Source organism: Paraburkholderia sp. SIMBA_030 (genome assembly GCF_046535245.1).
Classification (GTDB): domain Bacteria; phylum Pseudomonadota; class Gammaproteobacteria; order Burkholderiales; family Burkholderiaceae; genus Paraburkholderia.
Genome location: NZ_JAWRXB010000012.1, coordinates 112662 through 228004 on the forward strand (window position 1 = coordinate 112662; position 115343 = coordinate 228004).

The 115343-nt window shown below is 62.8% G+C and carries 90 protein-coding genes, 1 pseudogene and 1 riboswitch (1 of these 92 only partly in view); of the genes and pseudogenes, 50 read left to right on the forward strand and 41 right to left on the reverse strand.

The annotated features are described in order from the left end of the window. Positions 1-348 precede the first annotated feature (348 nt). On the forward strand, positions 349-1239 hold the full coding sequence (locus SB772_RS21550) for a crotonase/enoyl-CoA hydratase family protein (protein WP_410835226.1): 891 nt from the start codon (positions 349-351) through the stop codon (positions 1237-1239). A gap of 223 nt (positions 1240-1462) precedes the next feature. On the opposite strand, the gene pdeR is transcribed toward SB772_RS21550, so the two are convergent. After that, on the reverse strand, positions 1463-3466 hold the full coding sequence (gene pdeR, locus SB772_RS21555) for a cyclic di-GMP phosphodiesterase (protein ID WP_410835227.1): 2004 nt from the start codon (positions 3464-3466) through the stop codon (positions 1463-1465). A gap of 298 nt (positions 3467-3764) precedes the next feature. Then, positions 3765-8402, reverse strand: a complete 4638-nt coding sequence (locus SB772_RS21560) for a DEAD/DEAH box helicase (protein WP_410835228.1) — start codon at positions 8400-8402, stop codon at positions 3765-3767. Positions 8403-8593: 191 nt separating this feature from the next. On the opposite strand from SB772_RS21560, the gene SB772_RS21565 reads away from it, so the two are divergent. Continuing rightward, complete coding sequence (locus SB772_RS21565; protein ID WP_410835229.1) at positions 8594-9649, forward strand: aldo/keto reductase; 1056 nt, start codon at positions 8594-8596, stop codon at positions 9647-9649. Between the two features lie 101 nt (positions 9650-9750). Here the strand turns inward: SB772_RS21565 and SB772_RS21570 are convergent, their stop codons facing one another. Further along, positions 9751-10074, reverse strand: coding sequence for a BON domain-containing protein (locus tag SB772_RS21570; protein WP_410835230.1), 324 nt, complete (start codon positions 10072-10074; stop codon positions 9751-9753). A 520-nt stretch (positions 10075-10594) separates the two neighbouring features. Between SB772_RS21570 and SB772_RS21575 the strand changes: the two genes are divergently transcribed. From SB772_RS21575 to SB772_RS21595, 5 genes are all read left to right on the forward strand, one after another. After that, positions 10595-12076 (forward strand): RNA polymerase factor sigma-54, encoded by a 1482-nt coding sequence (locus SB772_RS21575; protein WP_410835231.1) that lies wholly within the window; start codon positions 10595-10597, stop codon positions 12074-12076. A 125-nt stretch (positions 12077-12201) separates the two neighbouring features. Then, positions 12202-13395: a pyridoxal phosphate-dependent aminotransferase gene (locus tag SB772_RS21580; RefSeq protein WP_410835232.1), complete on the forward strand. Its 1194-nt coding sequence runs from the start codon at positions 12202-12204 to the stop codon at positions 13393-13395. 31 nt (positions 13396-13426) lie between these two features. Further along, complete coding sequence (locus SB772_RS21585; RefSeq protein ID WP_410835233.1) at positions 13427-15247, forward strand: S10 family peptidase; 1821 nt, start codon at positions 13427-13429, stop codon at positions 15245-15247. Positions 15248-15372: 125 nt separating this feature from the next. Next, entirely contained in the window at positions 15373-17091 is a 1719-nt protein-coding gene (locus tag SB772_RS21590; protein ID WP_410835234.1) for a VRR-NUC domain-containing protein, read from the forward strand. Then, positions 17088-19352, forward strand: a complete 2265-nt coding sequence (locus SB772_RS21595) for an ATP-dependent DNA helicase (RefSeq protein WP_410835235.1) — start codon at positions 17088-17090, stop codon at positions 19350-19352. The genes SB772_RS21590 and SB772_RS21595 overlap by 4 nt, the downstream gene beginning before the upstream one ends. A 145-nt stretch (positions 19353-19497) precedes the next feature. Here the strand turns inward: SB772_RS21595 and SB772_RS21600 are convergent, their stop codons facing one another. Together SB772_RS21600 and SB772_RS21605 are read right to left on the reverse strand one after the other, a co-directional pair. Continuing rightward, the gene (locus SB772_RS21600; protein ID WP_410835236.1) at positions 19498-22119 is read right to left on the reverse strand and encodes a mechanosensitive ion channel family protein; all 2622 of its coding nucleotides are present in this window, start codon (positions 22117-22119) and stop codon (positions 19498-19500) included. A 223-nt stretch (positions 22120-22342) separates the two neighbouring features. Continuing rightward, entirely contained in the window at positions 22343-23779 is a 1437-nt protein-coding gene (locus SB772_RS21605; protein WP_410835237.1) for a sigma 54-interacting transcriptional regulator, read from the reverse strand. 1293 nt (positions 23780-25072) lie between these two features. Here SB772_RS21605 and SB772_RS21610 point away from each other — a divergent pair. Then, on the forward strand, positions 25073-25360 hold the full coding sequence (locus tag SB772_RS21610; protein WP_410835238.1) for a hypothetical protein: 288 nt from the start codon (positions 25073-25075) through the stop codon (positions 25358-25360). Positions 25361-25437: 77 nt separating this feature from the next. Here SB772_RS21610 and SB772_RS21615 read toward each other — a convergent pair whose 3' ends face one another. Next, entirely contained in the window at positions 25438-25680 is a 243-nt protein-coding gene (locus SB772_RS21615) for a hypothetical protein (RefSeq protein WP_410835358.1), read from the reverse strand. Between SB772_RS21615 and SB772_RS21620 the strand changes: the two genes are divergently transcribed. Together SB772_RS21620 and SB772_RS21625 are read left to right on the forward strand one after the other, a co-directional pair. Then, positions 25634-26677, forward strand: a complete 1044-nt coding sequence (locus SB772_RS21620; RefSeq protein ID WP_410835239.1) for a bifunctional nicotinamide-nucleotide adenylyltransferase/Nudix hydroxylase — start codon at positions 25634-25636, stop codon at positions 26675-26677. The genes SB772_RS21615 and SB772_RS21620 overlap by 47 nt on opposite strands. Before the next feature lie 60 nt (positions 26678-26737). Further along, positions 26738-28180, forward strand: a complete 1443-nt coding sequence (locus SB772_RS21625) for a nicotinate phosphoribosyltransferase (RefSeq protein ID WP_410835240.1) — start codon at positions 26738-26740, stop codon at positions 28178-28180. Between the two features lie 25 nt (positions 28181-28205). On the opposite strand, the gene SB772_RS21630 is transcribed toward SB772_RS21625, so the two are convergent. Both SB772_RS21630 and SB772_RS21635 read right to left on the reverse strand, forming a co-directional pair. Next, the gene (locus SB772_RS21630) at positions 28206-30038 is read right to left on the reverse strand and encodes an ATP-binding cassette domain-containing protein (protein WP_410835241.1); all 1833 of its coding nucleotides are present in this window, start codon (positions 30036-30038) and stop codon (positions 28206-28208) included. A gap of 4 nt (positions 30039-30042) precedes the next feature. Continuing rightward, positions 30043-30918: an extracellular solute-binding protein gene (locus SB772_RS21635; protein WP_410835242.1), complete on the reverse strand. Its 876-nt coding sequence runs from the start codon at positions 30916-30918 to the stop codon at positions 30043-30045. Between the two features lie 150 nt (positions 30919-31068). Here SB772_RS21635 and SB772_RS21640 point away from each other — a divergent pair, with 150 nt between their 5' ends. Next, complete coding sequence (locus SB772_RS21640; RefSeq protein WP_410835243.1) at positions 31069-31947, forward strand: 2OG-Fe(II) oxygenase; 879 nt, start codon at positions 31069-31071, stop codon at positions 31945-31947. A gap of 7 nt (positions 31948-31954) precedes the next feature. Here SB772_RS21640 and SB772_RS21645 read toward each other — a convergent pair whose 3' ends face one another. Further along, positions 31955-33394 carry an MFS transporter gene (locus SB772_RS21645; protein WP_410835244.1) on the reverse strand — a complete coding sequence of 480 codons (1440 nt, stop codon included), beginning with the start codon at positions 33392-33394 and terminating at the stop codon, positions 31955-31957. Positions 33395-33707: 313 nt separating this feature from the next. After that, positions 33708-34592 carry an oxaloacetate decarboxylase gene (locus SB772_RS21650; RefSeq protein ID WP_410835245.1) on the reverse strand — a complete coding sequence of 295 codons (885 nt, stop codon included), beginning with the start codon at positions 34590-34592 and terminating at the stop codon, positions 33708-33710. A 159-nt stretch (positions 34593-34751) separates the two neighbouring features. Here SB772_RS21650 and prpR point away from each other — a divergent pair, with 159 nt between their 5' ends. The 4 genes from prpR (at position 34752) to SB772_RS21670 (ending at position 40718) form a co-directional block, all read left to right on the forward strand. Continuing rightward, complete coding sequence (gene prpR / locus SB772_RS21655; RefSeq protein ID WP_410835246.1) at positions 34752-36755, forward strand: propionate catabolism operon regulatory protein PrpR; 2004 nt, start codon at positions 34752-34754, stop codon at positions 36753-36755. Between the two features lie 137 nt (positions 36756-36892). Next, positions 36893-37456, forward strand: coding sequence for an alkyl hydroperoxide reductase subunit C (gene ahpC / locus SB772_RS21660; RefSeq protein ID WP_410835247.1), 564 nt, complete (start codon positions 36893-36895; stop codon positions 37454-37456). A gap of 153 nt (positions 37457-37609) precedes the next feature. Beyond that, positions 37610-39202, forward strand: a complete 1593-nt coding sequence (ahpF, locus tag SB772_RS21665; RefSeq protein WP_410835248.1) for an alkyl hydroperoxide reductase subunit F — start codon at positions 37610-37612, stop codon at positions 39200-39202. A 361-nt stretch (positions 39203-39563) separates the two neighbouring features. Continuing rightward, complete coding sequence (locus SB772_RS21670; protein ID WP_410835249.1) at positions 39564-40718, forward strand: alkane 1-monooxygenase; 1155 nt, start codon at positions 39564-39566, stop codon at positions 40716-40718. Positions 40719-41002: 284 nt separating this feature from the next. On the opposite strand, the gene SB772_RS21675 is transcribed toward SB772_RS21670, so the two are convergent. The 3 genes from SB772_RS21675 to SB772_RS21685 all read right to left on the reverse strand — a co-directional run bounded on the left by SB772_RS21675 (position 41003) and on the right by SB772_RS21685 (position 44184). Next, positions 41003-42622 carry a Fic family protein gene (locus SB772_RS21675; RefSeq protein WP_410835250.1) on the reverse strand — a complete coding sequence of 540 codons (1620 nt, stop codon included), beginning with the start codon at positions 42620-42622 and terminating at the stop codon, positions 41003-41005. 353 nt (positions 42623-42975) lie between these two features. Further along, complete coding sequence (locus tag SB772_RS21680) at positions 42976-43389, reverse strand: DoxX family protein (RefSeq protein WP_410835251.1); 414 nt, start codon at positions 43387-43389, stop codon at positions 42976-42978. Positions 43390-43458: 69 nt separating this feature from the next. After that, a complete protein-coding gene (locus SB772_RS21685; protein WP_410835252.1) occupies positions 43459-44184 on the reverse strand; it encodes a pirin family protein in 726 nt (241 codons plus the stop codon). A 131-nt stretch (positions 44185-44315) separates the two neighbouring features. Here SB772_RS21685 and SB772_RS21690 point away from each other — a divergent pair, with 131 nt between their 5' ends. Beyond that, a complete protein-coding gene (locus SB772_RS21690) occupies positions 44316-45206 on the forward strand; it encodes a LysR family transcriptional regulator (protein WP_410835253.1) in 891 nt (296 codons plus the stop codon). 147 nt (positions 45207-45353) lie between these two features. Here SB772_RS21690 and SB772_RS21695 read toward each other — a convergent pair whose 3' ends face one another. Continuing rightward, positions 45354-46370, reverse strand: a complete 1017-nt coding sequence (locus SB772_RS21695; protein WP_410835254.1) for a 1-aminocyclopropane-1-carboxylate deaminase — start codon at positions 46368-46370, stop codon at positions 45354-45356. A gap of 158 nt (positions 46371-46528) precedes the next feature. Between SB772_RS21695 and SB772_RS21700 the strand changes: the two genes are divergently transcribed. The 3 genes from SB772_RS21700 (at position 46529) to msrA (ending at position 48465) form a co-directional block, all read left to right on the forward strand. Then, entirely contained in the window at positions 46529-47038 is a 510-nt protein-coding gene (locus SB772_RS21700; protein ID WP_410835255.1) for an Lrp/AsnC family transcriptional regulator, read from the forward strand. A 135-nt stretch (positions 47039-47173) separates the two neighbouring features. Further along, positions 47174-47677, forward strand: coding sequence for a peptide-methionine (R)-S-oxide reductase MsrB (gene msrB, locus SB772_RS21705; RefSeq protein WP_410835256.1), 504 nt, complete (start codon positions 47174-47176; stop codon positions 47675-47677). Between the two features lie 44 nt (positions 47678-47721). Then, complete coding sequence (msrA, locus tag SB772_RS21710; protein ID WP_410835257.1) at positions 47722-48465, forward strand: peptide-methionine (S)-S-oxide reductase MsrA; 744 nt, start codon at positions 47722-47724, stop codon at positions 48463-48465. 104 nt (positions 48466-48569) lie between these two features. Here the strand turns inward: msrA and SB772_RS21715 are convergent, their stop codons facing one another. Then, on the reverse strand, positions 48570-49511 hold the full coding sequence (locus tag SB772_RS21715) for a LysR family transcriptional regulator (RefSeq protein ID WP_410835258.1): 942 nt from the start codon (positions 49509-49511) through the stop codon (positions 48570-48572). A 150-nt stretch (positions 49512-49661) separates the two neighbouring features. On the opposite strand from SB772_RS21715, the gene SB772_RS21720 reads away from it, so the two are divergent. The 3 genes from SB772_RS21720 to SB772_RS21730 are packed head-to-tail and all read left to right on the forward strand — an operon-like array spanning position 49662 to position 52712. Then, complete coding sequence (locus tag SB772_RS21720; RefSeq protein ID WP_410835259.1) at positions 49662-50861, forward strand: amino acid aminotransferase; 1200 nt, start codon at positions 49662-49664, stop codon at positions 50859-50861. Positions 50862-50921: 60 nt separating this feature from the next. Further along, entirely contained in the window at positions 50922-51713 is a 792-nt protein-coding gene (locus tag SB772_RS21725) for a class II aldolase/adducin family protein (RefSeq protein WP_410835260.1), read from the forward strand. A 15-nt stretch (positions 51714-51728) separates the two neighbouring features. Further along, entirely contained in the window at positions 51729-52712 is a 984-nt protein-coding gene (locus SB772_RS21730) for a 2-dehydropantoate 2-reductase (protein ID WP_410835261.1), read from the forward strand. A gap of 45 nt (positions 52713-52757) precedes the next feature. Here SB772_RS21730 and SB772_RS21735 read toward each other — a convergent pair whose 3' ends face one another. Both SB772_RS21735 and SB772_RS21740 read right to left on the reverse strand, forming a co-directional pair. Beyond that, on the reverse strand, positions 52758-54728 hold the full coding sequence (locus SB772_RS21735; RefSeq protein ID WP_410835262.1) for an AI-2E family transporter: 1971 nt from the start codon (positions 54726-54728) through the stop codon (positions 52758-52760). A gap of 124 nt (positions 54729-54852) precedes the next feature. Continuing rightward, the gene (locus SB772_RS21740) at positions 54853-56133 is read right to left on the reverse strand and encodes a DUF445 domain-containing protein (RefSeq protein WP_410835263.1); all 1281 of its coding nucleotides are present in this window, start codon (positions 56131-56133) and stop codon (positions 54853-54855) included. A 192-nt stretch (positions 56134-56325) separates the two neighbouring features. On the opposite strand from SB772_RS21740, the gene SB772_RS21745 reads away from it, so the two are divergent. Next, positions 56326-57468 (forward strand): metallophosphoesterase family protein, encoded by a 1143-nt coding sequence (locus SB772_RS21745; RefSeq protein WP_410835264.1) that lies wholly within the window; start codon positions 56326-56328, stop codon positions 57466-57468. Then, a complete protein-coding gene (locus tag SB772_RS21750; protein ID WP_410835265.1) occupies positions 57465-60089 on the forward strand; it encodes an AAA family ATPase in 2625 nt (874 codons plus the stop codon). The genes SB772_RS21745 and SB772_RS21750 overlap by 4 nt, the downstream gene beginning before the upstream one ends. A 334-nt stretch (positions 60090-60423) precedes the next feature. Here SB772_RS21750 and SB772_RS21755 read toward each other — a convergent pair whose 3' ends face one another. The 6 genes from SB772_RS21755 to cobG form a co-directional block, all read right to left on the reverse strand. Continuing rightward, on the reverse strand, positions 60424-61413 hold the full coding sequence (locus SB772_RS21755) for a tetratricopeptide repeat protein (RefSeq protein ID WP_410835266.1): 990 nt from the start codon (positions 61411-61413) through the stop codon (positions 60424-60426). 808 nt (positions 61414-62221) lie between these two features. Next, the gene (locus tag SB772_RS21760; RefSeq protein WP_410835267.1) at positions 62222-62695 is read right to left on the reverse strand and encodes a DUF3828 domain-containing protein; all 474 of its coding nucleotides are present in this window, start codon (positions 62693-62695) and stop codon (positions 62222-62224) included. 497 nt (positions 62696-63192) lie between these two features. Continuing rightward, on the reverse strand, positions 63193-64914 hold the full coding sequence (gene cobJ, locus SB772_RS21765) for a precorrin-3B C(17)-methyltransferase (protein WP_410835352.1): 1722 nt from the start codon (positions 64912-64914) through the stop codon (positions 63193-63195). Then, positions 64911-65642, reverse strand: a complete 732-nt coding sequence (locus SB772_RS21770; RefSeq protein WP_410835268.1) for a precorrin-2 C(20)-methyltransferase — start codon at positions 65640-65642, stop codon at positions 64911-64913. The genes cobJ and SB772_RS21770 overlap by 4 nt, the downstream gene beginning before the upstream one ends. Next, entirely contained in the window at positions 65643-66269 is a 627-nt protein-coding gene (locus SB772_RS21775) for a precorrin-8X methylmutase (protein WP_410835269.1), read from the reverse strand. Next, on the reverse strand, positions 66262-67773 hold the full coding sequence (cobG, locus tag SB772_RS21780) for a precorrin-3B synthase (protein WP_410835270.1): 1512 nt from the start codon (positions 67771-67773) through the stop codon (positions 66262-66264). Before cobG ends, SB772_RS21775 begins: the two co-directional genes overlap by 8 nt. A gap of 83 nt (positions 67774-67856) precedes the next feature. Beyond that, positions 67857-68036: riboswitch (cobalamin riboswitch) on the reverse strand. Between the two features lie 84 nt (positions 68037-68120). On the opposite strand from cobG, the gene cbiE reads away from it, so the two are divergent. The 6 genes from cbiE to SB772_RS21810 all read left to right on the forward strand — a co-directional run bounded on the left by cbiE (position 68121) and on the right by SB772_RS21810 (position 73535). Next, entirely contained in the window at positions 68121-69365 is a 1245-nt protein-coding gene (gene cbiE, locus SB772_RS21785; RefSeq protein ID WP_410835271.1) for a precorrin-6y C5,15-methyltransferase (decarboxylating) subunit CbiE, read from the forward strand. Next, on the forward strand, positions 69365-70453 hold the full coding sequence (locus SB772_RS21790) for a cobalt-precorrin-5B (C(1))-methyltransferase (protein ID WP_410835272.1): 1089 nt from the start codon (positions 69365-69367) through the stop codon (positions 70451-70453). The genes cbiE and SB772_RS21790 overlap by 1 nt, the downstream gene beginning before the upstream one ends. Beyond that, on the forward strand, positions 70450-71175 hold the full coding sequence (locus SB772_RS21795; RefSeq protein ID WP_410835273.1) for a cobalt-precorrin-6A reductase: 726 nt from the start codon (positions 70450-70452) through the stop codon (positions 71173-71175). The genes SB772_RS21790 and SB772_RS21795 overlap by 4 nt, the downstream gene beginning before the upstream one ends. A 46-nt stretch (positions 71176-71221) precedes the next feature. Continuing rightward, complete coding sequence (cobM, locus tag SB772_RS21800; RefSeq protein ID WP_410835274.1) at positions 71222-71947, forward strand: precorrin-4 C(11)-methyltransferase; 726 nt, start codon at positions 71222-71224, stop codon at positions 71945-71947. A 515-nt stretch (positions 71948-72462) separates the two neighbouring features. Then, positions 72463-72723: a DUF1488 domain-containing protein gene (locus SB772_RS21805; protein ID WP_410835275.1), complete on the forward strand. Its 261-nt coding sequence runs from the start codon at positions 72463-72465 to the stop codon at positions 72721-72723. Positions 72724-73067: 344 nt separating this feature from the next. Further along, on the forward strand, positions 73068-73535 hold the full coding sequence (locus SB772_RS21810) for a lipocalin-like domain-containing protein (RefSeq protein WP_410835276.1): 468 nt from the start codon (positions 73068-73070) through the stop codon (positions 73533-73535). A 69-nt stretch (positions 73536-73604) separates the two neighbouring features. Here SB772_RS21810 and SB772_RS21815 read toward each other — a convergent pair whose 3' ends face one another. The 3 genes from SB772_RS21815 to SB772_RS21825 all read right to left on the reverse strand — a co-directional run bounded on the left by SB772_RS21815 (position 73605) and on the right by SB772_RS21825 (position 78202). After that, entirely contained in the window at positions 73605-75251 is a 1647-nt protein-coding gene (locus SB772_RS21815; RefSeq protein WP_410835277.1) for an Nramp family divalent metal transporter, read from the reverse strand. A 110-nt stretch (positions 75252-75361) separates the two neighbouring features. Next, entirely contained in the window at positions 75362-75502 is a 141-nt protein-coding gene (locus tag SB772_RS21820; protein ID WP_410835278.1) for a hypothetical protein, read from the reverse strand. 801 nt (positions 75503-76303) lie between these two features. After that, entirely contained in the window at positions 76304-78202 is a 1899-nt protein-coding gene (locus tag SB772_RS21825; protein WP_410835279.1) for a potassium transporter Kup, read from the reverse strand. A gap of 549 nt (positions 78203-78751) precedes the next feature. Between SB772_RS21825 and SB772_RS21830 the strand changes: the two genes are divergently transcribed. The 3 genes from SB772_RS21830 to SB772_RS21840 all read left to right on the forward strand — a co-directional run bounded on the left by SB772_RS21830 (position 78752) and on the right by SB772_RS21840 (position 81678). Continuing rightward, positions 78752-79903, forward strand: coding sequence for a porin (locus SB772_RS21830; protein WP_410835280.1), 1152 nt, complete (start codon positions 78752-78754; stop codon positions 79901-79903). 195 nt (positions 79904-80098) lie between these two features. Beyond that, positions 80099-80407 carry a DUF4148 domain-containing protein gene (locus SB772_RS21835; RefSeq protein ID WP_410835281.1) on the forward strand — a complete coding sequence of 103 codons (309 nt, stop codon included), beginning with the start codon at positions 80099-80101 and terminating at the stop codon, positions 80405-80407. Positions 80408-80670: 263 nt separating this feature from the next. Then, on the forward strand, positions 80671-81678 hold the full coding sequence (locus SB772_RS21840; protein ID WP_410835282.1) for a helix-turn-helix domain-containing protein: 1008 nt from the start codon (positions 80671-80673) through the stop codon (positions 81676-81678). A gap of 132 nt (positions 81679-81810) precedes the next feature. Here SB772_RS21840 and SB772_RS21845 read toward each other — a convergent pair whose 3' ends face one another. The 5 genes from SB772_RS21845 to SB772_RS21865 form a co-directional block, all read right to left on the reverse strand. Continuing rightward, a complete protein-coding gene (locus SB772_RS21845; protein ID WP_410835283.1) occupies positions 81811-83169 on the reverse strand; it encodes an MFS transporter in 1359 nt (452 codons plus the stop codon). 64 nt (positions 83170-83233) lie between these two features. Then, a complete protein-coding gene (locus SB772_RS21850; protein ID WP_410835284.1) occupies positions 83234-84451 on the reverse strand; it encodes a porin in 1218 nt (405 codons plus the stop codon). 293 nt (positions 84452-84744) lie between these two features. Next, entirely contained in the window at positions 84745-84912 is a 168-nt protein-coding gene (locus tag SB772_RS21855) for a hypothetical protein (protein ID WP_410835285.1), read from the reverse strand. 18 nt (positions 84913-84930) lie between these two features. Further along, positions 84931-85680 carry a hypothetical protein gene (locus SB772_RS21860; protein ID WP_410835286.1) on the reverse strand — a complete coding sequence of 250 codons (750 nt, stop codon included), beginning with the start codon at positions 85678-85680 and terminating at the stop codon, positions 84931-84933. 39 nt (positions 85681-85719) lie between these two features. Then, positions 85720-85953, reverse strand: a complete 234-nt coding sequence (locus tag SB772_RS21865; protein ID WP_410835287.1) for a hypothetical protein — start codon at positions 85951-85953, stop codon at positions 85720-85722. A gap of 234 nt (positions 85954-86187) precedes the next feature. Between SB772_RS21865 and SB772_RS21870 the strand changes: the two genes are divergently transcribed. The 4 genes from SB772_RS21870 to SB772_RS21885 all read left to right on the forward strand — a co-directional run bounded on the left by SB772_RS21870 (position 86188) and on the right by SB772_RS21885 (position 89863). Then, positions 86188-87132 (forward strand): metallophosphoesterase family protein, encoded by a 945-nt coding sequence (locus SB772_RS21870; protein ID WP_410835288.1) that lies wholly within the window; start codon positions 86188-86190, stop codon positions 87130-87132. 34 nt (positions 87133-87166) lie between these two features. Further along, positions 87167-87520, forward strand: a complete 354-nt coding sequence (locus tag SB772_RS21875; RefSeq protein WP_410835289.1) for a cupredoxin domain-containing protein — start codon at positions 87167-87169, stop codon at positions 87518-87520. Positions 87521-88175: 655 nt separating this feature from the next. Next, positions 88176-88589, forward strand: a complete 414-nt coding sequence (locus tag SB772_RS21880) for a hypothetical protein (protein WP_410835290.1) — start codon at positions 88176-88178, stop codon at positions 88587-88589. A 128-nt stretch (positions 88590-88717) separates the two neighbouring features. Continuing rightward, positions 88718-89863: a diguanylate cyclase gene (locus SB772_RS21885; RefSeq protein ID WP_410835291.1), complete on the forward strand. Its 1146-nt coding sequence runs from the start codon at positions 88718-88720 to the stop codon at positions 89861-89863. An 84-nt stretch (positions 89864-89947) separates the two neighbouring features. On the opposite strand, the gene rimJ is transcribed toward SB772_RS21885, so the two are convergent. Both rimJ and SB772_RS21895 read right to left on the reverse strand, forming a co-directional pair. Continuing rightward, the gene (rimJ, locus tag SB772_RS21890; RefSeq protein WP_410835292.1) at positions 89948-90514 is read right to left on the reverse strand and encodes a ribosomal protein S5-alanine N-acetyltransferase; all 567 of its coding nucleotides are present in this window, start codon (positions 90512-90514) and stop codon (positions 89948-89950) included. 138 nt (positions 90515-90652) lie between these two features. Continuing rightward, positions 90653-91300 (reverse strand): glutathione S-transferase family protein, encoded by a 648-nt coding sequence (locus SB772_RS21895; RefSeq protein WP_410835293.1) that lies wholly within the window; start codon positions 91298-91300, stop codon positions 90653-90655. Positions 91301-91487: 187 nt separating this feature from the next. On the opposite strand from SB772_RS21895, the gene SB772_RS21900 reads away from it, so the two are divergent. Then, entirely contained in the window at positions 91488-92834 is a 1347-nt protein-coding gene (locus SB772_RS21900; protein ID WP_410835294.1) for an FAD-binding oxidoreductase, read from the forward strand. A 68-nt stretch (positions 92835-92902) separates the two neighbouring features. On the opposite strand, the gene SB772_RS21905 is transcribed toward SB772_RS21900, so the two are convergent. Together SB772_RS21905 and SB772_RS21910 are read right to left on the reverse strand one after the other, a co-directional pair. Beyond that, on the reverse strand, positions 92903-94375 hold the full coding sequence (locus SB772_RS21905; RefSeq protein ID WP_410835295.1) for a sodium:solute symporter family protein: 1473 nt from the start codon (positions 94373-94375) through the stop codon (positions 92903-92905). Further along, positions 94372-94587: a DUF3311 domain-containing protein gene (locus tag SB772_RS21910; protein WP_410835296.1), complete on the reverse strand. Its 216-nt coding sequence runs from the start codon at positions 94585-94587 to the stop codon at positions 94372-94374. The genes SB772_RS21905 and SB772_RS21910 overlap by 4 nt, the downstream gene beginning before the upstream one ends. A gap of 342 nt (positions 94588-94929) precedes the next feature. Here SB772_RS21910 and SB772_RS21915 point away from each other — a divergent pair, with 342 nt between their 5' ends. Further along, entirely contained in the window at positions 94930-95604 is a 675-nt protein-coding gene (locus tag SB772_RS21915) for a MarC family protein (RefSeq protein WP_410835297.1), read from the forward strand. Between the two features lie 66 nt (positions 95605-95670). After that, positions 95671-96504 (forward strand): class II glutamine amidotransferase, encoded by an 834-nt coding sequence (locus SB772_RS21920; protein WP_410835298.1) that lies wholly within the window; start codon positions 95671-95673, stop codon positions 96502-96504. A gap of 46 nt (positions 96505-96550) precedes the next feature. On the opposite strand, the gene SB772_RS21925 is transcribed toward SB772_RS21920, so the two are convergent. Together SB772_RS21925 and SB772_RS21930 are read right to left on the reverse strand one after the other, a co-directional pair. Continuing rightward, a complete protein-coding gene (locus SB772_RS21925) occupies positions 96551-98287 on the reverse strand; it encodes a cobaltochelatase CobT-related protein (RefSeq protein ID WP_410835299.1) in 1737 nt (578 codons plus the stop codon). A gap of 11 nt (positions 98288-98298) precedes the next feature. Next, entirely contained in the window at positions 98299-99522 is a 1224-nt protein-coding gene (locus tag SB772_RS21930; protein WP_410835300.1) for an AAA family ATPase, read from the reverse strand. Between the two features lie 193 nt (positions 99523-99715). Here SB772_RS21930 and SB772_RS21935 point away from each other — a divergent pair. The 4 genes and pseudogenes from SB772_RS21935 to SB772_RS21950 form a co-directional block, all read left to right on the forward strand. After that, positions 99716-100012 (forward strand): annotated as a pseudogene (locus SB772_RS21935) (porin); the annotation flags it as partial. 317 nt (positions 100013-100329) lie between these two features. Then, on the forward strand, positions 100330-102408 hold the full coding sequence (tkt, locus tag SB772_RS21940; RefSeq protein ID WP_410835301.1) for a transketolase: 2079 nt from the start codon (positions 100330-100332) through the stop codon (positions 102406-102408). Between the two features lie 357 nt (positions 102409-102765). Beyond that, on the forward strand, positions 102766-103227 hold the full coding sequence (locus SB772_RS21945; protein WP_410835302.1) for a response regulator: 462 nt from the start codon (positions 102766-102768) through the stop codon (positions 103225-103227). Positions 103228-103425: 198 nt separating this feature from the next. Then, complete coding sequence (locus tag SB772_RS21950; RefSeq protein WP_410835353.1) at positions 103426-105579, forward strand: ATP-binding protein; 2154 nt, start codon at positions 103426-103428, stop codon at positions 105577-105579. Between the two features lie 163 nt (positions 105580-105742). On the opposite strand, the gene SB772_RS21955 is transcribed toward SB772_RS21950, so the two are convergent. From SB772_RS21955 to SB772_RS21965, 3 genes are all read right to left on the reverse strand, one after another. After that, a complete protein-coding gene (locus SB772_RS21955) occupies positions 105743-106762 on the reverse strand; it encodes a class I fructose-bisphosphate aldolase (protein WP_410835303.1) in 1020 nt (339 codons plus the stop codon). Between the two features lie 110 nt (positions 106763-106872). Further along, entirely contained in the window at positions 106873-107292 is a 420-nt protein-coding gene (locus tag SB772_RS21960) for a secondary thiamine-phosphate synthase enzyme YjbQ (RefSeq protein WP_410835304.1), read from the reverse strand. 34 nt (positions 107293-107326) lie between these two features. Beyond that, on the reverse strand, positions 107327-107647 hold the full coding sequence (locus tag SB772_RS21965; protein ID WP_410835305.1) for a thioredoxin family protein: 321 nt from the start codon (positions 107645-107647) through the stop codon (positions 107327-107329). A gap of 211 nt (positions 107648-107858) precedes the next feature. Here SB772_RS21965 and SB772_RS21970 point away from each other — a divergent pair, with 211 nt between their 5' ends. The 3 genes from SB772_RS21970 (at position 107859) to SB772_RS21980 (ending at position 110544) form a co-directional block, all read left to right on the forward strand. Next, the gene (locus SB772_RS21970; protein WP_410835306.1) at positions 107859-108158 is read left to right on the forward strand and encodes a DUF2628 domain-containing protein; all 300 of its coding nucleotides are present in this window, start codon (positions 107859-107861) and stop codon (positions 108156-108158) included. 202 nt (positions 108159-108360) lie between these two features. Beyond that, entirely contained in the window at positions 108361-109683 is a 1323-nt protein-coding gene (locus tag SB772_RS21975) for a sugar efflux transporter (RefSeq protein ID WP_410835307.1), read from the forward strand. A gap of 156 nt (positions 109684-109839) precedes the next feature. Next, on the forward strand, positions 109840-110544 hold the full coding sequence (locus tag SB772_RS21980; RefSeq protein ID WP_410835308.1) for an HAD family hydrolase: 705 nt from the start codon (positions 109840-109842) through the stop codon (positions 110542-110544). 74 nt (positions 110545-110618) lie between these two features. On the opposite strand, the gene SB772_RS21985 is transcribed toward SB772_RS21980, so the two are convergent. Beyond that, entirely contained in the window at positions 110619-111155 is a 537-nt protein-coding gene (locus SB772_RS21985) for an ankyrin repeat domain-containing protein (RefSeq protein WP_410835309.1), read from the reverse strand. A gap of 228 nt (positions 111156-111383) precedes the next feature. On the opposite strand from SB772_RS21985, the gene SB772_RS21990 reads away from it, so the two are divergent. The 3 genes from SB772_RS21990 to SB772_RS22000 all read left to right on the forward strand — a co-directional run. Next, positions 111384-113777, forward strand: a complete 2394-nt coding sequence (locus tag SB772_RS21990) for a phosphoketolase (protein WP_410835310.1) — start codon at positions 111384-111386, stop codon at positions 113775-113777. A gap of 12 nt (positions 113778-113789) precedes the next feature. Continuing rightward, on the forward strand, positions 113790-114941 hold the full coding sequence (locus SB772_RS21995; RefSeq protein ID WP_410835311.1) for an acetate/propionate family kinase: 1152 nt from the start codon (positions 113790-113792) through the stop codon (positions 114939-114941). Positions 114942-115128: 187 nt separating this feature from the next. Continuing rightward, positions 115129-115343, forward strand: partial view of a LysE family translocator gene (locus SB772_RS22000; RefSeq protein WP_410835312.1) — the start only. It continues 418 nt past the right edge of the window; 215 of the gene's 633 nt are visible here — the first part of the coding sequence; the start codon lies at positions 115129-115131; the stop codon falls past the right edge of the window.

Below are 115343 nucleotides of genomic sequence, written 5' to 3' on the forward strand. Positions count from 1 at the left end.
CCAGCAATAGCAAACACAAATACCCGCAAGCTAAATTTTCGATTGCATTACCTAATCGAAAATTACTTCGTTTGCTTCGGCGTTCCGTCAAGAAATCCCCCACTTGCTCGCTCACTAATTACCCCCGGACCTGCTGGCTTCCTGCTGGCAATTTCGCCCATCTTCGGTGCGCAACCGTTTGCGCTCGCGTAGTGTTTTAAACCCGCAGTGCCCCCTCCCAGAGGCTTGCCCGGCGGGCCTTTGAACATGTTTTACATTCATCTGTTCGTTACCCCGCTCCCATCCGATTCTGGTCTGCTTTAGGCTCGCATTGCAATACCAATGTTTATCCTTAAAAGGACCGATCAAATGAATCTCCTCCATAACCACCACGCCTGCCGCCCATTCCTCGAAGCCGGCAATTTGTCGCAAGTCTCCGCTTACTACGAAGAAGGACGCAACGTCATGTGGATGATGTTGCGCGCGCAGCCGCGTCCCTGTTTTAACCTCGAACTGGTGCACGACATTCTGGGTCTCGCGCAGGCAGCGCGAGAGTCCGGCTTGCCGATCGACTTCTGGGTTACCGGTTCGTTGATTCCAGGCATGTTCAATGTGGGGGGCGACCTCGATTTCTTCGCCGACACGATTCGCTCGGGCAAGCGCCAGGAGCTGATGGCTTATGCGCGCGCCTGCGTCGATTGCGTGCATGCCGCGGCGCGCGGCTTCGATACGGGTGCGATTTCGATCGCAATGGTGGAGGGCACGGCACTTGGAGGAGGGTTCGAAGCCGCGCTGGCGCACCATTTCCTGCTCGCGCAAAACGACTCGCGCATGGGCTTCCCGGAGATCGCGTTCAATCTGTTCCCGGGCATGGGCGGCTATTCGCTGGTCGCGCGCAAAGCGGGCATGCGCCTCGCCGAAGAACTGATCGGCTTGGGCGAATCGCATACGGCCGAATGGTACTTCGGCAAGGGCCTCGTCGATCACCTGTTCGAGCCGGGCGAAGCCCATATGGCGACACGCACCTTCATCGACACGCTCAAGCCGAAGATGAACGGGATTCGCGCGATGCTGCGGGCGCGCCAACGCGTGCTGCAACTGTCCCGTGCCGAGCTGATGGAAATTACCGAAGACTGGGTGGATGCCGCCTTCACGATCGAGGAGAAGGACCTCGCTTTCATGGAGCGGCTCGTGATGCTGCAAAATCGCCGCAACGCCAACCTGCGCCAGACGGCGGCCGCCACGGCCAGCGTCGCCTGAATCGACCCTGGCCCCACGTCAATGCGCCGCGACGGGGACTTCCTTCGGGGCGTCCCCCAAGGGGACTTCCTTCGGGGCGCCCCCCACGGGACTTCCTGCGGGGCGCCCCCCACGGGACTTCCTGCGGGACGCCCCCCAAGGAGACTTCCTGCGGGGCGTCCCCCAAGGAGACTTCCTGCGGGGCGTCCCCCAAGGGGACTTCCTTCGGGGCGCGCGGAAAAGCTCAGGCAATCAGTCTGAGCTTCTGCCTATCCTGCAGCCAGCGTTCGAATTCCGCGGCCGGCATGGCCTGACCGTACAGGAAGCCTTGCACGTAGTCGACGCCCAGCCCCTTCATGAACATCTCTTCCGATTCGGTTTCGATGCCTTCGGCGACCACCTTGAAGTTCAGTTCCTGAGCGACCGCCACCATCGAGCGCACCAGCGCTTGCGCTTTGGTATCCGAGTTGATCGAGCGCACGAAGCTGCGATCGAGCTTGACGACGTCGAGCGGAATGCGGCCCAACTGCGACAGCGACGAATAACCAGTGCCGAAGTCGTCGAGGTGGACCTGTGCGCCGAGTTGGCGGAATTGCGTGATCAGATCGATCGCGGCCGCTTCGTCCTCGATCAGGCAACTTTCGGTGAGTTCGAGGTCGATCAGACACGGGTCGAGCCTGGCGCGTTGCAGCGCTTCGCTGAAATGCCGGACCACGGCGGTATCGACCAGTTGCCGCGCCGACACGTTGATCGCGACGCGCAGGTTGTAACCGTCCGCCTTCCATTTGGCGGCTTGCCTCGCCGCCGTTTCCATGACCCAGCGGCCGAGCACGCCGATCAGTCCGGATTCTTCCGCATAGCGGATGAACTCGTTCGGCATGATTTGCCCGCGTTCCGGCGAATTCCAGCGCACCAGCGCCTCGACGCCTTGCACGGCGCCGGTGGCGAGCACCAGCTTGGGCTGATAGTGCAGCGTCAGTTGACCCTCGTCGAGGCCGCGGCGCAAGTTGGTGTCGAGCCACATGTACTCGGCGACCTTGCGGTTCATTTCCGGCGAGAACACGCGGTAGGTGCGCTTGCCTTCGTCTTTGGCGACGTACATCGCCGTATCCGCCGAACGGATCACCGATTCGAGGTTGTCGCCGTGCTGCGGATAAAGTGCGATGCCAATCGAGCAGCCGGTGTAGACCTCGACCAGCCCGAGGCTGAACGGGGTGCGCAGACGTTCGAGAATGCGCTGCGCGGTGGCTTCGAGTTCGTGGGCGGTGCCTTTGGCGGCGAGCACGATGAATTCGTCGCCGCCCAGACGCGCGAGCGTGTCGTCTTCGTTCAGGCAGGTGCGGATGGCCGCCGACACGTCGCGGATCAGCCGGTCGCCGAATACGTGACCGTAGTGATCGTTGACCTTTTTGAAGTTGTCGAGATCGAGGAACAGCACGCCGACCGATTCGCCTTCGCCGGCTTCTTCGATGGCGGCGCGAATCCTGTCCTGGATCGCGTTGCGATTGGCGAGGCCGGTGAGCGAATCGGTATTCGCCAGTTCGGTGAGCCGTTCCTGCGCGCGCCGTTCTTCGGTGATGTCGGTGCCGGAGCAGATCAGGAATTGCTCTTCGACGCCGCTGCCGCTGTGCACGAACTTGTTGCGAAACAGGAACAGCCGTTCGCCTTGCAGGGTTTTGACGCGCCGCTCGACTTCGTATGACACGCCGCGATTGAAGAAGCCGGTGATGTTCTGGCTCGACGCGGCGCCTGCCTCGGTGGACATGAACAGCGCCCACACATTGCGGCCGATGATGTCTTCTTCTTTCACGCCGGTGAGTTCTTCGGCGAGGCGGTTGAAGCGCTGTATCCGGCCATGCCTGTCGACGATGACGACCACCGAGTTGACTTCCGAGACGACCTGTTCGGCGAACGACAGACCGTGGACCAGATCGCGGGCGACGGATTCCGTATCGTCGTAGGCCGAGGCGGTGCCGGCCCAGGCATTGCTGGAGAGTTTTTTGCCGACGAGGTGCAGACGCAGCGGTTCGCCGAACAGCCGGACGTCGAGGATGAGACTCGAGGTGACGCCGGTGAGGCAACGAATTTGGGAAGCCTGCTGGGGATTCAGCGGAATGGCGACATTGGCGGGCACGTCGCCGGTGACCGGAGTGAGTTCCAGCGCATTGCTGTCGTTCGACAAACGCCAGCATGGACTGCTCGTGCCGAACTGCGCATAAAGCACCTGGTCGTCTTGGTCGTTGTTCATGAGATCCCCGGCGGAGTGTGCCTGCGGGCCTACGGTGGTTGCGGGCTGACGGCCAAACAGTCTTCATCAGATGTAAGACTTGCCCCATTGTAGCGAAGCGGCTGGCGTTCGGGCTTATAAACATTAACGGTGTGGTAAGCCGCGGACTTTAATTTTTTGTCGCCGGTGCGGCTGGCGTGGTTCGGGCTCTGGTTTTTGCCGTCCCGGCGGGTTGGGCTGTTTGCCTGCCCGGCGCTTTTTAGCCGTGTGCCTGTGGCGTTGGCACATTCCCAATGCCCACGCAAAAGACAAAAAAACCTCAGAACCTCCGAGCCAACACCCTTCGAGCCAACTCGCGCTCGGAGGGCACCACCTCAATTGAAGGTTGAAACCAGAAAACTCCCGCGACGAGCGTCGCAACAACGAGCCCATCGCGATACAAAACCCGATTCCCCGCGACAGCGGGGACGCGGTCACCGACCAGCAACGTACCCACAAGGTTCAAAGGATCCGTCCCGGCGACACAAACAAAAGCACCATCGTTCGCATGTCGCCGAACTTCCCGCAATAAAGGAATCGCCTCCGGCAAAGCAAACTGCTCTCCGGCAAGGCCATTGACAAAGCGGCCACCACGCACGAGCCCGCGCGCTTCGAGCCGCTGAAACACCCGCAATAAATCCCGCCATGGCGGCAGCCACTCCGCCTCACGTTCGAGCAAACGCCAGAACACCACCCCGTAGCGCCGCAAGAAAGTCATCGCGACATGCTCGAGCACCTCCGGTGCAAACTGCTGCCGCCGGGCCGGCACATTCTCCGCCCCAGCGGCGGCAACAACAGCGCGACGGCTGACCAATGCCCAGCGCCCGGCGTCGTCCATCCCGCCGATCAGCGCGCTCGGCCTGCCGCGGCGGCTACCGGTAAACGCGCTACGTTTGGCGGCCGGCTTCAACAGCGCACGCAATCCGGCAAAACTATCGGAATTCACCAGGCCCGCGGCAACCAGCTCGCCCAGTGCGTTTTCCAGTTCCATACGCAGCACGTGCACATCGGTCAGCAATTCGTCGAAGAACATCGCGCCGTGTTGCAGCAGCGCGTCGTACACGGCCTGCGCACGGGCGGACAACTCCGGTTGTTTCGACTGATCGAGCAACGCGCTCCATACGCTCACCTGACGCCGCGGCAGCAGCACGATCGGCGTGCCGCGTACCGGCCCGCTGGCGCCGCGCGCGCGCTCGGTCAGACGCGTCCAGACAATCTTGCCGGCACGGCACAATTCGTCGAGCGAAGTATTCGAATACGCTTTCACGCGCGCCGGCAGAATGTCTTCTTCCCATGCGCCCGCAGCGGCCTGGAAACCTTCCAGCTGATCGAGCGCCGCCGCCAGCGCGTCGCGTCCTTCACGGCGCGTATCCGGCGTCAAATGCTGCCATTCGAACAGAAAACGCATGAAGTCATGCCGCTCCACTGGTTCGATCTCGCGCCGCAAACGCTTGACGGTGTAGCGGTGAATCCGCGCCAGCAAATGACGCTCGCACCATTCTTCTTCTGCCGTGCCCGGCGTGAAGCGGCCGCGCATCACGTAACCTTCGGCTTCGAGGCGTGTGAGCGTCTGTTCGATCGAAGCAGCGGGCCACGTCAATGCCTGCGCAATCGCGCGCACCGGCAGCGGGCCGAAGCCCGTCAGCCGCGCGCGCAGAACCTCGAGCAGCGCGTCGTCGGCGGTCCAGTCTTCCGTATAGCCTTTCGGTGCTTGCAGCGGAGGTTCGCACGGCGCGCCGGGGTAGAGCGCCTGCCAACAGGTCAGGCGTTCGGCGGGCAGCCACAGTGCGTCGGCGGCGGCGATCTGCATGCGCGTCGCGCGGCCGGATTCGGCGAGCGATGTCAGCCATGCTTGCCAGCCCTCGTTGTCGCGTGCTTCGGCGTCGGTGACGCATGCAAGGCCGGTCAGCGCTTCGTGCATCTCGTCGGCGTTGCGCGCCTGCGGCCAGGCTTCGTCACGCACGCTGTCGATGGCGTCCGCATCGAGCGCGCCGAGGTCGTCGACGCAAGACGGGTCGGTCCAGCGGCGGTTCAGCACGGCCTGAGTGCGGCGTTCTTCGATCGGCGCGTCGTCGAGATAGGCGTACGGTTTCGCATTGAGGATTTCGGCGGCGAGCGGCGACGGCGCCGGCAAATCGCGCGCAATCAGCCGCACCTCGCCCTGTTCGATAAGGCGCAGCAGTGCCAGCCAGCGCTCGCTGTCCATCGCGTCGTGCAGACAATCGTCGACGGTTTGGTCCACTAAAGGATGGCGCGGCAGTTCGCGCTCGCCGACGACGTTTTCCAGACACGCGGCCTGCTCGGGAAACACGCTCGCCAGCAAATCTTCGCTGCGCATGCGCTGCAATTGCGGCGCGGTCTTGCGTCCGCCGGTGTAACGCGGCAGCCCGAGCGCGACGGTCGCATTCCAGCGCCAGCGCACGCCGAACAGCGGCGCATCGAGCAGCGCCTGAATCAGCAGATGCTCGGCGCTGTTCGAATGCAGATAACGCCACACCTCATCGAGTACGAACGAATGGCTGCCGGTCAGCGACAGCACGATCGCGTCTTCGGTCGCGGCGGCTTGCAATTCGAAGTTGAAGGTGCGGCAAAAACGCTTGCGCAGCGCGAGGCCCCACGCGCGATTCACGCGGCTGCCGAACGGCGCATGGATCACCAGTTGCGTGCCGCCGGATTCGTCGAAGAAACGTTCCATCACCAGCGTGTTTTGCGTCGGCAGTACGCTCAATGCGGCGCGCGCCCGTGCGAGATAGTCGACGATCTGCCGCGCGGCGGCTTCGTCGAGACCGATCGTATCGACGAGCCAGTCGATCGCGCGTTCGAGGCGTGGCGTCATCGACTGAGTTTGAAGCGGCGGCGCTTCGGCGACAGCCAGTGCTGTCATGCCATGAGCGGCGCTTGAACTTCCCGCTGCGGATAACGCTGTCGTTGTGTGCGACCCCGCCGTCGCGGCGGAGGCTGCCCGTTTGGACTTGCGTCGTCGCGAAGGCGGCTCGCCGATCGAAACCACCGCATCAGCCTCCGGATCCTTGCCATCGAGCAAGCGGCCGATCTGCTCGCGCAAACGCGCGACGCCGAACGACAGTTCATCGCTGCGCCCAGGCGCTTCGCCGAGCCAGAACGGAATGTTCGGCGGCTGTCCCTGCGCGTCCTCGACCCGCACGCGGCCGCTCTCGATCCGCAGAATCCGGTACGACGCATTGCCGAGCTGGAACACGTCGCCGGCCAGGCTCTCGACCGCGAAATCCTCGTTGACGGTGCCGATGTTGACCGCCTGCGGCTCTAGCACCACGGCGTAGTCGGCATTCTCGGGAATCGTGCCGCCGGAGGTCACCGCGACCAGTTTGCCGCCGCGCCTGCCGCGCAGGGTGCCGCTCACCACGTCGCGATGGATATAAGCGCCGCGTGGACCGTTGCGGCTCGTATAGCCTTCGACGAGCATGCGCAGCACGGCGTCGTATTGCTCGCGTTCGAGCCCGGCGTACGGGGCCGCACGGCGCATCAGCTCGAACAACGCGTCCTCGTTCCATTCGGCGCTCGATACTTCGGCGACGATCTGTTGCGCCAGCACATCGAGCGGCGCGCGCGGAATCCGCAGGGCGTCGAGTTCGCCGCGTCGCACGCAATCGAGCAGCGCCGCGCATTCGATCAGATCGTCGCGCGAGGTCGGAAAGAGCCGGCCCTTCGGCATGCCGCCGACATGGTGGCCCGAGCGTCCGACGCGTTGCAGGAACGGCGCGATCGCGCGCGGCGAACCCATCTGGCAGACCAGATCGACGTCGCCGATATCGATGCCCAGTTCCAGCGAGGCGGTGGCGATCAGCACGCGCAGTTCGCCGCGCTTCAGGCGCTGCTCCGCATCGAAGCGATGCTCCTTGGCGAGACTGCCGTGATGCGCGGCGACCGCCTCCTTGCCGAGCCGCTCGGTCAGATGGCGTGCTGCGCGCTCGGCCATGCGGCGCGTGTTGACGAAAATCAGCGTGGTGCGGTGCAGAGCGATCAGTTCGGCGAGGCGGTCGTAGACGCGCTCCCACACTTCGTTGGGCATCACCGCTTCGAGCGGCACGGGCGGAATTTCCAGCGCGAGATCGCGCTCGCGGATATGGCCCACGTCGACGATCGCGCACGCCGCGGGAATCTCGCTATCGATGCTCGCGCCGCCCACCAGAAAGCGCGCCACCGCGCTAATCGGCTTTTGCGTCGCCGACAGGCCAATGCGTGGCAGGCGCCGCTGACATAGCGCGTCGAGCCGTTCGAGGCTGAGCGCCAGATGACTGCCGCGCTTGCTGCCGGCGAGCGCATGAATTTCATCGACGATCACCGTGCGCACGGTGCACAGCATGCGCCGGCCGGAATCCGAGCCGAGCAGCACGTAGAGCGATTCCGGCGTGGTCACGAGGATATGCGGCGCGCGCTTCTTCAACGCGTTGCGTTCCTGCTGCGTGGTGTCGCCGGTGCGCACTGCGGTGCGGATGTCGAGCGGCGGCAAGCCGCGCTGCGCGAGTTCTTCGGCGATACCTTGCAAAGGCATTTGCAGATTGAGGCGGATGTCGTTGGACAGCGCCTTCAGCGGCGAGACGTAGACCACCAGGGTTTCGTCGGGCAGCACGCCGCCGTTGGCGAGGCCCTTGTGCACGAGGTCGTCGAGCGCGGACAGGAAGGCGGTAAGGGTCTTGCCCGAACCGGTCGGCGCGGCGACCAGGGTGGAGCGGCCAAGGCGAATCTGCGGCCAGGCGGCGGCCTGGGCGTCGGTGGGAGCGGGAAAGGTCCTGAGGAACCAGCCGGCGACCGCCGGATGAAAACCGTCCAGCGCGCTAGCTGTGGACGAGCCTTCAGTTGCGCCTACGGGCGCACCGAAAGTCGGGGCGGAAGTCGAGGTCGGCGTCATGCTGGCGTAATTGGGGGCGCGGCGTGCCATATCCAAGGGCGGCGAGGGCCGACCCATTGCGAGATTCAGGAGCCAGTCTGGCAGGTTTTTGCGGGCTTTGCCGAGGGCGTCTCCGAATAATCGTGAGGAGCCTGAAGCATGAGTTCGCGTGGCGACTCGTGCGGAATTTCGCCAAACGCAGTACGCTCTACGGCTCCCCTGTCCACGATGGAGTTCAGGTAATGCGATACAACCAGTTAGGCCGCACCGGTGTGTTTGTTTCAGAACTATGTCTCGGCACCATGACCTTCGGCGGCGGCGAGGGCATCTGGAAGCAGATCGGCGATCTGCAACAGGCGGACGCGGAGCGGCTGGTCGGCCGCGCGCTCGACGCGGGCATCAATTTCATCGACACCGCCGACGTTTACGCGGAAGGCGTGTCCGAACAGATCACCGGCCAGGCGCTGAAAAACCTCAAGGTGCCGCGCGATAAAGTGGTGGTGGCTACCAAGGTGTTCGGCGCCACGGCGGAATATCCGAACGCGCGCGGGGCGTCGCGTTATCACATCATCGACGGCATCAAGGCGAGTCTGAAGCGCCTGCAACTCGATCACGTCGATCTGTATCAGATCCACGGTTTCGATCCGGCCACGCCGATCGAAGAAACCGTGCGCGCGCTCGACACGCTGGTTCGGCATGGTCACGTGCGCTATGTCGGCGTGTCGAACTGGGCCGCATGGCAGATCGTCAAGGCATTGGGCATTGCCGAGCGTCTCGGCCTTGCGCGTTTCGAAACGCTACAGGCGTATTACACGCTGGCGGGCCGCGACCTCGAACGCGAACTCGTGCCGATGCTGCATAGCGAAGGGCTTGGGCTGATGGTGTGGAGTCCGCTCGCGGGCGGCTTGCTGAGCGGCAAATACGGGCGTGAGCAACAGGGCGAAGCAGGCAGCCGTCGCACGACGTTCGATTTTCCGCCGGTCGATCGCGAGCGCGCGTACGACTGTATCGACGTGATGCGCGGCATGGCCGAAGAAAAGGGTGTCTCGGTCGCGCAGATCGCGCTGGCGTGGCTGCTGCATCAACGCGCGGTGACCACGGTGATCGTCGGCGCGAAGAAGATCGAGCAACTCGACGACAACATCGCGGCCACGCAAGTTTCGCTCACCGCGGACGATCTCGCGAAGCTCGATCAGGTCAGCACGCTGCCGGCGGAATATCCGGGTTGGATGTTGACGCGCCAGGGCGAGGTGCGCCGTGGCCAACTCGAGCAGGTACGTCATCCGGCACAACGTTAGATAGAACCCGGAATGGCGGCCCGGCATGTCGGGCCGTTTTGTATTCACGGCGGCGCGATCCGGGCACGCCGCATACGAATCGGTCGGCTTGGGCGCTACGCCTACCCGGCGGCGATTTTCAGGTGGTTCTTCACGCTCGTTACGCCCTTGACGTTCCGAACGACTTCTTCGGCTGCCGACTTATCCTCAGCCGTCGGCACGGAGCCCGTGAGCCACACCACGCCCTTGCGGGTTTTCACGTGGATATGGCTCGACTTGACGTTGCTGGCGGCCAGCAGATCTGCCTTTGCCTTGGTGGTGATGGTGCCGTCGTCGACGTGCTGGCCAATGGTTTCGGAGCTGGCGGACGGGGCCGACGCGCTGGTTTGCGCCGTTGCGTTGAGTGCGAACGCGATACAGGCGATGCTACCTGCAGCCTTAAGCACGTGGATGGTCTTCCTGGGTTCTCCTTCGGGTGGTTGATGAAAATGGCGGTCTTGTTGCCTGCGGTCGATCGCGGTCGACACCCGCTGTTGACGCGCGTGGGATCGTTGCCGCTACGGTTCCGTCATGGCCCGTTATCGACGACACCGGACGGCGGCCCTGGCATGCGTCTTATTTTTTGTGACGCATGCGGAGACCGGCGTCCGTCCACATCGCGCATCGGTGCAAGCGGTGTGCCCGTCTGCCGCACGGGCTTCGCCGCGCGGCGAAAGCCCGTGCGGCGGACGGATTCAGGCTGGGGAACAGGGGAGTGCGGATGCCTCGCCGCCCTGCTGGCGAGTTGCGTGGGCACAGACCGGAGAATTTGCCGGGTACTTGTAAAAATGGCGTTCGCCGTCTACGCATTCGGCGGGCCTGAAAAAGCAAAGCCTAGAAAAAACAGTAAGTTGGGCGAGTTGGTATGACAGTTGCTCTATAGAGAGGCCGCAGATCACTTTTCAGCCATGACGGGACCTGACTACGATGCCTTCAATCGAACTACGCGCAAGGCAGTCTCTCGCACTCACACCGCGTTTGCAGCAATCGGTGCGTCTGCTGCAGTTGTCGACTCTGGAGTTCCAACAGGAGTTGCGCACGGCGCTCGACACCAATCCATTCCTCGAATACGACTCGTCGGAGACCGAAGACGTCGCGTTGGCCACGGCTTCTCCTGGCGACGATACCAGCCCGGCGCCGGTCACGGGTACCGTTGCGGCGGCCGAACCCGATTCGCTGCCGGCCGGAAGCGGCGCCAGCGAAACGATGGAAAGCGCGGGGCAGGACGAGATACCCGGCGACTTTTCAGGCGATTACGGCAGCCGCGGTTCGACGCGCCAGAACGGCGATTCCGACGGCCGCGATCCGGCCGAATGGGCGCGCTCGCAACCGACCTTGCGCGAGCAGTTGCACGCTGCACTCGGTCTGTATCGTCTCGGCGAGCGTGACCGCGCGGTCGCGCGCTTCATCATCGAGGCGCTCGACGACGACGGTTATCTGCGCCAGGATCTGGCCGATCTCGCGAACAGCGTCGATCTCGAACCCGCATTGACCGAAGAAGAATTGCTGGTGGCGCTGCGCCTCGTGCAATCGCTCGACCGTCCAGGCCTCGGCGCGCGCTCGTTGTCCGAGTGTCTCTCGCTGCAAGTGAATGCGTTGCCGCCGGACACGCGCGGACGAAACGTGGCGCGGCAAATCGTCGAGCATCATCTCGAACGCCTCGCGCGCCGCGAACAGGCCGAACTGCAAAAGCAGCTCGGCTGCAGCGCTCAGGAACTGCGTGTGGCCTGCGCGCTGGTGCGCAAGCTCGACCCGAAGCCGGGCAATTGCTACGGCCGCAGCGAAGACAACTACGTCGTGCCGGACGTCATCGTGCGCCAGATCAGCAATAAGTGGATGGTGACGATCAATCCGGCGGTGCAGCCGCGCGCCCGGATCCACCGCATGTATGCGGAACTGTTCGCGCAGTCCTCGGGTGCGAGCCGCTCGCCGCTCGCGCAGCAGTTGCAGGAAGCGCGCTGGCTGATCCGCAATGCGCAGCAACGCTTCGAGACGATTCAGCGGGTGGCCGAATGCATCGTCGCGCATCAGAAGGCTTTCTTCCAATATGGCGAGATCGCGCTCAAGCCGATGGTGTTGCGCGATGTCGCCGATGAACTCGGGCTGCACGAATCCACCATCTCGCGTGCGACCGGCAACAAATATATGGCCACGCCGCGCGGCATCTTCGAGTTCAAACACTTCTTCCCGCGCGAACTCGGCACGGAAAGCGGCGGCACCTGTTCGGCAGCGGCGGTGCGCGCGCTGCTCAAGGAAATGATCGCCGCGGAGAATACCCGCGATCCGCTGTCCGATGTGGCGCTGGCCAGGATGCTCGCGGACCAGGGCGTGCTGGTCGCGCGGCGCACGGTCGCGAAATACCGGCATCTGATGAAGGTGCCGCCGGCGGAGTTGCGCCGCCAGCTCTAGTCGGTTCCCGGGGGCTGTACCGAAGGGCCACGCGAGGCCGATCGTTCGCGTGGCCCTTTTGCTGTCTGGACCTTTCGCGCGCGCCCCAGTACATTGGCGGCTCAAGTCGAAACGGGGTGAGTTCAATGAAGTACTCGAATCTGGTCGAGCGCTTGCAAGGTAAGCGCACGTCGGCGTGGGAAATCCATCGTGTCGCGCAACAGGCGTTCGCCGCCGGCGAAGACGTGATTGTGCTGAGCATCGGCGACCCCGACTTCGCGACCCCGGCGCCGATCGTCGAGCGCGCCATCGAGGCGCTGCGCGGCGGCGATACGCATTACAGCGCGGTGTCCGGGCGCGATCCGCTGCGTGCGGCGATTGCCGAAGAACACGCGCGCACCACCGGCTGCGCCGTGAGCGCGGCCAACGTGATCCTGACAGCGGGTGCGCAGAACGGCGTATTCGCCGCGTCGCTGTGCTTGTGCGAAGCGGGCGACGAAGTGATCGTGCCCGAGCCGATGTACCTCACATACGAAGCGTGCGTGCGCGCCGCGGGCGCCACGCTCGTGCCGGTGCCGGTCGATCCGGCGCGGGCCTTTCACCTCGATTGCGACGCGCTCGAAGCCGCCGTCACACCGCGCACCAAAGCGATTTTCTTCGCAACACCTTGCAATCCCACCGGCGTGGTGATGCCGCGCGCGGACCTCGAGCGTATTGCGCTGCTTGCTTGCAAGCATGATCTTTGGGTGTTGTCCGATGAGGTCTATGCGGACCTCGTTTTCGAACGCGAGCATGTGAGTGTTGCCGCGCTGCCCGGGATGGCGGAGCGTACCGTGACGCTCGGCAGTTTGTCGAAGTCGCATGCAATGGCGGGTTGGCGCGTTGGCTGGGCGGTGGGGCCCGCTGCGTTGATCGAGCATATGGGGCGGCTCGCGCTGGCCATGCTGTATGGCTTGCCGGGCTTCATTCAGCAGGCGGCGCTGACGGCGTTGCAGAACAAGGCGGCGATTGTCGCGGAGATGCGGGAGATTTATCGGCGGCGGCGTGACGTGGTGTTTGAACGCTTGCATCGTGTGCCGGGGTTGCGGTGTTTGCTGCCGGAAGCGGGCATGTTCATGATGGTCGACGTGAGTGGCACGGGGTTGGATACGGTCGATTTCACCTGGCAGCTGTTTCACGCGCAAGGCGTGTCGGTGCTGGACGCCAGTGCGTTTGGCGAGACCGCGGATGGGTTTGTGCGGTTGGGGTTTGTGGTTGACGAAGCGCGGTTGCTCGATGCTTGCGAGCGGATTGCTTTGTTTGTTCGCGGGTTGAGGGTTGGCGCGGCTGCGCCTTTCTGAAATATTTCGGTTTGGTTTCGTTCCCCATAACATGGACCCTGGTTTCTACATCACGTTGCGCCGATCGCTGCTAGCGGGATCGGTTGCGGCTGCCTTCGTGGCCGCCCTCGCCGCGGTGGCAATCATGGCCGCCATCGTCGTGTTCAGCCAGATGTGCGCGGCAGCCGAACTCGACGATTCGCCCGACGCCGCGCAGACCGCCGATACAGCCGATACAGCCGATACAGCCGCATCTGCGGTTGCCGTGCCCCGGGCCGAGCCTGATTCTCCGAGCCAGGCCGGCGTCAATACGACCGGCCAGCTAGTGCGCCCGCGCCCAAATCCACCGCGCACCGGGCGTGCGCAACGCGCCGCCGCAGCCACGCAAAAGGACACGCGAGATAACGCGTCAGACAGCGCGTCGCAAAACGCAAAACCGGATGCGGCCGCGATTCCCGTGCCGCCGGAAACGTCGTCCGTCACTCAGCATTCGATCCGGCTCGATGGTCGCAAGATCGACTACACGGCGACCGCCGGCAACCTGCTGCTGCACAACAAAGCCGGGCAGGCCAATGCCAGTGTCTTCTACGTCGCCTACACCGTCGCATCGAAAGCGCCCTCGACGCGGCCCGTGACGTTCCTCTTCAACGGCGGTCCCGGCACGGGCAGCGTCTTTCTCATGATCGGCTCGTTCGGGCCGAAGCGGGCGCGCACCGCCAGTCCGGCGAGCACGCCGCCTGCGCCCTATGTGCTGGCCGACAACCCCGATAGCCTTCTCGACATCACCGATCTGGTCTTTATCGACGCCGTCGGCGCGGGTTTGTCGCGAGTCGTCGGGCGCGGCACGGGTAAGGATTTCTGGAGCGTCGATAAAGACCTCGACGCGTTTTCGCAATTCATCGACCGCTATCTGACGGTCAATCAGCGCTGGAATTCGCCGAAGTATCTGCTCGGCGAGTCGTACGGCACTGCGCGCGCCGCCATGCTCGCGTATCAACTGGGACAAGACAATATCGCGCTGAACGGCGTGATCCTGCTGTCGTCCGTGCTCGATTCAGCCGACTTTTCTCCCGGCTTCGATTTCAAGAGCGAAAGCTATTTGCCAAGCTTCGCGGCGATCGCGTGGTATCACGACAAAATCGCGCCGAAGCCGGCTAGCCTGTCAGCCTTTCTCGACGACGCCCGCGCGTTCGCGCGCGGTCCCTATGCGCAGGCGCTGGCTCAGGGCGACGCTTTGTCCGATGCGCAGCGCGATGCGATTGCGGCGCGCGTCGCCCAGTTCACCGGTCTCGATGTCGAGTACGTGAAGCGGAGCCGGTTGCGTCTTTATCCATCGCGCTTTCGTAATCAACTGCTGCGGGATCAGTCGCGCAGCATCGGCCGTTTCGATGCCCGCTTCGAAGGCCTCGAATACGACGGCGTGTCGGAGCGCCCGGACTTCGATGCATCGGTCAATAGCGTGTCCGATGCTTTCGATGCGGCGCTTCATCAGCATTTCGCGCAGGATCTGCACTTCACGCCGACCGAGCGCTATCGCGTCTTCAACGACGACGTGTTGAAACAATGGGACTGGAAACATCGCGCGTGGTGGGGCGAGCAGTTGCCGGTGCCGTATGCGGCCGGCGATCTGGCCGAAGCGATGCGGCAGAATCCGCAACTTCGTGTGATGTCGCTGAACGGCTATTTCGATCTGGCCACGCCGTTCTACGCGACCGAGTACGCGCTGGCGCATCTGGGCATCGACGCGCCGCTGCGTGCCAATGTGCGGATCGCCTACTATCCGACCGGCCACATGATCTATCTCGACGATGCCGCGTTGCATACGCTCAAGCGCGATCTGGCAAGCTTCTACGCGGCAGGCGTGCAGCGCTGATCCTGGCTGGCGACGCACATGACAACAAGCGTGCCTCGGACCATTCCGACTTGCCGGGAGCGGACCGAACCCTCCACGGGTTTGATATCATAACTGTATATACATACAGGTTTCGTGGACGTGCCGTGGCGAGTGAAGCCCCTTCAAATGCTCCTTACTATCTGCTGAACTTCGAGCGGGCGCTGGCGTGGCTCGCTCAGCGTTACGACGATCTGCTGGACGGGCGCGAGCACGGCTTCCTGCGCGACTTCGCGGCTTTGCCGCAGGCGTCGCGGGCGCTGCTGGTTCGCATGCTGATGCGCAAAGGCACGTTGTTCCGCGCGAGCCGTCTGTCGTACGACGAGATCGGCTGCCCAGTTCAAGCGTCCGCCCCACTCGTCGATCTCGGTTGGGTCGACGCCGCGCCGCCGCTAACGCTCGACGATCTGTTCGCGCTCACCACCCGCCCCGAGTTGCTGATCATCTTTGCCGATGCCATCGCGTTGATCCCGGGCGCCCGGAGCTTGCGCAAACCGGACTTGCTCGAAACGCTGCGCCCCTTTTATGAGGTGGAGGGCGGCGCTGCGCGCCCACTTGCCGCGTGGCACGCGGCAAGTACCGACGCCGTATTACATGTCGTCATCGCGCCGCTCTGCGAGCGGCTGCGCCTGATGTTCTTCGGCAATTTGCACCAGGACTGGTCGGAGTTCGTGCTCGCCGATCTCGGCGTGTATCAATACGAGACGGTTCCGTTCGGACCTTCGTCGCGTGCCTTCCAGCAACGTGCCGATGTCGATGTCTACCTCGCTTTGCATGCCTGCCGCGAAGCGCTCGAATGGCTGTCCGACGGCGAATCCATCGGGGAACTCGTTGCCGCCGTCGCCGCGATCGAGACGTCGAACCCCTGGCTCGACACGCGCCGCGCAAAACTGTTGTTCCGTATCGGCCAGCATTGCGAGCGTCAACACGATTGGCAAGGTGCGCTCGCCGTTTATGCGGAATGCGCGTGGCCCGGCGCGCGGCATCGGCGCATGCGTGTGCTCGAGCGCTGCGAACGTATCGACGACGCCTTCGCGCTCGCCTCGCAAGCCGCCGCGGCGCCCGAAAGCGAAGAGGAAGCGCAGCGCATCGCGCGCATGCTGCCACGCTTGCAACGTCGGCGCGGTGAGCCCGTGGCGCGCACGCCGACCGCGCGGCCGGTCGAGCGCAGCACGCTGGTGCTGCCACGGCCCGCGGCGGCGCAACCGGTTGAATTCGTCGCGCGCGATCATCTGAGTCGCGAGGACGCGCCAGTTCATTACGTCGAGAATACGCTGATCAACTCGCTGTTCGGGTTGCTGTGCTGGGAGCCGGTGTTCGCGGCGCTGCCCGGTGCGTTTTTCCATCCGTTTCAGCGTGGCCCGGCCGATCTGCATGCGCCTGATTTTTATAGCCGCCGCGCTGCACAATTTGCCGCCTGCCTGGCGCAGCTCGATAGCACCGTCTATCGCAAGACGATTCTGCGGCATATCGAGACCAAAGCCGGTCTGCAATCGCCATTCGTGTTCTGGGACGTGCTGGCGCCCGAGCTGATTGTGCCGGCGCTCGATTGCCTGCCTGCCGCGCATCTGAAGCTGTGCTTCGAACGCCTGCTGCGCGATATCCGCAGCAATCGCTCCGGTTTGCCGGACCTGATCCGTTTCTGGCCGGCCGAGCGCCGCTACGAACTGATCGAAGTGAAGGGCCCCGGCGACCGCTTGCAGGACAACCAGATCCGCTGGCTCTCGTACTGCGTGCAGCACGGCATGCCGGTGCGCGTGCTCGACGTGCGGTGGGCCGATGAAACCGACACCGGTCCCGAAGCCGCTCAAGGGGCTGCCGCATGACCTACGTGGTCGCCGTGCGGGCGATGTGCGAATTCACCGCAAGGCGCGGCGATCTGGACCTGCGCTTCACGCCCGCGCCGACTTCACTGGAAGGCATGGCCGGTCATGTGACGGTGGCTGGGCGGCGCGCGAGCGGCTACGAAACCGAGATCACGCTGACCGGCACGCATCGCGGCTTGACCGTGCGCGGCCGTGCCGACGGCTATGACGACGCGGCAAACCGGCTCGAAGAGGTCAAAACCTACCGCGGCGATCTCGAGCGGATGCCCGCGAACCACCGCACGCTGCACTGGGCGCAGGCGCTGGTCTACGGTCATCTGCTGTGCCGGACGCGCGGGTTGAGCGAACTGACCATCGCGCTCGTGTACTTCAATATCGGCAGTCAGAAGGAAACGGTGCTGACCGAAACGCATACGGCGCGTTCGCTGGAAATTTTCTTCGTCGAGCAATGCGGGCGCTTTCTCGATTGGGCCGTGCAGGAAGAGGCGCATCGCGATGCTCGCAACGCCGCGCTTGGCGCGTTGCAGTTCCCTCATGGGCAATTTCGTAGTGGGCAACGCGAGCTGGCGGTGTCGGTCTATCGTGCGGCGCGCGACGGCCAGGCGTTGTTAGCGCAGGCGCCTACCGGCATCGGCAAGACGCTCGCGACGATTTTTCCGCTGCTGAAGGCATGCGCATCGGATCAGATCGATCGCGTGTTCTACCTGACCGCCAAGACACCGGGGCGTGCGCTCGCGCTCGATGCGATTGAGACACTGCACCACGGCGCCGCGCCATTGCCCTTGCGCACGCTGGAACTCGTGGCGCGCGACAAAGCCTGCGAGCACCCCGACAAAGCCTGCAACGGCGAGTCCTGTCCGCTCGCGCGTGGCTTCTACGACCGGCTCGACGCGGCCCGCAGCACGGCATTGTCCGGGCCGCTGCTCGATCGCGCGGCGGTGCGCGAAGCGGCGCTCAGGCATGAGATCTGCCCGTACTACCTCGCGCAGGAACTGGCGCGCTGGGCCGACGTGGTGGTCGGCGATTACAACTACTACTACGACAGCAGCGCGATGCTGTATGCGCTGACGCAGATCAATCAGTGGCGCGTCGGTGTGCTGGTCGACGAGGCGCACAACCTGCTTGACCGCGCGCGCCGGATGTACACCGCATCGCTCGACCAGGCGGCGTTTCGCGCCGCGCGCAAGACGGCGCCGGCGGCATTGCGCAAGCCGCTTGAACGGCTCAATCGCGAGTGGAACGCGCTCAAGCGCGCACAGACGGACACCTATCAGGTCTACGCCGACGTGCCCGGAAAACTACTCCCGGCCGCGCAGAATCTGATTGGCGCGGTGACCGATCTGCTCGCCGAAGCGCCGCTATCGATCGACGAAGCGTCGTTGCGCTTTTTCTTCGACGCGATGCATTTCGTGGCGCTTGCGGAACAGTTCGGCGAGCATTCGATCTTCGACATCACGCTCACTGCCGATCGTTACGCGCCGCGCGGCAAAACCAGTTGCACGCTGTGCGTGCGTAACGTGATTCCTGCGCCGTTTCTCGCGCCGCGTTACGCCACCGCGCGTACCACCGTGATGTTCTCCGGCACGCTCAATCCGCATCATTTTTATCGCGACACCTTGGGGCTTCCTGAACAGACGAACTGGCTCGATGTCGAAGGGCCGTTTCGCGCCGAGCAATTGCAAGTGCGTGTGGCGAGTAACGTCTCGACGCGCTGGCGTGACCGCGAGCGTTCGCTGCTGCCGATCGTCGATCTGATCGCGCGGCAATATGCGGCGCAGCCGGGTAACTATCTGGGTTTTCTGAGCAGCTTCGATTATTTGCAGCGGGTGGTCGCGTTGATGCGCGAACGGTATCCGGACCTGCCGGTGTGGACCCAGGAGCCCGGCATGGGCGAGGCGGCGCGCGACGCGTTCCTCGCGCGCTTTCGAACCATGGATCGAGGGGTCGGCTTCGCGGTGCTGGGTGGTGCTTTCTCGGAAGGCATCGATCTGGTCGGGCAGCAGTTGATCGGCGCGTTTATTGCGACGCTTGGGCTACCGCAGATGAATGACGTGAATGAGCAGATGCGTCGCACGATGGATGCGAAGTTCGGTAACGGGTATGACTATGTTTATCTGTATCCGGGGTTGCAGAAGGTCGTGCAGGCGGCGGGAAGGGTGATTCGGACCGAGCAGGATCGAGGGGTGGTTTATTTGATCGATGATCGGTATCGGCGGGTGGCGGTGCGGCGATTGTTGCCGAGGTGGTGGGTGGTGGAATAGGGGCTTTTTCTGGCCGGGAATGCGCCGGCTGAATTCGCGCTGCTGCCCCAGCGCGCGCCGCTCGAATTGACCGGACGGCCGACTGCCGCGCTGATCGAAGGCGCGTTACTGAACGTCTACGAAGGCGCAGGACACGGTCTGTACTTCACGCATGCGCAGAGGTTGAATCAGGATTTGCTGGCGTTGCTGGGCCGCCGGCCGGCTTAGGGTCGACTGGCAATTGATCTTCCATCGGCGCGTCGGTCTTGCGGGCCACCGCTGACGAAGCACCGCGGTTCTGTGCGCTGCCTGGCGGTCCGTCCTTGGGTTCGTCACCAGCCGGCGCGCTCTCCGGGTCCCACGTCAGCAGATGCCGTTGCGGGTTAGCGATCTCGATGCCGCGTGCGCTGAACTGGTCGAGAATGCGCCGGTTGAATTCACGCTGCACGCCCCAGCGCGCGCTATCGCGGCACTGGATCTGGCCGGCCAGCGTCACCGCGGAACCGTCCAGTGCATCGACGCCCCAGAAGCTGAAGTCGGACAGGATGCCGTCCTTGAACCGCTCGTCTTCGCGCAGCGCCGCGCCGATCTCCTTGAGCGTGGCGATCGCCAGATCGACGTCCTGGCCGAACACGATATTGACCTTCACCGCCGCGTTGCCGAGCCCGCGGTTGGTGTTGTTGACCGTCGATACCGAACTGAACGGCACCGTGTACAAGGAGCCGTCGCCGCCGCGCAACCGCACTGTGCGGATCGACAGATATTCGACGGTGCCGGATACGCCCGCGAGCGTGACCCAGTCGCCGACCTGCATGGCGTTTTCCATCAACAGGAAGATGCCGGTAATGAAATCCTGTACCAGCTTTTGCGAGCCGAAGCCCAGCGCCACGCCGAAGATACTCGCGCCCGCCAGCAACGGTCCGATGTTCACGCCGAGTTCGCTCAAGCCGGTGAGCACCACGACCAGCGCGATCACGCAGAAGAGCGCGGTGCGCAGCATCGGCAGCAGGGTACGCAGACGCGCGGCACGCGCCAGATCGCCGCCGGTGGTCCAGCGGTCCAGGCGTCGCTCGATCGACAGGTTGACGCTTTCCCACACCAGCAGCGCGATCACGGCAGCGACGCCGATCGTCACCAACGCCGAGGCCAGCCGGTGGCCGACCGTGCCGGCGCGGAACAGGTCGCTCAGATCGACCCCCCACACCTGCAGCAGTGCGAGCGTGGTGACGATGCCGATGATCCACGAGATGACCCGGCGCAACAGCGGGTAATAGCGATACGCGTGCTGATGCATGAGCGACTGCGCTTCATCGTCCTGTACTTTGAAGACTCTTGCCAGCGCGCCGAAGATCACAATCGACACGACCCGCGCGGCCACCAGAATCGCCAGGGAAATGCCGCCGAGATGCAGCAGCGTGTGATAGCCGTTCTGCACGTCGAGCGCCCAGATGAACCACAGCGCCATCACGACGAACACCGCGAACCACGCCCACGCATCGGCGAGCGCATTGCCGAACATCTCCAGTGATGGGCTCGCGGCAAAGCGCGCGCGGATCAATGTGCCGACGGGCGTGGCGCATTGCAGGATCAGGACCGAGATCATCACGTGACCGGCGAGCGCGACCATCTTCATCAGCGCCAGACGGGCCGCATCGTTCAAACCGAGCGACTGCGCGATCTCCGTGAGCGCCGAACCGCCGCCGACGACACTGACGATACGCACGATCCAGCGTTGTGCGAAGGCGGCCCACGCGTCGCTCATGCGCAACAGACGCAGGCGCGGCGCGGCCGGTTGCAGAAAGAAGCCGCCGGCGATCACGATGACGCGGCACAGCACGTAGATGTCGATCAGCGAATCGAGGGCGCGCCCTTGCGGCGTGCCGTCGTCGGTGAACAATGACATCAGCGCACTGGCCGCGCCGACGAACACGGCGAGCGGCAGCAGCCGCAGCACGACGGTCAGGATTCCGCGCGGCAGGCGTTGCAACAGGGTCCAGTGATGCGCGGCATGCCGCTTGCCTTTGGTTTCGGTGGCTTCGCCGGCGACAGGTGGTGCGGCGGACGTGGCGGGTGCTGCCGCCGCGGCGACGGGCGAATCGGCTGGAAGCGGTGCCGCGTTGGGCGACTCGGCTGACGGCGGCGCGGGGTCGGCGGGCAGGTCGGATCGCGCTGCATCGTCATCGTCTTCATGTTTCCGACGCGCGGCGAGGGCCGTGTACGCACGGCGCAGCAGGCGGCGTGCCAGCCATTCGAGCACGAGCGCGGGCAGGAGTGCGGCGAGCAGCGACCACGTGAGGTGGGCCAGCACGCCGCGCGCTTGCGGGCTGGTCGATTGCCACTGCCACCAGGCGCGGACCGACGACACGTCGAGTAGCGCGGCGACTGAGCGGCGCAACGACGTGCCGAGGCGCACGGCCCAATGCGCGCCCTGGCGGGCCAGTTGCGAGGCGAGACCATTCGATTGAAATGCCGTCGGGACCAGGCTGGCGGCGCTACTTGCCGGCGCTGGGGCGGATGCGGCCGACGTTGCCGGCGTTGCCGCCGCGGCGGGCGCGGATGGGGCGCTGAGCGCACCGGCGGCGGCGATTGCGTGGAGCGTGTCGGTGACCTGCGCGCGGCGTTTGGGGTCGTTGAGAACATCGAGGGCTTGACGGGCCTGGTCTGGCGTCAGGGCGATCTGTGGCGCGCCCGGTGCCGGCGCTGGGGTGGCCGACGGTGTGTTGGCCGGCGCGGAGTACGCGGGGAAGGCGAAGAGGACCAGGAGCCAGATGAGGAGTCGTTTGCGCATAGGTTGGGCGATCGATGGGCTGTGGCGCCGCGCAGAGATGAGGTTTGGTTTTATGGCTCCGCGCGTGAGGGCGGCGCGGGACCGCTGCTAATGTATTAGCGACACGGGGGGTGGGGGACAAGTTCCTTGTAAAAGCCGCCTGCATCGCGCGCCGCAATCGACGCGGGCGTATTTGCCGGGGTGAGCGGCCGGCGGGCCGCTGGGGCCGCGAGCAACTGTGGGACTAAACCAGTGACGGCGCCTGCCGCTCCGCCTCGCCGTCGGCATCCGCGCCGCCGTTCGCACTCGACGCGCGCCCGGCCGGCTGGTCCTGATGCAGACGGTTCGCATGCATCAGGCGATAGAGCGTCGCCCGCGAAATGCCGAGCTCAGCCGCTGCTTCGGAGAGCTTGTAGCCGTGCCGCTGCAGGGCATGCTCGATCGCGTCTTTCTCGGCCTTGCTGCGGATTTCCGCCAGCGTGACGGCCGGTACGTTCGCCGATTCCGGCAAGCCGAGATCGCTTGCCGTGATAAAGCGCCCATCGCTCATCACGATCGCGCGACGCACGCAGTTGATCAGCTCACGCACATTGCCTGGCCACGGATAGTTCGCCATTGCGACGATCGCGTCGCTCGACAGCCCGCGCAGCTTGCGCGCGCCGTCCTGCTTGTACATGCTGAGTGCATAGTTGGCGAGCAGCTTGATGTCGCCGCCGCGTTCGCGCAACGGCGGCTCGACGAGCCGCAGCACGCATAGGCGGTGATACAGGTCGGACCGGAAGCGGCCGTCTTCGACTGCCTTATCCAGATCGACGTGGGTCGCCGAAATGATGCGTACGTCAACCTTGATGGAGCCACTTCCGCCCAGCCGCTCGATCGTGCCTTCCTGCAGAAAGCGTAGCAGCACCGCCTGGCATTCATGTGGCATATCGCCGATCTCGTCGAGAAAGAGCGTGCCGCCATTGGCGCTTTCGATCCGGCCGATCTTGCGTTGCAGCGCGCCGGTAAAGGCGCCGCGCTCGTGGCCGAACAGTTCGGCCTGCAGAAGGCTTGGCGGAATTGCCGCGCAATTGATCGCGACGAACGCCTGGCCGGCGCGCGGCGAGCGCTCGTGAATCGCACAGGCTGTCAGTTCCTTGCCGGTACCCGACTCGCCGGCGATAAACACAGGTGCATCGGTCACGCCGCATTTATCGATCCGCCGGTACAACTGCTGCATCGCTTCGCATTGCCCGACCATGCCGTGCCGCCCGAGTGACGGCTCCGGCAAAACCTGTGTATGCCGCAGACTCGACAGCCCGTGGGCGTGTCCGAGCGCGAAAACAAGCCGGTCGTTCAACCACGGCCGGGTCACGAAATCGAAGCAATAGTCGAGGATGAAGCGGCTGACCAGTTCATCGTCGGCCTGCCCCGGCGCGATTTGCGCGACCCAGTTGGTTTCGACGCGCCGCATGCACGACGCCAGCGCCGACAGATGCTGCGAGCTGCAGTTGCCGGGCAATTCGACGAGCCCCACCTTGATGTTGTCGCGCTCGATCATGCGCTCCGCGATGGCGGTGCTTTTGGCATGCACCGCTTGCCAGCCCGAAGCCGCGAGAAAGCTGGCGAGATTCTGGTCGGGCGAGTTCGACACATAGAGCACGGTGCGCCCCGTGTCGCCAGGTGTGCAGGTCGTATTCATGTTACCCCCGGTTCGATGCTGCTCTCTCGAGAGCTATTCGATGCATTGGGCGGGGCGGCAAGCGTTGCCGACCCTCGGCCAACTGAGCCAGCCGGGTCCGTCCGCACGGACTCGAGCATGGTTTTTCGTAGCCGCATTCGAGCGCTGCTGCGGGTGCCCGGCGGTCACGCATTCACGGTAGCGGCAATGGCGGGGGCACGGAACGGCGGCGCGAGCCGCAGGTTTCACGCATGGGACAGAAAGCGGAACAGCGCGCGGCGCTGAATCCGCCAAACAAACTCATCCCCGAATTACAGTAACCGTTATACCTCATTGGTCTGATTAAAGGCGCTCTATTTGGCGCATGGCTTAACCATAAGCGAAAGTTTTTTCGAGCGCTATACAAACAAATCTGGATTAAGAAACAATTTCGGGGTGGCGGCCTACCTGGACCTGCCGTTCATAAATAGTCTGGAAATCCCCGCTGTGAGCGGCTGCGCGTCAATCTTGCGGCGGATACGACGCGTCGAGGCCGCCATGTCTCAGGTATGCGACAAATCGGGCGGTATGCCGAAATGGCAGCTTCGTGCACAGAGGCATCGGCACATTTGACCGATTCTCGCGGCAAAGCGTTGCCAGAGGTGGCGCGTAAGGGTTTTCATCCGGCGGCGATAACACGAGCCGCGTGTCCGCAGTACGCCAGCGCGTCCGCGCAACGCGTGTCGTGCACGAATCATCGCGTGACGCGAAGTACCGTCCGGCAGCGTGCGCTGCACCACACATTGCCGTCCGGCAAGGGTTTGAGTACGGGTGGCATAGCCATTGCGACAGGTGAATCGCAAGCGAAATACATTGCAGTCGGGAAGCCGGAAGCGCGGGGACGCAGCCGGTAAAAATAGCCGACGGCAACCACGGACTTCGTAGGCGCGGCCGGGGAAAGCCAATGCGTCTTACGAGGCTGCGGCGGGGCCACTGATAAACGGATGTCCAATAAAAACGGCACGAATGATCGATACGGCGTATCGGCTGTTCGTGACCGGGATGACGCGAAGCGATGACCTCGCCACTTTTTTCGTCTTGTTGGACGGAACTGAGGAAGCGTGCTCGCGCTGTTCGTCGGCGCATGACGCACAAAACAGGGAAGGGCAGCGCACGGTCAGGGCCGGCCGGCGCGAAGAAGAAGCACAGAGGAGTGGCCCGAGTCTCCAGAGAGAGGCGCACGTTACGAGGTAACCAGGAGCCGTGTCTGCGCATTCGCGCAGACACGGTCCGCCTGGAACCGGCCTTGGTAAGGCCTATCATTCGGGGGTTGTCATGAATGAGAACAGCAAGCTGGCCGTATCGCGGCCGGACCGCCGCACCACGGATCGCGGTGCCAATTTTTCCTATCAGCGTCATTTTGCGCCGCCGCGTGCGTTGTTCGCCGCGCCGTCGGCCGATTTGCTGACGCTCGTGATCGCTGACGCGATGAAGCGCAAGGCTCAGGCAGAGATTCAGGGTGATGCGCTGCGCGACGCGATGTACGAGATTCCGGCTTCAGCCGAACGAAGCCGCGATAACGGCCCCGACATCCGCCGCACCGAGCACGACGAGTACACCTGATACGCAACTGTCTGCCGCGGTGCGAAGATAGCGCATCAACTGCCGCGCGACGAAAAACACGTGAAAGAGGCGCTCGATCATGGTGTGCCGCTCGTCACGTCGGCCAAAGACAGCACGCTGGCGCAAGGCATCGGCTTGCTGACCGACTTACTGTGGCCGGCCATCGCCGGGTCGCCGACAAAAACCCATTGACGACAAAACAATCGAACAAATAACATATCTGCACGGTTGAAGGACAGACCCAAAACCGCCAAAACCTCTTGAGGGAGCCTCATGAGCACAGCATCATCCCCGAAGCGTTTCGACGCGGTAATCTTCATTGGCCGCTTCCAACCCCCGCACCGCGGACACCTGGACGTCCTGCACCGGGCATTGGCATTAGCCCAAAAAGTCTGCATCCTCATAGGATCGACAGACAAACCTCGCACGATCAAAGACCCGTTCTCATTCGAAGAGCGCCGCGAAATGCTGGCGTCCATGCTGGACGCGGAAGACCGCAATCGCGTCACCGTCACGCCGGTACAAGATTCCACGTACAACGATGGCGACTGGCTCCGCTGGATCCAGGACGCGGTAGCCACAGAACTCGGCGAAACCTCGGGCAAAAAAATCGCGCTGATAGGCCACGAAAAAGACGCATCTTCGTACTACCTGCGCATGTTCCCGCAATGGGAACGGATCGATGTGGAAGCAACGGAAGACATCTCCGCCACGGAAATCCGCGAGCAGTTATTCGCCGAACGCAGCAACAGCTTCGTGCAATGGGCGGTGCCGGCCCCAGTCTTTGCGTGGCTCGAACAATTCCGCAAGCGGCCCGAATTCGCGCAACTGAAATCCGAAGCCGAATTCATCGCCGGTTATAAAAAGGCCTGGGCCGCGGCGCCTTATCCAGTGACCTTCGTGACGGTCGACGCGTTAGTCGTCCATTCCGGCCACATTCTGCTGGTGCGACGCCGCAGCGAACCCGGCCGCGGCTTGTGGGCGCTGCCGGGAGGCTTCGTCAATCAGGACGAGCGGCTCGAAACCGCATGCATTCGCGAGTTGCGCGAGGAAACCGGGCTGAAACTGCCTGAACCCGTCATGCGCGGTTCGCTGAAGGATCGCCAGGTATTCGACCATCCGCATCGTTCGCTGCGCGGACGTACTATTACGCATGCGTTCCTGTTTCACTTTCCGCTCGGTGAATTGCCGCGCGTGCGGGGAAGCGACGACGCCGACAAGGCGCAGTGGATTCCGCTAAACGTATTGGCGACCATGCGCAATGTGATGTTCGAGGATCACTTCGATATCGCACATCACTTTCTGGGCAAGCTTTGATTGACCCCCTCCGCCGGGATAGACCTGGCGGCAACTCAACGGCCTAGAGGAGTTCTAGCCATGCAAGACGATATCGACGGTCTCAACGATATTTCCTCGATCCTGTCCAATCTGATCCTCAACACGGATTCGTACAAGGCGTCGCACTACCTGCAATATCCGCCTGACGCGTCGGCGATGTTTTCGTACATCGAGTCGCGCGGCGGACGCTATGACCGCACGCTGTTCTTCGGCTTGCAGATGCTGATCAAGGAGTATCTGTGCCGGCCCGTCACGGCGGCGATGATCGATCAGGCGAAGGCATTTTTCGCAGGCCACGGCGAGCCGTTTAACGAAGCCGGCTGGCGTTATATCGTCGAGCGCTATGACGGTTATCTGCCGGTGCGGATCCGCGCGGTGCCGGAAGGTTCGGTGGTGCCGACGCACAACGTGCTGGTCACGGTCGAATGCGACGACCCGCGGGTGTTCTGGCTGGCCTCGTATCTGGAGACGATGCTGATGCGCGTGTGGTATCCGATTACGGTTGCCACACAAAGCTGGCATCTGCGCAAGACTATCCGCGGTTATCTCGAGAAGAGCAGCGACGACCTCACGCAACTGCCGTTCAAGCTGCATGACTTCGGCGCGCGCGGCGTGTCGAGCGCGGAGTCGGCGGCGATCGGCGGCTCTGCGCACCTCGTCAGTTTCATGGGTTCGGATACGGTGCTCGGCGTGGTTGCGGCGAATCACTACTACAACGAACCGATGGCGGCGTTTTCGGTGCCGGCTGCCGAACACAGCACGATCACGTCATGGGGCCGCGAGCGCGAGACCGATGCGTTTCGCAACATGATTACGCGGTTCGGCAAGCCGGGGGCGATTGTTTCAGTGGTGTCCGATTCATACGACCTGTTCGCCGCGCTCGAGGTCTGGGGCACGGAACTGAAGCAGGCGGTGCTCGATTCGGGCGGCACGCTGGTGATCCGTCCTGATTCCGGCGATCCGCTGACGATCGTGCTGCAGACGATGCGGACGCTTGACGCGTCGTTTGGGGCGACGGTGAACAGCAAGGGCCGCCGTGTGCTCAACAACGTCAGGGTGATTCAGGGCGACGGCGTGAATCCGGATTCGATCGAGGCCATCCTTGCGGCGATGGATGATGCCGGATACGCGGCGGATAACATTGTGTTTGGAATGGGTGGGGCGTTGTTGCAGCAGATCAACCGCGATACGCAACGGTTTGCGATGAAATGTTCGGCGATCAAGCTTGGCGACGAGTGGCACGATGTGCACAAGGATCCTGTTACGGATGCCGGCAAGCGGTCTATGAAGGGGCGGCTTACTTTGCTGCGGAATCGTCATACAGGCGAGTATCGGACTGCGACGCTGCCGCTCGCCTGGGATGATCGCACCGTCGAGGGGGATTGGGATGAGGCGCTCGTCACGGTGTTCGAGTCCGGCAAGTTGATGATCGACGTGACGTTTTCTGACGTAAGGGCCAGGGCTCACGCGGGTGAGGGTTAAGGATTTTGGCCAACGGCAAAAAACCTCAGTCCCAAACCGAAACGCCGTCGGCCAAAAATTCAACCCGGCACTCAACCCCTTCGCGCAGGCGCGCATCTTCGCTTGGAATATCGAACCGCAAACCCGCGATATTCACGCGAACATACCGCTCGCCGCGCCGTAGTTCGACGGCGTCGACCAACCCGGAATAGTCCCCATTGGGCGAGATCGCAACCGAATGAGAAGAAACCCGCCACATCACCCGCTGCCCGGCAGCAAACGCAAATTCACGATTGCCAGTCGCGATCACCAAACCATTGCCGATATCGACCCGCCCCGGCGCCGTCACCACCCCTTCGCCGACATTGTGCAAGCCAAGCAATTCAGCCACTCGCATCGAAGCCGGCCGCTCAAAAACGGAATCGATAAAACCCGCCTGCAGCACGCGCCCCTGTTCAACCACCAGCACCTCATCCGCGAGCAGCGCCGCCTCATCGGGATCATGCGTGACGATAATCGTCACCGCTGCAATCTCGCGCTGCAACGCCCGCAACGACTGCTGTAACCGCCGCCGCCGCGGCGTATCAAGCGCGGCGAACGGTTCGTCGAACAGCAGCAACTCGCTATGACGCGTCAGCGCGCGCGCAAGCGCCACCCGCTGCCGCTGACCGAACGACAGTTGATGCGGCAAGCGCGCAAGCAGTTGCGCAAGGCCCAGATGGTCGAGCCAGTACCGCGCGCTGGCCGCATCGGCATCGACGGGAAACGCCAATTGTCGCGCCACCGTCATGTGCGGAAACAACCCGTAGTCTTGCGGCATGTAGCCGATCTGGCGACGCTCGGGCGGCAGCGTGCTCAAGTCGGTTGCGCCGAGTTGCACAGCACTCGATGCGTTGGATTCGAGCCCGGCAATCAATCGCAATGCCAACGATTTGCCGGAGCCGGATGGCCCAATGATCGCAAGGCGTCGCGTGGCGGGCGCCCATGCTATGTCGAGATCGAATCCGCCCAATTGCCGTCGTAAATGGAAAGCGAGGCGCAGATCGGCTGTCTCAGCGCGGCTCGCGGTTGGATTCGCGTTGGGTTCCAACGCGTCGTCGCCGTTTTCGGGTTGTTCGATCGCGGCAGCATACCTGCCGCTGTAAATCGACAGCGCCGCGCAGACGATCGCAATCGCGAGCGTCGGCAGCAGCAAGGGCATCATCGCCGGCAAACCCTGGCCGCCGAACACCACGTAGGTGTAAACAGGCAACGAATACGGATGGTATGCAACCATCACGGTCGCGCCGAATTCGCCGAACGCACGCAACCACGCGAGCGCAAGTCCGGCGCGAACCGCAGGCCACGCTACCGGCAGCATGACCTGGAAGAAGCGGCTGCCGGCATGGTGGCCCAGCGTCGCGGCGACATCGTCGAGCACCGGGTCGACGGCCGCGAACGCCGATTTCGCAGCGATGATGAGGAACGGCGCGGCCACGAAGATTTCCGCGAGCACGATGCCGGCGAACGAATCCGTCAGCACGCCGCCCGTGAAACGGCCGACCCAGCTATACGGTCCGAGCAGAAACAGCAGGAGCACACCGCTCGTGAGGGGCGGCAGCGCCAGCGGCAATTGCACGATGAAGCCGAGCAGCGCCACCTTGCGCGCTTTCGAGCGCGCCAGAAAATAGCCGAGCGGCACGCCGCCCAGCAGAATCACGAGCGACGCCACACTTGCGCTCGCCGCCGACACGCCGACTGCCGACCACGTCGCGCGCCAATCGACATTCGCCCAATCGGCGGCGCCGAGTTGCGGCACGCTCGCGATGAACGGCGCACACAGATAGACGGCAAGGAGCGCCGCCAGCCACAGCAGCGGTCGCGCGGCGGTACGTTTCATCGCGTTACTGTGCGGCGTCGATCACGGCCTGCACCGAAGGCGGCATCGCTTGCACGTTGCCGCTCACGGTGGGCTTGACGACGTCCACGCCGTGCTGCTTCAACAGCGTGCGGCCCTGTGCGCTCAGCAGAAAGTCGACGAAGCTGCTTGCGCCCGCATGGTTCGGCGCGTCGCTGAGAATCGTCAGCGTGTAGCTGGCCTTGGCCTGCAATTCGGGGGCCGGGCGGATCGCCGGAATCTTCAGGTCGGAGGTTTCAGTCGAGTAGAAGAAGCCGGCGTCGAGCTGGCCGGATTGCAGGCGGCCAACCAACGTTTCCTCGGGCAAAACCTGCGCGGGATTGTCCGCCGCGCCGAGCGTTTTCTCGACGAGGTCGGGCTGATGGTAGAGATTGGCCGCTCTGGTCACCATCTCGACGGTGAACGCACCCTTCGGATCCAGTTTCGGATCGGTGCGGCCGACGCGGATGCCCGGTTCCTGCAACACCTGATCCCAGCGCTTGCTCTTGAAGTCCGCGGCGAATTTGCTTCGCGGGTTATAGCCGATCATCAACGGCGACTCGGCGAAATTCACGTACCACGTGACGTGATCGCCGTTCGCTTCACCCATCAGGCTGTCATTCACCTTCGGGCTCGCGCTGATGAACACGTCGCCGCGCCGCAGCTTGCCCTTGATCTCGTTGGCGATCTTGTTCGAGCCCGCCGCGTAGCCGCGGAACTGCTGGCCGGTGGCTTTCTCGAAGGCCGGGCCGACGCTGCGCTCCATCAGATTCACGAGCGAACCGGCGTACAGCACGTTGACCGTGTTGTCTTGCGCGAAGGCGGGTGCGACTGTCGCCACGCTAGTGACAACCGCGAGAGATGCGAGCAGCTTGCGGATCATGCGATAACCCCGATTCGTTATTAAGAGCGCTATATTACGACGTCATCGCATTGCGTTGTCAGTCCGTGCAAACAATCGCCCCAGCCTTGCGCTTGCCTTGATCCGGCCAGATGATGCAGTATTTCGTCACGCCGACGAACGGGGAATGCTATGCCTGTAGTGGATGCAGCCTGGGAACACTGGCTGGGTACCAACGTTGAGCGCGGTTGCAGCATGGAGTCGATGATCGATTCGATGGTGCAAGCCGGTTTCGCCGCTGAAGTGGCCAGCGCCGCGGTGCACAAGGCATTCGGCACGAACGTGGCGACCCTGGCGACCCTGGCGAAGGGAGCGACCGAGGCGGTCCTGCCGAAAGCCGCGCCGCAAGCGTACCAGTATGACAATGTGCCTGTCGCGCGCGGCAATCTGATCCGCGCGCACGATCGCGATGTCAGGGTGCTGATGCGCTGCGAGCGGCCCCAGTTGATCGTGTTCGCCGACGTGCTGTCGCCGGACGAGTGCCGCGAGATGATCGAACGTTCGCGTCACCGGCTCAAACGCTCGACTACGGTCAATCCCGAGACCGGCAAGGAGGACGTGATCCGCAATCGCACCAGCGAAGGTATCTGGTTTCAGCGTGGCGAAGATGCGTTCATCGAGCGAATCGACCGGCGCGTGTCAAGTCTGATGAACTGGCCGGTGGAGAACGGTGAAGGGTTGCAGGTTTTGCACTACAACACTGACGGCGAATATCAGCCGCATTTCGACTATTTCCCGCCGGATCAGCCCGGCAGTGCGGTGCATACCGCGCAGGGCGGGCAGCGTGTGGCGACGCTGATTGTCTATTTGAATGATGTGGCTGACGGCGGGGAGACGATTTTTCCGGAAGCTGGCTTCTCGGTCGCTGCAAAGCAGGGCGGGGCGGTGTATTTTCGGTATATGAATGGGCAGCGGCAGCTTGATCCCTTGACTTTGCATGGCGGCGCGCCGGTGCTCGGCGGCGATAAGTGGATCATGACGAAGTGGATGCGGGAGCGGGGTTACGGCTGAGGCGTCGTCAGCCTTTTGCCGGACCTTCGGCGCCGCGCGAACCGCCGCCGATGCTTTGGCCGGCGTCGTGCGCAAGACCCATGTAGCCGATCACCGATATCAGCGTTAGCGCGCCGGCAAACAGAAACGCGAGGCGGAAGTCGTCGAGCGTAAACACGCGGCCCGTCGTCTCGCCATTAAAGAACGCAGCAGCGCGCAGCGATACGGCGCCGAAGGCGATGCCCAAGCCAATCGTCATCTGCGCCGCGGCGCTCCATAGCGTGCTGGCCGCGCTCATCTGCGGCTGTGCGACGTCGGCGTAAGCAAGCGTGGCAAGCGTCGAGAATTGCATCGAGCGCGCCACGCCGTAAATGAAGACGACGAACAGCACGAGCGCGAGCGGCACGTTCGGCGTCAACAAGCCGCACGCGATGATGAACACGCCAGCCACCGTCACATCGACGATCGACACCATCCGGAAGCCGTAGCGCTGCAAGATGCGCGTGGTCAGCGCCTTCATGCCGAGGTTGCCTAGCGCACTGGCGAGCAGCAGCAAGCCCGATTTGAACGCGGACAAGCCGAAGCCGACCTGGAACAACAGCGGCATCAGATACGGCACCGCGCCTATGCCGATGCGCGTCAGCGAACCGGTTACCACCGTCACCGAAAAGGTCGGAATCTTCAGCGTCGATACGTCGATCAGCGGATGCGGATGCCGCTTCGCATGCTGGAACGCCACCACGCCAACCAGCAAGCCGCCGGCGATCAACGCGGCGGCAATCCACGGGTTCTCGCCAGGCTGGCTTGCCAGTTCGGCGCCGTACAGGATCGCCGTCAGCGTCGCGGCGCTCAGCAGCAGACCCGCCACGTCGAGCGGCTTGCGTTCGCTGCCGCGCAGGTTCGGCACCAGCGCGAGCGCAACAGCCATCGCCGCCAGACCGAGCGGCACGTTCAGCAGAAAGATCCAGCGCCACGACGCGTAGGTCGTGATGAATCCGCCCACCGGCGGTCCGATCACCGGCGCGGCGATCGCCGGCCAGGTGATGGTCGAGATCGCCTGCATCATCCGGCTCTTCTCGGTGCTGCGGACCACGATCAGGCGGCCCACCGGCACCATCATCGCCCCGCCGATGCCTTGCAGAAGCCGCGCGGCGGTGAACTCGGTCACGTTCTGCGACAAGCCGCACAACACCGAAGCCACCGTGAAAATGCCGATCGCGCTGAAGAACACCGTGCGCGAGCCGCAGCGGTCGGCGACCCAGCCGCTCGCCGGAATGAAAATCGCCAGCGCCAGCATGTAAGCCGTCATGCCGAGGCTCAGGCTGTTCGGGCCGACGCCGAACGAATGCGCCATCTGCGGCAACGCGGTGGCGATCACCGTGGTGTCGAGGTACTCCATGAAGAAGGTGGCGGCCACGATATACGGCAGCCAGCCGACATGCGAATGGCGTGCGCCGGCGCCGGTCATTGCGCCATCCTGATCGCGCCGCGCGTGGATCCGATGACGTCGCCACCGTGCCGGCGCGCACGGCAAGATTTGGACTTCATGTTTCTGCGGCTATCTTTCGAACACATGTTTCCGGCATCCCCAGTAGAGGTGGACGGGCAGCGAGATCGCGGCCGACGGTGACGTGGCAGTGAAAGATCGCGCATGGCCGCTAGCCCTGAATCCTAACGCAATTAAGCGAACGCTACCGACGGGGTGGGCGGTTGCAGGGCGTAAGTCAAGCGGCCGGCCGGCGCGTGCAGGCTTGCCGGAAACACGTGGGTCTTCGCGTCGATCAATCCTTCGCCGCGTATTCGCGATCGAGCTTGTCGTACAGCGGCTTGTTGACGAGCCGCTGGCGTTCGCTGAACGGTGCGACCAGCGTGGCGTCTTCGTCGAGGCGGCCATTGCTCCTGAGCGTGCCGAGCGCGCGTTGCATGCCGAGCACCGCGCCTTGCAGCGCCGCGTTCGCGTACAGCACGATGCCGTAGCCAAGCTTGGCGAGCGCTTCGCGCGATTGCACCGGCGTCTTGCCGCCAATCACGATGTTGATCAGTTGCGGCTTGTCGAACAGCGCCGGCAGGCGCTCGATGTCGGCGAGCGATTCGGTCGCTTCGATAAACAGAATGTCCGCGCCGGCCTCGATGAAGCGATGACCGCGCTCGATTGCGTCTTCGATGCCGTGCACCGCGGCCGCATCGGTGCGCGCCATGATCTGCAGATTGCCGTCTTCGCGGGCATCGACGGCCGCGCGAATCTTGCCGACCATTTCGCTCGTGCTGACCACTTCCTTGCCGGCGAAGTGGCCGCATTTCTTCGGCATGATCTGGTCTTCGAACTGGATCACGTCGGCGCCGCTGCGCTCGAGCACGCGCACGGTCTGGCGCACGTTCAGCGCATTGCCGAAGCCGGTATCAGCGTCGACGATCAGCGGCAACGCGACCGCGTCGCGAATCCGCGCCGTGTGTTCGGCGACTTCGGCGAGGCCGATGAAGCCGAGGTCGGGCAGGCCCAGCGACATGTTGGTGACGCCCGCGCCCGTGATGTAGAGCGCTTCGAAGCCGGCGTCCTCAATCACGCGCGCGCTCATTGCGTTGAAGGCGCCGGGCACGAGCAGGCCCTGGCGTTCATTGACTTTGGCGCGGAAGGCGGCGCGGCGGGTAGCAGAAGTAGTGGACATGATGGTTTGTCTCCGGGTCATCTGAAATGGGATAGAAAAGACCAGCATAGTGTGCAGGAAGCATGCCAATTGCCGGTGCGCGGATTTGCGCTGAACAATCAGTAGGTTAGGCGCTAAGGCGCGGCACGGTGGTTCATGGCAGAATGGCGCACCTGTTCCATGAAACGTTTCGTGGAACGTTTCAGCTATGAGCGGAGTGCAGCGGTGTCCACTTTCACGTCCCTTGCCAACCAGAACACCAGCCATCCAGGCGTTGCCCTGGTCAGTATCAGCCGTCTGCAAACGCTTTGCGAAACCGTCGCGCCGCGCTACGCCGGGCGCGCCAGGTTTTTCCCGGTCCGCGAAGGCTACGGGGCCGCCGTCACCGCGTTGCAGGCCTATGTCGATGCAGGCGCGGTGGACGTCGTGCTGGCGGCCGGATCGAACGGCGCCTACTTGCGCGACAACCTGAACGTGCCGGTCGTGATGGTCAAGGTGAACGGCTTCGACGTGTTGAGCGCGATCACCCGCGCCACCACCACGTGGCTCAGCGCGCAGATCGGCCTCGTGCTGCACGAAACGATCTCGCACGAACTCGCCGACCTCGGCGCGTGGCTGAACGTCGGTCTGAAGCAGCGCGCATACCGTTCGATCGACGAAGTGCGGCTCGCCGTCGACAACCTGGCCGCCGAAGGTTGCGGCGTCATCATCGGCCCGGGCATGGCATGCGATTTTGCCCAGCAAGCCGGTCTGGAGAGCGTCTTTCTGTACTCTCTCGGGGCAGTCGAAGAAGCGTTCGAGCGCTCGGTCGAACTGGCACGCGTGAGCCGCCAGAAGGAATCGAAGCGCGTACGTCTGAACACGATCGTGGCGCACCTGCGCGATGGCGTTGCCGCTTTCGACGATGCCGGTCAGCTCGAAGCCGTCAATCCGGCGATGCTCGATCTGCTCGGCCTCGAGCGCGAACAGGACGTGCCCGCGCAACTGGCGCGCGCCGTCGGACCGCTGTTGCGCGAGACGCTCGAACACGACACGCCGATCGAAGAGCGAATCGAGCAGATCGGCGGCCGTGCGTTGATCGTCAACTGCGTGCCGATCGTCGAGCACGGCGCGCGCTCCGGGTCGGTGGTGACGGTGCAGGACGCGCTGGTCGCGCAGCGAATCGACCGGTCGCTACGCACCAGCCAGCGGCCGAAGCATCTGGTCGCGCGGCACAATCTGGATGACCTGATCGGCGGCTCGGCGGCGCTCGAACGGGTGCGGCGGCTCGCGCGCGCGGGTGCCGCGCACGATGCCACGGTGCTGTTGAGCGGCGAAAGCGGCACCGGCAAGGAACTGGTCGCGCAGGGCATCCACAACGCCAGCCGGCGGCGCGGCAATCCTTTTGTCGCGTTCAATTGCGCGGCGTTGCCCGAGGGACTGATCGAGAGCGAACTGTTCGGTCACGAAGAGGGCGCCTTTACCGGCGCGCGACGCGGCGGCAAGCCGGGCCTCTTCGAGATCGCCCATACCGGGACGATTTTCCTCGACGAGATCGGCGAGATGCCGGCGGCGCTGCAAAGCCGCCTGCTGCGTGTGTTGCAGGAGCGCGAAGTGATGAAGCTCGGCTCGGGACGCGCGACACCGATCGACGTGCGGGTGATCGCCGCTACCCACCGCGATCTGCATGCGCTGGTCGAGCAGGGCATGTTTCGGGCGGATTTGTATTTTCGTCTGAACCTGCTTCAGATAGAATTGCCGCCGCTGCGCGAACGGCGCGGCGATGCCGCCCAACTGGCGCGGCACTTGTTAAACCGCAGCGCACACCAATATGGACTGTCGAGCGCGGCGCTCGAGCGGGTGCTGGCGTTCCTCACGCCCTTGTTCGAGCACTATGCGTGGCCCGGCAACGTTCGGGAGCTGGAGAACCTGCTGGCGCGCGCCGCGATTTATCTGAGCGATCCGGCCGGCGAAGCCTGGCAGGATCTGCAAGCGGTGTTTCCGGAGTTCGGGCGGATGAATCAGGCAGCGGCTTTGCCGCCGTTCGATGCTGCGGCCAATGCGGCCAGTGGCGCGCAAGCCCGCGTCACTCCGACCCGCGATGACGTCATGCGCGCTCTCGCGCAGTCCGGCGGCAACCGCGCCGCGGCAAGCCGGGCGCTCAGGATCGGCCGCACAACCCTGTGGCGGCTGATGAAGGACTGATCCGGCGCGATAGCCGCCGGTAGATCGGTAAATAGTGTCAGACTATTGCTATCATTAAAACAATCCGCTTTACCTATCAGGCGACGTCTGACATACTGACTCCACTTTCCAACCACTCAGCAAAGAGGACTCAGCAAATGCCGATCATCAACAGTCAAGTCAAACCGTTCAAGGCACAGGCTTATCACAACGGCGATTTCGTGACCGTCACTGAAGAAAGCCTGAAGGGCAAGTGGTCGGTTTTCGTTTTCTACCCGGCTGACTTCACGTTTGTCTGCCCGACCGAACTGGGTGACCTGGCCGATCGTTACGCCGAATTCCAGAAGCTCGGCGTCGAAATCTACAGCGTGTCGACCGATACGCACTTCACGCACAAGGCATGGCACGACACGTCGGACACGATCCAGAAGATCAAGTACCCGATGCTCGCCGACCCGACCCTGGCCATCTCGCGCAACTTCGACGTGCTGATCGAAGAAGAAGGTCTGGCACTGCGCGGCACGTTCGTGGTCAACCCGGAAGGCGAGATCAAGCTGTGCGAAGTCCACGACAACGGTATCGGCCGTGACGCTGGCGAGCTGCTGCGCAAGGTGCAAGCTGCGCAATACATCGCGGCTCACCCGGGTGAAGTTTGCCCCGCCAAGTGGACGCCGGGCGCTGAAACGCTGACCCCGTCGCTCGACCTGATCGGCAAGATCTAAGGTCCAGGCCCCACCGCAGTAAGCGCCGCGTTGCGGCGCATCTCCGTGCGGACCGCGTCATAGCGCGGTCCGCACGTTCCCGGGCTGTGCGCTTCCTATCCGGATGCGTGCGGCGCCCGGGACCCAACACCCCTCGTCACGGAATCGAAAGCCATGCTTGACGCCAATCTCAAGACTCAGTTGAAAACGTACCTGGAAAAGGTTAGCAGGCCTATCGAGATCGTCGCGTCGCTCGACGACAGCGCGAAATCGCAGGAGCTGCTGGCATTGCTGAACGATATCGCGACGCTGTCGGAGCGCGTTTCCGTGATCGAACGTCGCGACGACGACCAACGCAAGCCGTCGTTTTCGATCGGCGAGCCGGGCAAGGATGCGGGCATCCGTTTCGCCGGCATTCCCATGGGGCATGAATTCACGTCGCTCGTCCTCGCGCTTTTGCAGGTCGGCGGCCATCCGGTCAAACTCGACGATGCGGTGATCGAACAGATCCGCAGCCTCGACGGCGACTATCAATTCGAAACGTATTTTTCGCTGTCGTGCCAGAACTGCCCGGAAGTCGTGCAGGCGCTTAATGTGATGGCGCTGATCAACCCGCGCATCCGCCACGTGGCGATCGACGGCGCGCTGTTCCAGAACGAAGTCGAAGCGCGCCAGATCATGGCGGTACCGACCATGTTCATGAACGGCGAAGTGTTCGGCCAGGGTCGCAGCGGTGTGAAGGAAATCCTCGCGAAGCTCGATACCAATGCCGGTGCGCGTGCAGCGAAGGAACTGGAAAAGAAGCCGGTGTTCGATACGCTGATCGTCGGCGGCGGCCCCGCGGGCGCGGCGGCGGCGATCTACTCGGCACGTAAGGGTATTGCGACGGGCGTCGTGGCGGAACGCTTCGGCGGGCAGGTGCTGGATACGCTGGCGATCGAAAACTTCGTCTCCGTGACGGAAACGGAAGGACCGAAGTTCGCCACGGCGCTCGAACAGCACGTGAAGAGCTACGAAGTCGACATCATGGACGTGCAGCGCGCTGAAGCGCTGATCCCGGGCCGCATCAACGAAGTGCGTCTGGCAAACGGCGCGGTGCTGAAGGCCAGGACCGTCATTCTGGCGACCGGTGCGCGCTGGCGCGAAATCAACGTGCCGGGCGAGCGCGAGTATCGCAATCATGGCGTGGCGTACTGCCCGCACTGCGATGGTCCGCTGTTCAAGGGCAAGCGCGTTGCTGTGATCGGCGGCGGCAACTCGGGCGTCGAAGCGGCGATCGATCTCGCGGGTATCGTGCGTGAGGTGACGCTGTTCGAATTCGGCGCACAACTGCGTGCCGACGAAGTGCTGCAACGCAAGCTGCGCAGCCTCACCAACGTGACGATCGTGACGCAGGCACAGACCACTGAAATCACCGGCGACGGCAAGAAGGTCAACGGTCTGGTTTACAAGGATCTGCGTTCGGGCGAAACGAAGCACGTCGAACTCGAGGGCGTATTCGTGCAGATCGGTCTCGTGCCGAACACCGAATGGCTCAAGGGCACGGTGGAGTTGTCGAAGCACGGCGAGATCGTCGTCGATGCACGTGGCGCGACTTCGGTGCCGGGCGTGTTCGCCGCGGGCGACGTGACGACGGTGCCGTTCAAGCAGATCGTGATTGCCGTAGGCGAGGGCGCGAAGGCATCGCTCAGCGCATTCGATCATCTGATCCGCAGCAGCGACGATGACGAGGTGGTCAGCGAGGCTGAAGCGGAACTGGCGGTTTGATCGCATTGTTTCGGTAGTGGGCGGCGGCCTTGGTGAGCCGCCGTTTTTTGTTTTTGCTGCGACCGAGCCCGCGTTTGTGCGGGCTTTTTTGCGGGATGAATACCGGCCGCGACGCCGACGTTCCGGAAGTGCACCGCAACAAACCTCCAAACACCCGTTTCATTCACCCGCTCGAAGCACACCCCGCACGCCCCGTCGACGGCCCATTCGTTTGGAGCCTCGCACCTGGGGCAATTCCTTGGCTAATCCGGCCGTCAGGCCATATAAATCGGTGAGTCGGACAAAGTCCCGCCGACCCGCATGCTGGCCGGCAAGCCGACATTCACGGACGCCGGGCGACATAAAACAAGGAGGGGAGACAATGGCAACCTCGCAAGCGGCCCCCGCGCGGTGGGTCGACGGCAAGCGCTATCTTTGGCTGCTCGGCGCGCTGACCATCACCTTGCCGTTGCACGCCGCCAATCTGGCGTTGCAGACCGGCTGGCATATCTTCTGGTGGTTCGGGCCGATTTTCGTGTTCGGCATCATCCCGGTACTCGACTATCTGATCGGCGACGATCCGGGCAATCCGCCCGAAGACGTCATCGCCACGCTCGAAAAAGAGCGCTATTACCGCCGCATCGTCTATCTCGCCACTTTCATCGAATACGTGTCCTTCTTCGGGGCGGTGTGGATCGTCGGCACGCATGCGCTGGCGTGGTACGACTATCTTGGTTTCGCGCTTTCGCTGGGCGCGGCGACCGGCGTGTCGATCAACACCGCGCATGAACTCGGTCACAAGACCGACCGGTTCGAACGATGGCTCGCGAAGATCACGCTCGCGCCGGTCGCTTACGGGCACTTCTTCGTCGAACACAATCGCGGTCATCATGTACGCGTGGCGACGCCGCCCGATCCGGCCAGCGCACGTTATGGCGAGTCGTTCTGGGCCTTTCTGCCGCGCACGGTATCCGGCAGCATCGCATCGGCATGGCGCCTCGAAAAGCACCGGCTCGAACGCCTCGGTAAATTGCCGTGGACGTGGCGCAATGAAGTACTGCATTCATGGGCCATGACCGTCGTGCTGTGGGGTGCGATCATCGCAGTGTTCGGCAATACGGTGATCCCGTTCCTGCTGATTCAGGCGGCGTATGGCGCGTCGTTGCTCGAAGTGGTCAATTATATCGAGCACTATGGGCTCGGCCGCAAGCAGCTTGCGAGTGGCCGTTATGAGCGCTGTCAGCCGCAGCACTCGTGGAACAGCAATCGTATCGTGACGAATCTGTTCCTTTATCAGTTGCAGCGTCACGCCGATCACCATGCGAATCCGACGCGCTCGTATCAGGCGCTGCGCCATTTCGACGGTGCGCCGCAATTGCCGTCCGGTTACGCGACGATGATTATGTTCGCGTATGTACCGCCGCTCTGGTTCCGCTTGATGAACCCGCGCGTGGTCGCGCACTATCGAGGCAATATGGCGCAGTCGAATATCCGGCCGGCGATCCGCGAACGCGTGTTGGCACAGTTTGCCGGCTAGCGCTGACCGACCTGTCATGAAAAACGCCGCCCGGTTATGCCCTACCCGTACCACAAAGGTGTTGGGAGTCGTCCTCGTAAGCACGCAAAAGCGTGGCTCGCGATGATGTCCTCGTTACATGCTGCTTCTGCGTGATGCCAGGAAGTGATGTATGTGTGACCTTCGTGCCCGATTCACCATACTCCGGGAGGAGTGAGGACGGCGCAGAGCGGCGCGGGCCAAATATAGCCCGGCGGTCTTCGGTCGCCCCGCTCACTGCGAGTGCTATTGTGTCGCCTGGCCCTTTACGGAGCCCCCTTTGCGGTTGGCGGCGCGGTCCAGTCTCCCGATTCGGGTCGCTGGGTGATTCGTTCGAGGGGCTGTGCTGCCTGAGCTTCCACGAGTCCGCAAATGAGGTCCGCAAACGGCACAATATTTCCGTACGTGCTGGCCTGCTCGAGGGCCTCGAGGTATTGCTTTCGCGACTGTACGGTCACGATGGTCCACAGGTATCCGCCGGTCGTGAGCAGGGCATTCATGAGAAAGCGACTGAGACGACCATTGCCATCCATGTAGGGGTGTATGAATACGAATATGAAGTGACCCAACACCGCGCGCACGCCCGGGTGCTCCTCGGCGGCCAATAGCTCGAAAAGCGTTGGCATGCACTGTCGCACCGCTTCGGGAGACAAAGGCACATGCAGGGCATGGCGGATGAAAACCTGACTATTCCTGTAGCCTGCGAGGTCCTCAGGCTTGAGGATACCTGCGGCAACACTCGGGGAAAACAACGTTACATACCATTGAAAGAAGTCTTTTCGCAGGGCATCCACCGCATTTTCGGAGTTTTCGACAACTCGAGCGATTAGCGCGCGCACCCGCTTGTGCGTCTCCTCGTAACCCTTCGCTGCCATTGCCTCCTGCGTCTGCCTGTCCTCAGGATTGGTGAGCGGGCTCCAATCGCCGGCTCGTATTTTCTCGATGAGTGCTGCACTCACGCGATAGCCTTCGATGGAAAGCGAGTGATAAGCGTCGGCAACGTACCGGGCGCTGATATCACGAATAAGCGCGTCCACGTCGGTGGGAGCCCCGCGCGGTATGTTCGCGAAGCGGTCGACCACAAGCTCTCGCATGCTCGCCCACATCGCCTTGATACGCTGCACGTATGGCGACTCGTCGAGGCGCCCTGCAATATGCGCCAACGGTTTCTCGAAAGGATTTACCTCGGTGACAACGTAGCCGGCCGCCTTGAGCGTCGCAATCAACTGGTCCGCATCACCGGCGCGTCCAACCGCTCGCAACGCCCCGGACATCCGCCCGCTGATGACGCTGTGACCACCGGCTAGCAGCGCGGCGATGAGGTCGGTCAGGTCAACCTGCCGCAGCACTATTTGAGCCGCGAGCGGTTGTCTTTCGAAAAATACCGGGCCAACCCTGACGAGAGCTTCGGCCACTGAAATCAACACTAACCCGGTGGGGCTCGTGGTACGCCGCATTGCCAGTGTTCCCCGCTTTACCTGGTAGAGGAATACCGAACAGCCATGAGGCAGCTGCAACAGCTGGTTATTGGCTTTCAGGGCGTGAATGACAATCTGTTTGCCGACGCTTGTGTAGCCGCTGTGCCGAAGCAGCGAGAGGTCTGGATTCACCTCCCAGTCGCGGCCGAAACGAGCCGTCGCGTACGCCGCGACGAACGCTTCCATGTTCGCATACCAGTGCGTCGAGTCTCCGTCGCCATCCGTCGGATTGTTTGGCAGGTACCAGCCTGGGATAATGGCCTTGAGGAAATTCGCCTTGACGAGTCGCTCCCGGTGCACTCGTGTAAGCTCAGGATGAGCACTCGCCTGGAAGACCGTTATCCCTTGGTCCCGAAGTCCTTTCAGCATCGACAACGATGCTGCCAATTTCTCGTTGGGCGTTGCCATAGCTGGCCGTCCAAAGTATCGCAATAGTTTGATGTCACACTATAGCAATACTTTGCTGCTCTGCCAACGCAATAGTTCGATGTCGCGTCATCGCAATAGCCTGATGCTTTGACGGACATCGGGTTGAAGCTAGACGAGGTCCTGGATGCGGACTCTGCCCTTGGCCAAACCAAGCCGCTCGGCGGGCGTCTTCCCGTCCTTGCTGGCCCTAGGCACGTAGAGCGGCAGTGAGAATCCCCCGAAAGCATGTTCACGGGGGGATTGCGGGACATCAGCCTCGGATTACCAACACCTTTGTGGTACGGGTAGGGTTATGCCGGGCGGCGTTTTTTATCAAGCGCTAACGGGCAAACTCAGCGCCGGTCGATCGAATACTTTCCTGCTCCGGTCACGCACAGCAGCAGCAATCCGCCGATGACACTGATGTTCTTGTAGAAGTGAATCATGTTGTCGTATTGAACCATGCCAGTCATGTTCCAGTAGTGGTGGCCGATGAGCGCTGTGCCCAACGTATAGAGCGCGAGCAGCAACGCGAGCGGCCGTGTATAGAAGCCCACCAGCAGCGCGATGCCCACGACGAACTCCATCACCACCGCGATGACCGCCGACAACTCGGGCGCCGGCGCGCCGGTCGACGTCATATAGGCGACGGCGCCTGAAAAGCCCGTCAGCTTCGACCAGCCGAACGTCACGAACAGTACCATCAACAGGATGCGGGCGGCGAGAACCAGCTCGTCTTTACGGTTTTCAAATAGTGTGTAGCGCATGATTTTTTCTCGATAGGATAGAAAAGGTGCGGCTCGCCTAAACTTCGCAGCGAGCCGCGGTCAAGCCTGTTAAGACCAAAACTCCGACGTCTCGATGTTACGCAGATCGAACACCAGCACTTCAGCGTCGTGACCTTGCGTGAAGGTCAGCGTTTCTTCGCCGCGGACCCGCGCACCGTCGCCTTCGCCGAGTTCGACGCCGTTCACCGTCACGCTGCCGCGTGCAACTTGCACGTAAGCGTAGCGATTGCTGGCGAGTTCGAGGCGGGCAGTTTCGTCACCGTCGAAAAGACCGGCATAGACGCGCGCATCCTGTTGCAGCACCAGCGATTCGTTCGCACCGTCGGGCGACAGCACCAGACGCAGCACACCGCGCTTCTGATCCACGCCGAAGTGGCGTTGTTGATAACGCGGAGTCGTGCCTTGTTGTGCAGGCGCGATCCAGATCTGCATGAAATGCACGGGCTCGCTTTTCGAATGGTTGTATTCGCTATGCGCGACGCCGGTGCCTGCGCTCATCAACTGGATGTCGCCAGGCACGATGACCGAACCGGTGCCCATCGTGTCCTTGTGTTCCAGTGCGCCCTCCAGCACGTACGAAAAAATCTCCATGTCGCGATGCGGGTGCTTGCCGAAACCTTGCGCCGGCGCGACGCGGTCGTCGTTGATCACGAGCAGGTCGGAGAAGCCATTCTGCTTCGGGTCGTGATAGCTCGCGAAGGAAAACGTATGACGCGAGCTGAGCCAGCCGTGCTCCGCGCGGCCGCGTTGATTGGCGTGTCTGATTTCGAGCATCGTATTTCTCCTTGGTTTGTGCGATCCGGCCAGATGTTTGTCCGCGATCCATGAACGAGAGTTTAGGTCAATCGGGACGTATATAATCGCCTGTAAATCGGAAACACTGTCACTTTGAGGTGGACAATTCAATGCAACTCGACGACATGCGGATCTTCGTCGCGACGGTCGACGCTCATAACTTCACCGCTGCTGCCAAGCGGCTGTCATTGTCGAAGCAGTTCGTCAGCCGGCGCGTGATGGCGCTGGAGGAGGCGCTCGGCGTGCAGTTGCTGATCCGCAATACGCGCAAGCTCGCCGTTACCGAACTGGGCCAGGAGTTTTATGAGCGCGCGCGGCGCATTCTCGGCGAGGTGGCGGATGCGGAGCAGGCTATGTCGCTGCGGCGCGCCGGGCCGCGCGGTTTGTTGCGGGTCAGCGCGCCGATGTCGTTCGGGATGATGCATCTGTCACCGCTCGTGGCGATGTTTCTGCGCAAGCACGGGGATGTGCGGTTCGATATGGAGTTGAGCGATCGCACTGTCGATGTGGTGGGTGAGGGTTTCGATATGGCGATCCGGATCGGCACGTTGCCGGACTCGACGCTGATCGCGCAGCGGCTCGCCGACGTGCGGATGGTGGCGTGTTGCAGTCCCGCGTATGTTCGCCGGCGTGGGGCGCCCAGGGCACCTGCTGATCTGGAGCGGCATCCCTGCTTGCTGTATGGGCACGGTGGGGTGGTGAGCTGGGAGTTCGTTGTCGACGGCGCGGTTAAGAGCTTTGACGTGCAGGGGCCGTTGCGAGCGAATAATGGGGATTTGATTCGCGACGCGGCCGTGGCCGGGTTGGGGATTGTCCGGCTTCCTGATTTTATTGTCGCCGACGCTGTCAGGAAGGGGCAGTTGGTAACCGTGCTGGATGAGTTTTTGCCACGCGCGGCGACGGTCTATGCCGTCTATCCGCAACATCGGCAGAGCTCCGTCACGATTCGGGTTTTCGTTGCTTTTCTGCGGGAGCAGTTGGGGAAGGTTTTGGTTTCTTGAGGTTTTTCCGCGGAGCGTTGCCGTCGATCGCAACGTCCCGCTTCTTCGCGGCGGTGGCCGATCATGGTCCTTTGCGGGTTTGCCGGACCCCAAACGGATAGCGCGGCCACCGTTCGCTTTGCGCCGCCGCTTGCGGCGGCACCTTGTTTATCCGTTCCGGAAAATGAAGCTGTAGCCGTTCAGTGCCGGTACGCCGCCCAGGTGCGCGTACAGCACGCGTGAACCGTCCGGAAATTCGCCCTTGCGTACCTTGTCGATCATGCCGTGCATCGATTTCCCCTCGTACACCGGATCGGTCAGCACCCCCTCGAGGCGCGCGCACAAACGGATCGCCTCTAGCGTGCCTTCGTTCGGCAAACCGTACTCCGGGCCGCCGTAGCGTTCGTCCAATACCACGTCCTTCTCCGTGATGTCGCGTCCGAGGTCGACTTTTTCCGCCGTCTGCTTTGCGATGCGGGTGATTTGTTCGCGCGTCTGCGCCGGTTTCGCGGAGGCGTCGATGCCGATCACGCGTTCGGCCCGGCCGTCCGCAGCGAAACCGACCACCATGCCGGCCTGTGTGCTCCCCGTCACTGAGCACACGACGATGTAGTCGAACCTGAAACCAAGCTCGGCTTCCTGCTGGCGTACTTCTTCCGCAAAACCGACGAAACCGAGACCGCCGAGAGGATGGTCGGAGCAGCCTGCCGGAATCGGGTACGGTTTGCCGCCGGCAGCGCGCACGCTCTCCAATGCGTCTTCCCAGCTCTTGCGAAAGCCGATGTCGAAGCCGTCGGCGACCAGCCGCACGTCGGCGCCAAGAATACGCGACATCTGAATGTTGCCGACACGGTCGTATACAGCGTCCGAATAGTTGACCCAGTTCTCCTGCACCAGAACACACTTCATGCCCAGATGTGCCGCGACCGCCGCCACCTGGCGGGTCTGGTTCGACTGGATCCCGCCAATCGATACCAGCGTGTCGCAACCCTGCGCCAACGCCTCGGGAATCAGATATTCAAGCTTGCGTGTCTTGTTGCCGCCGAACGCAAAGCCGCTGTTGCAGTCCTCGCGTTTCGCATACAGATGCACCTTGCCGCCAAGGTGATCGCTCAAACGCTTCAGCGGCTGGATCGGCGTCGGCCCAAAAGTCAGCGGGTAGCGAGGGAATCGTTGCAGGTTCATGGCAGCTCCGGTTGCAGGTTTGACGCGGATGGCAAGCCTCCGCGCTAAACAAATGGTAGGGAAAATGACTCGGAATGAGCTTGCAAAAAAAATTCACCAGACCTATTTTCAGGACTTGAAAATCTGAAACCACGTAATAAAACGTCGCATATAAACTCATGAACGCAACAAAAATTCGTAAGACATCAAAGGCCGAAACCGATTCGCTTCAGGCGCTCGATCGTATCGACCGCGCGATCCTGCGCCAGCTGCAAACCGACGCATCGATATCGAACGTCGCGCTCGCGGCCAAGGTCAAGCTGAGCGCGCCGGCTTGTTTGCGGCGCGTCGAGCGGTTGAAGGAGGCGGGGCTGATTCGCGGCGTTGTCGCGTTGATCGATCCGAAAGCCGCGGGGGCGGGGATGCTGGTGATCATCGGCGTGGTGCTGGATCGCTCCACGCCCGAGTCGTTCGCGGACTTCGAGAAAGCCGCGCAGAAGGTGCCGGGCTGTATGGAATGTCATGTCGTCACCGGCGAGTTCGACTACTTCATGACGATCCGCACACGCGATAACGACAGCTTCAATCGCCTGCACGCGGAGCAGTTGCTGTATCTGCCGGGCGTACGCCAGATCCGCTCTTTCATGGTGCTCAAAGAGATCCTGTCGACCACTAAATTTCCGCTGTAATTGCCGCCGTCAAGGAAAAGACGCGCATGCTGTCATAAAAGCCGCGTCCGGCCGACTAAGCATCGAGACCACTCGCGGGAGGCGCTAAAGGCGCTGGAACGGGGTGATTGGCATGGACTTTGCGGGACGATCATCATGGCTTGCAGCAGACGGATATTCTTCAGGTTAATCGGCGCGGCTTCGCTTGCCGGCGGCACCTCGGCGTGGCGCGCGGCGCTCGCGGCGCAAACCAATGCGGCGGCCGCCTACGAGGTCACGCACAGCGACGCCGAGTGGCACAAGCTGCTCACCGACGCGCAGTACAAGGTTCTGCGCGAAGCGGGCACGGAGCGGCCCTTCAGCAGCCCGCTGAACGACGAGCACCGCGCCGGCACGTTTGCCTGCGCCGGCTGCAAACTGCCGCTGTTTTCATCGAAGACCAAGTTCGACAGCGGCACGGGCTGGCCGAGTTTCTGGCAGCCGCTGGATCATGCCGTCATCACGCGCGCCGACAAGTCGTTCGGCATGACGCGCGATGAAGTGTTGTGCCGGCGTTGTGGCGGCCACCTGGGCCACGTCTTCGACGATGGACCGAAGCCTACCGGCCTGCGCTATTGCATGAACGGCCTGGCGCTGGTCTTCACGCCGGCGGCGGCGTGAGCAGGCATTGCGCGGGCCGCGCCTATCCAATCAGGACGAACATCATGAGCATCGGAAAACGCATCGTTGGCAAACCGGCCCGCTCGCGTGCGGCGGCCATCACGCTTTCGCTTGGACTGTGCGCGGCGGCGCTGCTGGGGACGCAGCGCGTGGCGTTCTCGTCGGAGACCGCGGTCGTGATCGCACCGCCCGCGCTCGACGAGCCGATCTCCGCCGCCACCGCGCACGAAGAGACTGCCGTGTTCGCCGGCGGTTGCTTCTGGGGCGTGCAGGGTGTGTTCCAGCACGTGCGTGGCGTCACGAAGGCCGTGTCGGGTTATTCCGGCGGGCAGCGCGATACCGCGCAGTATGAAACCGTCAGCGGCGGCGAGACCGGCCATGCGGAGTCCGTTCAGGTCACGTTCGACCCCACCAAGGTGACCTACGGGCAGTTGCTGCAAGTGTATTTTTCGGTGATTCAGGACCCGACCGAGCTGAATCGTCAGGGCCCCGATAGCGGCACGCAATACCGCTCCGCGGTGTTCCCGCTCAACGATATGCAACGGCGCGTCGCGCAAAGCTATATCGCGCAACTCGACAAGGCGCATGTTTTTCCCGCGCCGATCGTCACGAAGACGGAGCCGTTCAAGGGGTTCTATCCGGCTGAGTCGTATCACCAGAACTACCTGACGGTGCATCCGAATTCCGCGTATATCGCGATTAATGACATGCCTAAGATCGCTAATCTGAAGCGCCTGTTTCCGGCGCTGTATCGGGACAAGCCAGTGCTGGTTGAAGCTGCGCAGTAGTCGTTGCCTGGGGCGTGGGTCTTTGGTTTTATTGCCTTTGGCGGCGAACAACCAAAGACCGACGCCGAAGCTCGACAACAAGTCAGCCAACGATCAGCCGGAAATCACTTTCGCCTAAGCCTCACCTCGGCCTGCGTCTCGCGATCCCAGCGTTTCAGCCATGGCGCGATGAAATCGGCGAAGCCATCCGCCGGCGGTGACAGCGCGCGTTCGGTCGAGCGATAAACGCACACTTCGCGGATCGTTTCAGGATCGACGATCCGCTTCATCACCAAGCCGAACGTTCTGGCGAGCGGCGCGACGTAAGCCGGTGCGAGCGTGACGGCAAGCCCTTGCGCGGCAAGGCCGAACGCGGTGGTGACGTTGTCCACCACGTCCACGGGAATGATGCGCGCCTCGACCGGCAGATTGGCCAGCATTTGCGCCACCGCGCGCTCGTGGTCGCGCCCGGTGGCGACGATCGGCACATCGCGCAGATGCTGCCACAGCACCCGGCGCCGCGCGTTCAATGGATGCGACGGCGCGCACCACATCACCCACGGGCTCACGAACGCCGGATCGCATCGGACCCGCGTGCCGCTCTGGCGGTCGGGGCCGATCGCCAGATCCACATCGCCGCTTTCCACACGTTCCACCAGCTGCTCGACCACGGTGTCGAAAATGCGCACCACCACTTTCGGCTTGTCGCGTGCATATTCGGCGATGGCTGCCGGCAACGCGGTCGCCGCGATCACCAGCGGCGCACCGACCCGCACGATGCCGGCGGCGCGGTTACGGATATCGTCAGCGGATTGGGCGGCTGCGCGTACATGGCGCAGCACCGATTCGGCCGATGACAGAAAATCCTGTCCCGCGCTCGACAGATTGACGCGCCGCGTCGTTCGGTCGAAGAGACGAAAGCCCAGTTCCGTTTCCAGTTCGGCCAGCAACTGGCTGACCGCCGACGAGGTCAGCCCGAGCCGATCCGCCGCCGCGCCGATACTATGCAAATCGACGATGGCGAGAAACGCTTCGAACTGCCGGATAGTGATGCGAGTGAGGGGCATGAGGCGATTCTAAAGAAAAACTTACGAATCGTGAAAAATCGATTGATTGTGCCCGGCACCCACCTGACCGACACTGGCCTTTCTCGACACCCGCATCGAAAGGCGCATTAGACTTTGTCTTTCTGCCAGGACAACACTCAAGGAATTGCCATGTTCGACCACATTCCCGCTTACCCCGGCGACCCGATCCTGAGCCTGAACGAGGACTTTCAACTCGATCCGCGTCCGAACAAGGTCAACCTGAGCATCGGCATCTATTTCGACGACGCCGGCAAGCTGCCGGTGATGGACGCGGTGCGCCGCGCCGAAACCGCGCTGCTCAATTCGATCGGGCCGCGGTCCTACCTGCCGATGGCCGGCTTGCCGCAGTATCGCGACACGGCGCAGGCGCTGGTGTTCGGCGCCGACAGCGAAGCGCGCGCAGCGGGCCGGATCGCGACCTTGCAGACGATCGGCGGCTCGGGCGCGCTGAAGGTCGGCGCCGATTTTCTGAAGCGTTATTTCCCGGCCTCGCAGATCTGGATCAGCGACCCGAGCTGGGAAAATCATCGGGTGGTGTTCGAAGGCGCGGGCCTCACGGTCAACACCTATCCGTACTACGACGAACTCACCGGCGGCTTGCGTTTCGCCGACATGCTCGACACGATCGGGCGCTTGCCGGAACAGAGCATCGTGCTGCTGCACGCGTGCTGCCACAACCCGACCGGCGTCGATCTGAACCCGGGCCAATGGGCCGAGCTCGTGCCGGTATTGCTGCGGCGCAATCTGATTGGCTTCGTCGATATGGCTTACCAGGGCTTCGGCGCGGGTCTGGAACAAGACGCTGCCTGTGTTCGCCTGCTCGCCGATGCCGGTGTGCCGTTGATCGCGGCCAATTCGTTCTCGAAGAATTTCTCGCTGTACGGCGAGCGCTGCGGCGCGTTGAGCGTGGTCTGCAACAGCGCGGAAGAGGCCGGCCGCGTGCTGGGTCAATTGATGTCGACGGTGCGCGCGAACTACAGCAATCCACCGACACACGGCGCGCGCCTCGTTGCCAATGTGCTGGCCGATGCGACGTTGCGCGCTTCGTGGGAGACGGAACTCGGCGCCATGCGCGAGCGGATTCTCGCGATGCGCGAGACGATTCACAAAGGTCTCGCAGACCGCGTCGATGAAGTGATGCGCGCGCGCTATGTCGCGCAGCGCGGCATGTTCACCTATACCGGCCTGAGCGAAGCACATGTCGAGCGCTTACGCAGCGAATATGCGGTGTATCTGCTGCGTTCCGGGCGCATGTGCGTGGCCGGTTTGAATGCGCGCAACGCCGACTATGTGGCAGCGTCGATCGCGGCGGTGGTGGCGGGCGCGTAGCGCGCTGATTGTTGCCTGCGTGGTGCCCGCCGGAATGAAACGATAACAGTGGAGACCTTGATGACGACCCTCGAAGTACCACCGGCAACCGCACCTGCGTGCGCCGCGATGCATCCCGACGAATGGCAGGCACGCGTGCAGCTCGCGGCGTGCTACCGCATCTTCGATATGCTCGGCTGGACCGAGATGATCTACAACCACATCACGCTGCGCGTGCCGGCGAGCGTCAGCGGCGGCGAACGGCACTTTCTGATCAACCCGTTCGGCCTGCACTACAGCGAAGTCACGGCGAGCAATCTCGTGAAAATCGACGCGCAAGGTCGCGTGCTCGACAATTCGCCTTATCCGGTGAATCCGGCGGGGTTCGTCGTGCACGCGGCGATTCACGAAGGCTTGCCCGATGCGCATTGTGTGATGCACACGCATACTACGGCCGGTGTCGCGGTCGCGTGCCTCGAAGACGGTTTGCAGCAAACCAACTTCTACAGCGCGCAATTGCACGACCGCATCGCGTATCACGACTTCGAAGGCATCACCGTGCATGCGGAAGAGGGGCCGCGCCTGCTTGAACATATCGGCAATAGGCAAGCGGTGATCCTGCGTAACCACGGTCTGCTCGCATGGGGCCGCACGTTGCCGCAGACTTTCGCGGTGCTGTGGACGCTCAACCGCGCGTGCGAGATTCAGATGGCGACGTTTTCGATGGGTCGCGCGCGGCCGGTTCCCGAAGAGGTAGCGCTCCGCTGCTCGCGTGACGCGTTGCAGTTCGATCCGCGTCACGGCGCGGGGCAGGATGTGTTCGATGCGCTGGTGCGGCGGGTGGACCGCATCGACGCCAGCTATAAAGATTGAAGCGAGGATCGAGCGATGAACGTAAGTATTTACGGTGCGGGCGCAATCGGCGGCTGGATGGGCGTGAAGCTCGCGCAGGCCGGCCATGACGTCAGCGTGGTGGCGCGCGGCGCGACGCTTGCCGCGTTGCGGCAAAACGGCTTGCGCCTGATCGAAAGCGGCGAGACGCATACCGTGAAGGTGAACGCGAGCGAGCAGCCGACGGAACTTGGCGTGCAGGATCTCGTCGTGGTGGCGGTCAAAGGACCGGCCATGGCGTCGGTGGCCGCGCATATTGCGCCGTTGCTGAACGCGCAGACGATCGTGCTCACGGCGATGAACGGCGTGCCGTGGTGGTTCTGCGACGGGCTCGGCCGCGACTTCGCCGGCAAGCGGCTCAAGTCGATCGATCCCGAAGGCGCGATTGCCGCCGCGATTCCGGCCGCGCAGACGGTGGGCTGCGTCGTGCATGCCAGCTGTCTGATCGAATCGCCCGGCGTCATCAGGCATCATCAGGGCAATGGACTGATCGTCGGCGAGGCGTGCGGGCAGCCGAGCGAGCGCGTCAAGGCGCTCACGGCGACGCTGGCCGCGGCGGGCTTCAATGCTTCGATGTCGGAGCAGATTCAGCGCGACGTCTGGTACAAACTGTGGGGCAACATGACAATGAATCCGATCAGCGCGATCACCGGCGCGACCACCGACCGGATTCTCAGCGACGAACTGGTGCGCGGCTTCGTCACTAGCATCATGTTGGAAGCCAGGGAGATCGGCGCGCGATTCGGCATTCCGATCGAGCAGGCGCCAGCGGATCGCCATGAGGTCACGCTTAAACTCGGCGCGATGAAGACCTCGATGCTGCAAGACGTTCAGGCGGGCAAAGCGGTCGAACTCGATGCGCTGGTAGCCGCGGTGCGCGAGTTGGGGCAATTGACCGGCGTGCCGACGCCCTATACGGATGCGTTGCTCGGCCTCGCGCGTTTGCATGCGAGCACGCTGGGGTTGTATCCGGGGCGTTGACTACAGCGAGGGTTCGGGGCGCACAGGCCGGAGCAGCGCCCTGGCTTAGCCGGCCCCGGCGCCAGCGCCCGCCACGTGCGACGGCTGGCGCGTGTACTGCACGGTGGACGCAACGTGGCACTCTTCGATCATCGCGCGAAACGTCGGCGTCGCGTGCGAGGCGCCGGTCGTCGCCATGTCGGCACCGCCTTCTTCCGATGAGTTGTCACCGACGCCCACGATCACCGTCGCCCTCGGCCGCCATTCGCGGGTGCGCCGCAGCATATTGCGCAGATACGGTGGCCATTCCGGGGCGTCGAGCGAGACGATGCAGATGATCGGCGCGTCCTTGAAGCTCGGTTCGTCGGCATGCGCGCTGCGATAACCCGAGTGGGTGGCCATCATCGGTGCGAGGCCTTGGCGCGCCAGCAATTGCACAGCGATCGCGGTGGTCACTTCGTCGAACGCGCCGCGTCCGGGCACACAGAGCACCGAGATCTTTCCGGTTGCATGGTGCTTATGCGAGCGGGCCGGCATATGAGCATCGTGCCGCTCCGAAAGATCGGCCGATGCCGAAGCCAGTGCGGCTGCGGCGGAGTCGGCCGGCTCGGCGCGCGACAGACGATCCGGCACGCCGTCCGCGAGTTCCAGGTTCTCGACGATATCGACCAGCGCGTGGTTGATCCGCGCCAACTGCTCAGGCATCAGCACGCCGCGCAGTGCATCGTTGCGGGCGAGCTTGAGCCCTTCCAGCGCGACTTTGTCGTAGTAATCGATCAGCGACATCTCGCGCAGCAGCCGCTCGGCCTGCACGATCGCTTCATGCGGATCGTCCGCGAGCAGCCGCTGATAGAAGGTCTGCGCGGGCGTGAGCGCTGGCTGATCGCCCAGCAGCACGGTCAGGAAGTTCAGCCGGTCGGCGTAACGGCCCAGCGTGACGACGCACAAGGTGAGCGGCGTCGACAGCACGAGCCCGATCGGCCCCCATAGCCAGCTCCAGAAAATCGCCGCCACCACCACAGCGAGAGGCGACAGGCCCGAGCGATGACCGTACAGCAACGGCTCGGCGATCTGTCCGGCCACCACGTCGACGACGATGAACAGGATCAGCGTGTAGACGGCCATGGTCCATTGCGGCTGGATCGCGGCGGCGAGAAACACCGCGAGTATCGCGGCGATCCAGATCCCGATGTAGGGCACGAAGCGCAGCAGCGCGGCGATCACGCCGAACAGCAGTGCGCCCGGCACGCCGATGATCGCAAGGCCGATGGCGATTGCGCTGCCCGCACTGAGGTTCACGCCCAGTTGCGCCACGAAGTAGCGGCTCAGCCGTCCGGCGGCATCGTTGATCGCGGTCGTCGTGCGATGCAGATCGCGCGAGCCGAAAAGACTGATCAAACGGTCGCGCAGATCTTCACGCTGCAGCAGGATGAAGATCGTCACGACCAGCACGATGAAGCCGGTCTCGATCGGTGCGATGGCCGGGGACAACGCGCGTTGAGCCAGTTGCAGCGGCGTCGGCGACGGCTCGTGGACTTCGACGGGCGTCGGCACGGCCGGCGCATTACGGGCGGCGCGTCCGGTGGGGCGCGGCGGGGTCGGCTTGCTCGGCGCGACGCGCTGCAGCGTGGCGGCGGCGCGGCTCATCAGCGAATCGGCGCGCCCGACGGTCTTCTCCTGCACCGTCTCGATCTTCTGTTCGATGGCCTCCTGATACTGCGGAAGATCGTTCGCCAGTTGCACGAGCTGCGCGCCGATCAGGCCGCCGACGGCCAGCAACGCGGACAGGGCGAACAGCACCGCGATGAAGATCGACGGCAACTGGCCCATGTGCAGCCGCCGCAACGTTTGCACCAGCGGCGCAAGCAGAAAGCTGAGCAGTACCGACAGCGTGATCGGGATTAGCACCGCGCGCCCGAAGTAGAGCGCGCAAACCACCACCACGCCGGTGATGATCGAGGCCAAACCATGCAGACCCGGCGTCCCTGGCGGGTAGACGCGGTTCGGCCGCCCATGCGGCGGTAACGACAGTTTCATGAGCACACTTTCCGATGTAGTTGCGCCGGGGCTTTATCGAGCGCGCGGAGGCGACGGCGGCAGCCGATAGAGCGCATCGGCAATTCGTATGCCTGGATTGTAGGCGTTTTGACGGGTGGCGGCCTCATCCCAGATGCAGCCGCAAGAGTTCGAACAGGAGCGAGCTTGCATACAGCAACAAGCCGATGAAGCCGCCGACAATCGTCCCGTTGATACGGATGTACTGTAAATCCTTGCCGATGTTCAGCTCGACCTGCCGTGACATTTCACGTGCGTCCCAGTTCTTCACCGTGTCGCTGATGTGGCGCGTGAGGAATCTGGCGAAGTCCGGCGCCATCGCGCGCGCCGCTTCTTCGAGGTGATCGTTCAGCGATTGGCGCAGTGCCGGATCGTGCGCCAGTTCGCGGCCCACCCATTGGCCCATCGCGACCGCTCTCGCATGCAACGCCGATTCGCTGCTCTCCAGATCGCGCTTGAGCCACGCGCGCAATTCGCCCCACATGTCTTTCACGTACGTGCTGAGGGCGTCGCCTTCTACCAGGTAACGTTTCAGTTCTTCGCCTTTTTGCAGGTAAGCCGGATCGGTTTTGAGTCTCGCGATCAGCCGTTGCACGACGTCGTCGAATTTCTGGCGCAGCTGATGGGTTGGGTTCTCGCTGATCTGATCGAGCATCCGGTTCACGACGCTGGCGATCGTTTCGGCGCCTTTTTCGCCGATCCACGCGGACGGCAGGATCTTTTCCATGGCCGGATATTCGCTTTTGATCCAATCGACGATGCGCTCGGCGATGAATTCACGCGTCTGCGGCTCGCGCAGCAGCGCCACCACCTGCTCGATGCCGGCGTCGAGCAGCTCCTGATGACGGCCGTCTTTGGTCAGCGTGTCGAGAATCGAGCCCATCGATCGGGATAGATCCACTTTCGCGAGCATGTTGCGCAGCGCGTCCTTGATGAAGACCTGGATGCGCACGTCGTCGGTCAACTCGAGAATGCCGCCCGTCAGTTTGACGACGTAGTTGCCCAAACGCTCGGTGTTGGCCGGCGTGGTGAGCCAGGACGTAATGCTTTGCGCCGGGTCGTGTTTCCGGATCAGCCCGACGATCGACGACACGTCCAGAAATTTGTCCTGCACGAAGACCGCGAGGTTGTCGGCGATCTTGTACTTGTTCCTCGGAACGATGGCCGTGTGCGCGGACACAACCGGGATCGGCACGCGGCGAAACAGCGCGACCACCGCGAACCAGTCGGCGAGCGCGCCGACCATCGCAGCCTCGGCGACCGCTTTGATTCCGTCGATCCAGGTGCCGCGCGGCATGAAAGCGGTCACGACAAAAATGCAGGCAGCGGCCAGTAGCAACAGCAACGGATTGCGCTTGGCCTTTTTCAGCTCGATCTCTTTGTTCATGGGCTGCGGGCTTGGTTCGATTGGCATGATGCGGGGCGATTGATGCGTGACGCGCGGGTCCGGAAAACGCGAGTGTAGCGCCGCGGTTCCGGCGCTGTGTGCGTCGCGTGGGACATCGTGAGTGCCGACGGCGCGGTAACATCCACGGTTGGACTGCAAAGCGACGATGGAAATGAACAGAAAGGGGGCACAGTGATCAGGTTTCTGCACACCGCGGACTGGCAGATTGGCACGCAATTCGGCCAGTTCGAGCCGGACGAAGCCGCGCACCTCGCGGAAGCGCGCTTCGAGACCGTGCGCCGGATCGCCGCGCAAGCCACGGCGCGCCAGGTCGACGCCGTGCTGGTCGCGGGCGACGTGTTCGATCAGCAAACCGCATCGGACACGGTGATCCGCCGCTTGTTCGGCGCGCTGCAAGCGTTCTCCGGCCCCTGGATCATGCTGCCGGGCAATCACGATGCCGCGCTGGTCGAAAGCGTCTGGACCCGCGCGCAGCGCCTGAACTGCATTGCGCCGAACGTGCGGGTCGTGCTGGAACCCGGCGTGGTGACGCTCGACGCCTGCCAATGCGCTTTGCTATGCGCGCCGCTCACACAACGCATTACCTACGACGACACCACCGCCTTTTTCGACGCGACCGAAACGCCGCCCGGCTATTGCCGCGTGGGGCTCGCGCACGGCAGCGTCAGCGGGATCTTGCAGGAGGGCATCGATTCGTCGAATCCGATCGCGCCGACGCGTGCGGCGAGCGCGCGTCTCGACTATCTCGCGCTCGGCGACTGGCACGGTCACTTTCGCGTCAACGAGCGTACCTGGTATGCCGGCACGCACGAGCAGGACCGCTTCCGCGCCAACGATCCAGGCTTCATGCTCGACGTCACGCTGACGGAGCCGGGCGCATTGCCGGCGGTCGAGCCGGTGCGGGTCGGCAAATATCAATGGCATCGATGGGAGACGGTGATTTCGGTGCCGACCGATGTGGACGCGCTGAAGGCGCGGCTCGCCGCACTGGGCGCCGCCGATGTGCTGCGGCTGGTCGTGAGCGGCACGACCGCGCTGGCCGAGGCCGAAGCGATTCACGTCGCGGTGGAAGAGGCCCGTGCGCGCATGCGTGCGTTGCGTGCCGATCTGGGCGGCCTGCACGTGCTGCCTACCGCTGACGACCTCGCCGGGCTCGGCGCGCAAAGCGGCTACCTCGCGAAGGTGGTGGCGCGTCTGCGTGGCTTGCAGGAAGACCCGCAGGCCGACCCGCAACAAGCGAGGCGGGCCGCGGAGGCGTTGCTGCTGCTTGCCCGTTTTCAACGTGAACTGCCGCGCGAAGCGAGGTCCGCATGAAGCTGGAAAGTATCGCGATTCAGGAGTTCAAGCAGTTCACCGGCCGGCTCGTCATCGACGATTTGCAACCCGGGCTCAATCTGTTCACCGGCCCCAACGAGGCAGGCAAGAGCACGATCGCCGAGGCCGTGCGGACGGTGTTCCTCGAGCGCTATAAGGCGTCGCATCTGAAAGACCTACTGCCGTGGGGCAAGGCGAGCGGGCAGCCGTCGGTGGAAGTGACGTTCAACCTCGACGGCGCCGCGTGCAGGTTGTCGAAGCATTTCGTCACGCGGCAGCGCTGCGATCTGAGCATCGGCCAAGCCGTGTTCGGCGAAGACGAAGCCGAAGACAAGCTCGCCGCGTTACTCGGATTCTCGCGTCCGGCGCGTGGGCCGCTCAAGGCTGAGAACGCCGGCGTGCCGGGTTTGTTGTGGGTGCAACAAGGCGGCACGCAGGAGGTGCGCGACTCGACCGGCCACGCAGCGCAGTATTTGCGCGATGCACTCTCGCAGCTGTCGGGAAGCCACGAATCGGCAGGCGAGGATGCGTTGATCGCCGCCGTGCAGCGCGAGCTTCGGCAGTTGCTGACCGCGCGCACGCAGAAATCCACCGGGCCGCTGGCCGACGCCGAGCAGGCATTGGCGGCGCTTGCTGCCGAGCGCGACGAGCTGGAACAGCAGCGTCTACAGTTCGAAGACAACATCGCGCGTCTTGCTACGCAACAGGAAGCCTTCGACGACGCGCAACGCAAACGGCCCTGGGAACTGCACGAACAGAAGGCGATGCGGGCGCAACAGCGCGCCGAGGCCGCGGCGGAACTCGAGCGCAATATTCAGGGGCTGGCGCAGTCGCTGCAAGTGAACGAGGCGGAACTGGCGCTGTCGTTGCAGCAGGAGCAGGGCGCGACGGAACTGGAAGCCGCGGTCGCGCGCGATCGGCTACAACTCGACGCCGCGCGAGCCGGCGTAGTGACTGCCACGCACGAGCATGGCGAAGCGGTGGCGCGTGTCGCGCAGTTGGAACAGGCCTATGGCGACGCCAGCCGCGCGCTTGAACTGGCTAACGCCGCCGTCACGGCCGGCGATCTGCGCAGTCAGATCGCTCTGCATCGTGCGGAAAGCGAGCGGCTCGAGGCGGCTATTGCTGCGGCCGGCAAGGCGAACGAGGCCGTTCTGGAGGCAACACGTGCAGCGGCCGCGCTTGAAATCGACGCGACGCAACTGAAACGGCTGCAATCGCTCGACACCGAATTGACGGTGCTGCGCGCGCGAACCGACGCTGCGATGACGCGGATCGAATACCGGCTGAGCGGCGCGATCACAGTCGGCGATGCGCAGGTGACCGGCGAGGGCGTGCTGCGTCTCGACGAGGAGAAGTTGATCGTTCTCGGCGATCTCGGCGAATTGCGCGTGATCCCGGGTGTGTCCGATCTGTCCGCGCAGCTCGCTGAACTGGCGTCGCTCGAATCTCGGCACGCGCAGCTGTTGCAGACGCTGGGTGTCGCGTCGCTGGGCGATGCGCAGGCGCGCCACGAGCAGTGGAAGACGCTCGTCGCGCAGCAGAAAAGCCAGGCGAAGATTCTCGACGTGCACGCGCCACAGGGTATCGACGCGCTGCGCGCCGCGTTGGCTTCGGCAGCCGCACGGCTGGAGACATCGAACCAGCGTCTGGCGATGTTGCCCGATGTTTCCGCCGCGCTGCCGCTCGACGATGCACGCCGCGCTGCCGACATCGCTCGCGATGCATTGGAAGCCGCCAGAAAAGTGCTGGCGCAGGCCGCGGAAAACCGCTCGACCGTAACGGCCACGACCGAATCGCTCGCCGGGCAGCTGCAACGCAAAGAGGCGCAACTGCAAGACGACACGTTTTGCCGCAACCGCGCGCTGTGGCAGACGAAAATTGTCGAGCAACGCGTGCAGGTCGAGGCGTTGAAAAAGCAGCTTGAAGGACGCGAGCGCGAACTGGAGGCGGCGCGCCTCGACGATCCGGCGGCTGAGGCGAAGCGCTATCGGGCATCGGCTGAACTCGCGCGCAACGAGCAGCACGAGCGGCAACTGCGGATCGCGCAATTGCGCAGTCAACTGGAAACAGTCGGCGCGTCTGGGCTGGGCGAGCGTCTCGCCGGTGTGAAGGCAGCGGTGGAGCAGGCCACGCGTCGCAGGGATGAGCTGAGTTTGCGGGCGAGCGCGTTGAGCTTGCTTGACGAGGTGTTAGTCGACGAACGCGATGCGGCGGTGGCGCAATTGCGCGCGCCGCTGACCGAGCGGCTCGGGCATTACCTGAAGCGGATTTTCCCGCAGTCTACGATCGCACTCGGCGACGATCTGAGTCCCGCGATTCTGGAGCGCGATGGCCGCGCCGATACGCTCGATGCGTTGAGCTTCGGCACTCGCGAACAACTGGGCATTCTGACGCGGCTGGCGTACGCGGATTTGTTGAAGGCCTCAGGCCGTCCGACGTTGTTGATGCTCGACGACGCCGCCGTGCATACCGACGCCGCGCGGCGCGATGCGATCAAACGCGCGTTGATCGATGCCGCGACGCGGCATCAGATTCTGGTGTTCACGTGCCATCCGGAGCTTTGGGACGATCTTGGTGTGAGGCAGCGGGCGATCGGGGATTTGAAGGTGGCGGCTTGAGTTCGTCGCAAGCGACCTGCCGGGTTGCGGCCTCAACGTCGCAAGCCCGCACTGGACTAACTTCGATCAAACCGGTGCGGCGCACCACTCCCGCAGTGCGTCGCGGACTTCTTCAATAACCGGCTCCCACTGGCCAAGCTCGCGTTGCCGGAATAGTCGCATCGACGGATACCATGGGCTATCCGTGCGATCAGTCAGCCATCGCCAGTCGGTATAGGCCGCAACGAGTGTCCACACGGGCAGACCTGCCGCGCCCGCGAGATGTGTGACGGACGTGTCTACCGTAATGAGCAGGTCGAGGGAATGCAGGATCGCGAGCGTATCGGTGAAGTCCTCAATTTGCGGCCCAAGTGTATGTATGTCGAATTCGTTTATTACGCAACGTCGCTAGTACGGCACGCAACGCTTTGCGCCGCTGCCAGCCATTCTTATAGTCGCCTTGGCTCAGTTCGAGGTGCGCGAGCTGCGATTGCATAGCTGGATCGTCTGGTGTGAATCGGACCGCCTCCCTGCTGTGAACGATAGCTTCTAAAACCCTGCCGCATACGCTTAGGGAATGTGCTGCGTAGTGGTGCAACATGACCCGCTGCGGATCGATCTTGAGTCCCTGCCGGGCAACACTGAGCATATCGCCGAAGCGGTCAATTCTATAAAGCGCGAGACACAGGGCCTCTAATGCCTCGGCGTTGGCCGCATGCTGCGCTCTGACCTGCGTAACCGTCGCGTCAAGCAACGCAGTGCGCTTCGCATGAGCCAGTGCGGCAATCAGATCAAGCCCATCTCGTAGGTCGGATGGGTCGAGCGCCCAGGCGCGTAGCCAGTAGTCCGCAGCGTCTTCGGTTTCACTGAGTTCCGTGCTGATGCGCGCGACGGCGCAAATCGCATGATGCAGGTCCGGCTGTATCGCAATGGCCTGTGCGTAGTGCTCTTTAGCTTCGGCGAGACGCCCCAATTGCCACAGGCTATCGGCAAGGTTCCGATGAAGACTGGCGGTGCTACCCGCAACGTTGAGTGCCCGACGATAGTACGCTTCGGCCTCCGCACCGTCGTTCGCAAGCGCAGCTAGCAATCCGGTCTGTTCGAGAATATCGGCACGTTCAGGCGCCGCGAGCGCTGCCCGACTGAGGAACTGACGCGCTTGCTCGATCTGATTGTCGAGGAAGGACGCAAGCCCGGCACAATAGAGCGCGTGCACATTCTGCGGTTGCAGGTCCAATATCCGGCCATATCCGTCTATAGCTTCAGACAGATGTTTTTCGGAGAAGTACGCGTCAGCGCGTGCGATAAGATCGCCCACGTTCACGTCTGCGTCACTTATGTTCATAAGGGAGATTCCTTGCATTGATTGCCCCTGTCTCTTGTTTTGATGCTGCGGCCGCATGCGCTATGACGTTTCACCATTTTTGATCAGCGCCTTAGTGTTGTAGTCGTTTGCAATTCAAGAGCCTAAATAGCTGGGGCGAATGATGCCATCAGGGATGTTTATTTATCGACAGGGAAAAATCATCGGAGGGTATGCGACTGTAGGCGTGCTGTTGAGGCAATAAAAAAGGCGCGCTCGCGCCTTCTTCATTGCTGCGGTGTGGTGGCCGCTAGTGGTCGTCAGTGCTGCGCGGTTACCGCTTGTGGGCGGGGCGCATTTCACGGTCAATGATTTCCGCTCGGCGTTGCCACGCCGCAGAATGTCGGCCCGCACAACCGCTGTTCAGGTGCCATCCGGAGCTTTGGGACGATCTCGGCGTGAAGCAGCAGGCGATCGAGGAGTTGAATGTGGCGGCTTGAGGGGGCGAGCATCATACGATTGCCCTGTGAGGTATATCAGTACTCCTCTATACTCCTCCTCTATATTCAGATATGTCCCATATTGCCCTGTGAAGAAATTTGCCAGCCTCTCTCTCCACGGGATTTCTGACCGGAAGGAGGCTGGCGCATGACACGACATTCAATCAGCGAAAAAACTTTCTTCTCGCTACAATCGGAAATGGAAATTGTCGAAAAATCTCAGGTTGATAAAAAACCGCGGTTTTTGACAAAAAAAATACCGCCATATCGAAACGCATATGATGGACGCGCCAAGCATTTTCTGCCGTATAAAGCAAAAGCCCCTCGGGCAGAGGGGCATATTCCGTGCGTTAGTCTGTCGGATCGTACTGGTGAAAGCCCAAATAGCCACCTGTGTCTTCAACTTTGATGATTTTCCAAAGTCCTTTTTCCTGCTGCACGAACACAACCAGATTCTTCTTTTCCTGTGCGCCAAAAGTCACGGCTATAACCGCCACACCGTCAAGATTAACAGTCGGGTGCAGGATCATGTGGGCAAGCCATTCTTTTTCGTCAAGGTCTTGAACCCGCGTGAAATAGTCGCTTCCACCCGGCAAACGTTTATGTTTGTAGTCATCCCGCAGATTATCGACCGTTGGCTTTTCCACGTAGCGATATATGGCGTTATCCGTCAACTGGTAAGGCCCGCCCTCCTGTTGCAGATACCATGTGTAAAACGCCCTGACAGTAGCCTCAGGGCTGTTCGGTCCTGCTGCTGTTGCAGGCTGCACCACACCTAACGCGAGAGCCAGCGCGGCGCATATCAGTAGAAGGTATTTTTTCATTGTCAGTCGTGACGGTACATTTTGTAAGGCGGCTGGGCGCTTCGATATGCCGGGCCGGGGTAAAAGCCGTGCATCTGCTTAAAATCAGATATCCAGATTTGTCCGTCGTACATAGCCATGTGTCCGTCCGGGTGACCGGGAATTGACTGGATCACGACTACATCGCCGCGCTGCGGATTACCGTATACCTCGTAAAAACCAACGCTGGTGAGTGATGAACCGTAGTTTCTCGCTGACCCAGTTCGCATAAGGTGGAGACCACCCCACTCAATAGCGCGGCGCGTATATTCCGCGCACCTGTCTATGCTCGTTGGCTGTGCGTGCGAACGCAGATAACTTACCGCACCAACCTTATCCCATGCCATTTTTTATTCAACTCCCGTAAACAAATAGGAGTTCGAAGTTACCTCTATCCACAAGAGAAGTCGATTTTTAGGACAGACGTTTGACAGTATTTGACGCTGGGTCGGCTATCCGTTTCAATGACCGTACGCGACTCACTCATACCACCGCGGCGTATAAACCCACTCACCACCATCGTCACCACGAGAAAACCCCCGCGTCGTCGACGAACCGACAATCACCGTCGTCCGCATATCCACATCGGAAGAACGCAGTTCGCCGAGTGTGGTCGTACGCAGCGTGCCGCCGGGCCTGCCGACATCGCGTCCGAGCACCACTTTCGTCGCCGCCGCGCGATATTCCCGCACGATATCCAGCGCCTTATCCAACTGCCACGGCCTTGCGCGAGAGACCGGGTTATAGAACGCCATCACGAGATCCGCTTCGGCCGCGTGCCTTAGACGCTTTTCGATGATCGTCCATGGCTTCAGGTTATCGGACAGCGACAGCATGCAGAAGTCGTGTCCCAACGGCGCGCCGGCTTGCGCCGCAGTGGCCAATGCCGCCGACACGCCTGGCACGATCGAAAGCTCGACTGCGGCCCAGTCGGCGTTCGCCGCGCCATCGAGCGCTTCGAGCACCGCAGCCGCCATCGCAAACACGCCAGGATCGCCCGACGACACCATCACCACCGATCGTCCCGTGCTCGCCAGTTCGAACGCATGACGCGCGCGTTGCATTTCCTCGCGATTGTCCGTGCCATGCACGCGTTGATCGGCGCGCAACGGGCCGGCCATTTTCACGTAGGTGTCGTAGCCGAGGATGTCGGTCGCTTCGTTGAGCGCCGTGCGCGCCGCGGGCACCATCAGATCTGCGCTGCCCGGACCGAGGCCTATCACCGTGAGGCGGCCGCGTGCACGGCCGACGCTGTCGGCGTCGATAGCAAGCGGCGCCAGCGCCAGCGCAATGCCCGCGTCGGCGTCGTCGTGCAACGTTTCGTAGGGGATGCGTAGCGCGGCATGCAGCACATTGCGCGGCGGCTCGCCATCTTCCGGACGTGTTTGAGCGAACCGCAGCGGAACGTTCAAACTCGTGGCGGCTTCTGCGAGCGCGGGGTCGGTCATCCGTTCCGACGATGCCAGCAGCGCCGCCAGCGAAAGCGCAGCGAGACCATGCGCGTTCAACGCCTCACGCACATACCTGGCGATCTGTGCACCCGAGCCGGAACCCGAACCCGAACCCGTGACCGCCGCCACCACACTACGCGGATGAATCACCAACTCGTCGGCGCTGCCGTCCCACGCACGCGGCGTCACCCGAATCGCCAGACGCGCCGAGCTCGAACGCGGCAATTGCGCATCATCGAGCCACGGCGCGTCGCCTTCGATTCGCGTGCTTTCACCAGCCAGCAGATCCGACACGAAACGCTTGCCTTGCGCGAGATCGGCCAGCGCATAGCCTTCTGGCGGATTGAGCACACAAGTACCGAAGCGCAGTTCGCCGCTCGTCGTGATCGCGGGCGGCACGGCCAGCGCGGCGGCGATTTCGCGCGCCATCACGTTGACACCCGCGAGTCCGCCGAGCAGCGGCACGACCGCGCTGCCGTCTTCGGCCACGGCCAGCACCGGCGGTTCGACGCCCTTGTTCGACAGCAGCGGCGCGACGCAGCGAATCACGATGCCGGCTGCGCACAGCGCGACGATCGGCGTGCCGCGCGCATACAGTTCACCTAGATGCGTGCCGAGTTCGGCGTACGAGACGTCGGCTTCGACACGCCCGTGTAAAGCGTGCACCTGCGCGCCGGCATACAGCGCCTGCACGCGCCGCGCGGTCGCCAACGCGCCCGCGCCGAGAATCACGATCGCGGGCGGCGTCATCCTTGCCATTTTTCCCCCGGCACCACCAGCAGCGAAAAATACGGCGACGCCATCGGATCGACTTCCGCGAGCGGCACGATGCGTTGATTGCCCATCGTCGCGCGTTCGACGTAGAGCGCGCGATCCGCAAGACCGAGTTCACCCAGCACGCGCCGCACCTTGTCGAAATTGCGGCCGAGTTTCATCACGACGGCGGCGTCGGCGTCGGCGAGACGCCGGCGCAATTCGTCTTCGGGCAACACGCCGGAGAGCACCGACAAACTCTGATTGCGATACACCAGCGGCGAACCGAGCACGGCTGCGCCGCCGAGCATCGAGCACACGCCCGGCACCACTTCGGCTTCGAAGCGCGCGGCGAGCCGGTCGTGCAGATACATATACGAACCGTAGAAAAACGGATCGCCTTCGCAGATCACCGCGACATCGCGGCCCGCGTCGAGATGTGTGGCGACGATGTCGGCGGCGGTGTCGTAGAAGTCAGCGATGATCGCTTCATACGACAGCGGCGGTTCGAGCGCTTCGGTCGTGACCGGATAGACGAGCGGCAGATGCTGTTGCGCGTCGTGCAGATGCGCTTCGATGATGCTGAACGCGTTGCCTTTCTTGCCCTTCGCAACGAAGTACGCGACCACCGGCGCGGCCTTCAGCAGCCGCAGCGCTTTCAGCGTGATCAGTTCCGGGTCGCCGGGGCCGACGCCGAGTCCGAACAACCGTCCTTGCATGCTCATTTACTCGACCTCCGTCGCCAGCGCATTGACGGCGGCGGCGGCCATCGCGCTGCCGCCGCGTCTGCCGTGGACCACCACGTAGGGCACGCCGCGGCTGTTTTCGGCGAGCAGCGCTTTCGATTCCGCCGCGCCGACGAAGCCGACCGGAAAGCCGAGAATCAACGCGGGCCGTGGCGCGCCGGCATCGAGCATGTCGAGCAGATGAAAGAGGGCAGTCGGCGCATTGCCGATCACGACGACGCTGCCCGCCAGGTGCGGACGCCACAATTCGAGCGCGGCGGCCGAACGCGTGTTGCCGAGTTCGCGCGCCAACGACGGCACGTCGATGTGCGTGAGCGTGCAGATCACTTCGTTGTTCGCGGGCAGACGCGCTCGCGTGATGCCTTGCGCGACCATGCCCGCGTCGCACAGAATCGGCGCGCCTTGCGCCAGCGCCGTGCGGCCCGCGGTGCCTGCGCCTGCGGAAAAATCCAGATCGTCGATCACGTCGACCATCCCGCAGGCGTGAATCACGCGCACGGCGAGTTTATCGAGGTCGGCGGGGATGCGCGACAGATCGGCCTCGGCGCGAATCGTCGCGAAGGATTGGCGATAGATCTCCTGACCGTCGCGAATGTAATCAAGCATCTAAAGGGCTCCGGGCTAATTGTTCGAGCATGTCGGCAGCCTGTTCGATCGTCAGTCGGTGCGCGACGCACTCGCCGAAATCCGCCGAGGTGCCGCGTCGATAAAGGTCGTATGTGCCGGGCGCCACGGCCAGCAGCGTGTACGGCGCGCAATGCGCGGCGGCGCACGAGCGCGGGCAGCCGCTCAGATGGACGTCGACACCTCCGGGCAAGCGAGCGGCTAATTGCAGCGCGTCGGCTTTGGTGTCGGTGAGACTTTTTACGCAACCGGTCGAGCCGGCGCAGGCGATCAGATGTGCGATGGGCTGCGCGGGATCGCACGCGAGGCCTAATGTGTTCAATCCGGCAAGCACGGCCGGCACGGCGTCCGTGGCGATATCGGGCAGCAGCACGCTTTGCCAGGGCGTCATGCGCATTGTGCCGTTGCCTTGCTGCCGCGCTAGCGCGGCGAGACCGTGCAACGTCGCGGCGTCGAGGCGTCCGAGCGGCGGCTGGCCGCCGACGTGCCACGTTCCCACCACGCGTTGAGCGTGCGCGCCGAGCCGCAGCACGGCATCGGCAGGCGCGCTACGGTGCCAGTCGGCGAGCGACGCGTCGCGTGACAGCGGGAAATCGACATACGTTTGAGCATGCTGCAATACCGCGTCGACGGAATGCGTGGCGAGCAGGTGGCGCATACGTGTGGCGTCGGCGGCGGCCAGATCGAGAAACGTGAGCAGAAGCGCGCGAACCAGTTGGACGACTTGCGACGGCAGGACGGCGGCGAGGGTGCCTGCATGCGACGCGCCAGTGGCGAACGCGTTCGCGCGAGCCACAGGTACCGCCGCCACATTGGCCGCCATGGACGGACATCCGGTCAATCCGAAGACAAATCTCACGCCGTCGTGCACCTGCGTCGCCGCGAGCCACACATCGTGCGGATGATCGAGCCTGGCAAGACGTTCGCCGCCATCGAGCAGCACGGCGAATTTCGGCGACAGCGCCGCAAAACGCGCTTCGCTTTGCAGCAGCGTGAGGAGCCCGGCGGCCAGCGAAGTGGTGTCGTACAGCGCGAATGGATCGCGTCCCGCTGCGGGGCTGATCATCACGTTGCGCACGTCGTCGGCCGCGGAGGCAGCAGAGGCAGCAGAGGCAGCAGAGGCAGACAAGGCGGCAGAGGCGGACAAGGTGGCAGCATCAACACCGCCACTCGCCGGCACCACCGGCCCGAGAGCGACCGACACCAAAGCCGCAATCAACGCCGCTTCCTGCCCGTCCCGCACGCCGCGCACCTGCAGATTCGCGCGGTTTGTCACTTCGATCACCCCGGCCGCATACCGCGCGCTCGCCTCGGCGATCGCGGCAGCCTGCGCGGCGCTCAGTACGCCGCCGGGCAATTTGATCCGGCAAATCCCGCCGTCGCGCGCGGCGACGATGCGCAGCAGGCCCGGACAAGCCGAACGCCGCGGCGCTTGGGCAGCGGTAAACGAAGCAGCGGAAGGCGCAGCGTGATTCAAGACGGACACCGGGTTTTAGCGTCGCGCGACGGCCCGAGCGCTGCCCAGGCGGGCATTGCTGCGGCATCGGTACACCCCGCCCGATGTAGGCTGGCACGAACAGTCTCGCCGGCAGGTCTCCTGGCTGGCAGGTCGTGGTCCGCCGCTGCCTTCCCGGTCGAACCAGTGGCGCGGAGCGCAGGCGGACTCGCTGCATACAGTTGCGGGGGCAGCCACAGTGACGCTGTGTTCCCTCTTCGGCCCCGAAGGGCACCGGCGGCTGTATTATGCCTTTTTTCGAACCGTACAACGAGGCTGGACGCTTTGATCGGCGTGGCTCAGCGCATTATTTGAAGATACAGAATGAGGATGGATGCATGCCGGCATGGCTGACCGTGGTGGGCATAGGCGATGACGGCTTCGCCGGCTTGGGGCAGCCCGCGCGGCGCGCTTTGCTGGAGGCGTCGGTGGTGTATGGCGGCGAACGCCATCTGGCGATGCTGCCCGCGCGCCTGGCCGCCCGCCGCGCGGCGTGGCCGAGTCCGTTCGATCTCGCGCCTTTGCTGGCGGAGCGCGCGGCGCCCGTGTGCGTGCTGGCCAGCGGCGACCCGATGCTATTCGGCGTCGGCGCGACGCTGGCGCGGCAGTTGCCGGCCGGCGAGTTGCGGGTGCTGCCGGCGCCGTCGTCGTTGTCGCTGGCGGCGGCGCGGCTCGGCTGGCCCTTGCAGGATGTGGCGACGGTGTCGCTGGTGGGGCGGCCGCTGCCGACGCTGAACGCGCGTCTGCACGACGGCGCGCGCGTGTTCGTGCTGAGCGCGGACGGCGGCACGCCCGCGGCGCTGGCGGAATGGCTGAACGCGCGCGGTTTCGGCGCGACCCGCATGATCGTGCTGGAACATCTGGGCGGCGAGCTGGAACGCCGGATCGACGGCCGCGCGGATCAATGGTCGGCGGGCGAGGTGGCGGCACTGAACCTGATCGCGCTCGAATGCCGCGCAACGGATGGCGCGCCGCGACTGCCGCTGACCTCCGGCGTACCCGATGATGCTTTTCGCCACGACGGCCAGCTGACCAAACGAGACGTGCGCGCCGTCACGCTGGCGCGTCTCGCGCCGACGCCCGGCGAATTGCTGTGGGATGTTGGCGCAGGCAGCGGCTCGATCGGCATCGAATGGATGCGCGCGCATCCGAGCTGCCGCGCGATCGCGATCGAAGCGCACGCGGAGCGTCAGCGTTTCATCGAACACAATCGCGACGCGTTAGGCGTGCCCGGATTGCAACTCGTCGCTGGCCGCGCGCCTGAAGCGTTGGGCGGTCTGCCCGAACCGGATGCCGTGTTCATCGGCGGCGGCGTGACCGTGCCTGGCGTGCTGGATGCCTGCTGGGCGAGCTTGCGCGACGGCGGGCGGCTGGTCGCCAATGCCGTGACCTTGCAAGGCGAGGCGGCGCTCGCGGCGTGGCGCGAACAGCATGGCGGCACGCTCACGCGCATTGCGCTTGCCGACGCACAACCGCTTGGCGGCTTCGACACCTGGCGCCAGGCACTACCGATTACGCTGCTCGACGTGACCAAGGCGGCCGGCATGTTGCCGCCCGCGGCCGACTTGCGCCATCAACCGTAATGCGCGACGAAACGCCCGAACAACCCGCGCCGCTGCGCAGCGGCTACACGACCGGCAGTTGCGCCACCGCGACGTCGCTCGCGGCGGCGCGTCTGCTGCTCACGGGCATCGTCAGCGACGTCGCGGAAATTGTCTTGCCCAAGGGCCAGCATGTGCCGATGCCGCTGGTGTTCTGCCGCCTGACCGCCGACGGCGCCGAAGCGGGCACTGTCAAGGATGCCGGCGACGACCCCGACGTGACGCACGGCGCGATTGTATTCGCGCGCGTGCGGCTGCGTGCCGAACCGGGCGTGCGTTTTCACGCGGGACCGGGCGTCGGCACGGTGACGCGTGCGGGATTGACGCTGCCGGTCGGCGAACCGGCAATCAATCCGGTGCCGCGCAAGATGATGACCGAACATTTGGCCGATCTGGCTGCTGAGCACGCATACGGCGGCGGTTTCGAGGTGACGATCGGCGTGGAGGGCGGCGAAGCACTCGCACTGAAGACGATGAACCCGCGCCTCGGCATTCTCGGCGGCCTGTCGATTCTCGGCACCACCGGAATCGTGCGGCCGTTTTCGTGCTCGGCGTATATCGCGTCGATTCACCAGGGCATCGACGTCGCGCGTGCGAACGGCTACACGCATGTCGCGGCCTGCACCGGCAACGCGAGCGAAGACGCCATGCGCGCGCATTACGGCCTGCCGGACATCGCGCTGATCGAAATGGGCGACTTCGTTGGCGCGGTGCTCAAGCATATGAAGCGCGCGCCGGTCGAACGCCTGAGCATTTGCGGCGGCTTCGGCAAGCTCAGCAAACTGGCCGCGGGGCATCTCGATCTGCATAGCCGGAATTCGAGCATCGATCTGGCGCAACTGGCCGTGTGGGCATCCGAACACGGCGCGGACGCGGCATTGCAGGCGGCGATTCGCGCGGCCAATACGAGTCAGCAAGCGGTGGCGTTGGCGCGCGCGCAGAACGTGCCGCTCGGCGATATCGTCTGCCGGCATGCGCTCGCGGTCGCGCGCGAAATCGTACCGCCGCAGGTCGCCGTCGAAATGTTCGCGATCGACCGCCAGGGCAATCTGATCGGAGCCGCGCAATGACGCGCATCCTGCTGCTCGGCGGCACCGGCGACGCGTTGAAGATCGCGCATCGACTTGAGCCCGATCACGTGTACAGTCTCGCCGGGCTCGGCAAGGTGCCGGACGATCTGCCGGGTACGGTGCGCGTCGGCGGCTTTGGCGGCGCTGAAGGCATGGCGCGCTACATCGAACAGGAACGCATCGGCCTGGTAATCGACGCGACCCACCCGTACGCCGCGCAAATCAGTGCGAATGCCGTGAAAGCGAGTCATGCCGCAGGTGTGCCGTGCTGGGCGCTGCGCCGCCCTGGCTGGCATCCGCAAACCGGCGACGATTGGCGCATGGTCGATCGCTGGAGCGAACTGACCGCGGCGCTCGCCGCGTTCAGGCGGCCACTGTTCACGCTTGGCCGCGAACCGCTCGCGCATCTCGACGACATCCCGCCGCACCAGTTCTGGACCGTGCGCTGTCTCGACCCGCACGACGGCAATGCCCGCGCCCGGATTCTGGACACACGGGGCCCGTTCACGCTCGAAGGCGAGCGAGCGCTTTTCAGTGCCGAAGCGTTCGACGTGGTAGTCAGCAAAAACAGCGGCGGCAGCGCCACCGAAGCAAAGCTCGAAGTCGCGCGCGAACGTGGCCTGCCGATCGTCATGCTGCGGCGACCCGAGTTGCCTGCAGCCGATCGAGAGTTTGAGGGCGTGGTCGAATTGCTCGACGCGTTGCGGCACTTATCCTCCTGAGCGGCGCGTCGACGACGTGCCGACCGAATGAATCACGGAGTATCGAATGACGGTGTTTTTTATCGGCGCGGGTCCCGGCGACCCGGAATTGATCACGGTGAAAGGGCAGCGCCTCGTGCGCAGTTGTCCGGTGATCCTGTATGCGGGTTCGCTCGTGCCGGCCGCCGTGCTGGAAGGTCATGTTGCAGAGCAGGTCGTCAATACCGCCGACCTCGACCTCGATCAGATCGTCGCATTGCTCGAATCGGCGCACGAGAAGGGCCAGGATGTGGCGCGCGTGCATTCCGGCGACCCTTCGTTATACGGCGCGATCGGCGAGCAGATCCGCAGACTGCGCGAGCTGAACATTCCATACGAGATCGTGCCCGGCGTGACCGCGACCGCCGCGTGCGCGGCGGCGCTCGGCTGTGAGCTTACTTTGCCTGGCATTTCGCAAACGCTGATCCTGACGCGCTACGCCAGCAAAACGACGATGCCCGCAGGCGAGCAACTCGGCAAGCTGGCGAGCCATCGCGCGACAATGGCGATTCATCTCGGCGTGCGGCATCTGGCGCGCATCGTCGATGAATTGCGGCCGCATTACGGCGGCGATTGTCCGATCGCGGTGATCTATCGCGCGAGCTGGCCGGATGAAGAAAAGCTCACGGGCACGCTCGACGACATCGTCGGCAAAGTGCAATCGACCCATATCGAGCGCACGGCGCTGATTCTGGTGGGGCAGGTGCTGGCCGCGGAAGGGTTCGTGGAGTCGACGCTGTACGCGAAGGACTGACCTGTACGCGCCGGCGCAGCCCATCCGGGCACGACTATGGCTTACGGATGGCTTGTGCGCCCGCGCAAATTGCAACCTGCCGATAGCGGGTTTGTAGAACCGCGGCCGCATCACTCTTCAAGCGGTGACAGCGCTTTGACCGGGACCTTTTTAGCCCCGCCGATGTTGATCGCGGGGACGAAAGCCCGCCCAGCATCGGCCCAACCACCGCCGAAATGGCCCACACGCTCGCCAGATAGTCTTGCACCTTGCCTCGTTCGCGCGCGGGATAGCGGGTTGCGGGACACAGGCCGATAGATAGGATTAGGATGTTAGACACGTCAGGCGGCGCGGCAGGCGGCACGAGGGGAGACATGAGCGCCGCGACGCATAAGCGCGGCCGCACGAATGCGGCCGATGTCGAGTATGCACCTTGCGGAGAATGTGCGCTGAGCGTGCGGCGTTATAGTGCGGCACAGCAGGCACGGCAGCGTTTGCACGTTCAACGCTTTTCTTTCGACAGATGGAGGGTAGTCATGAGGATCGAATTCACCGGACGCCGCGAAGTGGTGGCGGCTGCGCGGGTTGCCTTCGAAGCCAACGTCGATGGGGCCGACGTCTGGTGCAGCGTATCGCTCGATGCCTTGAACGACCATTTCGGCAACGACGGCACATCTGCTCACAATCTCGTCGGTACCTTCGAGGCAAACCGCGCGCAGATCGAAAACGCTACGCGGCGGGTGCTCGAAAAAAACGGCGGACGGTCCGTGGAACTCGAGACCGGCGATTTCAATTGAGGCCCTGCAATTTTTAAACCTTGAAACGGTGTGAGGTCCGGCGCTGTCGCGTCGGACCTGACGGGCGTGGGGATTAACGCAATAGCCAACGCGATAGATTTTCGTCAGGAAAGCGCCTACGCTTCACAAACTACCAAAAGTAAATCCGCTTTCTCTCGCCGAAGTGATCGTCTTACGCCAAACGCGGGGGCAACATGCGAGAGGGACCCGGCCGGCGCGCCGCGCAATGGCGGCGAATCTTTACGCAAGTGCTAGCGAAACGCGACGGAATCGTCTGACTTCAGGTCCTCGCGCGCGTGGAGAACGTCATGAAACCAGCGCTCAAAACGATGGCCGCTATCGCGATGGCGATTGCCGCCGCGTGTGCGCCCGTACCCAAGGCTTTTGCGCAGGCCGCAGCCAGCGTGGTGGGTTCGTGGTCGCTGGTCTCGTTGACGGTGGCAAAGAGCGGCAATGACGTGGAATTGCTTGGGCCGCATCCGGAAGGGCAACTCATCTTCGGCAGCGACGGCCGCTACGTTCTGGTCGTGCTCCGCGCCGATCTGCCGAAATTCGCATCGGGTAACCGGCAGCTAGGCACGGCCGAAGAGAACGAAAAAATCATCCGGGGCAACGTCGCGCATTTCGGCACTTATGCCGTCGATTCAGCAGGGCAAGTTATCGTTTTCCATATCCAGAAAAGTACCTTTCCGAACTGGGATGCAGATGTTCAACGGCGACCATTCACGATTGACGGTGATCGTCTGACGTACATCACGCCTGGAGCCTTCGGATATGGGTCGTCGAAAGTCGTGTGGCAACGAATGAAATAGGCTGCGTACAAAAAAAGCCGCCGCTTTCTGGGCGGCGGCTGGGTGTTCTCTTTGTGTTCTTATAGTGGCTTATTTCAGGATCGTCATCTGCACGACCTTCACGATAACCAGTGCGACAGCCAGCACCAGATAGCCGCGCAGCACGCCCATCCAGACACGCTCGGACAGCGTGAGGTTCGGCGGCGGCAGTTCTTCCAGCGGTGGCATGCGCCACGTATCGCGGGCGCTTTTCGGATACGTTTCTACGTGGCTGTCCGTCGTTTCACCTCCAACCTTGCGAATCCCGACCATGGCGGCGTAGCCGACGACGGCCAGCAGCGTCCCGCCGACGAGGATTTCGAGAATCGTTTCCCCGGTGATATCCGGGTACATCACCGAGGCAGTCAGGATGATGGACAGCATCACCAGCACCCAGACAACGGCGCCCGTGAACAGATTGAGCTTCTTCGAATTGACCCACGGGCCAAGCACGGCGCGGTCGTTGCACAATAGCAGCAGAAATACGGTGGCGCCAGGCAGCAGCACGCCCGCGAGCGTTTGCACCGCTTCGGTCAGCAGACCAAGCGGACTGCCGGGAATCAGCACCAGTGCCGCAGCGGCGGCAACGATGCCGAAGTACACGAGATAGAAACCCTTGGCATCCGACACGGGACGATGCAGCGAGTGGCGAATCTTGAACACGTCGCCGATAGCGTATGCGGTCGACAGCGACACTGCGGCGGCGCCGATGATGCAGGCGTCGAGCAGGGCCACGGCAAACAGGACGGCCGACGTCCGGCCCGCATACTTTTCCAGCCCCGCGATGACGCCACCGGCATCCGAGAAATTGCCGAACTCGGGCTTGCCGGCGTACAGCGCGGCGCAGAACGAAATCATCGCCACGGCGCCAATCAGCACGAACACAATGCCGATCCACAGGTCGGCCTTTTCGTACTTCATGAAACGCGGCGTGATGCGTTTGTCGACGATGTAGCTTTGCTGGAAAAACAGTTGCCACGGTGCAACGGTGGTGCCGACGATACCGATGACCAGCAGCATCACATCGCTCAGCTTCGAATGCTCCGGCCAGCCCGGAATGAGGAAATCACGCGTCATCTGCCCAACCGGCGGATGAATCGACACCAGCACCGGCACCAGCAGCAGACTCAGCAGGCACAGCACGATGGCGAAGCGCTCGAAGCGTCTGAAGCTTCCCGTACTGACGGCGGCCATGGTCAGCGCGGCAGCGATGCAAACGCCGGCAATCTTGGAAAGGCCGAAGAAGTCGAGCACAAACGTAATGCCGATGAACTCGGTCACGATCGTCAGCGCGTTGAGAATGAACAGGTCAATGACGCTGAACGCACCCCAGAATTTGCCGAAGCGTTCGAAGATGAGGCGCGCGTGGCCGACACCGGTCACGGCACCCAGTCGCAACACCATTTCCTGGTTGACGAAGAGCACCGGCACCAGCAGCAGCATGGCCCACAGCAACGTGGTGCCGTAGTTTTGCCCGGCCTGGGTGTAGGTGCCGAAGGCGCCCGCATCATTGTCGCCGACCATCACGATGAGGCCCGGACCGAGGATGGCCAGCAGCGTGCGAAAGCGCGCCCACCAGTTGTTGCGCGGCGCGGTGTCGTGATGGGCGATGGTGCCCAAAGCACCCCTGATATCGCCGACGTGCGCGGCGTCGAGCACGGCGCTCCGCGTGGTTGAAACTTGCGTTGGAGTAGACATTTTGCTTTCTTCCCCGTTTGTGTTTATTGAAAGGAAAATGCGCACCTCCGGCATACGTAAGGGCGTGAGTCGTGTAACGGCGTCGCTTGCGTGTGACGGAACAGGGCGCGTTATGAAAGGAGACGCTTGAAACGCTGCCAGAATGCGGCGAATCTGCGCGGTTCAGGTGCTTGCAGGGCAAGCATGGCGTCGTAGTGGACGCGCGATTCCTGGACTTGCGGCAGTTGCGACAGAAGGAGGCCGAAGGTCATGATATTTCTCCGTGTGTATATCGCTAAACGCGTGGTCTAGCGCGTGGCTTGACGCGGTTCGCGGAAAGCCAGCAGACGGAGAGGTTGTGCGCATCACGCGCAGCAACGAAGGTCTACTCGCTTTCCTTGGGCAAAAGCAAAAACGAAAGTGAGCGGCATATGGGGTAACTGTCACTGTCCGGCATGGCGGCTCCTTATCGGCGTTCGTACGTGCGATTGCTACACGATTGCTAAGCACGTCTGCGGCGCGCGCGTTTATCCGCGTCTGCTCGCACCGTTAAATCGAAAGGCGCGAACGGACGCAGCCGCGAGTGCATGCTCGCGACGCGGTGCCATACGAACGTGCGTAATCGCAACGGCCATATGGCGCTAATAAAGGTGCACGGGGAGGGTTGCTACGGCGCGCACCGTCTGCCTTGAGGCAAGACGGCGGCTGGATGAAGAGAGCGCGGACGTCCTGCCGGTCAGGCAGCGAAACTGTTCGAAGGTCGACTACTGCAGGTGTCCAAGGCATCAGCCCCATTTGTGGATATGCGCGAATTTTAGGCGGCGTTTTATTCCAAAGTCAACAACAGGATTCGTTAAGCAGAGCCAATATAACTTTCAGCGTTCGATGCGCAACTGAAAATGGCAGAAATGAAAGGAAAATGAAAAGAATGGTGCGCTGCCATCATTATGAAAGCGGCCTCGTGAATGAGGGTGGGGCCGGTACCTGAATAATCTGTCTCGCGATCTGATTCGTGGCCTGATCTGATAGGCCGTGCCGGCGATGGGCAGATTTGCATCAGCGGCGCCGGAGGGTCAGAGGTTAATCTGACCACCCATCTCCACAACGCGATTCGCAGGCAGGCTGTAATACTCCGCTGCCTGCGCTGCATTGCGCGCAAGAAACGCGAACAGCTTCTCGCGCCATAGCGGCATCGCCTTGCTTGCGCCCGTGGCCACGATCGTGTCGCGCGCGAGGAAAAACGACGTGTCCGCCGGCTCATACTGCCAGTTCGGCATCTGCTTTTGCGCCAGTTCAAGAATGGCGGGGACGTTGGGAATCTCCATGAAACCATGATGGACCGCGACGGCATAGCATCCGTGCCCCAGGGCGGTCACGGCGACTTTTTTCTCATCCGGCACGTGAGGCACGTTGTCCGTCGTGCCGGCCAGGAAGATGTTGGTCTGATGCATGACCCCATTGTGTTTCAGGTTGTGCAGAAAAGCGCTCGGCGCCATGTCGACCACACCGCCGGGAAACACCGCCGTGCCTTTGACGCGAGGCGGCGGGTGTCCGCCGTCACACAGGGAGTGAATCAGTCCAACCAGGGGCAGGTTGTCGCTTTTCATACGATCGACGACCGTTTTGCGCCCCTGATGCCAGGTGGTCATCACGGTGAAAAGCACGCCGCCGGCGAGCAGCGGAAACCATCCGCCTTCAAGAACCTTGCTGATATTGCTCGAGACGAACACCGCGTCGACCAGAGCCAGCGGCCCGATCACGGCCGCCGTAACAAGCGGGTGCCATTTCCACAGGCTGTGGGTGATGAAGTACATCAGTAAAGTCGTCAGCAGCATCGTCGACGCGACCGCGATGCCGTATGCGGCTGCCAGATTGTCGGAGGATCTGAAGAACACGACGAGAAACACCACCGCCGCGTAAAGCGAAACATTGATGAACGGTACGTAGACCTGTCCCATTTCATGTGTCGACGTATGGACCACGGGGATGCGCGGCAGAAAGCCGAGTTGGACCGCTTGCTTGGTCATCGAGAAGGCGCCGGAAATCACCGCTTGCGACGCGATGATGGTGGCTGCCGTCGCGAGCAGCACGAGGGGAATGAGCGCCCAGTCCGGCGCCGACTGAAAAAACGGTTGCGCCACTGCGGAAGGTTTTTCGAGTACGAGCGCTGCCTGACCGAAGTAATTCAGAACAAGACTGGGCAGCACGAGCAACAACCATGCGAGCCGGATTGGTTTTGTCCCGAAGTGGCCCATGTCCGCATAGAGCGCTTCGCCGCCGGTCAGCGCAAGAAACACGGAGCCGAGCACGACAAACGCCGTCCCCGGCGCTTTCGCCACGAAGGCCACTGCGTAGAAGGGCGACGCGGCTCGCACGATACCGGTATGCGTTGCAATATGCGATATACCGAGTGCCGCCAACGTCACGAACCATACGATCATCACCGGCCCGAACACTTGTCCGACTGCACCGGTGCCGCGTTTCTGCAGCTTGAACAGGCACGTGAGAATGACCAGAGAGATGGGAACGATCCATTCGGTGAGGTGAGGGTCGACTAGCGTCACGCCTTCAACCGCGGAGATGACCGAAATGGCGGGTGTAATCATTGAATCGCCATAAAACATGGCCGCGCCGAATACGCCGAGAACCAGAAGCAACTCGCGCAATCGTGCAGGCGCGACTCCGGACGCGAGCGCGGTGAGCGCCAGGATGCCGCCTTCTCCGTCATTGCCCGCGCGCATGACAAAACTGACGTACTTCAACGTAACGACGATGATGATGGACCAGAGTATCAGCGACACGATGCCGAACACATTGGTCTGGCTGACACCGCCGGCAGCCTTCAAACATTCCCGCAGCGTATAGAGCGGACTGGTACCGATGTCCCCAAATACGACGCCGATCGCGCCCAGCACAAGTCCGGGCGCTGCTTTGGTCGTCTGGGAAACAGTGCTAACGGCAGTAGAGGACATAGGGTTTCGTAAGTCGAATGGTTGTTGGGATGCCACCTGTGCGAGAGGTGTGCCAACGTCCGTGGAGGTTACCTCAAGCGCCAGATGCCCCAGATGGCGATGAGTAAAGCCACGCCGAAGCCGCCGCCCAGGAGGATATAAGTAGTCGTTCGAACGAAACCTCGGAAATGCGCGATTGAGCGAGAGTGCACAAGATGCTGCAACTTTGTGCCTGAGTGAGGCAGGGGACGATGACAGATGCCGCCTCCGGCGGTGCCGCACTCGCCGCCTTCGCGCGTATGCTACCTCGCTTTCCTTTCAGAACGCCTGGTGAGTCGGCAATGCCGGAGTGTTGTTCGCACGCAACCGGATCACTGCCGCGCCATCATCCGGGAGCCCTGAAAACGCCGCGTAAAAGCGCGCCGCATCTCGATTGCTGCACATTGATGAACGATTGTTCTTCAATCTATAAAGGACTGCTCCAAATGCCGGACACCCGTTCCTGGGGTCCGCGTTTTTATACTCGCGTCGCTGTTCAACACCAAACTTCAGCTACGCAGGAGCGTTCACGTGAAAAAGATTTCCGCCGCAGTCGCGGCGTTTGCAGGACTTGCCGCTACGGTGGCGCATGCACAAAGCTCGGTCACGTTGTATGGCCTCATCGACGCAGGCATTGCATACACCAACAATGTCAAGAAAGGCGGCTCGCAAGGCGCGCTGGTACAGGCGACGAGCGGCAACATCAACGGCAGCCGCTTCGGCTTGCGCGGCAGCGAGGATCTGGGCGGCGGCCTCAAGGCGCTGTTCGTACTCGAAAACGGCTACAACGTGCAGAACGGCAAGCTCGGCCAGAACGGCCGGATGTTCGGCCGCCAGGCCTACGCCGGCTTGAGCAGCAATCAGTTCGGCACGCTGACGCTCGGACGCCAATACGACTCGCTCGTCGACTTCGTCGCGCCGCTGTCCGGCACGGCCGGCACCTTCGGCGATACCGGCTTTGCGCATCCGTTCGACAACGACAATCTGAATCACTCGGTGCGAATGAGCAACGCCGTCAAATATACGAGCACCAACTATGGCGGTCTGAAGTTCGGCGGCCTCTACGCGTTTTCGAACAGCACGGATTTCGCAGTCAACCGCGCGTACAGTGCGGGCGTGAGTTATAGCATTGGTTCGTTGAAGGCGGCCGCAGGCTATCTGCAGATCAACGGTTCGAACTCCACCTCGAACACCGGCGGTTCGGTCGATCTCGCCGAATCGACAGCGAACGGCACGGGCGGCTTCCAGCTCGGCGCCGATGTTCAGCGCACCGCCGGCGCTGCGTTGAGCTACGGCTTCGGTCCGGTGACGGCGGGGTTTGTCTACACCCATAGCCAGTTTCAGAACACGGCTTCGTTCGGCGTGACGCATGGTTCGATGCGCTTCGATAACTACGAAGTGAACGGCAAGTACGCGGTGACGCCTGCGCTGAACCTCGGCGCGGCCTATACGTACACGAACGCACACGTGAACGGCACGTCGAGTTTCGGTGCCGATCCGAAATGGAATCAGGTCAACCTGCAGGCCGTCTACGCGCTATCGCTGCGCACGGACGTGTACGCCGAAGCGATGTACCAGCACGTGAGCGGCCACGGCTACGTGGCGTTCATCAATACGGCGGGCGGTGCGTCTTCGACCGACAATCAGGTGGTCGGCACGGTGGGCCTGCGCACGCGCTTCTGATCGCGGCACTGGCACCGCGCTGCGCACTGCCGGCCCGGCGCGGTGCGCGGCGGAGCGATTTCCCTGGATCCAACAACAATCCCTTCGATGCGCGCCCGTTATTCTGCGAGGAAAGGACGCCTAGACTAGGTTCAGCGGTCGCGGACGGAGTCGTCGACGCGCCGCACCACACCCGTCATTGGAGGTCGTCTTACCATGAAGTCTTTGATTCAGGCCGTTGTTATTGCTGCTTCGCTTGCCGCTTCGGCCACTGCTTTCGCACAATCGAATTCACCGATCACGCGCGCACAGGTGCGTGCGGAACTGATTCAACTCGAGAAGGCTGGCTATCACGTCGGCGACGGCGACCAGGCGCATTATCCCGACGCGATTCAGGCTGCGGAAGCCCGCGTTGCTGTGCAGAACGGCAATACGAGCGGTTACGGCAGCAGCGTTACGGGCTCATCGCAGACCGGCCGGCCCGCGGTGTCCACCGCCGACTGGAACGCGATGTACAGCCGTTGAATCGGCGTTGCGCGCGGCTGCGACTGATGGAAAGGACTCTTCCAGCGCGGCGTATATATTCACACGATCGCTGCAGGTACAGTACATATGCACGCACGGTACTTGGTGTGCGAGCGAGAGAGTTGGCCCCGGCCGGAAACGGTCGGGGTTTTTTTCGTGTGGGATGTTCCACTACAATCGCGTGGGAATAGGCAGTGAAGAAGAAAAGGAAGTGCTTCAGATTTTAAAACCATCCCCATCACGTTTAGCGGGCGGAAAAAATCTTGACGACAGATTCCCTTGCCAAGGGCGTGGCTCCCCCGGAGTGCATCCGTAGCCACTTCAGCACGCATCACGAAGCGCCGCGATCGCAGCTGCCTGCGTGGCGGGACCGGCTTGGGCATTTTCTCGACGTGCCGATTTCGCGCGCACAACTGGCCGACGGCTTCAGCGGCACGATCGAAAGCTACCGGAGCGGCGATCTGACGTTCATGGATTGCCGTACCGATCCGGTGTCGCAAGCGCGCTCCGTGGCGCGGATTTCCACCGACAACGTGCGCCAGTACGTGTTTCATGTGGCGGTGGAGGGAACCATCGAGACCGGCACGGGCTTGTATCCGAAACGCAAAGCCTTGCAGTCCGAGCCGGGCATTCTCGCGCTGGATATGAATCAGCCGATGCATATGGAGCGCAGCGCCTGCCGTTTGCTGGCTTTTTTCTTGCCGCGTGCGCTAGTCGAGTCGGTCCTGCCGGAAGCGGAGTCGATTCATGGCAGTGTCATTGAATATAAAACGCCGCTAACGCGCATGATTCCGGCCCACCTCGCCGACCTTAGCCAGAACGTCCACAAGATGAGCGGGCCGGAGGCGTATGAGGCGATCCGCACCTGCGCGCTGTTGATCGCAGCGGCCTTCGGTAAGGAGGCGCGTCTAATCGGCAATGCACGCGCCGCGGCACGCACGGCGATGTTCGGAACGGCGCGTCGCTATATCGAGGCCAATCTTCATCAAATGGATCTCACGCCCGAGAGCGTGCTCCGTGCTTCGCAACTGCCTCGGCCCACGCTGTATCGTCTGTTTGAACCTGAAGGCGGGCTGGCGACTTATATTCGCAACCGCCGGTTGCGCGAAGCCGCCGATGAACTGCGCAGGTACCCGAATCTGGCGATCGTGGAGATCGCTTATGGGTTGGGCTTTAACAGTGCGTCGGATTTCAACCGTGCCTTCAGGCGCGCTTATGACATGTCACCGGGCGATTTTCGGGCGTTGACGCGATCGGCCCCGCGTGGATAACCTGCTGGGCTACATACAACGACGCGTTGTTTTGGCCTGTATAAGCACGATATCGTGTCCGGAAGCGGCGCCGCACGCAGAAATCGCGCAAAGCCATCCACAGGCGGCGCACAGATAACGTTTCATCGCCGTTCAGTGCCCGAACGACTCCGTCTTCGAGGCCGGCATTGCCGGTGTGTGCGGCCGTGCAGCCTGCTTCAGCAGCAAGGCGATGCAGGAAATCACACCTGCGGCCGCTACCGTCGCGAAGATTCCGGCGAACGTGAAGTGGCGCCGCGTCAGTTCAGCGACCAGGAACGATCCCGCGATGCCGCCAAAGCGTCCAATCCCCAACATCCACGCGACGCCCGTGCCGCGCCCTTGCGTCGGATAAAACGCGGCGGCCAGCGCCGGCATCGACGACTGCGCGGTATTCATCAGCACACCTGCGACGAACACGATGAACACCAACGCTCCCACGTTGCCGACCGCCTGGCCGATGAAATAGACGCTCACGGCGGTCAGCGCATAGCAGGCTGCGATGATGCGGTTCGCGTTGAAGCGGTCCATCAGCACACCGCACAGCACCGCGCCCACGCCGCCGAGCGGGAACAATGCTGAGATCAGCGTTGCGCGCTGCGGCGTGAGGCCGGCATCCTTCAACAGGATCGGCATCCAGTTGATCGACGCATAGAAAATCACGAGGCCCATGAAGTACGCGACCCACAGCATCACGGAGCCGATGATGTACGAGCGCGACAGCACCACGCCGAGACCCTTGCCGCCGGTTTGCGGCGCACTTTCGGTCATCACGAAGGTAACCGCCTGCGACGCTTCGGCGGAAATCCGCGCCAGCGCCGCGCGAATCCGCTCGACCGGCTGGTTGTTCGCGACCATGTAGCGCACGGACTCCGGCATTTTCAGCAGCAGCACGACCATCAGCAGCAGCGGTGTCATCCCGCCGAGCACCAGCACGCTGCGCCAGCCGAAATGCGGAATCATCCACGCGGCAAGAAAGCCGCCGAACGCCGCGCCCAGCGGAAAGCCACAGAACATCAGATTGATCACCGTGGCGCGACGGCGGTCCGGGCAGTACTCGCCCATCATCGTGACGGCGTTGGGCATGGCGGCGCCGAGACCGACGCCGGTGATGAAGCGCAGCGTCGTCAGTTGCCCGATGCTGGTGGAGAACGCCGAGACGAGGCACGCGACGCCGAACAGCAGGACCGAACCGAGCAGCAACGAGCGCCGCCCGAGCCGGTCGGACAGCGGCCCCGAGGCAAGCGCGCCGCACGCGAGGCCGAACAGCGCGGCGCTGAGCACGGGCGCGAGCGCCGGTTTGGTGATGCCCCATTCGGCGATCAGCGACGGTGCAATGAAACCAATCGCGGCTGTGTCAAAGCCGTCCAGCAGGACGACGACGAAACACATGAAAAAAACGAGCCACTGGAACGGCGAAAAAGGGTGCTCGTTGATGAAGGTTTGAACGTTGACGGCAGCGTTGCGGCTCATGAGTTGTCTCCTGGACTGCAGGCGGCTCGTCATAACGAGCCGTCTTTTCTTCGATCTTCGCCGGTTAGAACCGGTGCACGATGCCGACACCTGCCGCGAACTGGCTACGCGATGACGACGGCGCGCTCTGGAAGCCGTCGCCGATCGTTGCGGTGGCGGTGATGATATGCCCCGAGCCTGCCGTGCCGAGCGTGTTGCCGTTCGTGCGCTGGAACGCCTGCAGCGCGTAGAGCCCGGTGCGCTTCGACAATGCATAGTACTCGGACAGGTTGACCTGCTGGTACTGCGCCGAACTCGTGATGCCGTTCGCTTTCGTGGCGCGCGTGTAGCTGTAGCCGGTTGCGAAGTCCCATGCGACCGACGGCTTCCAGTGCAGCACGACGCCGCCCGTGTTGAAGATCGCCGTATCGCGGAAGCTCGAGCCTACCCCCGGAATGTACTGCACGTTCGAGTACGCAGCCGACACGTCCCAGCCGTTGCCGAAGTTGTAGCCGCCGGTGACCGCGAAGCGCTGCTGCGCCTGGGCTGTCTGGTAGCCGTTGGTCACGGCCGAGACGCCCGATTGCACGCCGTTGTTCGACACGGTCGAATCCGCGCCGAAAGCGCCGCCGCCTACCGTCGAATTGTTGATCCGCATGAAGCCGACCGCCACGCCGACCGGACCGTTGAGGTACTGGATCGCACCGCTCCACGTCGAGCCGCGGTTCAGGCTGCCCGGCACGCCGCCGAGCGAGTACGAGCCGCTGAACGTGAAGCCGTACAGCTTCGGCGAGGTATAGACCAGCGAATTGTTGGCGCGGTAGATCGTGTCGAGCGCGTCGACGTCGCCGGGGTGCGCGCCGTAGAAGCCGGTGAGCCAGGTGGTCGGGCTATACGGCGAGAGCAGCGAGTAGTACGCGGTGTATTGACGGCCGGCGGTGAGCGTACCGTAGGTCGGGTTCGTCAAGCCGACGAACGCCAGACGGCCGAACATCGCGTTCGTGTACTGCTGCGCGCCGGTCGCCGAATTGAAGCCGGATTCCAGCTGGAAGATCGACTTGGTGCCGCCGCCGAGATCTTCCGCACCCTTCAGGCCGAAACGGCTGCCTGCCCACACACCCTGAGCCATCTTGAGGTTCGATTTACCACCCGTTGTCGAGCCGAGCGACGTCTGGCTGCTCTGATACGCGAAACCCGTATCGACGATGCCGTACAGCGTGACGCTGCTTTGCGCGAAGGCGGGTGCGCCGGCGAGCGCGGTGATTGCGCAGGCGACCCGGGTCAAGGTGGTGGTGTGCTTCATATCGTTGGTTTCTCCAGTGTCGAGCTGTGACGAAAGTCTGGCGATTCGATCGTCGTATTTATTGTCAAAAAATGTTCGTATATAGAACTACGATTCAATACGCGAACATACGGAACTGTAAATACTCTGTTATGGAAACGTCAACGCGGGATAACCCGCTCCTGCGCGTGGCTTGAATTTCAGGCGCGAGTGTGCGATTGGGGCTATGAGCCTGGTCATGCCGAACATTGGCTGGGTCGTGATGGCGGCCCGGCAATCTGCGGGTATCTGGACCCGGTATTCGCCGCATCGACCTATGCGGCATCCACCTTGTAGATGGCAAGCTTTAGAGAAGGATCGTCGTTAGCCTGGAACGTCGCATATTCGACCCGCAGTTCCCCCATCGTCCGGTGATGAAGCAACTTGCGGCCGGCCCTGGTGCCCTGAACATCGTGCGCTCGCTCTCCATGGAGAAGAGACATGAAACGCAATCCGCCGTCTCAGACATTGACTGACGCTTTGCGCGACCTTCGACGCTCCAGCCAACTGCGCAACTGACCAGCCAGGAAGGCGCTGACAAGTAGCGAAAGATACAGGGTGACGAGATCGTGACGCCACGCGTCGAGCGCGAGTTGATGCATGATCAGTTTCGGGTCGGGCGCGGGAAGGATCGCATGCATTGCCACGACGGCCCGCTTCATTCGGATAAAGCCCGCCGCGGATAGCAGCGGCAGGAGTACGAGCAGAACAAGCAGCGCGGGCTTCGCGCGGCGCACGATCGCGTGGTGACGCAGACGAAGCCACAAGCCGAGGCAGCCGTGTAGCCAGCCCGGTGCGAGCAGCGCAAGTTGCAAGCCTTGCGTGCCGCTCGTGATCAGCAATATCACGATCCGCTCGTAATTGGGTTCGAAGCCATAGAGCGAGGCCGCGAGGCGCGTCGAGACCGCATGGCGGATGAGCAGCAGAGGCAGGCTGAGTCCTGCCCAAAGCCGTATCCATTCGGTGGCGGGCAGCGACCACTGATTGCGCCCGTAGATCGTGCGCAAGGCCAGTGCGAAGTGCAGGAGCGCCGCACCGTACAGCAGGATTGTTCCGGGCACGCTATGCCAGACGCGTAAAGCCAATGCGAGACCGTGCCCGGCGAGATCGAGCGACCAGATTCCGAGTGCATGATTGATCAGATGGAGGAAGAGATAGATCAGCAGCACCACGCCGGATCCGAGTTGCAAACGGCGCAAAACTGGTCGCACGTCAACCTCCGTCGATATTGTCCACGCAAACCTGCCTGCTTACCGCGGCGGCCGGGGAGCCGGGAACAGCGTGCGCTCCTTTGCGCTCGCATGCACATTCTGGCGGGGCGCCCGGCGACGAATACCGGACGGCGCCGTGTCGTGACGTACCGCATCGGCAAATCGCTGTAACGCCGAGAGCGAACCGCATACGCTCTGGTATTCCTCGCGGCCGATCCTGCCTTCGAGGATGACTGCCATGCCCGAGGCACGGGCCATGTCGATGATGTCCATTTTGACGACTCCATTCGTGTTCTCTGATCTGCATGACCGTCGGCGCAGTTCGGCTATTCCCACGTTCACACTGATTGTTGGCGAGCCGGTCACACGGCCGGAATAAAAAAACTCAGCCGATCGGTTGAAGCGGGAATAAAACGGCTGGCGCGGCAGTCTTCATTCACGAACCGAGTCGAGAGGCCCGCCGGACGATCCCGCGGTCTACCTCCGAATCCTTATCGTGAGGTCAATATGTCGTCAGATCATTCTTTCGATCCGTCGCGTCGCGGCGCGCTGAAATGTCTCGCGTTCGGCGGCGTGGGCACGGTGTTTATGCTGGCCGGCGGGATTCTCACGCCGGTGGAATTGGCGCTTGCCGCCGGCGCGAAGGATTCCCCCTCGGCCGGAGGTGTGCCCCTTTTCCTGCAGATCAGCGACTCGCACATCGGTTTCAATAAGGAAGCCAATCCGGATGTCGCGGGCACGCTCAGGCAAACAATCGACTTCGTCAATGCCATGCCGGTCAAACCGGCGCTGACAATCCATACGGGCGATATCACGCATCTTTCCAAGCCGGCCGAGTTCGACCTCGCGTCCCAACTGCTGTCGGGTCTGAATATCACGGAGTTGCACACCGTGCCGGGCGAACACGATGTGACGGATGGGCCCGGGGCTGAATACTTCAGCCGTTTCGGTCAGGCCTCGGACAACAAGGGTTACTACAGCTTCGACCACAACGGGGTGCACTTTGTCGGTCTCGTCAACGTCATGCATTTCAAGCCCAACGGCTTGGGGGGCTTGGGCGACGAGCAGCTCGCCTGGCTCGAAAGCGACCTGAAGGGACGCTCGGCCAGCACACCGATCGTTGTGTTCGCGCACATGCCGATGTGGACGATCTACGAACCGTGGGGGTGGGGCACCGGCGATGCCGGTCAGGCAATGGGCTATCTGAAGCGCTTCGGTTCGGTGACCGTTCTGAACGGTCATATTCACCAGATCGTCACGAAGGTCGAGGGCAACATTACGTTCCACACAGCGCGCTCGACAGCTTATCCGCAACCGACTGCGGGTAACGGCCCGGGTCCCGGGCCGCTGACGGTGGCGAGCGATCAGCTTCCCAGGATGCTTGGTGTGACGAGCATCAAGATCGTGCGCCACCCGCTCAAGGCGACGCTTGCCGATACAACGCTTGTTTGATTTCCGGACGCCATTCAGCTACAGGAGATAAGTTATGCCAACGACTCATATTCGGCGCGGTGTTTTTGCGTTTCTCGGGAGTGCGGTGATCGTGGCAGCATTGGCCGGGTTCTCCGTCGCGCGAGCCGAAGGCCCGAACGCCTCTAACGCGGTCGTGATCAAGAACTTCATGTTCTCGCCGATGGCGCTCACGATCAAGGCCGGTTCGACCGTGACCTGGAAGAATCTCGACGGCGAACCACATACGGTTGTGAACGATGCCGGCATGTTTCGTTCTGCCGCACTTGACCAGAACGATACATATCAGTTCAAGTTTGATAAGCCGGGGGTCTATAAGGTGTTTTGCGGTATACATCCGAATATGAGGGAGACGATTACCGTGCAATAGGTACTCCGGTATGCTTTTTTGCCTTCGCGGCGCTTACGGCCTGTCGCCGGGGACTCCCCCAGTGAACCTCTCTGCGGGCCTGTTTGTTGCATGGTGGATAGCCGTAGCGCATGTCATCAATCACTCCCGCGCCGGCGGGAGGGAACGGGCTGCCCGGTTTCGTCGCCTGCTCAATGCTACACACCGCGTGGAAATTATTACCTGTTCGGATCAGTGCAGATCCAGTTCGCAATATGACCATTCCGGCGCTGCGGCGAATGTTGTCGCCGGCCGGTGAGCGGGGTACATTTTTCCAGCGGCTTCGCATCAGCCAAATGCAAGTCGTGGGAACACAGTCTGTCGATAAGTCAGATGTAAGAGTCGGAGATGATGCGATGTCCAACGATATCGACTTGCCAAAAGAGGCTGTAGACGGCGCGGATACCGGTTTCAATCCTGACATTGAGTCGATGCTTGCCGCACCGCCAGGGCGGTTCGGACGTCTTGCGCTTTGCGTGGTGGCGGCCAGTGCGCTGGCCCTCGGCGTAGTGGGAACGGTCGCGTATGGCGTCTGGTTCAACCACGATCAGCAGGCCTACGTCGAAGCAATGACGGGCGCGCGCGCGGCGCTCGGCATGACCGCTTCGACGGTATCGGTGACTTCGGCAGCGGTGGCGTGGCCGACGCCTCCAGCGCTATCGGCAGCATCGGCGCCGCCGACGTCCCCAGTATTATCGGCAGCATCGGCGAGACCGACGTCCCCAGTATTATCGGCAGCATCGGCGAGACCGACGTCCCCAGCGTTATCGGCAGCATCGGCGCCGCCGACGTCCCCGGCGATGTCGGCAGCAATGGCGAAGCCGACAACACCGTCGAAATCGTCAGAGCCGTCAGAATCGACAGCATTGGCAACAGAAGACGATCCTCCATCGGAACATGCGGTTTGGGCCGGTCAGGTCAGGCGTTCTTCGTCGCCGCCTTCGCGGGAAACAGCCGCTGCCGCTGCAGAATCCGCAGCGCCTGCACCGCCCGTACAGCCCGCTCGCCGCGCCGCCCCTTCGCCGGATTCCGCTGCGCACGAGCTGGCTGACGCGCGCGCTGGGCGGGAGGGCCGGATCGCTCCGCAGGACCGGCGTACGCAAGTATCGACCCGGAAGGCCAAACCGGGCATCTTCGCGCGCATGGGGCAGTTTTTTCGCCGCGTGAGTTACCGTCAGCATGGCACCGGAAGCAAGCAAGACACATACTCCCATCCCTGAGCCGCTTCGTTCGAGGCGCACCGACGGCTGGCGCGTCCTCGCGGTGCGCTTCAGGCTGGGCCCGGCCACGATGGCCGGCGCTTCGTTGCTGTGTCTGCTGATCGGCGTTTTGTATCTTGCCTTGCAAATCAGGACGATCTTTTCGGACCAGTTGAGGCAGGAATATATTGGGCTCGTTATCGAAGCGGTCGAACGCGCGGAAAGTGCCTGCAACGTGGTCGGTGTCTGGCAGCACCTGCCCGAGGCTGACGGTGCCCGGGCGGAAGGCTATCGACATGCGCGTCAAGCGCTCGCCAGCCGCCTCGCGTCACTCGCGGCGCTGGTGAATGCGAGCCCGTCCGAGGCGTCGCAAGTGCCTCCATTCGCGCTATCGCCTGACGCAAATCCCGACCGTACGGATGCGTGGCTCGGCGCGGCGTCGGCGTATTGGCGTGCGCAGCGCGATCTCGCTAGCGCCGACGTGCGCGTGCGCATTTCTCATGTCGCCGACACGCTGATCGCTTTGGGAGCGATCCTGTTCGGCATGCTGATTATTGTGCTGGCGATGTATACAAGGCGTACTCGCCAACTCGTAGGCCGGTCGCACAAGCTCGAACACGCGGCGCTGCACGACCCGATGACCGGGCTGGCAAACAGGCGGAAACTGTTTGCCGCGCTCGAGGCGACCGCAACAAGACCGTCTGCCGACTCGACGCTTCAAAGAATCGCCGTCCTTTATATCGATCTGGACGGGTTCAAGCGAGTCAACGATTCGCTAGGCCATCGAATCGGCGATGAATTTCTGATCGCTGTTTCCAGACGCTTTCGCGAGTCTGTGCGTCAAGCGGACGTCGTTGCCCGGATCGGCGGCGACGAGTTCGCGGTGCTGGTCCGCGACTTTTCGACGGATGCGGAACTGGGCGAAATTGCCCAGCGCCTCATCAACTGTGTGACGCAGACGGACACACTGATGGGAACCGGACTTGTCCGTGCCAGCATCGGTATTGCCAGCTTTCCCGATCCCGTCAGGAACTACCGTCGTCTCGTCGCCGTGGCCGACGAAACGATGTATCAGGTAAAGCGCAACGGCAAGAACGGGTACGCGTTCGCGGCGCAGGCGAACTGATCGGCGCGGGCTCGATACGTGTGCAGTTTCTGATTTCAATCGTACGTGGATGATGGCGCGATGAGATGCCGCCCGGTGACGTGTTTATTCGACGTCTTCCGGATTGAGCAGTGACGTGAGGATGTGATCCGCCCATGATCCGTTGATCTTCAGATACGAGCGGGCACGGCCCTCGTGTTCGAAGCGTAGTCGCTCGAGCAAGCCCGCGCTGCGCGCGTTTTCTGGCCGGTAGTTCGCCATGATGCGATGAAGCCTCAGGTTCCTGAAGACGTACTCGATCGCAGACGCCAGGCTCTCGCGCATCAACCCTTGACCTTGCGCCTGCCGCGCAATCGAGAAGCCAAGATGGCAAGCTTGAAACGGTCCACGGACGACGTTCGTGAAATTACAGTCGCCAATGAGCGCTCCGCTTTCGGGCCGGCACACCAGCAGGTGAAGGGCGCTTCCCGCAGCATTGTGCCGTTCCATCAAGCGAAGCCGGTCGGCTATTGCGTCGAGTTCGAAGAACCCGTTGGGACGCAACGGTTCCCACGGTTGAAGATGCGCGCGATTTTCGCTGTAATAGTTTTGCAGGTCGCCGGCGTAGCGCTCGCTCGCGGGCCGCAGCACCAGGCGCGAGGTCCGGATTTCGCCGACCGGGACGTCTGGCATCGGAACTGTCATGCGTTCAGAGATCAAGAAAGTTTTCGGGCCGCAGTATAGCTGGAGAAAATCACCGCCTCGACCAGCGCGGCGAGAACCTGCTCATCCCACCGAACAACAGGCGAGTTCAGACTCGTCGAAGAGGCATCATTCGTTCTCGTTGCGCCAATCAGTGAGCCGCTCTCGTGCATTCACCTCGACGAACGACGGCAAGGCGCGTAGCCGGTGGATGTAGCGGGCGAGATGCGGCCAACCGGTCGCCGGGCGAGGCATATTGCGCGTCCAGCGCATCAGCATCACCGCGAGGAAATCAGCGGTACTGAGCTTTCCGCCGACGAGGTACTCGTGTCCGCTGGCGAGGTGGGCGTCGAGCCGGTCCCAGGCTTGTTCGATGCGGCGCCGCGCGAGTGCCCGGACCGCTTCGGCGCCGAGCGGATCGCCATCGACGTCGGCGTAAAACCAGTCGCGCATAGCGGGCAGAAGCGTGTTGGCGAGATAGATCATCAGTTCCAGCCATGCGGCGCGATCGGCGGAGCCCGGCTCGGGCGCGAGGGCGGCTTCGGGATGCCGTTCGGCCAGCAGCATGAGCAACGCGGCCGACTCGCCGCGCGGCACACCGTCGATCACTAGCGTGGGAACACGGCCCGCCGGATTCAGCCGTAGATATTCAGGGTTTCGCTGGTCGCCGGAATCGATGTCGACGAGACGGGCTTCGAATGCAATGCCCATTTCAATCAACATCCAGTGAACCGCCATGCTTGCAGCGCCCGGCGAATAGTAAAGAAGATAAGTCATTCATCCGCTCCGCATACTCGTTCAAATTCAATCGGTTTCGATCTGGGCGTAGTGTATCGTCATTCATGACGACCACGCCCATCGCGGGCTCGGGAAAATCGCATTGTTAGCGGGCATCGCCATGCGACTGACGAGGGCATGAAAAAAGACAGAACATCCCGTCACTTTGCGAAGGTAAGGAAACCCTATGTGCGCATTCGACCGGCGGACTTTGCTCAAAGGAGCGCTTGCCGCTCCATTACTGAAGAACCGCGCGGTGGGCGGCCGCTTGAGTCCGGTCACGTCGCCGTTGGCGATCTGCGTCGAGTCGCCTGCGAGTGCCGCCTGTCTCGACGTCTTCAAGCATTTGAAGAACCCTTATTACATCGGCGACACGCCCGCGCTGACGCAGACATCCGGATGGCTCGACGCATGGACATACGCCCCGAGTGCCTACGTCGTCGCCGCGTCCGATGCGCAAGACGTGGCGCGGACCGTAGACTTCGCTCGCGAACATCGCCTGCGCCTGGTGGTGAGGGGCGGCGGCCACAGCTACCAGGGCACGTCGAACGCGCCGGACTCGCTGATGATCTGGACAAGGCCCATGCGCGAGATCACGGTGCACGACGCCTTTGTGCCTGACGGCTGCGCCGGACGGCTGACGCCGCAACCAGCGGTGACGGTAGGCGCTGGCGCGCTGTGGGCGCATGTGTACGACGCCGTGAGCGCGCGGGCCGGCCGCTATGTGCAAGGCGGCGGCTGCCTGACGGTGGGCGTAGCCGGCCTGGTACAGAGCGGAGGCTTCGGCAACTTTTCAAAAAAGTTCGGCACGGCCGCTGCGGGGTTGCTGCAAGCCGAGGTCGTGACGGCCGATGGCGTCGTGCGAATCGCGAATGCGTGTACACATCCTGATCTTTTCTGGGGATTGAAAGGCGGAGGCGGCGGCAGTCTGGGCGTCGTCACACGAATGACGCTCCGGACGCACGAACTTCCCGACCAGTTCGGCACGATGCGTGCGACGGTCAAGGCATCGTCGAGCGCGGCGTTCAAGGCATTGATCGGCGAATTCATCGCGTTCTACGCCGGCAATCTGCTCAACGAGCATTGGGGCGAAACGGTGGCCTTCCATGCTGACAACACGCTAAAGATCGCGATGCTGTACCAGGGCCTGAACCGGGACGACGCTATACGAATCTGGCAACCATTCTTCGATTGGATCATGGACGCCGCCAACGGCTGCGCGACGTCCGAGCCGCAAGTGCTCGCCGTCCCGGCGCGGCGCTTCTGGGATGCCGCATTCGTGATGCAGCACGCGCCCGGCGTGCTCATTGCCGACGACCGCCCCGGCGCGTCAGCCGGAGACGTCTTCTGGGCCGACAATGTCGGTGAAGCTGGCCAGCTCCTTTACGGATATAGCTCGACATGGCTGCCCGCTGCGCTGCTGAAGCGAGCGCAGCGGGGGCGCCTTGTCGATGCGCTATTCGAGAGCAGCCGGCAATGGGCGGTGTCGCTGCATGCAGACGGCTTCATGAGGGTGGGGAGCGGGACGCCGTAGGCACACAACCAAATGCCGCCGCCAAAGGCAAAAACTACAGGCAAACCCCACCGCCGCAGGCAACCAGCTCAATGAAACGCGGCAGAACTCCGCTGCGCCGAACTCGACTGCGTCACCGCACTCACCACAACAAAAACAATCACATTCACGGCCAACGCCAGAAACCCGATGTTCACATCCTTCAACGCATCAGGCAAAAACGGCATCAACTGCGCGACGCTAAGGTGCATGGTGGTCGTCACGGCCACCACCGTCACCCCCGCGAGAATCCCGCAGAAAGCCCCCTGTTTGGTCGCCCGATTGCGCGGCGCCAGGCTGCAAATCACGGCAGGGAACAACTGCGTCACAAAGCTATAACCCATCAACAGCAACGCCACGATCGTCTCCCCGCCATGCAGGGTGAAACCCACAGCGACCAGCGCAACGACGGGCACCAGGAAGCGAGCCAGCTTCGCCACCTTCGCGTCCGAAGCGCCGCGGTTCACCATGCCGCGGTAAACATCGTTGGCAAGCAGTGTCGACGCGGACGTCAAAATCATCGAGCCCGGCACGAGCGCGGTCAGCACGCCCGCCGCGCCGATCACGCCGATGAACCACGGGTCGAACGTCTGCAACGACAGACGGAACAACGACAGGTCGATGTCGCCGCCCTTCAGGCCCGGCACCTTCAGCGTCGCCGCAAAACCGACGAAGAACACGAACAGCAGGATCAACTGATACAGCGGCAACACCATCGCGTTGCGCCGGAAAATGCGCGCGTCTTTTGCCGTGAATACCGAGCCGAACGTGTGCGGCCACATGAAGAATCCCAGCGCGGTCAGCAGCACGGTCGACTGGAACCAGGTCACGCTCGAACCCTTGGCCGGGAATGTCAGGAAGCCGGGGCGGGCGGCATCGATCGCGCGGAACATGCCGCCGAGACCGCCGTAGTAATGAAGCGGCAGATAAATGCCGAGGAACAGCACAATTGCCAGAATCAGCAGATCCTTCACCACCGAATTCCACGCCGAGCCGCGCACACCGGAGGCGATCACGTAAGACGTCACCACCGCGGCGCCGATCCACACGGCCGCCGTCGACGAAATCGCGCCGTACGACGCGGTCGCCACAATGATGCCAAGCCCCTTCAGTTGCAGCACCAGATACGGAATCAACGCGGCCACGCCGACCAGCGCCACCAGCGTGCCGAGCGCAGGACTGTCGTATTTGCGCGCAAAGAAGTGCGGCTGCGAGACGAGATGGTGGGCTTTCGCGTAACGCCAGATCGGCGGCAGCATCCAGTACGAAAGGATGTACGCGAGCGTGCCATACGCGAGGATGTAGTAGACCGGCGCGCCCTTGCCGTAAGCAAAGCCGCTGCCGCCAAGGAAGGTGAAAGTCGTGTAGATCTCACCGGCCATCAGCAGGAACACGAACGCGGTGCCGAAGCTGCGCCCGCCTACGGTCCATTGTTCGAGACTCATGTCGTGGCCGCGCCGCGCGCGCACGCCGAGGTACAGCGCAAACAGCGTAATGCCCGCGATGATGACGAGTGCGCTCATGAACGGACCTCCTCGCCCTCGACGGCGATCTCACGATTGCTGGAATCCAGACGGTAGACGATCGCCATGATGATCGAACTCAACACCACCCACATGACGATCCAGGCCAGCACGAACGGCATGCCGAGCACCAGCGGCTCGACGCGATTGACAAACGCGATGCCGACCAGCATGCCGATGAACGGCAGCGCGGCAAGTACACGAAGCAACATGGGGCAACTCCTCGAACCGGTGAGTACGTCTCGTTGAAAGTCTGGGCTCGCTGGCGACTTTATGCCTGATGCTTCAGCTACGTAAAGCAGGTCAAAAAAATGTAGGCTTTTCGAAAGTTGCGCGAGCATCCTTCGGGGCGAACTCGCTGCATTGCAATGTCAGCGGCACGGGGCGGGCGGCACGGTTTATCGCGGTTTACGTGCGGCGCCGCGATATCATCTGGCCACGCAACCCGAGCAATCGAAGCTGGATGATAGAAGCGCGTCCAGCCCCCTCAACACAGCGCGGCGTCCCCGGTGCGCAGTCAGTCCGCCCGAGCCGCCGCCCGATACGGATCGCACATGGTCGAAAGTCTGATCTCGGACATTCTGTTTGGCTTCACCGGGCTGATCAGCATCATCAACCCGATTGGCATTGCTTTCATTTTCCTTGACCGGACTGCCTCGTTGACCACCGAGGAGCGCACCGCTCTCGCCAGGAAGATCGCCATCAACGTGCTGTGCGTGCTGCTGGTGGCGCTGTTCCTCGGTACGCCGATCCTGCATTTCTTCGGTATTTCGATGCAGGCGCTGCGCATCGGCGGCGGCCTCGCGGTGGCGGTGGGCGGCTGGCAGATGCTCAATGCGCCCGACACGCAACCGGCCGAACAGCCCGTCAAGCGCGTCGATGCGGAGAACGCGAAGTCGAAGGCGTTCTTTCCGTTGACCATTCCGCTGACCACCGGGCCCGGCTCGATCGCCACCGCCATCGCGCTGACCGCGAACCGCACGCATAAGCTGTCTGACTTCGTGTTGTCGAGTATCGCGTCGGTCGTGATCTCGATCGTCGTGGCCGCCACCGTCTACCTGATCTATAGCCGCGCGGCGATTTTCGCCAGGTATCTCGGCGTGGAAGGCACCAAGGTCGCAATGCGTGTATCGTCGTTCCTGCTGTTGTGCATCGGCGTGCAGATCATGCTGACCGGCTTCTCCGAATTCCTGATTCCGATTGCGCAGATGCAGCCCGTCGCTAAATAGCGCGCAGTACGCGCCACGCCAGGCCGCGCGAAGTCCGTCGGGCGTGCCGGGACAGGAGATAAACGCATGTGCCGCTGGCTCGCTTATACCGGCAACCCGATTCACCTCGAAACGGTGCTGTTTCGTGCCAAACATTCCCTGATCGACCAGAGCCTGCATTCGCGGCTCGGCCACACGACCACTAACGGCGACGGCTTCGGCATCGGCTGGTACGGTCATCCGGGCGATATTCCGTTTCGCTACCGCTGCATTCAACCGGCGTGGAGCGACCGCAATCTGCGCGAGGCGGCGCGCGCAATCCGGGCGCCGCTGTTCGTCGCGCACGTGCGCGCGGCGACCGACACGCCGTCGCAGGAAACCAACTGTCACCCGTTCCGCTACGGCCGCTGGCTGTTCGCGCACAACGGCCTGGTGCGCGACTATCCTGCGGTGCGGCGCGATCTGATGTTGGCGGTCGCCCCCGATCTGTTCCCGTCGATCGAAGGTTCGACCGATTCCGAAGTGATGTTTTACCTGGCGCTGACCTTCGGCCTGGAACTGACGCCGGTCACCGCGATCGAGCGCATGGCGGGTTTCGTCGAGGAAACCGGGCGCAAACATGGCATCGAGCAGCCGTTGAACATGACGGTCTGCGCGACTGACGGCGAGCAGCTCGTCGCGGTGCGTTATTCGAGCGAGGGGCAGTCGCGTTCGCTTTTTCACAGTGTGTCGTTCCACCATCTGCACGATCTGTATCCGGACGATCCGCGCATCATGGCGGCCGGCGAGGATGCGTTTCTCGTGCTGTCGGAGCCGCTGGTCGACCTGCCGGGCTGGTGGGAGGAGATTCCCGAAAGCACGGCGGTGGTCGCGCGTGGCGGCGAGATCGAGCAATACCCGTTCAGGCCTCATGTGGCGTAACCCGGTTGGGCGCGTGCGGCTTTCAGTACGGCAAGCGCCTGTCTGGTCAACGCGTCAGCAGCATCGCGCTCAACACCGAGAACACCGTCGCCGGCAATTCGGCGAGGCGGCTCACCACCACGTTGTGCGGATAGAAATCCTCGACCGCATCGGTCAGCACACCGATCCCCACCAGCTCGATACCGCGCTTCCGGATCGCCGCGACGCGTTCGCGCAGATCGTGGCGCAAGACTTGCGGATTGCCGTCGCCGGTCGACGGATAGCCATCGGAGAACACGATCAGGATGCGCCGCCCGGCTCGATGATCGGCGAGCCGTGTCGCCGCCCAGGCCAGCGCCTCGCCATCGGGCTCGTGGCCGCAATCGATCTGGGCGATGCCGCTCAGATCGGTCGCGCCAAAGCGTTTGTAGATTTTCAGATCGAGCCGCTCGACGAAGCGGTTATAGCGCCGCAAATCGGCACCGGCCGATAACTGCCGCTCATACAGCTGCTTCATCGGCGCCGATTCGAGCGAGCAATAGCCGAGCACCTCGCAGTCGAACGACAACTGCGTGAGCGCATCGCACAACGCGCTCGCGCAGAGGCGCGCGAGTTCGATCTTGCGTCCGGCCATCGAACCGCTGCGGTCGATCAGCAGGGTCACCGCCACGTCGCGACCTTTGGCCGCCCGTTGCGTGCGAAACGGCGTGCGGTAACCCGGCGAAGTCGCCAGCCTGGCGAGCGACGTGCGGTCGATTTCACCGCGCTCCTGTTCGCGACGCCAACGCGTGCGTTCGTCCGCGCTCAGCGCGCGTTCGAGTTTCTCCTTGAGCGGTGCGGTTTCCGCCCGGGCCTGTGCGCGCAGTTCGCGCCACGTGGCGCTGTCGCCGTGGCCGGTGACATCGGTGATTTCGTCGAATTCGGTGGCGAGCGGGATCGACAGCCGTGCGCGGGCGGCGTCTGCCGCGGTGCCTGCTTCACCTTCGGAATGTGTCGATAGCTGCTGTGCATCGGCCAACGACTGTCCCATGCCGACCGCGTTTTCCGCCTGCGCGCCGCCGCTCTGATCGGATGGCGGCGCGGCGGCCTTGTCCTGATCGGGCCGGGCGGCGGCGTCGTTGAACGGCGCCGACGAGGACGCGGCGGTTTCCGTGTCGATGTCTTCAACCGGATCCGCGGTGAACATCATGCCGTTGAACTCGCCCGCGGACAGCGCACGCACACGCGCCACGAAGTCTTGCGCCGCCGCGATGCTATGCGCAGTCGAACGGCTCGCGCGCGCCTGTTCCATCAGGTCCTGCGCGGCATGCAGCGCGGCTATCAGCGAATGGCTCGCCTCGGTCAGGCTCGGCGTTTCGTCCCACAGCGCGCGTTCCACCAGCCAGACCAGGCGGTCGCGCCAATGCAGTTTCGGCCAACGCTGCCGCGCCTGCTCCGCGGCATGCGCGCGCAACTTGCCGATGAACCAGTGCGCGCCAGGATATTCGTCGAGCAGTTGCGCGCACACACGGCGGTCTTCGATCACCAGCGCGAGATTCGCCGCGACGCCGGACGGCAGCGCCTCCAGTTGCGCAAGCGCCGAATGTTTGGCGCGCGCCACCAGCAGATCCAGGTAACCGGTCAGCACGTCGCGCTCGACACCGCCGCTCAATTCATAGTCGGGAATCACGATGCGGCCGGGTTCGACCCGCGGCCCATCCGGACTGAACGCGACCGTCACGCCGTATTGGCCGGTCAGCACGCGCGCCACTTTGCCGAGCGTCGATTCGAACGCAAAGCCCCGCGTGTCGCGCGTCGCGTGCATCGCGCTCACCGTCAGGCGGCCGGCGCGATGTGATGGCGAACGATGCCGCGAATCAGCGCGGCATCTTGCGGGCTGACCTTCGCATAGATCGCCGGGCCGGCGGCGCGCTCGGGGTCGCCGGTGCGCAACATCAACTCGGCCCAGTCGAGCAGGCGGCGCGTCGAGAACGCACTCGACAGATCCTCGCGGGCGAACGCGGCGCGGCAATCGGCGGCAATCGCCGCCAGCGTGGTGGCGAGCGCGCGTGTCATGTGCGGCGCGAGCGTGCGCATCAGCACGTCGGCTTCTTCGGCGGGCGTCAGGTAGTCGAGCAGATAGACGCGCCAGCGATCGAGAAACGCCTCGTTCATCAGATTCGCGCCCAGGTACAGATGACGGAACTGGCTCATTGCACCGACCGCATTCGCCGTGGCGAACAGCCGGAAGGCCGGATGCGGCGCGACGATCTCGTTGCCTTTTTCTTTCAGCACAAGCCGCCCATGCGGTTCGAGCACGGCGGTGAGCGCCGCCAGAATCGACGGCTCGGCGAAATCGATTTCGTCGACGATCAGCCAGAGCCCTTCGCGCATCGCCGTGGGCAGCACGCCGTCGACCCAGATCGTTTCGCCGCCTTTGACCGTCCAGAAGCCGACGAAATCGCCGACCGTAGTCTGTCCATTCATGTTCGAGCGCAACACCCCATGATGCGAGCGCGCCGCGACCTGTTCAATCAGGCTGGTCTTGCCGGCGCCGGTATGGCCGATCAGCATCACGCGCCGGTTCTCGACAATATCTTCGACGATGTCGTTAAAGCGCTCGGAAAACAGATAGGCGGGATTGACGCGCGGTACGAGCGGGTTGCCGACACCGCGCGGCACCTCGACGTGGCCGATGCGCACGGTCTCTTGCGCGCCCGCCGCGTGGCGGTGTCCGGCCGCCGACGCCAGCGCTGCCACCCGCTCCAGTTCCGGCATGAAGGCCACACGTTCGAGTGCGGTCTGGTCGTCGGCCGTATCGGGTGAGTCGATCGCAAAGCCTTCGCGCCGCCATTTCTTCAGCTTCGCGCGCAGATTCTCCGCGTCGACCACCAGATCGATATCGACCGCCGCGGCGCCGTTGCCGTGATCGACGCCGTGTTCCAGCCGATAGTTTTCCGGCCGGTCCGCGATGCTGACGCGCCACCATTCCGCGCCGTGTTCGGTCGCGCGTTGATAGAGGCCAAGGTTTTCGTCTTCGGTCAATTCAGGCGCGTTCATGGTAAATGGCGAATGTTAAAAAAAACGAATAACGGCAAATTGCGCGTTTTGATTTGGCTGACGGCTATGGAGCGCCTATCTTATCGTGAGTCGCTTTCGATCTGCCGAGGTCGCCGCCGAGTGCCAATGTCGAGTACATAGCGCGCAAAGGTTTATTGCGTCATCGCGACAGAAAAAATTCACGGCAAAAACAATGAAACTACGTACAAAAATAATGGCCGCCTTAGCGGTGGCAAGTCCGCTGGCTTATGGTCAAACCAGCGTGACGCTATATGGCCGCCTCGACGGTGGCGTTGAATATCTGAATCACATCAATAATGGTGTGGGCGGCAGTTCGAGCCGTTGGAGCGCTGAAGGCGGCGATTGGGGCACCAGTATGCTGGGCCTCAAAGGCACGGAAGACCTCGGCGGCGGATTGAATGCGATCTTCAACCTGGAAACCGTTCTGCAGGTGATGAACGGCACCACCAGCGGCGGGCGGCTGTGGTCCGGCGGCGACACGTGTGAGCGATAAGGACGTCGCGAAACTGCGCTAAGCGTGCCCTGCATGGCGGCAATTCGGCCCGCTTTTGTGCACTGCAAAAACCGCAAGCCGTCCCGCAAGCCATCTGAAAGTTCACCTTCCGATTACCGCCACTGCACGGCGCCTGTATGTAACGCGTCGTGCAGATTTGCGCGCATCGGCGCATCATCGACGGGGTTGGCAGCGGTTCCTCATGCGTTCTTCCCTACGAGCACGGTTCGCCGGGCATGCCGAATGCAGTGCGTCCCGGCGAGGTTCTCAACCGCCGAACAAGGAGTGTCCCCATGCAAAACGATCCCGCCCTCGATCAGTTGTGCATCAACACGATTCGCACGCTATCGATGGACGCTGTGCAAAAGGCGAATTCCGGCCACCCCGGCACGCCGATGGCGCTGGCGCCGGTTGCCTATCATCTGTGGCAGCACCATTTGCGCTACGACCCGGACGAACCGCTGTGGCCGAATCGCGATCGCTTCGTGCTGTCGGTGGGGCACGCGTCGATGTTGCTTTACTCGCTGCTGCATCTGGCCAACGTGAAGGAGGTTGACCACGACGGCAATCCGACCGGTGCGCCCGCCGTCTCGCTCGACGACATCGAGCATTTCCGCCAGATCGGCAGCAAGACGCCGGGCCACCCCGAGTTTCGCCTGACGAGCGGGGTGGAAACCACCACCGGGCCGCTTGGCCAGGGTCTCGGCAACAGTGTCGGCATGGCGATGGCGGCGCGGTGGTATGAAACCTATTTCAATCAGCCGGATGCGTCATTGTTCGATTACCGTGTCTACGCGCTATGCGGCGACGGCGACATGATGGAAGGCGTTTCGCACGAGGCCGCATCGCTCGCGGGACACTTGCGGCTCTCGAACCTGATCTGGATTTACGACAGCAATCGCGTGACGATCGAAGGCCACACCGATCTCGCGTATAGCGACGAGGTGGAAAGCCGCTTTCGTGGCTACAACTGGCACACGCTGCACGTGAGGGATGCGAACGATACCGAGGCGTTCGAAGCCGCCCTCGTCGAAGCGAAAAGCATCGTCGGCAAGCCGACGCTGATCGTGGTGAACAGCATCATCGGCTGGGGCGCGCCGCATAAGCAGGACACGGCGTCCGCGCACGGCGAACCGCTCGGCGTGGAAGAGGTGGTGCTCGCCAAGCGCGCGTACGGCTGGCCGGAAGACAGGTTCTTCTACGTGCCGGACGGCGTGCACGAACGTTTCGCGCAAGGCATCGGCACACGCGGCAAGGCGGCGCGCGAGCAATGGCAAGCGAAGTTCGACGCCTACACGAAGAAGTACCCGGACCTGTCGCGCGAATTCGCGCAGATCGAGGCGCACGAATTGCCGTCGGATTGGGACAGCGATATTCCGACTTTCGATCCCGACCCGAAAGGCATGGCGTCGCGCGACTCGTCGGGCAAAGTGCTCAACGCGATTGCCGCGCGCGTGCCATGGATCATCGGCGGCGCAGCCGATCTGGCGCCGTCCACCAAGACTAACCTGAAATTCGAAGGCGCCGGCAGCTTCGAGCACGACAATTATGGCGGCCGCAACCTGCACTTCGGGATTCGCGAACATGGAATGGGCGCGGTGGTGAACGGGCTCGCGGTGTCGAAGCTGCGGCCGTTCGGTTCGACCTTCCTGATTTTCAGCGACTACATGAAGCCGCCGATCCGGCTTTCCTCGATCATGGAAGTGCCGGCCGTCTACGTGTTCACGCACGATTCGATCGGCGTCGGCGAGGACGGTCCGACCCATCAGCCGATCGAGCAACTGGCATCGTTGCGCGCCGTGCCGTGCCTGACCGTGCTGCGTCCGGGCGATGCGAACGAAGTCGCGCAGGCGTGGCGTGTGGCGCTGTCGCATCCACAGCGGCCGTCGTGCATCGTCGTGACACGCCAGGCGTTGCCGACTTTCGACCGCAGCCGCTATGCGTCGGCAGAGGGCGTGCAGCAGGGCGCTTATGTGCTGGCCGATGCGCCTGACGGGCAGAAACCTCAGGTGCTATTGTTGGCGACGGGCAGCGAAGTGTCGCTGTGCGTCGACGTATACGAGAAGCTCAGGAGCGAAGGGATTGCGGCGCGTGTGGTGTCGATGCCGTCGTGGGATATCTTCGAGCGTCAGGATGAGGCGTATCGGGACTCGGTGCTGCCGCCGGACATCGATGCACGGGTGGCTGTCGAACAGGCTGCCTCGCTTGGCTGGGATCGTTATGTCGGGCGCCTGGGCGCGCAGGTGGTGATGCGTAGTTTTGGCGCGTCCGCGCCGCTGAGCGATCTGAAGAAGAAATTCGGCTTCACGCCCGAGCATGTCTATGAAGTGGCGAAACAGCAGATCGCGCGGGTTCAGTCGAAGCGCGGTTAGGCGTAAGGTCACCGGGGAGACTGAACGCGGCGGTTGAACTAAGTGCGGTGAAAAAGCCGGCGGCATGATTGCGCCGGCTTTTTCAATGTGCCGATATCACGGCCGCGTCGGCGGCTGCGCGAGAACGCCAGCCGCGCCTTCGAGCCCGACGGCGAGGGACCGAAGTTCGCAATACGGCAAGCAGCAGTGCGCACGGTAGGCTATGGTTGAAATGAGAGGCAGCGCGCAGCGGCAGGTAGACCGCGACACGGCAGGAGCCGAAACAAAGGTCTGAAGAATCGAAGGCTTTCGCCGCCCGGCGGGAGCGAATCTTGCGCGCGTGTTCCCGGCGTGCCCGCTAGCGGCACGAAGGAGAGGATGGTGACGCCCGACGACAGAACGGACGGGAACGACGACGTCGTAGTATGGCGGCCGATTCGGTATGCAATGGCCTCGCATCGTCGTGTGCTGGTGGTGGACGATTACCGCGACGCTGCCGAAGCGCTGCAGATGCTGCTGAACGCCGACGGCTTTGAATGCCGCGCGCTCGACGATCCACTGGCCGTTTGCGAAATGGCCTGCGAATGGCAGCCGTTCGCGGTGGTGCTGGACATCCAGATGCCGGTACTCGATGGCTTCGAACTGGCACGCCGCCTCAGAGCCGATCCATCGACCGCGCACATGTTGCTGGTGGCCTGTACCGCGTTTGCATCGAGTGACGACCGGGCCCGCGCTAAAGCAGCCGGTTTCGATGCGCACTGCGCGAAGCCGTTGACGCCGGAGCGTCTGTTGCGCGTGCTCGAATCGGCCGCCGCATTGCCTGTGGCGGGGGCGCCGTAAGGCCGCACCGCCGCAGGCGACAGCAATTCACATGCCCGACTTCAAACAAACACCCACAGGTGTTTTCCATATCATGCCAGGCTAGGGATAACGCCGGAAGTGCTGTAAATTCCAGAAAAAAGGAATGAGCGCACGAACAGCCGCCCGAAACAGTGTGCAGTGCCAACCTTGCCCCGTTTTTTTATGGAGTTCATGAGCGTGCACCGTGCGGAACGTGTCGCCGTCGATTTCCCGATGCCATCGCGTCACTTCTCGACGACGCGGCGCGTCCTGTTGACCGTGTTCGCGGTTTCGATAGTGTTTCCGCTGGTCTGCCTGGCGGGTTACGGCTATTTCGATTACGATCGCCGCATCGCCGATTCGAACGACATGATCGACAGGCTCGCGCGCGTGGCCGAGGAACAGGCCGTCAAGGTGATGGACCTCAATCAGCAGATGGCCTCGCGTATCGTCGAGCTGGTGGGCGACGAGGACGACACGCGCATTCGCGCGCATGAAGCCGCGTTGCATGATCGCTTGCGCGAGATCGGCGGCGACTTTCCACAGGTCGCGTCGATCGTGGTGCTCGGCGCGGCCGGTGATCTGCTTGTGTCGAGCAGCGCCTATCCCGCGCCGGTGCTGTCGATCGTTCAGCGCGAAGACTTCACCGCAGCCAAAGCGATGCGCCCGAAGCCGTATTTTTCACTGCCGATGTTCGGGCCGCTGTCGCGCACCGATGTGTTCAACACGGCGATTGGCCGCTCGGGGGAAAATGGGCAATTCCTCGGCGTGGTGTCGGTAGCGCTGCGCAATCAATATTTCTCGCGTTTCTACCGTGATCTGACGAATGGCGATGAGTCCCTGTCGCTAGGCTTATACCGCCAGGACGGCAATCTGCTGGTCCGTTATCCGGCGTGGCCGGCGGGCGTGCACCCAAAAGCGCAGAGTGCGTTTGCCGCGGCGCTGCGTGACAAACAGCTGTTCGGCCACGTTCGCCTGACCTCGACAGTGGACGGCGTCGACCGCTTGCTGGCATTTCGCCGCGTCGGCGACTATCCGCTCTACGTGACGAGCGCTTACACAACCGCGTCGATCGCCGACGCGTGGCGCCGTCATTTCATGCTGATCGCGGCGATGACAGCCATACCGTGCCTGGCGATCTGGCTGCTGGTATTTTTCTCGCTGCGTCAGCTGGAAGGGGAGCGCCGCGCATGGGAGCGCTGGCAGGGCGAAGTGGCGATGCGCCTTTCCGCCGAGGCGTCGAGCCGGCATTTGCTGCGCATGGGGGCGCTCGGCAACCTGGTCGCCAATGTCGCGCACGATTTCAACAATCTGCTGATGGTGGTGTCGGCGAACATCGAGCTTGCGCGACTGAAGCGCTTCAACAACCTCGAAAAAGAAGTACTCGCGGTGGAGCGGGCAACCGTCGCCGCCGAGTCGCTGACGCGGCGTCTATTGAGCGTCGCGAAAAAGCAGCCGCTCAAACAGGGACCCGTCGACCTCGCCAGTTGGCTGCCGGCAGCCGTGCCGCTGATCGACGCGGCGCTCGGCGACAACGTGGAAGTGGCGTTGAACATGGTCGACAACGTCTGGCAGGTGCTGGCCGATCCGACCGACCTCGAATTTGCGCTCGTGAATCTGGCCGTCAACGCGCGCGATGCGATGCCGCGCGGCGGCCGTTTCGTCATCCGCTGCCAGAACAATTGGCTGGTAGGCAGCGATACGTTGTTGCCGGATGGCGAATACGTGCTGATCGCCTGTTCGGACGACGGCGAAGGCATGCCCGAGACGGTCGCGCGCCGCGCGTTCGAACCGCTGTTCACCACCAAGCTGCGCGGTTCGGGCTCGGGGCTCGGCCTGGCCCAAGTGCTCGCGATGTGCGAACAGGCGGGCGGCACGGCCAGGATCGACAGTGTGCCGGGAAGCGGTACCACGGTCAGGCTGTATCTGCCGCGCTATCGCGAGCGTCATAAGGCGGTGGTGTCCGACGCCGAAACGGTGCTTCAGCCGGCCCCTTCGTCGCTCGGCATGGTCTTGCTGGTCGAGGACAACGAGGACGTGGCGGCGGGCGTGGCCGCGGTGCTGGAAACCTTCGGCTGTGAAGTGCGGCATGAACCCACCGCCGACCTTGCCCTCGACGTGTTAAGCGGCGGTGCAAAGTTCGAACTCGTGCTATCCGACATCCAGATGCCGGGCAGGCTCAACGGCATCGACCTCGCGGAAAAAGTGCGCAATGCGTGGCCGGCGCAGAAGATCGCGCTCATGACCGGCTACGCGGACGAACTCGAACGGGCACGCCGTCTCGGCGTGGCGATTCTCGCCAAGCCATTCAATATCGACGAACTGCACGCATTGGTGGCTTGCGAACCGTAAGCCCGTCAATGTGTGGCGTCCCCGCGTAAGCCCGTCAATGTGCTGCGTCCCAGCGCCTGAAGACCCGCGGCACAGCGTTTGCTGAGCCGCGGCGCAACTCGCTGAAGACACGGCCCGCCACGACTTCACGTTTCCCGGCACGGCGGACCGTTTGACGCTGCGGCTACTTCTTTTCCTGCGCCGCGTCGTACTGGCCGAGCGCTGCCGCGCCGTTCAGACGCGCGCGCTTGAGCAAGGCCTGCTGCGCTTCTTCGACGTTGCTTGCCTCGCCCTTCCAGGCTTGCAGCGGTGGTTCCTGCAACGCGCGTCCATACGAAAAGCTCAGATTCCACGGCAGTGGCCCGAGGCGATTCATTGCGTCGAGATTGGCCGTTGCCTGTTCCGGCGTCTGTCCGCCGGACAGGAACACGATGCCCGGCACCGCCGACGGCACCGTGCGTTTGAGAACCCGCAAGGTTTGCACGGCGATCTCCGCGGCGGTGGATTGTTGGGCGTGATCCGCGCCGGCCAGCACCATGCTCGGCTTCAGCAGGATGTGTTCGAGTACGACGCGATGTCGATGGAGCGCGTGGAAGACCTCGTGCAATACCGCCTCGGTCACTTCGGCGCTGCGCTCGATGGTGTGATCGCCGTCCATCAGCACTTCCGGTTCGACGATCGGCACGATGCCCGCTTCCTGCGAAATCGCCGCATAACGCGCTAACGAATCGGCATTGGCTTCGATCGCGAGCCGGCTCGGCAGGCTTGCCGTGATGTGGTAGACCGCGCGCCATTTGGCGAAGCGCGCGCCTTGCCGTTTGTAGTCGACGTAGCGTTTGGCGAGGCCGTCGAGACCCTCGGTGATTTCGTCGCCGGGCGCGAGCGCGAGCGGGATCTTGCCGAGGTCTACCTTGATGCCCGGCAGGATGCCGGTTTTGGCGGCGAGTTGGGGAAACGGCGTACCGTCGTTGGCTTTCTGACCGAGCGTTTCTTCGTAGAGGATTACGCCGCTGACGAACTCGCCCAGACCGGGCGTGGTCAGCAGCAGATTGCGGTACGCGCGACGGTTTTCCTCATTGGATTCGAGGCCGATTGTCTTGAAGCGTTTGGCGATGGTCGGGCCGCTTTCGTCGGCGGCGAGAAGACCTTTGCCGGGTTGAACCATCGCAGCGACGGTAGCCTGCAGTTCGCTATGGGTGCCCATGAGATATTGCTCCCTTTAAACCGGTTGGCGGATAAAGCAGTGCCGCAAACGCATTTGTCGATACACACTGCCGGTACTTCCTGCTGTAGTTCGACAGTGCCGGCAGCACATCATTCGCCGATCAGGTGCAGCACGATATCGCGCGGCTGCGTGTGACGGCGATGTTCGAACAGGTAAAGACCTTGCCACGTGCCGAGCACCATCCGGCCGTGCTCGACCGGCACCGACAATTGCACCTGCGTCAAAGCCGTGCGAAGGTGGGCCGGCATATCGTCCGGTCCTTCCGCATCGTGTTCGTAACGCCCGGCGTCTTCGGGCGCGAGGCTCGCGAAGTAGCGTTCCAGATCGCGTTGCACGGAAGGATCGGCGTTTTCCTGGATCAATAACGAAGCGGATGTGTGACGGCAGAACAGTGTCAGCAAGCCGGTGCCGATGGCCTGTTCGGCGACAAAGCGGCGCGCCTCGTCGGTGAATTCGACGAGACCGCGGGTGCGGGCTTTGATGCTCAAATGATGAATGGCTTGTCGCATGACATGCGCTCGGGTTTGCTCGCTTGCGTGCAGCTTAAAGCGATGCGAAGGCTTCGGCGATCTCGGTCGCGCTGGTGGGGCGCACTACGCGTGAGATTTCGGCACCGTCGCGCATGAAGATCAGCGTTGGCCATAGTTTGACCTTGAAGGAGCGGCCTAGCGGCCGGCCGGGGCCGTCTTCGATTTTTAGATGCCGGATGCCGGCGTGTGGTTCAAATGCTTTGGCGATCGATGCTTGCGCGCCCTGGCAGTAGCCGCACCAGCCGGTGCCGAACTCTAATACCGTGGCACCGGGGAGCATGTTTACCTCGGCGCGCGAGGGGGCCTTCTGTGAATATGCTGTTTGTGTGGGCATCGTTACACTCGATGTTTTTTACCTGTACAGGCAGGGGGCGTGTTGCCGATCGCAGGTTTTTTCGCCGATCGCGGATTTAGTTAGAGTAGCAGTTATGGCTTGGGGCGTCAGTGAGAGGGACAATGGGGTGTTTTTTTGTCCTTCAGGCACACAGTTAAAGGCGCCGAACAGGCAACAAACCGTCGGCGTGTCATCGCATTCAGGAAAGGAAATGAGAGAGAGGATCTACCTGCGTTACCCCGGCAAGGACGAAACCGTCGCGGTTGCCACCGGCTTCAGTTGGGGGGCGTTGCTGCTGGGTTTCGTGTGGGCGTTGTCGAAGAGAATGTGGTTTGCCGCCTTCATCATGTTGTCGGTCAATATCATGTTTTTCTTTACGGATTTCTGGGGCAGTGCGGGCGATCTGATCGGACTGGTGCTGTCAGTCCTGTTCGGCATCGCTTGCGGCGTCTATGGCAATCTATGGCACCTCCGGACGCTTGAAAAACGCGGTTACGTGGTTCTGCACTGATGTAAAGGCGAGAGCGGACGGTAAATAGTCTGCACCGCGCCGGCAGTTCGACAGTAACGGCGCGCATCGCGAATGTGGGACGCGGGGTGCGCGGGTTTACGCACAGGCGAGGTAGGCCGATAATGCCCCGTCGATCCGGCCACGAATTCTTTGGCGCCCATGGCGCCAGGCAGCGGCTCGTTTTCCCTGACCACCGCCAACCGTGTTGAAGACATCACGTTTTTTCGACCTGCTGCGCATCCATGGCTTCAAGCCGCTGGCCGCCGCCACACTCATGCTCGGTGTGGCGATGTCGTTTACCGCGCCGTATCTGTCGCTGTTCGGCGTCGAACGCGCCGGCATGACGCCACTCAGGCTCGGCGTATTCATGACGCTGATCGCCGCCAGCGGCGTGCTCGCGAGCACCTTCGCCGGCCGCTGGAGCGACGCGAGCGGACGGCATCGGCCATTGTTGCTGGCGTCGCTGGCAGCCGCCGCGCTCGGCTACCTATGTTTATGCGTCGTGCGTGACTACCGGCTGTTGCTGGTGGTCGGCATTGCATTTATCGGCGCGGGCGGCTCGGCCATCTCGCTGGTGTTTTCGTTCAGCCGCGCGGCGCTGCCGGTGCCGGATCAGGCGGAGCGCGCGTTCGCCAGCGCGACCTTGCGGACCATTCTGTCGGCGGCATGGGTGTTCGGTCCCTCGGTGGGCGCATTGGTGCTCGCGGCGAGCGGTTTCTATGGGCTCTTTCTGTTCGCCGCGGCAAGTTTCGCGATCTGCGCGACGATCGTCTGGCGCATGCAAGAGCCGCAAGGTCATCTGGGCGATCACACGGTGGAGGACACGGCGTCGGAGCCGTCGGCATCGATCACGGTGCCGCCGTTGACCGCGCCCGGCGAAGATGCGCATGAAGACTTGCCGGGCGTCGCGTCGCCGGGCGACATCCATCGCGCGGTGGCCGCGCTCACGCTGCTCGGCCTCGCCGCCAACGCGACCATGATCGTGCTGCCGCTCTACATCGTGCATGGCCTGAACGGCACGCATCTGGACGTGTCGATCATGCTCGGTCTCGGCGCATTGACGGAAATCCCGATGATGCTCGCGCTCGGCGCGAAATCGTCGGCGCTGCACAAGCCGAACTGGCTGGCCGCCTGCGCGGCGGCGCACGCGGTCTATTTCGTCGCGATGTCGCTGGCGGGGCACGTCAACGTGCTGATCCCGATGCAGATGCTCAACGCGTTCGTGGTCGCGGTGACGTCTTGCCTCGGCATGACCTATGTACAAGACCTGATGCCGGATTCGCCTGGCCGCGCCACCGCGCTGTTCTTCAACGCCGCGCGGCTTGGATCGATTCTGTCCGGCATACTGTCGGGGTTGCTGGTGCAGGCGTTCAGCTATCGCGGCACGTTCCTGTTCTGCGGTCTGCTGGCGCTCTGTGCGCTGATGCTGTTCGCGGTGCCGGGCTACCGCTATCCATTGATGTGGCGGGCGGTGCAGCGCTTTGTACGGTCGCAATATGAGAAGCTTCCGGCAAGGCCGGAGTAGGGGCGAACTGTTGGTTTGACAGCGGCGTTGACGGTGTAAGGCGACAGTCAGCCCATTCGATGCATCCGGCAGCGAGGCGCCGCGTATGCGCGCGGTGTGGCTGATGGTGCCCGCGGCGGTGGTCGATGGGCAAAAACGCTAATTCAAGGAGCCGGCATGGATGCGACGAAGGCTACGCCTCACGACGTCGTGTTTCTGTTCGATTGCGACAACACCTTGCTGGACAACGATCATGTGCTGGCGGATTTGCGCACGCACATGATGGGGAAATTCGGCGAGGAGAACAGCACGCGATATTGGGAAATATTCGAGGAATTGAGAAGGGAGCTTGGCTACGCCGATTATTTGGGGGCATTGCAGCGGTATCGGCAGGAGCACCCGCGGGATACGCAATTGCTGTCGATGTCGTCGTTTCTGATTGAGTATCCGTTTGCGAATCGGCTGTATCCGGGGGCGTTGGATGCGATTCGGCATCTGGCGACACGGGGGCCGACGGTGATTTTGTCCGACGGGGACGTCGTGTTCCAGCCTCGGAAGATTGCCCGGTCGGGGTTATGGGAGGAGGTCGAAGGGCGGGTTCTGATTTATATCCATAAGGAGCTGATGCTCGATCAGGTGATGGCGTGTTATCCGGCTCGACATTATGTGATGGTCGATGACAAGTTGCGGATTCTTACTGCCATGAAGAAGAGCTGGGGCGAGAGGTTGACCACGGTTTTTCCTCGCCAGGGGCATTACGCTTTCGATCCGAAAGAGGTGGCGGGGAATCCGCCTGCGGATGTGACTGTCGAGCGGATTGGCGAGCTTGCCGGTGTTGATATTGATCTGTTGATGAACAGTGGGACTATAGGCGGCGCTTAGTTTTTGCCTTTCGCGGCGGCATGGGTTGTGCGCCGTGAGCACACAGCCAAAAAGCGCCGCGAAGGCAAAAAACCTTAAGAACCGATGTCCTTCAACCGCGCGTGCGTATCGGCAGCCCCCATCCTGCTAGCCGCATCGAGCGGCGTCACCCCGCTCGCATCGCGGGCGCCAGGATCCGCTCCATGCGCAATCAGCAGATCGACAATCGCCGTGCGATTAAACATGGCAGCAATCATAAGCGCCGTGCGTCCATCCGGCGACGCGCCCTCGACATCCGCGCCGTGCGCAAGCAGAACCTCGATCACCGCCTCAAAGCCCTTAAAAGCAGCGCCAGCAATGGGCGTCTGCCCGTTATCATTGCGCAGGTTCGGATCGGCGCCACGCTCCAGCAGCACCCGCACCGCATCCACGTGTCCGTGATAACTCGCCAGCATCACGAGACTGTCGCCCTTGTCATTGCGCAAATTCGGCGGTACGCCTTTCTCGATCACCGACGCGAGCATCGCAGCATCGCCACGTCGGGCGAGTTCAAAAACTTCATGCGCCAGCTCGATCAATTCCTGATCGAGCTGCGGCCTGGCGGGCGGGGAAGAATCAGCGTGGTCCGTCAATGGAATCTCCTTGCAGTGAATCAGGCCGCCTCGGCGGCACCGGGAACATCGGTCAGAATACACATGTCGCGCTGCCAGCGCTCGCGCAGCGGCGCGCAACACCTTCGCGATGTCAAACGCGTGACAAGCCGGCCCGGCTTCCATCGTTTTTCCCCCGCCGGCCAGGGCACGACCCATCGCAGCAGCACCCGCTAACCCGCCTGACAGTCCTTTTCGAGGAGTGGCGCCATGGCTGAAACAATTCCCCTTCCGACCCCGCCCCAAACATTAGAGCCCGACACCTTGCGCAAAATGGATCGCTACTGGCGCGCCTGCAATTATCTGTCGGCCGGCATGATCTATCTGCGCGACAATCCGCTCCTGCGCGAGCCGCTCAAACCCGAACACATCAAGAACCGTCTGCTGGGCCATTGGGGTTCGGATCCGGGGCAGAGCTTCCTGCTGGTGCATCTGAACCGGCTGATCAGGAAGCTCGATCTGAACGTGATTTACATTGCCGGCCCCGGCCATGGCGCGCCGGCCACGCTGGCCCATTGTTACCTCGAGGGTCATTACTCGGAAATCTATCCGGACCGCAGCGAGGACGAGGCCGGTATGCGGCGCTTCTTCCGGCAGTTCTCGTTTCCCGGCGGGATAGGCTCGCATTGCACGCCCGAAACGCCCGGTTCGATCCATGAGGGCGGCGAACTCGGCTACAGCCTGTCGCACGGCTACGGCGCGGCGTTCGACAACCCCGACCTGATCGTCGCGGTCATGATCGGCGACGGCGAGGCGGAAACGGGGCCGCTGGCCACCTCGTGGCACTCGAACAAATTCCTCAATCCGATTCGCGACGGCGCGGTGCTGCCGGTCCTGCATCTGAACGGCTACAAGATCGCCAATCCGACGATCCTCGCGCGCATTCCCCACGAAGAACTCGAAGCGTTGCTGACCGGCTACGGTCACAAACCGTATTTTGTAGAAGGGGACGATCCCGACACGATGCATCAGCAAATGGCCACGACGCTCGAACAATGCATCGGCGAAATCCGCGCGATCCAGCAGCAGGCGCGCGCATCCGGTGATGCCTCGCGGCCGCGCTGGCCGATGATCGTGCTGCGCTCGCCGAAAGGCTGGACCGGTCCGAAGGAGGTCGACGGCCACAAGGTGGAGGGCTCGTGGCGCGCGCACCAGGTGCCGGTGCTCGACCCCGTCACCAATAGAGACAGCCTGAAGCTGGTCGAAGGATGGCTGCGCAGTTATGAGCCGGAATCGCTATTCGACGAAGCCGGGCGTCTGGTCGAAGAACTGCGCGAACTTGCACCGCAAGGCACGCGCCGCATCAGCGCGAATCCGCACGCGAACGGCGGCTTGCTGTGCAAGACGCTCGACCTGCCGCCGTTTCGCGACTACGCGGTAACGGTGAAAAAGCCCGGCCGCGCGTACACGTCGCCGACCGAGGTGCTCGGCAAGTTTTTGCGCGACGTCATGCGCAACAACATGACGAACTTCCGCGTGTTCGGGCCTGACGAGATCGCCAGCAACAAACTGACGGCGATCTACGCGGCGTCGGAGAAAACCTGGCTGGCCGGCACCGAGGCGAGCGACGCCGACGGCGGCGAACTCGCCATCGACGGCCGCGTGATGGAAATGCTGAGCGAGCACACCTTGGAGGGCTGGTTCGAAGGCTATGTGCTGACCGGCCGGCATGGGCTGTTCGCGACCTACGAAGCGTTCGTCCACGTGATCGATTCGATGTTCAACCAGCATGCCAAGTGGCTGGAAAAGGCCAAGTGCGATCTCGGCTGGCGGCAACCGGTGCCGTCGATCAACCTGCTGATTACGTCGCTGGTGTGGCGCCAGGATCACAACGGTTTCACGCATCAGGACCCGGGCTTTCTCGACGTCGTGACCAACAAGAGCCCGGACGTGGTGCGCATTTATATGCCGCCGGACGCGAACTGTCTGCTCAGCGTCGCCGATCATTGTCTGCGCTCGCGCGATTACGTCAACGTGATCGTCGCCGACAAGCAGCCGCATCTGCAATATCTGGACATGGACGCGGCCGTCACGCATTGCACCAAGGGCATTGGCATCTGGGATTGGGCGTCGACGGATCAGGGCGCCGAGCCGGATGCGGTAATCGCTTGTGCCGGCGACATCGCGACTATGGAAGCACTTGCCGCGGTGCAGATTCTGAAAGAGCGCTTTCCTGAGCTGAAGATGCGCTTCGTCAACGTGGTCGATCTATTTCGCCTGATGCCTGAGCGCGGACATCCGCACGGCCTGTCGGATCGCGACTTCGATTCGTTGTTCACCATCGGCAAACCGGTGATTTTCAATTTCCATTCTTATGCGTCGCTCGTGCATAAGCTGACGTATAACCGTACCAATCACGACAACCTGCATGTGCACGGCTATCACGAGAAGGGCAATATCAACACGCCGCTCGAACTGGCGATCATCAACCAGGTCGATCGCTTCTCGCTCGCCATCGACGTGATCGATCGCGTGCCGGCTTTACGCGGTGTCGGCGATCATGCGAAAGAGTGGCTGCGCGGGCAAATCATCGAGCATCTTGCGTATGCGCATGCCGAGGGTATCGATAAGGAAGAGATCCGCAACTGGACGTGGAAAGGCTGAGCGAGGCTTCATATGCAGACCGATGAGCGCACGCGGGAACCGACGATTCTGGTGTTGAACAGCGGTTCGTCGTCGCTGAAGTTCGGGTTGTTTACGCACTCGGACGATGACGAATCGTTGTTGCTGGAAGGCAGCGCGGAAGGCATCGGCCGGAACGATGGCCGTTTGCGGATCAAGTCGCCGGATGGTCGCGTGCTGGTGGAGCAGGAGCACGTGCTGGAGTCGCAAACCGACGCGTTGCAAAAGCTCTCCAGCGTGCTTGCGGAGCACCGGCATGCGCGGCCCGCAGCGGTGGGACATCGCGTGGTGCATGGCGGGCCGCATCTGCGGGCGCATCGGCGTTTGACGCCCGAGGTTCGGCAGCGCCTGCAGGATGCGGTGCATTTCGCGCCGTTGCATATCCCGCCTGCACTGGCCTTGATCGACGAGGCGTCGGCGATTTTCGGCGATGCGCAACATTTTGCGTGCTTCGATACCGCGTTTCATGCCACGCTGCCGCCGCGCGCGGCGCAGCTTGCGTTGCCGCGCCGCTATGTGGACGACGGCGTGATTCGCTACGGCTTTCATGGGTTGTCGTATGAATCGCTGGTGACGCGGCTTGGTGCCGATTTGCCGCCGCGCGCGGTGTTCGCGCATCTGGGCAACGGTTCGAGTTTGTGCGCGTTACAGGACGGTCAATCCGTGGACACGTCGATGGGTTTGACGCCGACAGGCGGCGTGCCGATGGGCACGCGCTGTGGCGATCTCGATCCGGGCGTGCTGCTGTATCTGTTGCGAGTGGAGAAGCTCGACGCGGACGCGCTCGAAACGCTGCTGAATCGCCAGAGCGGGCTGGCCGGTTTCGCGGATGGCGAGAGCGATATGCAGGCGCTCGAGAAGCGCGGCGCGGCGGGCGACGTTGATGCGTTGCTGGCGATCGATGCCTTTGCTACCGCTGTGCGCAAGACGATTGGCGCTTATGCGGCTTTGCTGGGAGGAATTGATTTGCTGGTGTTTACTGGCGGGATCGGCGAACACAGTACTGGGATTCGCAAGCGAGTGTGCGAGGGGCTTTCGTTTCTCGGGCTATCGGAGGGCGACCCTGCGGGGAAAGTGCGTGCGATTCACACCGAGGAGGAAAAGCAGATTGCCAGGCATTGCCGGAAGCTGTTGCAGGCGGGTTGACGCTATTTTGCTTTGATCGTAGTTCGGTCGGAGACACCGGCGAAGCCAAACAGGCGAGATACGTCTTCGAGTGCTGTGGTTTTTTGCTGCGCTCGCTGGCGTTCACCTTGCAGGGTGATCCTGCCATGGTCGACTTTTGTTATATTTGGCGGCACTGCCTGCGTACATTTTCCCAGAGGAGTTTGCTGTGCCCGCTGCCACAACGCTGCTTGCCTTCGCCCTGGTTTCATTCGGCATGGTGCTCACGCCCGGACCGAACATGATCTATCTGATCTCGCGTTCCCTCTGCCAGGGCCGGCGTGCGGGGCTCGTGTCGCTCGGGGGTGTCGCGCTCGGCTACGTGTTCTACATGTTCTGCGCCGCCTTCGGCATTACCGCGCTGCTGCTGACGGTGCCTTATGC

Coding starts and splice junctions, on each gene's coding strand:
- SB772_RS21825 (WP_410835279.1), bottom strand. CDS start 78,202: ATGTCCTCTACTGCCGTTAGCACTGTTTCCCAGACGACCAAAGCAGCG.
- SB772_RS21620 (WP_410835239.1), top strand. CDS start 25,634: ATGAGCACAGCATCATCCCCGAAGCGTTTCGACGCGGTAATCTTCATT.
- SB772_RS21735 (WP_410835262.1), bottom strand. CDS start 54,728: ATGAAACTGTCGTTACCGCCGCATGGGCGGCCGAACCGCGTCTACCCG.
- cbiE (WP_410835271.1), top strand. CDS start 68,121: ATGCCGGCATGGCTGACCGTGGTGGGCATAGGCGATGACGGCTTCGCC.
- SB772_RS21910 (WP_410835296.1), bottom strand. CDS start 94,587: ATGTTGCTTCGTGTACTTGCCGCGCTGCCGTTCATCGGCATGCTGGTC.
- SB772_RS21695 (WP_410835254.1), bottom strand. CDS start 46,370: ATGAACCTGCAACGATTCCCTCGCTACCCGCTGACTTTTGGGCCGACG.
- SB772_RS21820 (WP_410835278.1), bottom strand. CDS start 75,502: ATGACCTTCGGCCTCCTTCTGTCGCAACTGCCGCAAGTCCAGGAATCG.
- SB772_RS21560 (WP_410835228.1), bottom strand. CDS start 8,402: ATGGCACGCCGCGCCCCCAATTACGCCAGCATGACGCCGACCTCGACT.
- SB772_RS21875 (WP_410835289.1), top strand. CDS start 87,167: ATGCCAACGACTCATATTCGGCGCGGTGTTTTTGCGTTTCTCGGGAGT.
- SB772_RS21775 (WP_410835269.1), bottom strand. CDS start 66,269: ATGCTTGATTACATTCGCGACGGTCAGGAGATCTATCGCCAATCCTTC.
- SB772_RS21870 (WP_410835288.1), top strand. CDS start 86,188: ATGTCGTCAGATCATTCTTTCGATCCGTCGCGTCGCGGCGCGCTGAAA.
- pdeR (WP_410835227.1), bottom strand. CDS start 3,466: ATGAACAACGACCAAGACGACCAGGTGCTTTATGCGCAGTTCGGCACG.
- SB772_RS21565 (WP_410835229.1), top strand. CDS start 8,594: ATGCGATACAACCAGTTAGGCCGCACCGGTGTGTTTGTTTCAGAACTA.
- SB772_RS21790 (WP_410835272.1), top strand. CDS start 69,365: ATGCGCGACGAAACGCCCGAACAACCCGCGCCGCTGCGCAGCGGCTAC.
- SB772_RS21725 (WP_410835260.1), top strand. CDS start 50,922: ATGACGACCCTCGAAGTACCACCGGCAACCGCACCTGCGTGCGCCGCG.
- msrB (WP_410835256.1), top strand. CDS start 47,174: ATGGCTTGCAGCAGACGGATATTCTTCAGGTTAATCGGCGCGGCTTCG.
- SB772_RS21945 (WP_410835302.1), top strand. CDS start 102,766: ATGGTGACGCCCGACGACAGAACGGACGGGAACGACGACGTCGTAGTA.
- msrA (WP_410835257.1), top strand. CDS start 47,722: ATGAGCATCGGAAAACGCATCGTTGGCAAACCGGCCCGCTCGCGTGCG.
- SB772_RS21835 (WP_410835281.1), top strand. CDS start 80,099: ATGAAGTCTTTGATTCAGGCCGTTGTTATTGCTGCTTCGCTTGCCGCT.
- tkt (WP_410835301.1), top strand. CDS start 100,330: ATGCAAAACGATCCCGCCCTCGATCAGTTGTGCATCAACACGATTCGC.
- SB772_RS21645 (WP_410835244.1), bottom strand. CDS start 33,394: ATGACCGGCGCCGGCGCACGCCATTCGCATGTCGGCTGGCTGCCGTAT.
- SB772_RS21605 (WP_410835237.1), bottom strand. CDS start 23,779: ATGAATACGACCTGCACACCTGGCGACACGGGGCGCACCGTGCTCTAT.
- cobM (WP_410835274.1), top strand. CDS start 71,222: ATGACGGTGTTTTTTATCGGCGCGGGTCCCGGCGACCCGGAATTGATC.
- SB772_RS21815 (WP_410835277.1), bottom strand. CDS start 75,251: ATGTCTACTCCAACGCAAGTTTCAACCACGCGGAGCGCCGTGCTCGAC.
- SB772_RS21900 (WP_410835294.1), top strand. CDS start 91,488: ATGTGCGCATTCGACCGGCGGACTTTGCTCAAAGGAGCGCTTGCCGCT.
- SB772_RS21845 (WP_410835283.1), bottom strand. CDS start 83,169: ATGAGCCGCAACGCTGCCGTCAACGTTCAAACCTTCATCAACGAGCAC.
- SB772_RS21675 (WP_410835250.1), bottom strand. CDS start 42,622: ATGGCAACGCCCAACGAGAAATTGGCAGCATCGTTGTCGATGCTGAAA.
- prpR (WP_410835246.1), top strand. CDS start 34,752: ATGAAACGTTTCGTGGAACGTTTCAGCTATGAGCGGAGTGCAGCGGTG.
- SB772_RS21905 (WP_410835295.1), bottom strand. CDS start 94,375: ATGAGCGCACTCGTCATCATCGCGGGCATTACGCTGTTTGCGCTGTAC.
- SB772_RS21700 (WP_410835255.1), top strand. CDS start 46,529: ATGAACGCAACAAAAATTCGTAAGACATCAAAGGCCGAAACCGATTCG.
- ahpF (WP_410835248.1), top strand. CDS start 37,610: ATGCTTGACGCCAATCTCAAGACTCAGTTGAAAACGTACCTGGAAAAG.
- SB772_RS21795 (WP_410835273.1), top strand. CDS start 70,450: ATGACGCGCATCCTGCTGCTCGGCGGCACCGGCGACGCGTTGAAGATC.
- SB772_RS21960 (WP_410835304.1), bottom strand. CDS start 107,292: ATGCGACAAGCCATTCATCATTTGAGCATCAAAGCCCGCACCCGCGGT.
- SB772_RS21970 (WP_410835306.1), top strand. CDS start 107,859: ATGAGAGAGAGGATCTACCTGCGTTACCCCGGCAAGGACGAAACCGTC.
- SB772_RS21610 (WP_410835238.1), top strand. CDS start 25,073: ATGAATGAGAACAGCAAGCTGGCCGTATCGCGGCCGGACCGCCGCACC.
- SB772_RS21925 (WP_410835299.1), bottom strand. CDS start 98,287: ATGCACGCGACGCGCGACACGCGGGGCTTTGCGTTCGAATCGACGCTC.
- SB772_RS21805 (WP_410835275.1), top strand. CDS start 72,463: ATGAGGATCGAATTCACCGGACGCCGCGAAGTGGTGGCGGCTGCGCGG.
- SB772_RS21760 (WP_410835267.1), bottom strand. CDS start 62,695: ATGAAAAAATACCTTCTACTGATATGCGCCGCGCTGGCTCTCGCGTTA.
- cobJ (WP_410835352.1), bottom strand. CDS start 64,914: ATGACGCCGCCCGCGATCGTGATTCTCGGCGCGGGCGCGTTGGCGACC.
- SB772_RS21685 (WP_410835252.1), bottom strand. CDS start 44,184: ATGCTCGAAATCAGACACGCCAATCAACGCGGCCGCGCGGAGCACGGC.
- SB772_RS21615 (WP_410835358.1), bottom strand. CDS start 25,680: ATGAAGATTACCGCGTCGAAACGCTTCGGGGATGATGCTGTGCTCATG.
- SB772_RS21895 (WP_410835293.1), bottom strand. CDS start 91,300: ATGACTTATCTTCTTTACTATTCGCCGGGCGCTGCAAGCATGGCGGTT.
- SB772_RS21980 (WP_410835308.1), top strand. CDS start 109,840: ATGGATGCGACGAAGGCTACGCCTCACGACGTCGTGTTTCTGTTCGAT.
- SB772_RS21965 (WP_410835305.1), bottom strand. CDS start 107,647: ATGCCCACACAAACAGCATATTCACAGAAGGCCCCCTCGCGCGCCGAG.
- SB772_RS21770 (WP_410835268.1), bottom strand. CDS start 65,642: ATGAGCATGCAAGGACGGTTGTTCGGACTCGGCGTCGGCCCCGGCGAC.
- SB772_RS21865 (WP_410835287.1), bottom strand. CDS start 85,953: ATGGACATCATCGACATGGCCCGTGCCTCGGGCATGGCAGTCATCCTC.
- SB772_RS21635 (WP_410835242.1), bottom strand. CDS start 30,918: ATGATCCGCAAGCTGCTCGCATCTCTCGCGGTTGTCACTAGCGTGGCG.
- SB772_RS21855 (WP_410835285.1), bottom strand. CDS start 84,912: ATGTCTCTTCTCCATGGAGAGCGAGCGCACGATGTTCAGGGCACCAGG.
- SB772_RS21995 (WP_410835311.1), top strand. CDS start 113,790: ATGCAGACCGATGAGCGCACGCGGGAACCGACGATTCTGGTGTTGAAC.
- rimJ (WP_410835292.1), bottom strand. CDS start 90,514: ATGCCAGACGTCCCGGTCGGCGAAATCCGGACCTCGCGCCTGGTGCTG.
- SB772_RS21810 (WP_410835276.1), top strand. CDS start 73,068: ATGGCGATTGCCGCCGCGTGTGCGCCCGTACCCAAGGCTTTTGCGCAG.
- SB772_RS21850 (WP_410835284.1), bottom strand. CDS start 84,451: ATGAAGCACACCACCACCTTGACCCGGGTCGCCTGCGCAATCACCGCG.
- SB772_RS21885 (WP_410835291.1), top strand. CDS start 88,718: ATGGCACCGGAAGCAAGCAAGACACATACTCCCATCCCTGAGCCGCTT.
- SB772_RS21595 (WP_410835235.1), top strand. CDS start 17,088: ATGACCTACGTGGTCGCCGTGCGGGCGATGTGCGAATTCACCGCAAGG.
- SB772_RS21920 (WP_410835298.1), top strand. CDS start 95,671: ATGTGCCGCTGGCTCGCTTATACCGGCAACCCGATTCACCTCGAAACG.
- SB772_RS21575 (WP_410835231.1), top strand. CDS start 10,595: ATGCCTTCAATCGAACTACGCGCAAGGCAGTCTCTCGCACTCACACCG.
- SB772_RS21670 (WP_410835249.1), top strand. CDS start 39,564: ATGGCAACCTCGCAAGCGGCCCCCGCGCGGTGGGTCGACGGCAAGCGC.
- SB772_RS21930 (WP_410835300.1), bottom strand. CDS start 99,522: ATGAACGCGCCTGAATTGACCGAAGACGAAAACCTTGGCCTCTATCAA.
- SB772_RS21955 (WP_410835303.1), bottom strand. CDS start 106,762: ATGGGCACCCATAGCGAACTGCAGGCTACCGTCGCTGCGATGGTTCAA.
- SB772_RS21990 (WP_410835310.1), top strand. CDS start 111,384: ATGGCTGAAACAATTCCCCTTCCGACCCCGCCCCAAACATTAGAGCCC.
- SB772_RS21640 (WP_410835243.1), top strand. CDS start 31,069: ATGCCTGTAGTGGATGCAGCCTGGGAACACTGGCTGGGTACCAACGTT.
- SB772_RS21755 (WP_410835266.1), bottom strand. CDS start 61,413: ATGAACATAAGTGACGCAGACGTGAACGTGGGCGATCTTATCGCACGC.
- SB772_RS21550 (WP_410835226.1), top strand. CDS start 349: ATGAATCTCCTCCATAACCACCACGCCTGCCGCCCATTCCTCGAAGCC.
- SB772_RS21690 (WP_410835253.1), top strand. CDS start 44,316: ATGCAACTCGACGACATGCGGATCTTCGTCGCGACGGTCGACGCTCAT.
- SB772_RS21715 (WP_410835258.1), bottom strand. CDS start 49,511: ATGCCCCTCACTCGCATCACTATCCGGCAGTTCGAAGCGTTTCTCGCC.
- SB772_RS21740 (WP_410835263.1), bottom strand. CDS start 56,133: ATGAACAAAGAGATCGAGCTGAAAAAGGCCAAGCGCAATCCGTTGCTG.
- ahpC (WP_410835247.1), top strand. CDS start 36,893: ATGCCGATCATCAACAGTCAAGTCAAACCGTTCAAGGCACAGGCTTAT.
- SB772_RS21585 (WP_410835233.1), top strand. CDS start 13,427: ATGGACCCTGGTTTCTACATCACGTTGCGCCGATCGCTGCTAGCGGGA.
- SB772_RS21730 (WP_410835261.1), top strand. CDS start 51,729: ATGAACGTAAGTATTTACGGTGCGGGCGCAATCGGCGGCTGGATGGGC.
- SB772_RS21630 (WP_410835241.1), bottom strand. CDS start 30,038: ATGAAACGTACCGCCGCGCGACCGCTGCTGTGGCTGGCGGCGCTCCTT.
- SB772_RS21750 (WP_410835265.1), top strand. CDS start 57,465: ATGAAGCTGGAAAGTATCGCGATTCAGGAGTTCAAGCAGTTCACCGGC.
- SB772_RS21600 (WP_410835236.1), bottom strand. CDS start 22,119: ATGCGCAAACGACTCCTCATCTGGCTCCTGGTCCTCTTCGCCTTCCCC.
- SB772_RS21580 (WP_410835232.1), top strand. CDS start 12,202: ATGAAGTACTCGAATCTGGTCGAGCGCTTGCAAGGTAAGCGCACGTCG.
- SB772_RS21720 (WP_410835259.1), top strand. CDS start 49,662: ATGTTCGACCACATTCCCGCTTACCCCGGCGACCCGATCCTGAGCCTG.
- SB772_RS21915 (WP_410835297.1), top strand. CDS start 94,930: ATGGTCGAAAGTCTGATCTCGGACATTCTGTTTGGCTTCACCGGGCTG.
- SB772_RS21625 (WP_410835240.1), top strand. CDS start 26,738: ATGCAAGACGATATCGACGGTCTCAACGATATTTCCTCGATCCTGTCC.
- SB772_RS21680 (WP_410835251.1), bottom strand. CDS start 43,389: ATGCGCTACACACTATTTGAAAACCGTAAAGACGAGCTGGTTCTCGCC.
- SB772_RS21650 (WP_410835245.1), bottom strand. CDS start 34,592: ATGTCCACTACTTCTGCTACCCGCCGCGCCGCCTTCCGCGCCAAAGTC.